122 protein-coding genes and 1 tRNA gene (2 of these 123 running past the window's edge) are annotated in these 115343 nt (G+C 40.1%); 49 read left to right on the top strand and 74 right to left on the bottom strand.

Annotated elements, in window-relative coordinates; genetic code table 11:
* Together CAP51_RS03990 and leuB are read left to right on the top strand one after the other, a co-directional pair.
* On the top strand, nucleotides 1-34 hold the 3' end of the coding sequence (locus CAP51_RS03990) for a hypothetical protein (RefSeq protein ID WP_087619446.1). Its footprint begins 536 nt before the window's first position; the window shows 34 of its 570 coding nt (coding positions 537-570); the start codon falls outside the window, past its left edge; the stop codon is at nucleotides 32-34.
* Between the two features lie 58 nt (nucleotides 35-92).
* Complete coding sequence (gene leuB, locus CAP51_RS03985; protein WP_087619445.1) at nucleotides 93-1172, top strand: 3-isopropylmalate dehydrogenase; 1080 nt, start codon at nucleotides 93-95, stop codon at nucleotides 1170-1172.
* 70 nt (nucleotides 1173-1242) lie between these two features.
* On the opposite strand, the gene CAP51_RS03980 is transcribed toward leuB, so the two are convergent.
* A complete protein-coding gene (locus tag CAP51_RS03980) occupies nucleotides 1243-1650 on the bottom strand; it encodes a hypothetical protein (protein ID WP_140404399.1) in 408 nt (135 codons plus the stop codon).
* A gap of 156 nt (nucleotides 1651-1806) precedes the next feature.
* Nucleotides 1807-2028, bottom strand: coding sequence for a translation initiation factor IF-1 (gene infA / locus CAP51_RS03975; RefSeq protein WP_004692529.1), 222 nt, complete (start codon nucleotides 2026-2028; stop codon nucleotides 1807-1809).
* Between the two features lie 236 nt (nucleotides 2029-2264).
* On the opposite strand from infA, the gene CAP51_RS03970 reads away from it, so the two are divergent.
* On the top strand, nucleotides 2265-3287 hold the full coding sequence (locus CAP51_RS03970) for an AraC family transcriptional regulator (protein WP_087619443.1): 1023 nt from the start codon (nucleotides 2265-2267) through the stop codon (nucleotides 3285-3287).
* A gap of 51 nt (nucleotides 3288-3338) precedes the next feature.
* Here the strand turns inward: CAP51_RS03970 and truA are convergent, their stop codons facing one another.
* The 5 genes from truA to asd form a co-directional block, all read right to left on the bottom strand.
* On the bottom strand, nucleotides 3339-4136 hold the full coding sequence (gene truA, locus CAP51_RS03965) for a tRNA pseudouridine(38-40) synthase TruA (RefSeq protein ID WP_087619442.1): 798 nt from the start codon (nucleotides 4134-4136) through the stop codon (nucleotides 3339-3341).
* 9 nt (nucleotides 4137-4145) lie between these two features.
* Nucleotides 4146-5114: an asparaginase domain-containing protein gene (locus CAP51_RS03960; RefSeq protein WP_087619441.1), complete on the bottom strand. Its 969-nt coding sequence runs from the start codon at nucleotides 5112-5114 to the stop codon at nucleotides 4146-4148.
* A gap of 51 nt (nucleotides 5115-5165) precedes the next feature.
* Complete coding sequence (locus CAP51_RS03955; protein WP_087619440.1) at nucleotides 5166-6365, bottom strand: hypothetical protein; 1200 nt, start codon at nucleotides 6363-6365, stop codon at nucleotides 5166-5168.
* A 2-nt stretch (nucleotides 6366-6367) separates the two neighbouring features.
* Nucleotides 6368-7981, bottom strand: a complete 1614-nt coding sequence (locus tag CAP51_RS03950; protein ID WP_087619439.1) for a type IV pilus assembly protein FimV — start codon at nucleotides 7979-7981, stop codon at nucleotides 6368-6370.
* A gap of 82 nt (nucleotides 7982-8063) precedes the next feature.
* Nucleotides 8064-9182 carry an aspartate-semialdehyde dehydrogenase gene (asd, locus tag CAP51_RS03945; protein ID WP_087619438.1) on the bottom strand — a complete coding sequence of 373 codons (1119 nt, stop codon included), beginning with the start codon at nucleotides 9180-9182 and terminating at the stop codon, nucleotides 8064-8066.
* Nucleotides 9183-9397: 215 nt separating this feature from the next.
* On the opposite strand from asd, the gene CAP51_RS03940 reads away from it, so the two are divergent.
* The 3 genes from CAP51_RS03940 to CAP51_RS03925 all read left to right on the top strand — a co-directional run bounded on the left by CAP51_RS03940 (nucleotide 9398) and on the right by CAP51_RS03925 (nucleotide 13211).
* A complete protein-coding gene (locus CAP51_RS03940) occupies nucleotides 9398-10513 on the top strand; it encodes an endonuclease/exonuclease/phosphatase family protein (protein WP_087619437.1) in 1116 nt (371 codons plus the stop codon).
* A gap of 319 nt (nucleotides 10514-10832) precedes the next feature.
* The gene (locus CAP51_RS03935) at nucleotides 10833-11189 is read left to right on the top strand and encodes a hypothetical protein (RefSeq protein ID WP_087619436.1); all 357 of its coding nucleotides are present in this window, start codon (nucleotides 10833-10835) and stop codon (nucleotides 11187-11189) included.
* An 831-nt stretch (nucleotides 11190-12020) separates the two neighbouring features.
* Entirely contained in the window at nucleotides 12021-13211 is a 1191-nt protein-coding gene (locus CAP51_RS03925; protein WP_425426757.1) for an acetamidase/formamidase family protein, read from the top strand.
* A gap of 173 nt (nucleotides 13212-13384) precedes the next feature.
* Here the strand turns inward: CAP51_RS03925 and CAP51_RS03920 are convergent, their stop codons facing one another.
* From CAP51_RS03920 to CAP51_RS03910, 3 genes are read right to left on the bottom strand one after another with little or no spacing between them, the layout of a single operon-like run.
* Complete coding sequence (locus tag CAP51_RS03920) at nucleotides 13385-14323, bottom strand: LpxL/LpxP family acyltransferase (RefSeq protein ID WP_087619433.1); 939 nt, start codon at nucleotides 14321-14323, stop codon at nucleotides 13385-13387.
* Entirely contained in the window at nucleotides 14320-14997 is a 678-nt protein-coding gene (locus CAP51_RS03915; RefSeq protein WP_087619432.1) for a hypothetical protein, read from the bottom strand. The genes CAP51_RS03920 and CAP51_RS03915 overlap by 4 nt, the downstream gene beginning before the upstream one ends.
* A 2-nt stretch (nucleotides 14998-14999) precedes the next feature.
* Complete coding sequence (locus tag CAP51_RS03910) at nucleotides 15000-16907, bottom strand: ATP-binding cassette domain-containing protein (protein WP_087619431.1); 1908 nt, start codon at nucleotides 16905-16907, stop codon at nucleotides 15000-15002.
* A 45-nt stretch (nucleotides 16908-16952) separates the two neighbouring features.
* On the opposite strand from CAP51_RS03910, the gene CAP51_RS03905 reads away from it, so the two are divergent.
* Nucleotides 16953-17198 carry a SlyX family protein gene (locus CAP51_RS03905; protein WP_087619430.1) on the top strand — a complete coding sequence of 82 codons (246 nt, stop codon included), beginning with the start codon at nucleotides 16953-16955 and terminating at the stop codon, nucleotides 17196-17198.
* Between the two features lie 16 nt (nucleotides 17199-17214).
* On the opposite strand, the gene CAP51_RS03900 is transcribed toward CAP51_RS03905, so the two are convergent.
* A complete protein-coding gene (locus tag CAP51_RS03900; protein ID WP_087619429.1) occupies nucleotides 17215-17961 on the bottom strand; it encodes an SDR family oxidoreductase in 747 nt (248 codons plus the stop codon).
* A gap of 142 nt (nucleotides 17962-18103) precedes the next feature.
* On the opposite strand from CAP51_RS03900, the gene CAP51_RS03895 reads away from it, so the two are divergent.
* The 13 genes from CAP51_RS03895 to der all read left to right on the top strand — a co-directional run bounded on the left by CAP51_RS03895 (nucleotide 18104) and on the right by der (nucleotide 30068).
* A complete protein-coding gene (locus tag CAP51_RS03895) occupies nucleotides 18104-18457 on the top strand; it encodes a winged helix-turn-helix transcriptional regulator (protein WP_087619428.1) in 354 nt (117 codons plus the stop codon).
* Nucleotides 18458-18566: 109 nt separating this feature from the next.
* Nucleotides 18567-19826 carry a glycosyltransferase family 4 protein gene (locus tag CAP51_RS03890; RefSeq protein WP_087619427.1) on the top strand — a complete coding sequence of 420 codons (1260 nt, stop codon included), beginning with the start codon at nucleotides 18567-18569 and terminating at the stop codon, nucleotides 19824-19826.
* Between the two features lie 12 nt (nucleotides 19827-19838).
* Nucleotides 19839-20393, top strand: coding sequence for a phosphatase PAP2 family protein (locus CAP51_RS03885; protein ID WP_087619426.1), 555 nt, complete (start codon nucleotides 19839-19841; stop codon nucleotides 20391-20393).
* A 97-nt stretch (nucleotides 20394-20490) separates the two neighbouring features.
* Nucleotides 20491-20691 carry a Fe-S cluster assembly protein IscX gene (gene iscX, locus CAP51_RS03880; RefSeq protein ID WP_087619425.1) on the top strand — a complete coding sequence of 67 codons (201 nt, stop codon included), beginning with the start codon at nucleotides 20491-20493 and terminating at the stop codon, nucleotides 20689-20691.
* A 132-nt stretch (nucleotides 20692-20823) separates the two neighbouring features.
* Nucleotides 20824-21255 carry a nucleoside-diphosphate kinase gene (gene ndk / locus CAP51_RS03875; protein ID WP_087619424.1) on the top strand — a complete coding sequence of 144 codons (432 nt, stop codon included), beginning with the start codon at nucleotides 20824-20826 and terminating at the stop codon, nucleotides 21253-21255.
* 161 nt (nucleotides 21256-21416) lie between these two features.
* Nucleotides 21417-22631, top strand: coding sequence for a dual-specificity RNA methyltransferase RlmN (gene rlmN, locus CAP51_RS03870; protein WP_245809085.1), 1215 nt, complete (start codon nucleotides 21417-21419; stop codon nucleotides 22629-22631).
* 19 nt (nucleotides 22632-22650) lie between these two features.
* Nucleotides 22651-23460: a type IV pilus biogenesis/stability protein PilW gene (gene pilW, locus CAP51_RS03865; RefSeq protein ID WP_087619878.1), complete on the top strand. Its 810-nt coding sequence runs from the start codon at nucleotides 22651-22653 to the stop codon at nucleotides 23458-23460.
* Complete coding sequence (locus tag CAP51_RS03860; RefSeq protein WP_087619422.1) at nucleotides 23451-24251, top strand: helix-turn-helix domain-containing protein; 801 nt, start codon at nucleotides 23451-23453, stop codon at nucleotides 24249-24251. The genes pilW and CAP51_RS03860 overlap by 10 nt, the downstream gene beginning before the upstream one ends.
* 42 nt (nucleotides 24252-24293) lie before the next feature.
* Nucleotides 24294-25409 (top strand): flavodoxin-dependent (E)-4-hydroxy-3-methylbut-2-enyl-diphosphate synthase, encoded by a 1116-nt coding sequence (ispG, locus tag CAP51_RS03855; protein WP_087619421.1) that lies wholly within the window; start codon nucleotides 24294-24296, stop codon nucleotides 25407-25409.
* A 7-nt stretch (nucleotides 25410-25416) separates the two neighbouring features.
* Nucleotides 25417-26715: a histidine--tRNA ligase gene (hisS, locus tag CAP51_RS03850; RefSeq protein ID WP_087619420.1), complete on the top strand. Its 1299-nt coding sequence runs from the start codon at nucleotides 25417-25419 to the stop codon at nucleotides 26713-26715.
* A 54-nt stretch (nucleotides 26716-26769) separates the two neighbouring features.
* Nucleotides 26770-27489 carry a YfgM family protein gene (locus CAP51_RS03845; RefSeq protein ID WP_087619419.1) on the top strand — a complete coding sequence of 240 codons (720 nt, stop codon included), beginning with the start codon at nucleotides 26770-26772 and terminating at the stop codon, nucleotides 27487-27489.
* 3 nt (nucleotides 27490-27492) lie between these two features.
* Nucleotides 27493-28641: an outer membrane protein assembly factor BamB gene (bamB, locus tag CAP51_RS03840; RefSeq protein ID WP_087619418.1), complete on the top strand. Its 1149-nt coding sequence runs from the start codon at nucleotides 27493-27495 to the stop codon at nucleotides 28639-28641.
* A 17-nt stretch (nucleotides 28642-28658) separates the two neighbouring features.
* Nucleotides 28659-30068 (top strand): ribosome biogenesis GTPase Der, encoded by a 1410-nt coding sequence (gene der, locus CAP51_RS03835; protein ID WP_087619417.1) that lies wholly within the window; start codon nucleotides 28659-28661, stop codon nucleotides 30066-30068.
* Nucleotides 30069-30155: 87 nt separating this feature from the next.
* On the opposite strand, the gene CAP51_RS03830 is transcribed toward der, so the two are convergent.
* Entirely contained in the window at nucleotides 30156-31772 is a 1617-nt protein-coding gene (locus CAP51_RS03830) for a phosphoethanolamine transferase (RefSeq protein WP_087619416.1), read from the bottom strand.
* 377 nt (nucleotides 31773-32149) lie between these two features.
* Between CAP51_RS03830 and CAP51_RS03825 the strand changes: the two genes are divergently transcribed.
* Genes CAP51_RS03825 through CAP51_RS03815 form a run of 3 tightly spaced genes read left to right on the top strand, consistent with a single transcriptional unit; the run spans nucleotide 32150 to nucleotide 33651 of the window.
* On the top strand, nucleotides 32150-32518 hold the full coding sequence (locus CAP51_RS03825) for an ApeI family dehydratase (protein WP_087619415.1): 369 nt from the start codon (nucleotides 32150-32152) through the stop codon (nucleotides 32516-32518).
* A 10-nt stretch (nucleotides 32519-32528) separates the two neighbouring features.
* Nucleotides 32529-32996 carry a hotdog family protein gene (locus CAP51_RS03820; RefSeq protein ID WP_087619414.1) on the top strand — a complete coding sequence of 156 codons (468 nt, stop codon included), beginning with the start codon at nucleotides 32529-32531 and terminating at the stop codon, nucleotides 32994-32996.
* 40 nt (nucleotides 32997-33036) lie between these two features.
* A complete protein-coding gene (locus CAP51_RS03815; protein WP_087619413.1) occupies nucleotides 33037-33651 on the top strand; it encodes a 4'-phosphopantetheinyl transferase family protein in 615 nt (204 codons plus the stop codon).
* Nucleotides 33652-33693: 42 nt separating this feature from the next.
* On the opposite strand, the gene secF is transcribed toward CAP51_RS03815, so the two are convergent.
* The 4 genes from secF to tgt form a co-directional block, all read right to left on the bottom strand.
* Nucleotides 33694-34668 carry a protein translocase subunit SecF gene (gene secF / locus CAP51_RS03810; protein ID WP_087619412.1) on the bottom strand — a complete coding sequence of 325 codons (975 nt, stop codon included), beginning with the start codon at nucleotides 34666-34668 and terminating at the stop codon, nucleotides 33694-33696.
* A 10-nt stretch (nucleotides 34669-34678) separates the two neighbouring features.
* Entirely contained in the window at nucleotides 34679-36586 is a 1908-nt protein-coding gene (secD, locus tag CAP51_RS03805; RefSeq protein WP_087619411.1) for a protein translocase subunit SecD, read from the bottom strand.
* Between the two features lie 49 nt (nucleotides 36587-36635).
* Nucleotides 36636-36962, bottom strand: a complete 327-nt coding sequence (yajC, locus tag CAP51_RS03800) for a preprotein translocase subunit YajC (RefSeq protein ID WP_087619410.1) — start codon at nucleotides 36960-36962, stop codon at nucleotides 36636-36638.
* An 87-nt stretch (nucleotides 36963-37049) separates the two neighbouring features.
* The gene (gene tgt / locus CAP51_RS03795) at nucleotides 37050-38186 is read right to left on the bottom strand and encodes a tRNA guanosine(34) transglycosylase Tgt (protein ID WP_087619409.1); all 1137 of its coding nucleotides are present in this window, start codon (nucleotides 38184-38186) and stop codon (nucleotides 37050-37052) included.
* Between the two features lie 255 nt (nucleotides 38187-38441).
* Between tgt and CAP51_RS03790 the strand changes: the two genes are divergently transcribed.
* Nucleotides 38442-39008, top strand: coding sequence for a L,D-transpeptidase family protein (locus CAP51_RS03790; RefSeq protein WP_087619408.1), 567 nt, complete (start codon nucleotides 38442-38444; stop codon nucleotides 39006-39008).
* Between the two features lie 64 nt (nucleotides 39009-39072).
* On the opposite strand, the gene CAP51_RS03785 is transcribed toward CAP51_RS03790, so the two are convergent.
* From CAP51_RS03785 to queA, 4 genes are all read right to left on the bottom strand, one after another.
* Complete coding sequence (locus tag CAP51_RS03785; RefSeq protein ID WP_087619407.1) at nucleotides 39073-40014, bottom strand: Dyp-type peroxidase; 942 nt, start codon at nucleotides 40012-40014, stop codon at nucleotides 39073-39075.
* Nucleotides 40015-40180: 166 nt separating this feature from the next.
* Nucleotides 40181-40753, bottom strand: a complete 573-nt coding sequence (locus CAP51_RS03780) for a LemA family protein (RefSeq protein ID WP_087619406.1) — start codon at nucleotides 40751-40753, stop codon at nucleotides 40181-40183.
* Between the two features lie 107 nt (nucleotides 40754-40860).
* Nucleotides 40861-41916 (bottom strand): hypothetical protein, encoded by a 1056-nt coding sequence (locus CAP51_RS03775; RefSeq protein ID WP_087619405.1) that lies wholly within the window; start codon nucleotides 41914-41916, stop codon nucleotides 40861-40863.
* A gap of 20 nt (nucleotides 41917-41936) precedes the next feature.
* A complete protein-coding gene (gene queA, locus CAP51_RS03770) occupies nucleotides 41937-42977 on the bottom strand; it encodes a tRNA preQ1(34) S-adenosylmethionine ribosyltransferase-isomerase QueA (RefSeq protein WP_087619404.1) in 1041 nt (346 codons plus the stop codon).
* A 188-nt stretch (nucleotides 42978-43165) separates the two neighbouring features.
* Here queA and CAP51_RS03765 point away from each other — a divergent pair.
* Nucleotides 43166-43252 (top strand) — tRNA-Leu (locus CAP51_RS03765).
* Between the two features lie 169 nt (nucleotides 43253-43421).
* Nucleotides 43422-44531 (top strand): tyrosine-type recombinase/integrase, encoded by a 1110-nt coding sequence (locus CAP51_RS03760; protein ID WP_087619403.1) that lies wholly within the window; start codon nucleotides 43422-43424, stop codon nucleotides 44529-44531.
* Nucleotides 44532-44619: 88 nt separating this feature from the next.
* Here CAP51_RS03760 and CAP51_RS03755 read toward each other — a convergent pair whose 3' ends face one another.
* Both CAP51_RS03755 and CAP51_RS03750 read right to left on the bottom strand, forming a co-directional pair.
* Nucleotides 44620-44826, bottom strand: coding sequence for a hypothetical protein (locus CAP51_RS03755; protein WP_087619402.1), 207 nt, complete (start codon nucleotides 44824-44826; stop codon nucleotides 44620-44622).
* A gap of 2 nt (nucleotides 44827-44828) precedes the next feature.
* On the bottom strand, nucleotides 44829-45662 hold the full coding sequence (locus CAP51_RS03750) for a Rha family transcriptional regulator (protein ID WP_087619401.1): 834 nt from the start codon (nucleotides 45660-45662) through the stop codon (nucleotides 44829-44831).
* A gap of 519 nt (nucleotides 45663-46181) precedes the next feature.
* Here CAP51_RS03750 and CAP51_RS03745 point away from each other — a divergent pair.
* Nucleotides 46182-47108, top strand: a complete 927-nt coding sequence (locus tag CAP51_RS03745) for a hypothetical protein (RefSeq protein WP_087619400.1) — start codon at nucleotides 46182-46184, stop codon at nucleotides 47106-47108.
* A gap of 35 nt (nucleotides 47109-47143) precedes the next feature.
* Here CAP51_RS03745 and CAP51_RS17320 read toward each other — a convergent pair whose 3' ends face one another.
* The 6 genes from CAP51_RS17320 to CAP51_RS17315 form a co-directional block, all read right to left on the bottom strand.
* Nucleotides 47144-47707 carry a hypothetical protein gene (locus CAP51_RS17320; RefSeq protein WP_087619399.1) on the bottom strand — a complete coding sequence of 188 codons (564 nt, stop codon included), beginning with the start codon at nucleotides 47705-47707 and terminating at the stop codon, nucleotides 47144-47146.
* Between the two features lie 12 nt (nucleotides 47708-47719).
* On the bottom strand, nucleotides 47720-47998 hold the full coding sequence (locus tag CAP51_RS03735) for a hypothetical protein (RefSeq protein WP_087619398.1): 279 nt from the start codon (nucleotides 47996-47998) through the stop codon (nucleotides 47720-47722).
* Nucleotides 47999-48005: 7 nt separating this feature from the next.
* Complete coding sequence (locus CAP51_RS03730) at nucleotides 48006-48224, bottom strand: hypothetical protein (RefSeq protein ID WP_087619397.1); 219 nt, start codon at nucleotides 48222-48224, stop codon at nucleotides 48006-48008.
* Between the two features lie 4 nt (nucleotides 48225-48228).
* Nucleotides 48229-48525: a hypothetical protein gene (locus CAP51_RS03725; RefSeq protein WP_087619396.1), complete on the bottom strand. Its 297-nt coding sequence runs from the start codon at nucleotides 48523-48525 to the stop codon at nucleotides 48229-48231.
* A gap of 2 nt (nucleotides 48526-48527) precedes the next feature.
* Nucleotides 48528-51269, bottom strand: a complete 2742-nt coding sequence (locus tag CAP51_RS03720; protein WP_087619395.1) for a toprim domain-containing protein — start codon at nucleotides 51267-51269, stop codon at nucleotides 48528-48530.
* A gap of 70 nt (nucleotides 51270-51339) precedes the next feature.
* Nucleotides 51340-51516 (bottom strand): hypothetical protein, encoded by a 177-nt coding sequence (locus tag CAP51_RS17315; RefSeq protein WP_171294721.1) that lies wholly within the window; start codon nucleotides 51514-51516, stop codon nucleotides 51340-51342.
* 92 nt (nucleotides 51517-51608) lie between these two features.
* Between CAP51_RS17315 and CAP51_RS03715 the strand changes: the two genes are divergently transcribed.
* Nucleotides 51609-51962 carry a helix-turn-helix domain-containing protein gene (locus CAP51_RS03715; RefSeq protein WP_087619394.1) on the top strand — a complete coding sequence of 118 codons (354 nt, stop codon included), beginning with the start codon at nucleotides 51609-51611 and terminating at the stop codon, nucleotides 51960-51962.
* Nucleotides 51963-52353: 391 nt separating this feature from the next.
* Nucleotides 52354-53250, top strand: coding sequence for a hypothetical protein (locus tag CAP51_RS03710; protein ID WP_087619393.1), 897 nt, complete (start codon nucleotides 52354-52356; stop codon nucleotides 53248-53250).
* A 13-nt stretch (nucleotides 53251-53263) separates the two neighbouring features.
* Here CAP51_RS03710 and CAP51_RS03705 read toward each other — a convergent pair whose 3' ends face one another.
* From CAP51_RS03705 to CAP51_RS03690, 4 genes are read right to left on the bottom strand one after another with little or no spacing between them, the layout of a single operon-like run.
* Nucleotides 53264-53467, bottom strand: a complete 204-nt coding sequence (locus CAP51_RS03705) for a hypothetical protein (protein WP_087619392.1) — start codon at nucleotides 53465-53467, stop codon at nucleotides 53264-53266.
* 54 nt (nucleotides 53468-53521) lie between these two features.
* Entirely contained in the window at nucleotides 53522-54403 is an 882-nt protein-coding gene (locus CAP51_RS03700) for a Rha family transcriptional regulator (RefSeq protein ID WP_087619391.1), read from the bottom strand.
* A gap of 9 nt (nucleotides 54404-54412) precedes the next feature.
* Nucleotides 54413-54619 carry a hypothetical protein gene (locus tag CAP51_RS03695; protein ID WP_087619390.1) on the bottom strand — a complete coding sequence of 69 codons (207 nt, stop codon included), beginning with the start codon at nucleotides 54617-54619 and terminating at the stop codon, nucleotides 54413-54415.
* A gap of 2 nt (nucleotides 54620-54621) precedes the next feature.
* Nucleotides 54622-54807, bottom strand: a complete 186-nt coding sequence (locus tag CAP51_RS03690) for a hypothetical protein (RefSeq protein ID WP_087619389.1) — start codon at nucleotides 54805-54807, stop codon at nucleotides 54622-54624.
* Nucleotides 54808-55121: 314 nt separating this feature from the next.
* On the opposite strand from CAP51_RS03690, the gene CAP51_RS03685 reads away from it, so the two are divergent.
* The 4 genes from CAP51_RS03685 to CAP51_RS03670 are packed head-to-tail and all read left to right on the top strand — an operon-like array spanning nucleotide 55122 to nucleotide 57517.
* The gene (locus CAP51_RS03685) at nucleotides 55122-55295 is read left to right on the top strand and encodes a hypothetical protein (protein WP_245809066.1); all 174 of its coding nucleotides are present in this window, start codon (nucleotides 55122-55124) and stop codon (nucleotides 55293-55295) included.
* Nucleotides 55296-55688 carry a hypothetical protein gene (locus CAP51_RS03680; RefSeq protein ID WP_087619387.1) on the top strand — a complete coding sequence of 131 codons (393 nt, stop codon included), beginning with the start codon at nucleotides 55296-55298 and terminating at the stop codon, nucleotides 55686-55688. It abuts the gene before it with no gap.
* A 35-nt stretch (nucleotides 55689-55723) separates the two neighbouring features.
* The gene (locus CAP51_RS03675) at nucleotides 55724-56809 is read left to right on the top strand and encodes a hypothetical protein (protein ID WP_087619386.1); all 1086 of its coding nucleotides are present in this window, start codon (nucleotides 55724-55726) and stop codon (nucleotides 56807-56809) included.
* A 6-nt stretch (nucleotides 56810-56815) separates the two neighbouring features.
* Entirely contained in the window at nucleotides 56816-57517 is a 702-nt protein-coding gene (locus CAP51_RS03670; protein ID WP_087619385.1) for a hypothetical protein, read from the top strand.
* Nucleotides 57518-57528: 11 nt separating this feature from the next.
* Here the strand turns inward: CAP51_RS03670 and CAP51_RS03665 are convergent, their stop codons facing one another.
* The 27 genes from CAP51_RS03665 to CAP51_RS03535 all read right to left on the bottom strand — a co-directional run bounded on the left by CAP51_RS03665 (nucleotide 57529) and on the right by CAP51_RS03535 (nucleotide 77364).
* Nucleotides 57529-57831, bottom strand: coding sequence for a type II toxin-antitoxin system RelE family toxin (locus tag CAP51_RS03665; RefSeq protein ID WP_087619384.1), 303 nt, complete (start codon nucleotides 57829-57831; stop codon nucleotides 57529-57531).
* A complete protein-coding gene (locus CAP51_RS03660; protein WP_070069784.1) occupies nucleotides 57821-58063 on the bottom strand; it encodes a type II toxin-antitoxin system RelB/DinJ family antitoxin in 243 nt (80 codons plus the stop codon). Before CAP51_RS03660 ends, CAP51_RS03665 begins: the two co-directional genes overlap by 11 nt.
* 190 nt (nucleotides 58064-58253) lie before the next feature.
* Nucleotides 58254-58454, bottom strand: coding sequence for a TraR/DksA C4-type zinc finger protein (locus tag CAP51_RS03655; protein WP_087619383.1), 201 nt, complete (start codon nucleotides 58452-58454; stop codon nucleotides 58254-58256).
* Entirely contained in the window at nucleotides 58451-58666 is a 216-nt protein-coding gene (locus CAP51_RS03650; protein WP_087619382.1) for an Ogr/Delta-like zinc finger protein, read from the bottom strand. The genes CAP51_RS03655 and CAP51_RS03650 overlap by 4 nt, the downstream gene beginning before the upstream one ends.
* A gap of 168 nt (nucleotides 58667-58834) precedes the next feature.
* Nucleotides 58835-60364 (bottom strand): contractile injection system protein, VgrG/Pvc8 family, encoded by a 1530-nt coding sequence (locus CAP51_RS03645; protein WP_087619381.1) that lies wholly within the window; start codon nucleotides 60362-60364, stop codon nucleotides 58835-58837.
* Nucleotides 60364-60801 (bottom strand): phage tail protein, encoded by a 438-nt coding sequence (locus CAP51_RS03640; protein ID WP_425426733.1) that lies wholly within the window; start codon nucleotides 60799-60801, stop codon nucleotides 60364-60366. The genes CAP51_RS03645 and CAP51_RS03640 overlap by 1 nt, the downstream gene beginning before the upstream one ends.
* Nucleotides 60802-60813: 12 nt before the next feature.
* Nucleotides 60814-63576, bottom strand: coding sequence for a phage tail tape measure protein (locus tag CAP51_RS03635; RefSeq protein WP_087619379.1), 2763 nt, complete (start codon nucleotides 63574-63576; stop codon nucleotides 60814-60816).
* A 2-nt stretch (nucleotides 63577-63578) separates the two neighbouring features.
* Nucleotides 63579-63698 carry a GpE family phage tail protein gene (locus CAP51_RS03630; protein ID WP_087619378.1) on the bottom strand — a complete coding sequence of 40 codons (120 nt, stop codon included), beginning with the start codon at nucleotides 63696-63698 and terminating at the stop codon, nucleotides 63579-63581.
* A gap of 5 nt (nucleotides 63699-63703) precedes the next feature.
* The gene (locus tag CAP51_RS03625) at nucleotides 63704-64030 is read right to left on the bottom strand and encodes a phage tail assembly protein (protein ID WP_087619377.1); all 327 of its coding nucleotides are present in this window, start codon (nucleotides 64028-64030) and stop codon (nucleotides 63704-63706) included.
* Between the two features lie 68 nt (nucleotides 64031-64098).
* Nucleotides 64099-64611: a phage major tail tube protein gene (locus tag CAP51_RS03620; protein WP_087619376.1), complete on the bottom strand. Its 513-nt coding sequence runs from the start codon at nucleotides 64609-64611 to the stop codon at nucleotides 64099-64101.
* 28 nt (nucleotides 64612-64639) lie between these two features.
* On the bottom strand, nucleotides 64640-65815 hold the full coding sequence (locus tag CAP51_RS03615) for a phage tail sheath protein (protein WP_087619375.1): 1176 nt from the start codon (nucleotides 65813-65815) through the stop codon (nucleotides 64640-64642).
* A 140-nt stretch (nucleotides 65816-65955) separates the two neighbouring features.
* Nucleotides 65956-66453, bottom strand: a complete 498-nt coding sequence (locus CAP51_RS03610) for a hypothetical protein (protein ID WP_087619374.1) — start codon at nucleotides 66451-66453, stop codon at nucleotides 65956-65958.
* Nucleotide 66454: 1 nt separating this feature from the next.
* Nucleotides 66455-68953, bottom strand: a complete 2499-nt coding sequence (locus CAP51_RS17410) for a phage tail protein (RefSeq protein WP_140404398.1) — start codon at nucleotides 68951-68953, stop codon at nucleotides 66455-66457.
* Nucleotides 68954-68957: 4 nt separating this feature from the next.
* Nucleotides 68958-69488, bottom strand: a complete 531-nt coding sequence (locus tag CAP51_RS03600) for a phage tail protein I (protein WP_087619372.1) — start codon at nucleotides 69486-69488, stop codon at nucleotides 68958-68960.
* Nucleotides 69485-70396, bottom strand: coding sequence for a baseplate J/gp47 family protein (locus tag CAP51_RS03595; RefSeq protein ID WP_087619371.1), 912 nt, complete (start codon nucleotides 70394-70396; stop codon nucleotides 69485-69487). Before CAP51_RS03595 ends, CAP51_RS03600 begins: the two co-directional genes overlap by 4 nt.
* A gap of 1 nt (nucleotide 70397) precedes the next feature.
* Nucleotides 70398-70742, bottom strand: coding sequence for a GPW/gp25 family protein (locus CAP51_RS03590; protein ID WP_087619370.1), 345 nt, complete (start codon nucleotides 70740-70742; stop codon nucleotides 70398-70400).
* Nucleotides 70742-71383 (bottom strand): phage baseplate assembly protein V, encoded by a 642-nt coding sequence (locus CAP51_RS03585; RefSeq protein WP_087619369.1) that lies wholly within the window; start codon nucleotides 71381-71383, stop codon nucleotides 70742-70744. The genes CAP51_RS03590 and CAP51_RS03585 overlap by 1 nt, the downstream gene beginning before the upstream one ends.
* 87 nt (nucleotides 71384-71470) lie before the next feature.
* Nucleotides 71471-71920, bottom strand: coding sequence for a phage virion morphogenesis protein (locus tag CAP51_RS03580; RefSeq protein ID WP_087619368.1), 450 nt, complete (start codon nucleotides 71918-71920; stop codon nucleotides 71471-71473).
* Between the two features lie 5 nt (nucleotides 71921-71925).
* On the bottom strand, nucleotides 71926-72447 hold the full coding sequence (locus CAP51_RS03575) for a phage tail protein (protein ID WP_087619367.1): 522 nt from the start codon (nucleotides 72445-72447) through the stop codon (nucleotides 71926-71928).
* The gene (locus tag CAP51_RS03570; protein ID WP_171294719.1) at nucleotides 72444-73277 is read right to left on the bottom strand and encodes an N-acetylmuramidase domain-containing protein; all 834 of its coding nucleotides are present in this window, start codon (nucleotides 73275-73277) and stop codon (nucleotides 72444-72446) included. The genes CAP51_RS03575 and CAP51_RS03570 overlap by 4 nt, the downstream gene beginning before the upstream one ends.
* Nucleotides 73274-73549, bottom strand: a complete 276-nt coding sequence (locus CAP51_RS03565; RefSeq protein WP_087619365.1) for a phage holin family protein — start codon at nucleotides 73547-73549, stop codon at nucleotides 73274-73276. Before CAP51_RS03565 ends, CAP51_RS03570 begins: the two co-directional genes overlap by 4 nt.
* Nucleotides 73546-73905, bottom strand: a complete 360-nt coding sequence (locus CAP51_RS03560) for a putative holin (protein ID WP_087619364.1) — start codon at nucleotides 73903-73905, stop codon at nucleotides 73546-73548. The genes CAP51_RS03565 and CAP51_RS03560 overlap by 4 nt, the downstream gene beginning before the upstream one ends.
* 11 nt (nucleotides 73906-73916) lie before the next feature.
* Nucleotides 73917-74126 carry a tail protein X gene (locus CAP51_RS03555; protein WP_087619363.1) on the bottom strand — a complete coding sequence of 70 codons (210 nt, stop codon included), beginning with the start codon at nucleotides 74124-74126 and terminating at the stop codon, nucleotides 73917-73919.
* Complete coding sequence (locus tag CAP51_RS03550) at nucleotides 74123-74584, bottom strand: head completion/stabilization protein (protein ID WP_087619362.1); 462 nt, start codon at nucleotides 74582-74584, stop codon at nucleotides 74123-74125. The genes CAP51_RS03555 and CAP51_RS03550 overlap by 4 nt, the downstream gene beginning before the upstream one ends.
* A 219-nt stretch (nucleotides 74585-74803) precedes the next feature.
* A complete protein-coding gene (gpM, locus tag CAP51_RS03545; RefSeq protein ID WP_245809065.1) occupies nucleotides 74804-75469 on the bottom strand; it encodes a phage terminase small subunit in 666 nt (221 codons plus the stop codon).
* A gap of 12 nt (nucleotides 75470-75481) precedes the next feature.
* The gene (locus CAP51_RS03540; protein ID WP_087619361.1) at nucleotides 75482-76498 is read right to left on the bottom strand and encodes a phage major capsid protein, P2 family; all 1017 of its coding nucleotides are present in this window, start codon (nucleotides 76496-76498) and stop codon (nucleotides 75482-75484) included.
* 47 nt (nucleotides 76499-76545) lie between these two features.
* Nucleotides 76546-77364 carry a GPO family capsid scaffolding protein gene (locus CAP51_RS03535; RefSeq protein ID WP_087619360.1) on the bottom strand — a complete coding sequence of 273 codons (819 nt, stop codon included), beginning with the start codon at nucleotides 77362-77364 and terminating at the stop codon, nucleotides 76546-76548.
* 155 nt (nucleotides 77365-77519) lie between these two features.
* On the opposite strand from CAP51_RS03535, the gene CAP51_RS03530 reads away from it, so the two are divergent.
* Both CAP51_RS03530 and CAP51_RS03525 read left to right on the top strand, forming a co-directional pair.
* Nucleotides 77520-79307: a terminase large subunit domain-containing protein gene (locus CAP51_RS03530; RefSeq protein WP_087619359.1), complete on the top strand. Its 1788-nt coding sequence runs from the start codon at nucleotides 77520-77522 to the stop codon at nucleotides 79305-79307.
* Nucleotides 79307-80302 carry a phage portal protein gene (locus CAP51_RS03525; protein WP_245809064.1) on the top strand — a complete coding sequence of 332 codons (996 nt, stop codon included), beginning with the start codon at nucleotides 79307-79309 and terminating at the stop codon, nucleotides 80300-80302. The genes CAP51_RS03530 and CAP51_RS03525 overlap by 1 nt, the downstream gene beginning before the upstream one ends.
* A gap of 589 nt (nucleotides 80303-80891) precedes the next feature.
* Here CAP51_RS03525 and CAP51_RS03520 read toward each other — a convergent pair.
* Entirely contained in the window at nucleotides 80892-81971 is a 1080-nt protein-coding gene (locus CAP51_RS03520) for a putative phage abortive infection protein (RefSeq protein ID WP_087619358.1), read from the bottom strand.
* Nucleotides 81972-82288: 317 nt separating this feature from the next.
* Here CAP51_RS03520 and CAP51_RS17145 point away from each other — a divergent pair, with 317 nt between their 5' ends.
* The 3 genes from CAP51_RS17145 to CAP51_RS03505 are packed head-to-tail and all read left to right on the top strand — an operon-like array spanning nucleotide 82289 to nucleotide 83552.
* Nucleotides 82289-82507, top strand: a complete 219-nt coding sequence (locus CAP51_RS17145) for a hypothetical protein (RefSeq protein ID WP_140404397.1) — start codon at nucleotides 82289-82291, stop codon at nucleotides 82505-82507.
* A gap of 3 nt (nucleotides 82508-82510) precedes the next feature.
* Nucleotides 82511-83338: a Rha family transcriptional regulator gene (locus CAP51_RS03510; protein WP_087619356.1), complete on the top strand. Its 828-nt coding sequence runs from the start codon at nucleotides 82511-82513 to the stop codon at nucleotides 83336-83338.
* A complete protein-coding gene (locus CAP51_RS03505) occupies nucleotides 83322-83552 on the top strand; it encodes a hypothetical protein (RefSeq protein WP_245809063.1) in 231 nt (76 codons plus the stop codon). The genes CAP51_RS03510 and CAP51_RS03505 overlap by 17 nt, the downstream gene beginning before the upstream one ends.
* Before the next feature lie 1021 nt (nucleotides 83553-84573).
* Here CAP51_RS03505 and CAP51_RS03500 read toward each other — a convergent pair.
* From CAP51_RS03500 to CAP51_RS03470, 7 genes are all read right to left on the bottom strand, one after another.
* Nucleotides 84574-85698: an ABC transporter ATP-binding protein gene (locus CAP51_RS03500; RefSeq protein WP_087619354.1), complete on the bottom strand. Its 1125-nt coding sequence runs from the start codon at nucleotides 85696-85698 to the stop codon at nucleotides 84574-84576.
* A gap of 21 nt (nucleotides 85699-85719) precedes the next feature.
* Nucleotides 85720-86703 carry a formylglycine-generating enzyme family protein gene (locus tag CAP51_RS03495; protein ID WP_087619353.1) on the bottom strand — a complete coding sequence of 328 codons (984 nt, stop codon included), beginning with the start codon at nucleotides 86701-86703 and terminating at the stop codon, nucleotides 85720-85722.
* A gap of 4 nt (nucleotides 86704-86707) precedes the next feature.
* Entirely contained in the window at nucleotides 86708-87586 is an 879-nt protein-coding gene (locus CAP51_RS03490) for a carbohydrate ABC transporter permease (RefSeq protein WP_087619352.1), read from the bottom strand.
* Nucleotides 87587-87588: 2 nt separating this feature from the next.
* Nucleotides 87589-88533, bottom strand: coding sequence for a carbohydrate ABC transporter permease (locus CAP51_RS03485; RefSeq protein ID WP_087619351.1), 945 nt, complete (start codon nucleotides 88531-88533; stop codon nucleotides 87589-87591).
* On the bottom strand, nucleotides 88533-89792 hold the full coding sequence (locus CAP51_RS03480; protein ID WP_171294718.1) for an ABC transporter substrate-binding protein: 1260 nt from the start codon (nucleotides 89790-89792) through the stop codon (nucleotides 88533-88535). Before CAP51_RS03480 ends, CAP51_RS03485 begins: the two co-directional genes overlap by 1 nt.
* 13 nt (nucleotides 89793-89805) lie before the next feature.
* Nucleotides 89806-91143, bottom strand: coding sequence for a sulfatase family protein (locus tag CAP51_RS03475; RefSeq protein ID WP_087619349.1), 1338 nt, complete (start codon nucleotides 91141-91143; stop codon nucleotides 89806-89808).
* Between the two features lie 67 nt (nucleotides 91144-91210).
* Entirely contained in the window at nucleotides 91211-93712 is a 2502-nt protein-coding gene (locus CAP51_RS03470; RefSeq protein WP_171294717.1) for a TonB-dependent receptor, read from the bottom strand.
* A gap of 425 nt (nucleotides 93713-94137) precedes the next feature.
* Here CAP51_RS03470 and CAP51_RS03465 point away from each other — a divergent pair, with 425 nt between their 5' ends.
* The 5 genes from CAP51_RS03465 (at nucleotide 94138) to CAP51_RS03445 (ending at nucleotide 101872) form a co-directional block, all read left to right on the top strand.
* Nucleotides 94138-95127: a LacI family DNA-binding transcriptional regulator gene (locus CAP51_RS03465; RefSeq protein WP_087619347.1), complete on the top strand. Its 990-nt coding sequence runs from the start codon at nucleotides 94138-94140 to the stop codon at nucleotides 95125-95127.
* 650 nt (nucleotides 95128-95777) lie between these two features.
* Nucleotides 95778-96524, top strand: a complete 747-nt coding sequence (locus CAP51_RS03460; protein ID WP_087619346.1) for a carbonic anhydrase — start codon at nucleotides 95778-95780, stop codon at nucleotides 96522-96524.
* A gap of 290 nt (nucleotides 96525-96814) precedes the next feature.
* Nucleotides 96815-98041, top strand: a complete 1227-nt coding sequence (locus CAP51_RS03455) for a sensor histidine kinase (protein WP_087619345.1) — start codon at nucleotides 96815-96817, stop codon at nucleotides 98039-98041.
* A 90-nt stretch (nucleotides 98042-98131) separates the two neighbouring features.
* Entirely contained in the window at nucleotides 98132-100918 is a 2787-nt protein-coding gene (gene glnE / locus CAP51_RS03450; protein ID WP_087619344.1) for a bifunctional [glutamate--ammonia ligase]-adenylyl-L-tyrosine phosphorylase/[glutamate--ammonia-ligase] adenylyltransferase, read from the top strand.
* A 27-nt stretch (nucleotides 100919-100945) separates the two neighbouring features.
* Nucleotides 100946-101872 (top strand): branched-chain amino acid transaminase, encoded by a 927-nt coding sequence (locus CAP51_RS03445; protein WP_087619343.1) that lies wholly within the window; start codon nucleotides 100946-100948, stop codon nucleotides 101870-101872.
* A 51-nt stretch (nucleotides 101873-101923) separates the two neighbouring features.
* Here CAP51_RS03445 and CAP51_RS03440 read toward each other — a convergent pair whose 3' ends face one another.
* Nucleotides 101924-102946: an NAD-dependent epimerase gene (locus CAP51_RS03440; RefSeq protein ID WP_087619342.1), complete on the bottom strand. Its 1023-nt coding sequence runs from the start codon at nucleotides 102944-102946 to the stop codon at nucleotides 101924-101926.
* On the bottom strand, nucleotides 102943-104112 hold the full coding sequence (locus CAP51_RS03435) for a nucleotide sugar dehydrogenase (protein ID WP_087619341.1): 1170 nt from the start codon (nucleotides 104110-104112) through the stop codon (nucleotides 102943-102945). Before CAP51_RS03435 ends, CAP51_RS03440 begins: the two co-directional genes overlap by 4 nt.
* Before the next feature lie 255 nt (nucleotides 104113-104367).
* Here CAP51_RS03435 and CAP51_RS03430 point away from each other — a divergent pair, with 255 nt between their 5' ends.
* The 5 genes from CAP51_RS03430 to CAP51_RS03410 all read left to right on the top strand — a co-directional run bounded on the left by CAP51_RS03430 (nucleotide 104368) and on the right by CAP51_RS03410 (nucleotide 108943).
* Nucleotides 104368-104988: a 2OG-Fe(II) oxygenase gene (locus CAP51_RS03430; protein ID WP_087619340.1), complete on the top strand. Its 621-nt coding sequence runs from the start codon at nucleotides 104368-104370 to the stop codon at nucleotides 104986-104988.
* Between the two features lie 301 nt (nucleotides 104989-105289).
* Nucleotides 105290-106060, top strand: coding sequence for a glycosyltransferase (locus tag CAP51_RS03425; RefSeq protein ID WP_087619339.1), 771 nt, complete (start codon nucleotides 105290-105292; stop codon nucleotides 106058-106060).
* 150 nt (nucleotides 106061-106210) lie between these two features.
* Nucleotides 106211-107206: a stealth family protein gene (locus CAP51_RS03420; RefSeq protein ID WP_087619338.1), complete on the top strand. Its 996-nt coding sequence runs from the start codon at nucleotides 106211-106213 to the stop codon at nucleotides 107204-107206.
* A gap of 9 nt (nucleotides 107207-107215) precedes the next feature.
* Nucleotides 107216-107974: a glycosyltransferase family 25 protein gene (locus CAP51_RS03415; protein WP_087619337.1), complete on the top strand. Its 759-nt coding sequence runs from the start codon at nucleotides 107216-107218 to the stop codon at nucleotides 107972-107974.
* A gap of 57 nt (nucleotides 107975-108031) precedes the next feature.
* On the top strand, nucleotides 108032-108943 hold the full coding sequence (locus CAP51_RS03410; RefSeq protein WP_087619336.1) for a glycosyltransferase family 32 protein: 912 nt from the start codon (nucleotides 108032-108034) through the stop codon (nucleotides 108941-108943).
* Here the strand turns inward: CAP51_RS03410 and CAP51_RS03405 are convergent.
* The 5 genes from CAP51_RS03405 to dusA form a co-directional block, all read right to left on the bottom strand.
* Nucleotides 108930-109841: a lipopolysaccharide biosynthesis protein gene (locus CAP51_RS03405; RefSeq protein WP_087619335.1), complete on the bottom strand. Its 912-nt coding sequence runs from the start codon at nucleotides 109839-109841 to the stop codon at nucleotides 108930-108932. The genes CAP51_RS03410 and CAP51_RS03405 overlap by 14 nt on opposite strands.
* A 130-nt stretch (nucleotides 109842-109971) precedes the next feature.
* Nucleotides 109972-110877, bottom strand: coding sequence for a glycosyltransferase family protein (locus CAP51_RS03400; RefSeq protein WP_087619334.1), 906 nt, complete (start codon nucleotides 110875-110877; stop codon nucleotides 109972-109974).
* 183 nt (nucleotides 110878-111060) lie between these two features.
* The gene (locus CAP51_RS03395) at nucleotides 111061-112128 is read right to left on the bottom strand and encodes a WaaS/CpsH family glycosyltransferase (RefSeq protein WP_087619333.1); all 1068 of its coding nucleotides are present in this window, start codon (nucleotides 112126-112128) and stop codon (nucleotides 111061-111063) included.
* A gap of 26 nt (nucleotides 112129-112154) precedes the next feature.
* Nucleotides 112155-113036: a lysophospholipid acyltransferase family protein gene (locus CAP51_RS03390; protein ID WP_087619332.1), complete on the bottom strand. Its 882-nt coding sequence runs from the start codon at nucleotides 113034-113036 to the stop codon at nucleotides 112155-112157.
* A gap of 76 nt (nucleotides 113037-113112) precedes the next feature.
* Nucleotides 113113-114138 carry a tRNA dihydrouridine(20/20a) synthase DusA gene (gene dusA / locus CAP51_RS03385; protein WP_087619331.1) on the bottom strand — a complete coding sequence of 342 codons (1026 nt, stop codon included), beginning with the start codon at nucleotides 114136-114138 and terminating at the stop codon, nucleotides 113113-113115.
* Between the two features lie 706 nt (nucleotides 114139-114844).
* On the opposite strand from dusA, the gene CAP51_RS03380 reads away from it, so the two are divergent.
* A protein-coding gene (locus CAP51_RS03380) for a fimbrial protein (protein ID WP_087619330.1) crosses the window boundary here: on the top strand, nucleotides 114845-115343 show its 5' portion. It continues 50 nt past the right edge of the window; only the first 499 of its 549 coding nucleotides appear in the window; the start codon lies at nucleotides 114845-114847; its stop codon lies off the right edge, out of view.

Raw genomic sequence — 115343 nt, 5'->3', positions numbered from 1 at the left:
AGGTTTAGGTGAATTTGTAGAACAACGTATTTAGGGTTGATGGGTCAGCCCTTAAGAACCGTGTGTAAAACACATCACAATTGGACTTTAAAATGACGAAACATATTTTAATTTTAGATGGCGATGGTATTGGTCCCGAAATTGTCGCAGCTGCCGAAAAAGTATTAAGTGCAGTCAATGAAAAATATAATTTAGGTTTGACTTGGGAACATGGATTACTTGGTGGTGCAGCCATTGATGCACATGGCGAGCCTTATCCTGCGGTAACCAGTGCACAGGCGCAAAAAGCCGATGCGATTTTATTGGGGGCCGTTGGTGGTCCAAAATGGGATACCATTGAGCGTTCAATCCGTCCGGAACGTGGTCTATTAAAAATTCGTAGTGAACTTAATTTATTTGCCAATCTCCGTCCTGCGATCTTATATCCACAGCTTGCCGATGCGTCCAGCTTAAAGCCTGAAATTGTGGCAGGTCTGGATATTTTGATTGTTCGTGAATTGACTGGCGGTATTTATTTTGGTCAACCTCGAGGCATTCGTGAACTTGAGAATGGCGAAAAACAAGGCTATAACACCGATGTTTATTCCGAATCTGAAATCAAACGGATTGCCAAAGTTGCGTTTGAATTGGCAGGTTTACGTGGCGGAAAAGTTTGTTCAGTGGATAAAGCCAATGTACTCGAAGTGACCGAACTTTGGAAACAAACCGTAACTGCACTAAAAGACGAACATTATCCAGACATTCAGCTTTCACATATGTATGTGGATAATGCAGCCATGCAACTGGTACGTGCGCCAAAACAATTTGACGTGATTGTGACCGGTAATTTATTCGGTGATATTTTATCTGATGAAGCAGCCATGTTGACTGGCTCAATCGGAATGTTGCCTTCTGCATCGCTGGATGAGAATGGCAAAGGCATGTATGAACCTTGTCATGGTTCGGCGCCTGATATCGCGGGACAAAATGTTGCAAACCCTCTGGCGACCATTTTGTCAGTTGCAATGTTATTGCGTTATACCTTCCGTGAAGAAACTGCGGCCAAAGCCATTGAAGATGCAGTCGGTCAGGTGTTGGATCAGGGCTTACGTACCGCGGATATTGTCTCTGAAGGCACAACTAAGATTGGCACGCAAGAGATGGGTGAAGCCGTGGTTGCTGCTCTGGCTTAATTTATTGATTTAACTTTAAAATAGTTGATAAAACGCAGTCTTTAGGCTGCGTTTTTTGTTTTATGTCAGATTAGCAGGCTTTACCTTTACTTTCCCATTTGGTCGCAATGTTATTTTCCAGATGAAAAATGATATTGCAGGTTACATTCATTTGATATGAATTTGCTAAAGAAGCTGTGTTTGTAGATATTCTACCACCTGAACCCCCTGAATTTCCTGTTTCAACCGGGATTGGTAGGGGAATATTTAATGGGCGGATAATAGTATAGACAATTTGATTTTTATTTTGCAAAGTTGGGGTTGTTGTATCAAAACCAAATGTTTTAAAGTCAGCTTTGGCAAGGATGGTTTCTTTGGGTTGACCAATAAATTGATCTAAGTAGGCAGTAAAGTTCTGATGTTGCAGACTGCTATGCATACATCCCGTGAGAAGAAATATTGTGGTTGTGTAGAAAAATACAAGAATGGTTTTTGTCATTGTTTTGCTCGTTAGTATGCTTTTGTTGATTATAGCGGATAAATAAAGTTGATTATAGCGGATAAATAAAGTTGATAATAGCGGATAAATAAAAAAGCCACATTGTAGAATGTAGCTTTTTAGAATTTGGCTTAAGTTGAATAGAGGTTGATAGAATCAACGCGCACGATACGTGATACGACCTTTGCTTAAGTCATAAGGCGTCATTTCAACTTTAACACTATCTCCTGTAAGGATACGGATATAGTGCTTACGCATTTTGCCAGAGATATGCGCAATAACTTCATGACCATTTTCTAAACGGACACGGAACATGGTATTAGGAAGCGTTTCGGTGACAACGCCTTCGAACTCAATGAGCTCTTCTTTATTGGCCATAGCCTACCTGATTTGTTAAAAATTACAGGCGCAAATTATAGCCAAAAAAATCAAATATCTCAAGTTATATGTTATTTAAAGCGCAACAGATTTTTAAATTGTAAAATTTTTACATAAAGCGCTTAAATTTATCTTGAAAATTGTAGCTTAATACGTTGTCAGTTTGGTCAATAGTGGGTAATCTAATATAGATGAAAGTGGATATATTTCAACATGATTAAGTAAGGAAGAAAATCATGGGGCAGTTAACAGATGCGTCAGTTGTTCTACGTTTGGGTTATCAGGCAATGCGACGGGCAGGACTCCCTACAGAAGAAATTCTAAATAAAGCTGGTGTTGCTTTAGGTCAATTGGGAATAAATGCACGGACACCATTTAGTGCCCAAAGTGCTTTTTGGAATGCGCTGGAAGAAGTCACGCATGATCCCGATATTGGATTGCATTTGGGTGAATATTTGCCATTGTATCGAGGTCAGGTGATTGAACATCTGTTTATCAGCAGTGGAAACTTTGGTGCTGGCCTTAAACGTGCTTTGGCTTATCAACGTCTGATCAGTGATGCATTAAAAGCAGAACTGGTGATTAATGAAGCACATTGTTATCTGACCAATTGTGTTCAACAAACTGCCGATCAAAAAGTAAATCGTCATTTTTCTGAATGTTTTATGTCAGGTGTATTGCGTTTCTTTAAATTTGTTACGGAAGGCCGTTTTCAACCGACATTTATTGATTTCAACTTTAGTGAAGGGGCGAGTGATGAAGAATATTTACGGGTTTATGATTGTCCTGTAAGCCTTGGCCAAAAAGAAACCAGAATTTATTTTGATCACGCTATTCTGGATTATCCACTCTGGCAAGCAGAACCCGAGCTTTTACAGTTACATGAGCAACTTGCCGTCGAAAAATTACAAGAGTTGGCACGCTACGATTTGGTGGGTGAGGTTCGACGTGCAATCGGTGCAACACTGGAAAGTGGTGATACGACACTGGAAACGGTTGCCACACAATTGAATATTACACCACGGCGTCTGCGTACCCAACTGAGTGAAGCCGATACCAGTTTTCAACAGATTCTTTCGGATTATCGCTGTCGTCTGGCAAAAAAATTATTGGCAAATACCAATGAAAGTGTGGAAAGAATTGTGTATCTCACCGGTTTTTCCGAACCAAGTACATTCTATCGTGCATTCAAACGCTGGACCAATGAAACACCTGTTGAATATCGTAAACGTAAACAGGTAGTTTCTTCGTCCAAGTAGTTAGATATTGACTGCATATCTCGCTTTTGCGGTTGCATGCAAAAATGGCTTTTATTCTGGTAGATTCAGCCAAAGTGGGCCAAGAGGTCTTTTAGGTAACTGGAATTGTGGTGGATAATCGGCATGGATAAAATACAAGCCATGAGGTGGGGCGGTAACACCGGCTGCACGTCTGTCTTGTGCTGCAAACATGGTGTCAATATGGTCAATATCATATTGTTCCTGCCCAATTTCCAGTAGGCATCCCATGATATTACGCACCATATGATGCAGAAAACCATCTGCCTGAATATCCAATACCAGAAAAGCACCATGTTGGAATAAACGGCAATGTTTGACATGCCGCACTGGCTGATTGGATTGACAGGCAGCAGCACGGAAGGTTTCAAAATTATGTGTGCCTTCGAATTTTTTGGCTGCTTCAATCATTTTTGCAATATTCAGCGGATAATAGGCATGGGTCACCTGTCCCCATAATAATGCAGGACGATGTGGCGCATGATAGACCACATAGCGATAGCGACGCGCACAGGCTTTAAAACGCGCGTGGAAGTCCATATCCATTGGTTGAATCCACTGAATGGCAATATCTTTTGGCAATTGTGAATTGGCACCCATCAACCAGCCGCGTTCTGGACGAATCGCATGCGTATCGAAATGTGCAACCATATTGGTCGCATGTACACCAGCATCGGTACGACCTGCACCATGAATTGTGATCGGTTCATCTGCAATTTTACTTAGAACCTGTTCAATGGTTTGTTGAATACTGCGTACACCACTTTGCTGTGTTTGCCAGCCTTTAAAACGGGTGCCACAAAACTCAATGCCGATTGCATAACGCTGCATGATGAATCCTTAAATTGACCAGTATTTTTGCCAGTTTTGCTGTTGATGATATTGTAGATAAAGTAACACTGCACGAGCATAGAGATCTGCTTGGCTATGATGCGGATCAAAGACCAGATCGAGATCGGCCAGCCATGAACCAGCAGCATATTGATGGGAAAGTTCACCATATAAAACCTGACTGCTGAGGATGATCCAGCATTGCTTTTGTATCAGCGTATTGAGCAATGTTTTTAATTTTTCTGTATAAGGTAAATTACCACAACCGAATGCCTGCAAAATAAGAATATCGGGTGGATTATGCGTGAATGCCTGAAGGTTCAGCACGATATTGTCTGCACTATCGGGTGATAAGTAATAATTGAGTATGCGAATATTCTTGGCAAGCTCAAGATGGGCAGGTTTTAAATATTGTAATGCTTTCAGGCTATGACTGGCGGAATGTACACTGACTTCTAAACCTGAAAATGCTTTTAATTCCTGTGTATGGATTTTATAGCAGCTATTGGCATGATAAAGCGCATGATGAAAGCCGAGATAAACGCCTGCTTTTAGCGTTGAAATTGAGTTTAATGCAAAATTTAGATTTTCCCATGCATCAGAATTTGGATAGAGATTCTTACCATTTTGTGATAAGAGTGGATGTTGACTGCCAGTAATAATCAGGTGAATGTTATCAGCAAAAATATGATGCAAAAACGCAGCTGCATAATGTAAGGTATCAGTTCCGTGGATCAATACAAAATTTTGATATTGCTTGCTAAGTTTTTGAATAAAAAAACTTAATTCCATCCAGTCACTGGCATTTAATTCACTGCTGTCTTTAATGACTGGTGCCGCAAAAAAATCCAGTTGCTGCGTTCTTGAAGAATATAACTGCTGTAGTTTTTCTAGAAAATCTGGTGCTGGCATGGGAGTTAAAGGTGAGCCCACACAACCGAATGTACCCCCCATATAAACAATGGCGATTTTATTCATAAAAAAATAAGCAGTTTTAGAAACTGCTTATTTTAACAAGATTTGCTTTAATTAGGCGATCTTTTGTAAGAGTTGTTCAATTTTTATATTTTGTTGATCGGAAACATTGGTTTGTTGTTCACCTAGGATGAGTTTTGCAGCTCGGTATTCACCCAAACGAATATATTGCTCTGCCAGATCGATATCCAGATCAACTGGATTAAGATTCGTTAAGACAGGGAATGCCTGAACAATCGGGTCTTCTGGATCGGCATAAACAGTACGACTTGGTTCAGCTTGAAGTGATATCTCGACTTGAGCTGGAGGGACTATAACAGCAGAAGGTTCTTCCAGATGAATTTCTTCAATAGTTTGCGGTTGTGGGACTGTTTCTAGTTTAAATTCAAACTCTGGAAGTGGATTGTGGGCAGGTTGAGCGAGTGGTTGTTCCTCAAGTGTAAATGTCAGTGGGGCTTGATGACTTAACGTATCTTGATTTGCTTCAGACTGGGTGGGTGGTTCGAATTTGAATTCAAGTGCAGGTTCATCTACTTTTTCTGTGCTAATCGTACTATGGAAATCAAGGCTATTGTCTACAGTGGCTGGTACTGTATCATGTGATGTTGGTGTGAACGCAAGGCTATCAAACTCTACAGTATTGTTTTGTTCAATATGCGTGTTTTTCTCAACGGGTTGGGATATGTGCTTGGCATTATCAAGTGATGGCTCTGATGCCTTGGGGATGTTCGGACTTACAAATTCGATGACATCAGGTGAGGCAGAGTTTGGTGTGGATTTGTGTACCAGTAGTTGCTCTTCTTTGAATATTTCATGTTCACTAAAGAGCTGTTGATAGACTTCGTTTAAATTCAGTTTTTGTACAGTATCAAATAATTGTTTGATGGCAAAATCATCATTTTGTAATTGATACAGTTTAAGTAGTTTAAAATACAGCTCTGGTAAATTTGGATCCTGATTTAATGATAGATTGATTAAGCCTTCTGCTTTGGCATATTCCCGATCAGCAATCAGCAAGTCCAGTTTTGCCAATAAATTATCAAGATCTACTTTTGCTTTTGCTGGCGCTTCAGACCGAGTTGATGTGCTAGTCGCTTTGGTTGGCGTTGTATTCTTGCTTGGGGTTTTCGCAACTTTTTTATTGTTACTGGTCGTCGTTTTTTTTGCTGGGGCTTTATCTTGCCCCTGTTTTGAACGAACAACCAGTAATACTGCAATTGCAATAACCAAGATGACAATAATTGTAATAGACATAGCTAGACAAGCTCCTGAAGCAATGTGGTGATTGCAAAGTCCGAATTTAATCCTGCAAAAGCAATAACTGTTCCTGTAATCAGTGCGGGCACGATACTTTGTGATTTTGAGGTGGTGTGCGATGTGGTTTTCGCATCTTTCTGTCCAGCCTCTTTTGATTTTAACTGTTGTTGCAATTCGGCCAATCTGGCATTAAGTAAGGCAATACGACGCTCTTTACTTCTAAGCTGCTGGTCGAGTTGAAGTACATTATTTTGTAATCCAAGTGCAGCTTGCCGTTGTTGTTGAACCTGTACTGTAAGTTCATGGCGTTGTTTGCTTTCAGCACTGTTTTTATCACTGCCTTGTATCGCACCTTTATCATTGGCGACAATACTCATATGTGCATCGGTTTGTTTCTGGGCAATCGGTGGCTGTGATTGATTTTTTGCCAGAGCGGGAACTTGCTCCGTTTTTGTCGGTTGTTTTTTTACCTGTGTTGTGCTGACAGGATAATTACCAGGAAGATTGAGTACCACGCCTTGTTTTAAGCGATTGGCATTGCCATTAATAAATGCATGCTGATTTTGGGCTTGAATTTGTTGCATCACCTGTTGCACGGGAATATTTTGTTGTTGTGCAATATTTATTGCAATACTCCACAAGGATTCATTGGCTTTGACCAAATGACTGGATGTATCACGAGGTTTTGATGTTGTGTTCGTATTTGAAGGTGTCTGATTGTTTTTAATAGAGGTCGAGGTATTTGGCTGTTTTGCTAGCATCGTGTCAGAAGATAATGTAGCTGTGGTTTGAACAGGTTTGTTCGAGTCATTGGTAGCACGACGTGTCACATCAATGCTCAAGTTTGAGGCGTTTGCCTGATCAGTCTGGAGTGACTGTGGTGTTGTCTTCTGGGCTGTCATTGGAGCAGAAGCCGTTTGAGTATCTCCATTGCGTGCCTGTGATGCCACAATATTTTCTTTTCCATTCACAGATACGGATTGTGGCGATGGGGCTGTGACAACTAGTGCCGGAGCAGAACTGCTTTTACTGATGCTATTATTTTTTAATAATGGCGGTGGGGCAGTGCGCTGAACCACCAATGCTTGATCTGTGTTGTTTTGGCTGGAAGGTGTACTTGATATTGTGCCTGCCGTTGGCAAATTTAACGCAATATCATTTTCATTTTGAATAATTTTAGGTTGTAGCGGTTTTGCATTTAAGGTTGCCTGTAGTCGGTCAATGCGACTTGGCAATCTAGCACGGATTTGTTGAAAGCGGGTTTGCCCACCATCGATGATTTTGAGTGCAATATCAATATTATTTTCTTGAATTGGGCGCGAGGAGGTGATGACAATCACACCATCGCCTTGTGAATTCTGACGGATATAAAAATTTAAATGTGAAAATTGATTCTGGTTAATGACTTCAGGACGTCCCATTTCAAAGGGTTGTGCAATCGATACTTTGATGGGTGTATTACTTTCGGCATGGTAAAAAGGGATTTCTGCATAGAGTGGTTCACCTTGTGAGGAATCAATCGTTACAGGCTCAATCACCAGAGCTTGGGCAAAAGATGGGAAGAGTAAATTTACCCCAATGAAAAATACCCCGAATTTAAAATGTAATCCCATAGTACATCCGTTTATAAATTTTATATTGTTGCAATGGATAAGTTATAAGGTTACTCGCCCGAGAGCAAGTAACCTTAAAAAATTATTTTTGTTGGTATTCAATCAGGATACGTAACATACGGCGTAATGGTTCTGCGGCACCCCAGAGCAATTGGTCACCCACGGTAAATGCACCAAGATATTCTTTACCCATATTTAATTTACGTAAACGGCCAACAGGCACAGATAAAGTTCCTGTCACGGCAACTGGTGTTAAGTCAGTCATTGACGCTTCACGTGTATTTGGAATCACTTTGGCCCATGGATTGGACTGTGCGATCATATCCTCAATTTCATCAAGTGGTACATCATGGCGTAGTTTGATGGTCAATGCTTGAGAGTGACAACGCATAGCACCAATACGGACACAATGACCGTCAATTGGTACAATTTGTGAATTACCCAGAATTTTGTTGGTTTCTGCCTGCGCTTTCCACTCTTCTTTGGATTGACCGCTTTCCAGTTGTTTATCGATATAAGGAATTAACGATCCTGCCAGAGGCACACCAAAGTTTGCTTTTGGGAAACCTTCGCCACGTTGTAAGTCTGCAATTTGACGGTCAATGTCCAGAATTGCAGATTTTGGATCATCCAGTAAGGTTTTGCTATTGTTATATAAATAGCCCATACCAGTGATCAATTCACGCATATTTTGTGCGCCTGCACCCGATGCTGCCTGATAGGTCATTGCAGTCATCCATTCCACCAGATTTTGCTGGAATAGTGAACCTAGGCCCATCAACATCAGAGATACGGTACAGTTACCGCCAATAAAGTTTTTAACACCACTACTTAAGCCATCTTTAATGACATGCTGGTTTACAGGATCAAGTACGATAATGGCATCATCTGTCATACGCAGGGTACTTGCTGCGTCAATCCAGTAACCCTTCCAGCCATCGTTGCGCAATTTTGGAAAAATATCAGAAGTATAATCACCACCTTGACAGGTGATAATCACGTCCATATTTTTTAGGCTGTTAATATCTGTAGCATCCATCAAAGCAGGCGCTGTCTTGCCACCGAATGTAGGTGCATCACCACCTGCATTACTGGTTGAAAAATAAAATGGTTCGAAATGTTCGAAATCATTTTCTTCAACCATACGTTGCATCAGGACAGAGCCTACCATCCCACGCCAGCCAACCAGACCTACTTTCATGTCATCTTGCCTCAGGTTATAAAATACTTTAAAAGGGCTTCAAGTGTAGCAAAAGCAACAGCATCTGCACAGCATATACAGAATCAAAACAGCAATATTATTGCGATACACTACTGCTATGTGTTATTCGATGATAAGGGTTATCGCTATTCATAAATGCAGTGAGTAGTCCCTGAATACTTTGATAAAAATAATATATTGCTTCTGGGGGAAGAATGCTAATTTTTGAAATTCTGGCCATATTGTCTATTTGGCTGACATTCTGGTCATTGATTCCACGAGATGAATGGTGGTTTAGAGGAACAGATTTTCCACGCTTACAAATTTTGGCATTGGGCGGCATCGCTTTCATTGGGTTATTGTTTTGGCCCAGTGAATGGAATATATGGCGTTATCTGATTTTAATCTTATTGATGGCGGCCATGGCCTATCAGCTAAAAATGGTCTTGCCTTATACTTTTATCTGGAAAAAACAGGTACAATCGGTCAAAAAGAATGAATTAAATCCAGACCTGCAAATTTCACTTTTGGTATCCAATGTGTTAACGCCCAATCGCCAATATCATTTATTGATTGAGCAAATACAGACATTACAACCGGATCTGGTACTAACATTGGAAACAGATAGGACATGGGAAAAAGCATTGTCTGTATTGGAGCAGGATTATCCTTATCGTGTTCCGGTTCCATTAGATAATTTATATGGTATGCATTTATATAGCCGACTTAAATTAAAACATGTTGAAGTAAAATTTTTACTCAGTGATGAAATTCCTTCTATTCATGCCACGGTGTTTTTACGTTCTGGTCAGCCTGTTGATTTATATTGCCTGCACCCAAAACCACCAAGTCCAACAGAAGCACAGGAATCGACACTTCGGGATGCGGAATTATTGATTGTTGGTGATGCTATTAAAGATATTGACCAAAGCTGTATTGTGATGGGTGATTTAAATGATGTGGCTTGGTCCCGCACAACACGATTGTTTCAGCGCATTAGTGGATTACTTGATCCACGGGTCGGACGAAAATTTATCAACACCTTTCATGCGGATTATCCATTTTTACGCTGGTCATTGGACCATGTATTTCATAGCACGGATTTTGCGTTGGTGACCATGCAACGTTTGCCTCATATGGGATCTGATCATTTTCCTGTGTATACGGTTTTGCAAACGGGACGGAAATTTGAGGCACAGCAACAGGAACTAGAACAGACGGAATCTGATGAACAGGAAGCGCAGGATAAAATTAAACAAGGAATTGAAAAATCTGAGAAAAATATAGAGGATGAAATTATTGTTGGACAAGATCCACTGATAAAGGGCTGATTTTGTACGTTTTGGCTTACAAGAGCTGCTGTAATTTACGACTTCTTTTAGCGCATGATTTTTTCTATTCTATGTTTATCAGCACAGGAGATGAGAAACGGATATTTCTCAACAGGGATCGACAGGAGCTGAATGGAAAATCATCATGGATTTGATGAGGAATGGACACCAGAGAAAACAAAAAACGCCAAGCACAACCGCATATTACCCGAGTTTGAACAGGAAGTTCAACTCGGGTTATGTGTTGATTAAGTTGTTGTATTTAAAAATTGAAGTAGTGTATTATAAAGTAAGCACAGTATAATTTTTAGAGGGAAATATGTCATCAACAGGAGGAACAAAAATATATTGTCCTATATGTAAAAAAATTAAGGTTTGTAAAGCCATACCTGTAACATATATTACCTATGATACAAAAGATTATACTCAGCAAATGCAGATAATAGGTCATCCTGATATACAGTTTTTTCAAAGAGGAAGAATGTGTACTTCTTGTAATCATGAATTTATAACAGCTGAAATAGAGTATGATTTTTTAAATGAATTATGCGAGTTAAGGTCTGCGTTAAGGAAAATAAAAGAAAATGCTAGAGAGTACTCTACTCAAACCGAGGTTGCTCAAAAAACTTTAAAAAATCTCCAAATATCACTAGAAGTCTTAAGTGCTCTAGAGTAAAAAATTAATTAGATTATTTGATGTTGTGAGGGTATTTAAATTTTGGAGGGCATTCAAAAATCTGTGTCAGCCAATTTGCTAGATTTTTGAATGTCCTTTATTTATACAACAAAGTTATGTTTGTCTATATAAATATTCTCTTTTATTAGTTTAATATCGTATCTGACCCTTATCATTAATATAAACTGATCGTGGACATGTAGTATTATTTATGATGAAACTAAATCTAAAGCCAGTTGCTGTTTCATAATAGCAATTTGTTGAACCATGTGTTGGACCTCTTGAGCTACCAATATTCGTTGCTAATGATTCAATACTGTTGTTTTGATAAGTATTTGTATATTTAGGTTGATATGGAGTGTAGGAGGGTGCTTTTCCACTTCTTAGATCAGAAAGTGCCTCGTCTAAATAATCAGCTTGCACATTCTGAATATAAAGGGCTAAAAAAATAAGATATCTAAATTTCATAATATTTTACCTAGTATTTAAAAAATCACCTTTCTTTCATTGATAATCAATATTCTAGCCTAAATAATTTATTAGGTATGCTAAACTTTTTTCATGTAAGTTTAGTAATTTTACTAACATTTGAATTTAAAGTAAGGTTTAGTCTATTCATATGATCTATTACATACATTAATGGAAAAGGGCAAAATATTCAAATTATATCTAAAATGCACACTTGTAGTGCAATTCATCTGATGAGTCTTTAGGAAAATAGAAAATAATCTGGCACGACTATTGCTAAAACATAGTGCTTTGTTTTATTTATTATTTTAAGAGGTTTATATGTTGAAAAAATCTTTATTGGCAATTGCTGTGTGTGGCTCCATGTTCTTTAATATTTCTGCCCATGCTGAAGATTTTAAAGTTTTAAAACAAATTTCTGATAAACCAACCTTATTAAAAAGCGGGGATTACAAAGGCAATTATTATGTACCATCAACACTTTCTACTATTACTTGGGGTTATCTGCCGAATAAACTATCAAAACCAGTTTTAACAGTGCCTTCAGGCAGCACAGTTACCTTTGATACTGTTTCGCATGAAGGCTTATTGGAAGATCAGGGCCGTGATGCAGAAAAATATTTTACTTCCAAAGGCGTGAAACCCGAATATATTTTAGATGAAGCAAAAATAATTACAAAATCAAATATTAAACGTGATTTCTTTAAAGATGGTCCACACGTTGTTACCGGTCCGGTAGCGATTCAAGGTGCAATGCCGGGTGATGTACTTAAGGTAGAAGTGCTCAAGGTCGAACCTCGCGTGCCATATGGTGTGATTTCAAATCGACATGGTAAAGGTGCATTACCAGGGGAATATCCTAAAACACCAGCAAGTGAAAATCCTGATGTCAATCATCCGGAAACTTTTGGTAATGTATCCGTCTTCACGCCGATTGAGAAAAATGACAAGGGCGAATATGAAGGGGTCATTAAAACTGAAAATGGCAAATCGATTCGCTTTTCATTATTTCCATTTATGGGAATTATGGGCGTTGCAGCCAATACTGCCGAACCCATCAACTCCATTCCGCCATCATTTTTCGGGGGGAATATTGATATTAATGAGTTAGGTGCTGGTGCAACGGCTTATTATCCAGTACTGGTACCGGGTGCTTTATTTTATATAGGGGATAGCCATTTTGTGCAGGGTGATGGAGAGGTTGCATTGACTGCATTGGAAGGTTCTGCACGTGCCACTTTAAAAATTACCTTGTTGAAAGCAGGTAAAGATAAAATTCCAGGTAAGGAAATCAAACAGCCTTTAGCTGAAAATGCGGAATTTTGGATTACACCAGGACTAGATCCTGATCTAGATGAGGCGATGAAAAAATCGACCAGAGAGGCAATTGCATTTTTGAAAAATGAATTTGGTATTGATGAAGCACTTGCTTATGCTTATTTAAGTGCAGCGACTGATTTTCAGGTATCTCAAGTGGTTGATCGTACCAAAGGAATTCATGCCATGATTCGCAAAGCAGATTTTAGAGAGTTTGTAGAAGATCAAGAAGACTAATTTATGCTAGGAATAAACCCTCGATATTGAGGGTTTATTTTTTCTTAGACATGAGCAAATAAAATTTGTGGGTATTGAATGTGCTTCATCGTCAGCGACAAAATCTGAGATACAACTTTATAATCCGAAATTTTTGCAATATTTGGTTTGTTCTTTAATGCAGCAATATAATCCTAATAAATCTTCTCATAACCTTTAGGTCGTGTTTTAAAACGACGGTGAAACCACATCCATTGTGTTGGGGCACGAAGCAGTTGTTTTTCTAATAGTTGGTTGACTCGGGTTGCATCAGCCACTTCATCCGCAGTTGGATAATTCTCCAATTCAGGTTCAATGATGATTTGATATTTCGGGTCTTTTTCGCCGATACGATAAAAATGTACCGATAATACTTTGGCCTTACTAACTTTAACCAAACGACGTTGGGCGGTGACTGAGGCGGCAGGTACACCAAAAAATGGTGCCATCACGCCTTGTTTTAAACCAAAGTCCTGATCAGGTGAATACCAGATAATATGCCCTTGTCTCAAACGCTTCACCAGAAAACGCAGATCATCATGGTCAATTTGTTCACCATAGATCGGTTCTCTGGCAGTATAGATTAGCCAGTCAAGTAGGGGATTGTTTTGTGGACGATACACTACATCGGGATTGAAATATAAACTACAGATATAACCACCAGCATCTAGCAAAGTGCTGTGCGAACCCAAAAGAATAATGCCATGTCCATCTTTTTGTGCAGCATGTAATGCGTCAAGTCCTTCAATGGATACACGATTTTTGTACCACGATGGTTGATACCAGGCATTAAGTGTTTCAAATACACCCAGCATCATGTCGATAAAAACCTGATAGGCTTGTTGTTGAACTTGTTCGGGGGACCATTCCGGGAAACAGACTTCCAGATTACGAAGGGTGGTTTCTCGACGTGATTTCAGGGTTTTCCATGCAAGCGCAGCCAGTGTATGAGCAATTTTTCGCTGTACAAACCATGGCAAAATGGTCAGCAACATTAAAAAGGTCAGACCGATCCAGATGCCCCAATATTGTGGCAAAAGGAATGACCATCGAAAATATGGACGTGCAGAGGTGTGTTGTGTGGAGTCACTCATAAACAATACGTTTTTTGCCAGTTACGGCGAGCATTTGCATCATGATTGCTTAAATCAAAGGCAATCGGTAAGTCACTCGTGCTGCCTGTTGCTTTGCTGCTGGTGATCTTGCTGCCAGGAATATAGAGTGATTTTAACAAAATTTGTAGCTGTTGTTGTGTATTTTGCGGATTGCTTTGTTGTAAGGGACTATTTAGGGTGATGACGTAAGCATAATCATAAGCAGTTTGTATGGCGATGTCGATAGGTTGTTGTCCGATTTGCAAGCGTCCTACCACCACTTCATTTTGCGTGGTTTTATAATATTGCGGTGCGCCAAGCAGATTGGCCTTGTATTTTTGTTGATAGAGCGAAAGTAATTGTTCGGCAATATGTTTGAGGCTGCTTTGTGCAGTGAGATTGAATTGGGGATTGTTGCGTAGATTAAAGGTATCAATCCGAACTTGCTGGCTTAACTGATCTCGAATATCCAGACTGGTCCCGATCACATCACAGGATTGCTTTAATTGCAATTTGCCACGTAAGGCGCTATTACCGAGGTCAAAATCAAAAATCTGTGCAGGTGCATGATAGATTTTTTGAGTTTGTAACTGCGGTTGATTGGGATTGGGTGTGGACTGGCATGCAGCCAGCCCTAGCGTACTAATTAAGATTGCCCCATAGACAATTTTCACGATTACTCTCCTTGTTGCTGACTCTCCAATACAGTCCAGCGTTCTAGTTTTTCCAATAACTGTTCTTCTATTTCCGCCAAGCGAGTGGCCGCTTCTGTTGCCTGTTCTGGATCATTAATAAACCATGAACCATCAGCAAGCTTTTCTTCCAATGTTTGCTGTTCGTTTTCTAATGCAGCAATCAGTTCTGGAAGTTGATCTAACTCTCGTTGATCTTTATAACTTAATTTTACTTTTTTAGATAGTTTATTGTTGGCATTTTCTTTGCCAGATTCACTTGTCGTGCTTTTATTGACTTTGCTTGCAGCCTGTTCCAGCATACGCTGACGTTGCTGTAAATAATCTTGATAACCACCAATATATTCCTGAATATGGCCTTTGCCATCAAACACCCAAGTTGATGAAACCACATTGTCCATAAAGGCACGGTCATGGCTGATCAGTAATAATGTGCCTTTATATTCTGCCAGCATTTCTTCCAGCAATTCCAGTGTCACCATATCCAGATCGTTGGTCGGTTCATCCATGACAATCAGGTTGGAGGGTTTAAGTAATAATTTGGCCAACAATACCCGATTACGTTCACCACCGGACAATGCCTTGACTGGTGTGCGGGCGCGTTCCGGCGCAAACAGGAAATCCTGTAAATAGCTATAAATATGACGACGCTGACCGTTTACATCGACAAAATCAGAACCTTCACTGACATTATTGGCAACGGTATTTTCCAGATCCAATTGATTACGCAATTGGTCGAAATAAGCAATTTCCAGTTGTGTCCCGGTTTTGACTGTGCCTTGATGCGGTATTTCACCCAGAATCGCTTTAACCAGTGTAGTTTTACCGACACCGTTATCGCCAACCAGACCAATACGATCACCACGCATGACGATGGCTGAGAAGTCTTTAATCAAGGTTTGCTCATTATAACTGACGCTTAAATGCTCGATATCAAACACCAGTTTGCCGGAACGACTGGCTTCCTGTGCGCCCATATTGACTTTGCCTTGTTGTGAGCGGCGGGCTTTGGACTCTTCACGCAGTGCTTTTAATGCACGTACACGTCCTTCGTTACGGGTGCGACGTGCCTTGATGCCTTGTCGAATCCATGTTTCTTCTTCAGCCAGCTTTTTATCAAACAGAGCATTTTGTTTTTCTTCGGCTTCGAGTTGTTGTGCTTTAAGATCAAGATAACGGGAATAATTACCTTCAAAGCTGCGTAACATACCACGATCCAGTTCGACGATACGTGTTGATAGGCGATCAACAAAAGAACGGTCATGGGAAATAAATAATAGTGTGACATTGTGCTGTTCGAGTAAAAAGTTTTCCAGCCATTCGATGCTCTCTACGTCCAGATGGTTGGTGGGTTCGTCCAGTAACAATACATCAGGCTTGGTCAGCAGGGCACGTGCGAGAAGTACACGACGTTTACGTCCACCGGATAAATCGGCAAGATCGGCATTGGGATCAAGTCCCATTTTTGCCAAAATGGTATTGACCTGATTTTCCAGTGACCAGCCATCAAGTTGATCTAGTTGGTGCTGAAGTTCACCCATGCGATCACATGCATCCAGATCACCCAATACACAGGCATTATTGGCTTCATGATATTGTTTCAATACTTTGGCAGCTTCTCCGGCACCATCGGCGACAATATCGGCGACCAGACCGGAGGACATAGGCACGTCTTGTGCCAGCATGGCAATACGTACACCATTTTGAATGGATACTTCACCGGTGTCGGGTTGTAAACTGCCATCAATGAGTTTCAGTAAAGTGGATTTTCCTTCGCCATTGCGTCCGATTAAACACACACGTTCGCCACGTTCTAAGGTAAAATTTGCTCCATTAAGCAAGGCGGGTCCACCGAATGCCAAGTGAACATCTCGTAAAGTAATGTAAGCCATAATTTTAAACCCAACTTTTAGAACTCGTTTTTCAGGAGCGACAAAATGTCAAAATCGCCATCCCATGATGACCATGCGCCATTGTCCCAACTCATAGAAGATTTGCAAGTAAGAATTGCATTTTTAGATGATTTAGTTGAGCAACTCAACGATCAAGTGGCGCAGCAGAATACCGAAATTGCCGATTTAAACAAGAAAATGCAATTATTGTATCAACGTGTTGAGGCATCCGATCTCTCTGAAGGCATTGCGCCTTTTGATCCATTAAGCAATAAGCCACCGCATTATTGATGGTAAATAGGTTTTTTTAAAGATTTGCCACCCCACCATCCATCAGGATTTCTGTACCGAGCATAAATCTTGATTCGTCAGATGCTAAAAATACTACTGCCTGTGCCAGTTCTTCGGGCTTTGCCAAACGGCCTAGAGGCACCAGATTTTTAATCTCATCAATCATCAGTTGTTTTTGTTCATCTTGTAAACCCAGTTTATCAAAAGCATCGGTATACGTCGGGCCGGGCGATAATAAATTAAAGCGAATGTTTCGTTGCAATAGTTCGCCAGATAATGTTTTCACCAATGAACGCAGGGCTGCTTTACTGGCAGCATAGACACTGCTTTGTGCCAATCCAATATGAATGGAGGTTGAGCCACACAGGATTACTGTGCTGTTCTTGGATAATAGTGGCAGAGCAGACTGAATTAAAAAGAAAGGTGCCTTAACATTGGTATTAAAAACCCGATCAAAAGAAATGCTATCCCATTCTGTTAAAGGTGCATGCGTCACATCGCCTGCATTGAGATAAATCGCATCCAGTGTTGGAGTATGTTGTGTTATGGATTGAACCAATGCGGATTGTGCCTGCCAGTCGCTAGCATCACTGACCAATCCAAGGCTTTGTTTGCCCCAATGCTTTTGTAAATCACGCACTTTTTTTGCATCACGTCCGGTAAAAAAGACAAAAGCCCCTTCGTTTAGACAGGCTTCAACGCTGGCTTTGCCTATACCACTGGTTGCACCCGTGATCAGGATTTTTTTATGACTTAAACGCATGAGATATTCCTTGATGTTTTATCTTTAGCTTATTGTTATTTTAAAAAGTATGAAAAAGATAGTAATATCCAATTGGATACTGAGTGTCTATGTGGTTTGCATTTTGTGTCTTATTGAGCAAAAGAAATGTAGGAAAATGTAAATGAAAAATGTTGCACAGGATCTGAATTGTCCAATAATGAAGTTTGTTGATATTTTATCTGGGAAATGGACCATTCCGATTTTATATCGCCTGATTCAACAACAGGAACCCTTGCGTTTTGGCGAGTTATTGCAGATTCTGCAGCCTATTACACAAAAGGAATTGTCCAAGCATCTTAAACATTTTGTGCTCTTGGGATTGGTAGAACGGCGGCATTATCCCGAAATACCGCCAAGGGTGGAATATCAAATTACGACTTTGGGTTTAACCATGCAGCAACCTTTAAATGCCTTAAGTGATTGGATGCAGCAAAATGCGGATCAGTTGATGGAAAATAAAAAAATACATGTGTAGGGGCAGTTGAGCGTGGGTCATCTTCATGGAACTGTCATCATTTGATCATAAAAAAGTCAAACTTTGTTTTTAAGCTATCGGTATAAGATAAAAATTAGGATAAACCGATATGCCACCTCAAGTCCCGACTTTATTATTGGATCAAACTGCTTCAACAGCGTATTTTGATCGTACAAAAACAATTGATCTGGATAAAAATAAAATAGCACAGCATTGTTTAAATATTGCGATTGTCAGTGAAACATGGCCACCCGAAATTAATGGTGTATCTTTTTCTATGTTGCAACTGGCAAAAGGATTACAAAAGCGTGGACACAAAATTTTATTGATTCGTCCGCAACAAAAAACCAGAAGTCACGACTTTATTCCGGATATGGAATGTCTGGTAAAATCACAATCTATTCCAAAATATCGTCAGTTGCAGTTTGGTTTGCCACAGGTATTTAAGATTGGGCAGGCATTTGATCAATTTAAACCGGATATTGTGCATATCGTCACGGAAGGTCCTTTGGGACTGGCTGCTTTAAATCAGGCGAAATTACGCCAGATTCCGATCTCCAGTGGATTTCATTCGGCATTTCATGATTTTAGTCGTCATTTCGATCTGGCATTTTTGTTGAAACCTTTACAACAATATTTAAGATGGTTTCACAATAATACCGATTTAACCTGTGTCCCTAGTCAGTTTACGCTGGATCAGTTGCAGACATTTGGAGTGAAGTGTGCGATGCGTGTGATTGGCCGCGGTGTCGATGCAAGCCGGTTTAATACACATTACCGTAGCGAGACATTACGCAAGCAATGGCAGGCAGATCAAGAAACTACGGTATTATTGTCTGTAGGACGGGTTTCACCGGAAAAAGAATTGCCTGTAATTTTTTCGGCGTTTCATCAATTAAAAAGAACGCAAAAAAATCGTAAATTTGTATTGGTTGTGGTGGGTGATGGTCCAATCCTTGCAACCTATCAACAAGACTATCCTGATGTGATGTTTATGGGGGCACAAACTGGTGAGGTTTTATCACAATGTTATGCCAGTGCCGATGTTTTTGTTTTCCCAAGTCAGGTAGAAACTTTTGGTAATGTAGTGCTCGAAGCCATGGCAAGTGGCTTACCAGTATTGGCATATAATTATGCTTGTGCTGGTCAGATGTTGGAGCAGGCACAGACTGGTTGGCTGGTACCGCTTGGTGAATGCAATCTCTGGCAGCAAAAGCTGCTACAATTACCAGAATTAAAAACATTAAGGCAAATGGGTGAGCTGGCGGCAATCAAGGCGAAAGATAAAGGTTGGGAGAAACCGGTCGCAGATTTTGAAATGGCATTGTCGCAGTTTGCCAAGAAACCAATGGTTTATGCACGAATGTAGGGGGATACACCCATGAGTAGAATTAAAATAGCACACAAAACCATTCTGGATTGGGATTTACGCAGTTGTGTTTATCTTAATCACTGGTCTGAAAATCCAAACATTGCACTTTTCTTTAGAACAATTAGTCGACTAGGCGATGGCCTGTTTTGGGGCACTATGCTGGGCATCGTTTGGTTTATGCAGGGCATCAGTTATTTTTTTCAGGTGATGTATTTGATTGCAGCAAGTAGTGTCGGTACATTGATTTATAAAGTATTAAAACGTCATACCGTGCGTCCCAGACCTTATCAGGTACATCAGGTGATTATCTTGGGAGAGCGTCCACTGGATCATTTTAGTTTTCCTTCAGGACATACGCTGCATGCTGTCATGATTACGACGATATTAGGTTCGATTATGCCGATCCTCTTGTTGATCATGCTGCCTTTTACTTTACTTATCGCCTTGTCACGTATGATCTTGGGGCTGCATTATCCAACCGATGTGATCGTCGGGGCAACCATCGGCGTGGTTGTGGCATCATTGACGCTTTGGCTGGCACCTGTGTTTAACATCATTCTGTAAAGTGTGAATAGTTGGCCGTTAAAATATAGACTTTAAGATTGTCTCGCTACAATTTTTTGTTAAAGTATCTGCCAATATGAAATTTAGGTGAACCACCATGGCGTTACGCTGGACAGATACAATCGATATTGCAATTGAACTTTATGAAGCTCATCCCGAAGTTGATCCGCAATATATCCGTTTTACCGATTTACACCAGTGGATTTGTGCATTGCCTGATTTTGCAGATGATCCGAATAAATCCAGTGAAGGCATTCTGGAAGCGATCCAGATGGCATGGATTGACGAAGCAAATTAGTTTGTATCACTTATCGTGTAAATTTTGTTGAAAAGACTGAGTTATTGCGAAATCGCTCTATATCTTAAGGGGGATGCTCGTATATAATGCGGAAAATTTTTTTCGGTTAACATTACCATTAGGGAGCCAATCATGGCGATTGAACGTACTTTATCTATTATTAAGCCAGATGCTGTAGGCAAAAACCACATCGGTGACATCATTGCACGTTTTGAAAAAGCTGGTTTAAAACCTGTTGCGATCAAATACAAACATTTGTCAAAAGCAGATGCAGAAGGTTTTTATGCAGAGCATAAAGAACGTGGTTTCTTTAACGATCTGGTTGAATTCATGACTTCTGGTCCTGTTGTGGTTTCTGTACTTGAAGGCGAAAATGCTGTACTTGCACACCGCGACATTCTTGGCGCAACTAACCCGAAAGAAGCTGCACCTGGTACAATCCGTGCAGATTTTGCAGTAAGCATCGATGAAAATGCTGCACATGGTTCAGATTCTGTTGCATCAGCTGAACGTGAAATTGCATACTTCTTCAATGCAGATGAGATCTATCCACGTACACGTTAATTCTTAACAGTACACCAACCAGATAAGTGTTATACTTATCTGGTTTTTTATTGATGCAAATTTCTTTTCACGTACTTTTTATCCAGACGTGACATTTTTACCGAATTTAATTTACGCACCCAAAGCCAAATAGCGAAATAGGTCTGCTCATGAATGCTGTAATGCCACAATCGACATCCGCGCCAGAACAAGGTTCTTCCGCAGCAGTGTTTGCTGTGGAAAAAGTAAACCTGTTAGGCATGACGCGTCCTGAACTGGAACAGTTTTTTGAGCAATTGGGGGAAAAGAAATTCCGTGCTGGTCAGGTCATGAAATGGATTCACCAGTTTGGGGTCACTGACTTTGCCCAAATGACCAATATTTCGGGCAAATTACGGGAAAAACTGGAAAAGGTTGCCGAAATTCGTGCGCCTGAAGTCGTACATCGCAATTATTCCAAAGATGGTACCCGTAAATGGGTATTTCGGGTTGGCGATGGAGCGGGTTCTTTGGTGGAAACCGTATTGATTCCAGCCAATGATAAAACTGGTGCCCGTAAAACATTGTGTATTTCATCTCAGGTTGGTTGTGCGCTGGATTGTTCCTTCTGTTCTACCGGGAAACAGGGTTTTCAACGCGATCTTACACCTGCCGAGATTATCGGTCAGCTTTGGGTCGCCAATCAGTCGTATATGGAAGATGTGCCGGTTGCCGAGCGTAGCCGTACGGTTACCAATGTGGTAATGATGGGTATGGGTGAACCTTTGCTTAATTTCGAGCCCGTGGTCGCTTCTATGGCATTGATGCTGGATGATTTTGCTTATGGCATGTCAAAACGTCGTGTGACTTTATCAACTTCCGGCGTTGTACCGATGATTGATAAACTGGCAGAAACCATTGATGTCGCTCTGGCAATTTCCTTACACGCACCAAATAATGAGCTGCGTGATGAACTGGTGCCGATTAATAAGAAATATCCACTGGAACAATTGATTCCAGCGGCACAGCGGTATCTTGCCAAAGATGGCAATGAAAGTAGCCGCAAACATATCACCATTGAATATGTCATGCTCGATGGTGTGAATGATAAAGCAGAGCATGCGCAGCAATTATTAAAACTGCTTAAAGATTTGCCAAGCAAAATTAATCTAATTCCTTTTAATCCTTTTCCTCATGCACCTTATGGACGATCCAGCCGAAATCGGATCATGGCATTTCAAAAAACTTTGTCAGATGCCGGATTTGTGTGTACGATTCGACAAACGCGTGGTGATGATATTGATGCAGCATGTGGTCAATTGGTTGGACAGGTTGCAGACCGTACTCGCCGTGCAGAGCGTTGGCAGAAAAAAGTTGCAAGCCAGCAGGGTGAGATTTTAAGAACGCAAGGTGATTAATTAAAAGGTTATGGGTGGGATGAAAGTAGCTCGGTTTGGTCAGATCATAATACTGGCGTGTACAATGTGGGCCGTGACAGGCTGTCAGACCACCACGTCCAATTCGACACTTGGTGATAAAAATCCTGCCAGAGCTGTTCAGTTGCGTACGCAACTGGCTGCCGAATATATCCGTACGGGTGATTTAGACAAAGCTAAAAATGAGCTTGATCAGGCTTTGAAGATTAACCCACGTTCGATTGAGGCAAATTTGATGATGGGGGTGCTGTTGCAGCAAGAGGGCAGCCCGACCAACATGAAAAAAGCAGAAGAATACTTTAGACGTGCAATTTCGATTGACGCAAAATATCCTCAGGCTCGTAACAATTATGGTACATATTTATTCCAGCAGGGCCGTTACAAAGAGGCAATAGAACAATTTAAAATTGCAGGGACGACACTGGGTTATGAACAGCGTTTTTCTGCACTGGAAAATTTGGGACGTACCTATTTAAAGCTGGATGATAATGCCAGCGCCGAGCAGGCATTTACACAAGCATTACAAGCCAATCGTGATGCTGTTATCTCCCGTCTGGAGTTGGCAGAATTGCTTTATTATCAGCAACGCTTTACATTGGCGGGGCAAATGTATGAAGATTATGTCCGCTATACTGGACAGACCAATCAAGGTGCGCGTGCGTTATGGATTGGTTTACGCTTGGCACGTGCACGAAATGATGAGATGGGAATGAAGGTACTGGTGAACCAATTACGGGCCCAATTTCCGGATAGTCCCGAATATAAACGATATTTACAGCTACAAAATAGTTCTGAGGCGGTATGGAAATAAACTCAAATACTCCTAAATCTACGACTTCTACATCTTCTGGATTAGGAAATTCTCAACGTCCTGGCGAGTATTTGCGTCAAATTCGTTTGTCTCAGAAAAAAGAGCTGTCCGAGGTTGCACAGGAATTAAAGATTCCCGAGAAACAACTGGCCGCTTTGGAAAAAGATGATTATAAGGCTTTGCCCGAAGCACCTTTTATTAAAGGCTATTATCGAGCCTATGCCAAATTTTTGAATACTGATGCGACTGTATTAATTCAACGATTTGATGAAATTTATAGTAATGATACTGGTTTGCCTCCAAATCATGCCTTAAAGGATTCTCCAATCAAGATTATGGGACGCTTGTCCAGTAGTGGGCGACGTGGCATTAATAAATGGGTTAAACGTCTGTTTGTTCTCATTGTGTTATTGGTACTGCTTTGGGCAATTTGGGCTGGTTTGAGTAACTGGAACAGTAAAAAATCCGTGACAGAAGTTGATTCTGTCGGGAGCAATAATCGTGTTGTAGAAGTGTTGCCGATGAGCAGTGGTGCTGCAACGCATGCTGGTAGTGAAGATCAACTGGTACTGGAGTTTAGTCAGCCGACATCGGTTATGATTACTGATGTGACGGGTAAAACTCTGGCACAGGGTCGTCAGGCAACGACTTTAAATTTAAACGGGCAGGCACCATTTAGTATTCGCTTAGATGATGCAAGTGCAGTCAAACTGAAACTCAATAATGAGACGATTGGCTTATCTAGCTATACAAAATCTAATGGTTCTGCCGATTTTAGATTGTCTCCTTAGGTTTTGTTTTATTCATTTGGCGTCTTGTACAGGTAAAACATCATGATGCACAATCCAATTCAACGTCGTCCGACACGCAAGATTCGTGTCGGTTCGGTCTATGTGGGCGGCGATGCACCGATCAGTGTGCAAACCATGACCAATACCGAAACTTGCGATGTTGATGCTACGGTGGCACAAATTCAGCGCTGTGCGAATGCAGGTGCCGATATCGTGCGCGTATCCGTTCCGTCCATGCAAGCTGCAGAAGCATTTGGCGAAATACGCAAACAGGTGCAAGTGCCGCTGGTGGCAGATATTCATTTCGATTATAAAATTGCGCTGGCTGTGGCAGACCGTGGTGCCGACTGTTTACGCATCAATCCGGGCAATATTGGTTCGGAAGACAAGATTCGTGAAGTTGTCGCGGCTGCACGTCATCACGATATTTCCATGCGTATCGGGGTCAATGCTGGTTCATTGGAAAAAGATTTACAGAAAAAATATGGCGAGCCGACAGGTGAGGCATTGCTTGAATCAGCCATGCGTCATATTGATATTTTAGACCGTCTGAATTTTCATGAATTTAAAATCAGTGTCAAAGCTTCAAATGTTTTTTTGACTTTGGATGCGTATCGTTTATTATCCAAACAAATTGATAATCCTTTACATCTGGGTGTAACCGAAGCTGGGATCTATCGAACTGGTACGGTCAAGTCAGCCATTGCATTAGGTGGTTTGTTGCTCGAAGGCATTGGCGATACCATGCGAATTTCATTGGCAGCAGAACCTGAAGATGAAGTTAAGATCGGTTTTGATATTTTAAAATCGCTGGGTTTACGTTCCAATGGCATTAACTTTATTGCATGTCCAAGCTGTTCACGACAAGAATTTAACGTGATTAAAGCCATGCAAATGCTTGAAGAGCGTTTGGAAGATATTCGTACACCGATGGATGTCTCGGTGATTGGCTGTAAGGTCAATGGTCCTGGCGAAGCGAAAGAAGCAGATATTGGGGTGGTTGGGGCAAGTCCTCGGTCATTGGTGTATCGCAATGGTGAAAAAAGCCATTTAATTGATACAGATAAGTTGGTTGATGAAGTCGAAACAATGGTTCGTCAACGTGTTAAAGAGCTTGAAGAAGCTAAATCAAAAGAGATTATTCGTACAAGTTCCTGAGTAGGTCATGAGTTCAATTACAGCAATTAAAGGTTTTAACGATATTCTTCCTGCCCAAACACCTGCATGGCGTCGTTTGGAGCAGCATCTTGCGTCTTTAATGGATGCCTATGGTTATCAACAGATTCGTTTACCGATTGTTGAACAAACCAGTCTATTTAAACGCTCGATTGGTGATGCGACCGATATTGTTGAAAAAGAAATGTACACCTTTCTGGACAAGGGTAATCCGCCAGAATCATTAACTTTACGTCCGGAAGGAACAGCAGGCTGTGTACGTGCCATGCTGGAACATAACCTTTTACGTGGTGCAACACCTCGGGTCTGGTATGTCGGACCGATGTTTCGTTATGAAAAACCGCAAAAGGGACGTTATCGTCAGTTTCATCAGTTTGGTGTGGAAACTTTTGGTGTGGCAACACCGGATATGGATGCCGAAGTGATTTTGATGACTGCCCGTTTATGGCAGCGTATGGGTGTGGCAGATAAGGTTCAGCTTGAGCTTAATACACTGGGTGAAATCGATGAGCGTGCCCAATATCGTGCTGCATTGGTTGAGTTTTTAAACCAGCATAAAGATGCGCTGGATGAAGATTCGCAACGTCGTTTAAGCACCAATCCGCTGCGTATTCTGGATTCAAAAATCGAAAGTACACAAAAAATTCTAGAGCAAGCACCCAAGTTACATGATTTCCTGCAACAGGATAGTCTGGATCATTTTCAGCAGTTACAACAGTATTTAACTGATGCTGGCATTCAATTTGTCATTAATCAGAAACTTGTGCGCGGTCTGGATTATTATAATAAAACAGTATTTGAATGGACCACCACACATTTGGGTTCACAAGGCACAGTGTGTGCTGGTGGACGTTATGATGGTCTGGTCGGACAGCTAAAAGGTAAAGTGGATCAATCGGTGCCTGCGGTTGGTTTTGCCATGGGAATGGAACGTTTGTTATTGTTATTGGAACAGCAACTGACAGAAACCATTACCGATTGTGAAGTGTTTTTACTGGCCGAACCTGCATATCAAGGTAAAGCACTGGTGTTGGCAGAACAATTGCGTAATCAGTTTGAACAGGCTGCATTAAGCATTCGTTTAAAAACCGGATCGCAGGGCAGCATGAAAAGCCAGATGAAAAAAGCGGATCAATCTGGTGCGACGCTTGCGGTGATTTTAGGTGAGCGTGAATGGGAAAATCAGCAAGTACTGGTGAAACATCTGGCCAATGCTGAACAACAGCATGTTGATATTGATCAATTGGTGGCTTATTTACAGCAGGTACTCTGCACTCAAAAGCAGTAAACTGTAAATTGTTAACGCAGATTCATAGAATTAAATTTGGAAAAGGAAGTATACATGACCGCAATGACAGACGATGAACAAAAGGAAAAGTTAAGTTCCTTTGTTAAACGCTATGGTTCGCCTATTGTGACAGGTGTACTTCTTGCACTTTGTGTGTTTTTCGGCTGGCAATGGTGGGAAAAGAAACAAACTGTAAGCTCAAGCAATCTGACTGTTCAATATCAAAATGTACTGAACCAATCGCAACTTGCTGCTGTTGATGATGCCAGTTATCAAAAGCTGACGGCGGATGCGAATAAAATTGTGCAGGAAAGTCCAAACAGTGCACAAGCGGTTCAGACCCAATTGTTACTGGCAAAACTTGCATTTGATAAAAAAGATTATGCGACAGCCAACAAAATTTTAACTCAGGCAGAAACCAGTAAAGTTAAAGATAAAGGCTTAAAATCCATTGTTAAACTCCATCTGGCCTATACGCAAGTTGCTCAGGAGCAATTGGATGCAGCATTAAAGACACTTGATGGCATTAATAATGAAGCATTTATTCCGTCGGTTGCCGAAGCAAAAGGCGATATTTATGTCGCGAAAAATGATCCTGAGGCTGCAAAAAAAGCCTATCAACAAGCGTGGGATGTTTTGGTTGAACGTGAACAACCTCGTGAATTATTACAAATTAAATTGGCAAACTTGGGTGTTTTAGTAGAAGATCCTAAAATTGAAAGTCCAGTTTTAACCCCTAGTCAAGCATCTGCGAACATTCCGAGCGAGTCATAACCGATGAAAAATATCGTTAAAATTCCTTTTGCATTTACCCTCTTATCGATTGCTTTACTCGGTTGTTCGAGCAAAAGTGGCATTAAAGTTGAAGAGCCAAAACCGAATCCGTTACCAAAGATTCAAGTCACACAACAGTTAAAACCAGTTTTTCAGACTAGTGTTTCATCCAGTCCAAAGCATGATCCTTTACGTTATCAGCTAGACCGTTTTGATGGTGTGTATTACAGTGTCGATCCGGATGGTAAGGTGGCGGCTACCAATGGCAAAAACAAACTCTGGGAAGTTCGTCCAAGTAAGGCTTTAACTGCGGGTGTATCTGTCGGACAGGGTGTTGCGATTGTTGGCAATCGTCAGGGGCAGATTTTTGCACTGGATGCCAAAACAGGCCAGACCTTGTGGCAACAACAACTTACCGGATCTATCTTAAGCCCAGCTTTGATTTTCCAGAATCGTGTGGTCAGTATCAGCAATGATGGCACAGTATTTGCCAATGATGTGCGTAGTGGTCAACTGATCTGGACCTTTGATTTACCGGATACTTCTTTACGCGTACGTGGTTATGCAGCTCCAACAGTGATTGATGATCGTACTATTGCTGTAGCATCTGCAAATGGCTATGTTTATGCGCTGGATGTGATTACTGGTGTGCCGAACTGGCAGCGTCGGGTTGCAGTGAATGATGGCCGTGGTGACATTCAGCGTTTAATTGATATTGATGGTCAGCCTGTGGTGATCGGTGATAAGATGGTCACGGTCAGTTTTCAGGGTCAGGTCACTGTTGTAGATTTAACTTCTCAGCAAGTGTTGTGGTCTGAAAAAGCCAGCAGTTTGAATAGTCCAGCAGTGGATAATCAAGCGGTTTATGTGGCCAATACTGATGGCAGTTTGGTTGCTTATGATTTATATAATGGCAACAAACTTTGGGAAACCGATGAGCTTGCACATCGTGGTCTGAGTAATCCTGTTGTTTTGGGTAATATTCTGGTGGTAGGTGATTATGAAGGGGTTTTACATCTGATTGATCCAGCTACAGGAAAAATTAATGGCCGTGAAAAAACTTCTGGTGATGTGCGTACTTTACGTGTAGAAGATAATTTACTTTATGTTGCGACAACTAAAGGCAACTTTAGTGTTTGGCAAACTCCCTGATTTTTAAAGACAGTTTTATGAAACCAGTTATTGCGTTAATCGGGCGTCCAAACGTCGGAAAATCTACACTTTTTAATCAAATCACAAAAAGTCGTGATGCACTTGTTGCCGACTTTGCCGGTCTCACTCGGGATCGTAAATATGGTGATGCGACTTACCAGAATAAATCCTTTATCGTGGTCGATACCGGTGGGATTGGTGAAAGTGAGCAAGGTATTGATTCTTATATGGCAGAGCAATCCAAAACTGCCATTCATGAAGCCGATATCATTATCTTTGTGGTTGATGCCCGTGCTGGCTTGCTGGCCTCAGATGAGCAAATTGCCCGTGAGTTACGTACTTTAGGCAAGAAAGTATTTCTGGTCGCCAATAAAGTTGATGGCACGCATGCAGAAGCTGCTGTGACAGAGTTTTTTAAACTGGGCTTTGGTGAGCCGATGCATGTGGCTGCCAGCCATGGTCGTGGTGTAGCACAAATGCTGGAAGATGTTCTGGCAGATGTACCCGAAGATGAAAATCCGGAAGAGCACGATAAAAACACTGGTTTACGCCTTGCCATGATTGGTCGCCCCAATGTTGGTAAATCAACACTGGTCAATCGTTTACTGGGTGAAGATCGTGTTGTGGTCTTTGATATGCCAGGAACGACGCGTGATTCGGTGTATATCCCGTTTGAACGTAATGGTCGTCAATATACTTTGATTGATACCGCTGGGGTTCGACGTAAAGGCAAAGTCGATGAAACGGTTGAGAAATTCTCTATCGTTAAAACCTTGCAAGCCATTAAAGATGCCAATGTGATTGTGGTGGTCATTGATGCGCGTGAAGGGATTGTTGAGCAGGATTTGCATCTGATTGGATATGCGCTGGAAGCTGGTCGTGCATTGGTGATTGCCATCAACAAATGGGATGGCATGAGCGATTATGATCGCAGTCAGGTCAAAATGGAGATCGAACGACGTTTTGACTTTATTCCATGGGCAAAAATTCATCTGATTTCGGCATTGCATGGTACGGGTGTCGGTGATTTATATCCATCGATTCATCGTGCATATGAGTCTGCCAATTTAAAAGTAACGCCGGCTAAATTAACTCAAATCCTGAATGATGCCACAGAACAGCATCAACCACCGCAGATTCAGGGGCGTCGTATTAAAATGCGTTATGCACATATGGGCGGACAGAATCCACCAACAATTGTGATTCATGGTAATAAAGTGGATAAAACGCCAGCGGATTATCGTCGTTATCTGGAAAATGTATTCCGTAAGGTTTACAAACTGGAAGGCACGCCAGTTCGAATTGATTTTAAAACCTCTGAAAATCCATTTGAAGGTAGAAAATCGCAAGTTGATGAGCGTACTGCTGCACGTCGTCGTCGTTATGTGCAGAAGTTTAAAAAAGCAGAGAAGAAGTTTAGACGCTAATATCATCGCTTCATCTTAAGATTAAAAACAGCATCTATGTGATCGACATAGATGCTGTTTTTTTATGGGTTTTATTCTGTGAGGGAACTAGGATGTTTTCTTTTGCCAATAAGGCCAGGCCGCATTTGGTTTAAATTGATAATCCGAATTTAGCCAGAAAAGTTGAGGAAGATCATTTTTATCCCGAATCCCCATCAAGTGCATAAGGTTGGTGTCCAGTTCGGCAGTATCAATGATGTCCTTATTGTTAATTCCGTGAAGTTTCATTTGATCATGCCATACAATTACCGGGACCTGATAGCCTGCAATCGTATTTGGGCTGTGTCCTGCATAATCCAGTTCATGTCCGACTTCATTACCATGATCCGATAGAAACATAAAGGAACGCTGTCCTAGTGTGGTATTTTGTTGTAGAGGATCAAATAGCTGGGCAATGAGCCAGTCCTGATAAAGAATGGCATTGTCATATTTATTACGTTTAGATTGTACCCATAGTCCGATGTGATTAGCTTGCAAAAGATTTTCTGTTTCGTCATTACTATCGTTATTAAAATGATCGAATTTAATTGGATAACGCGCTGCATAATTGGGATGCGCACCAATCAAATGCAGGATAATCAGCTTCTTCGGGTACGGATCTGCTAGGGCATCGAAATATGCGGGGAGTAATTGTTCATCTAGTGCCTGACTACTACGCCCGGAACGTTTATTGTTATAAAAACTTACTGTTGCATCGGAACCAAACAACGAGGAAATATAGCTGTCATCTTGATTACTCAGCCAATAGACTTTAAAACCGGCAGCTTCAGCATAGCTAATTAAACTTTCTGTTGGTTCATCATTGGGTAAGATCGCAGAACTATTGGTTAGGTTGACCCTAAGTGAATTAATGGTCGAAGGGTAAGGTGAGTAAGCCTGACAAAATATATAAAGCTGATCAAGGCGCTTTTTGAGCTCAGGTGTTGTTTCACGATCATAGCCACATACGCCCAAATTCAGACTGGTGATACTTTCCGATAATACCAACACATGCGTTTGTTGTTGCTGAAAACTTTTCTGGTAAACAAGATTGTTTTGGGCGTATTGTGCCCATTGCTGTTGTAAATTCTTATGCTTTAAAATTCCATCCTGAAATTCTTGTATTTCTGCATAGTAGTTTTGCCAGTATAGTACTGGAAATAATGCACGTGCAGGGCGCATGGCATAACTGGCGATCATGATGATACTGCAAAAAATAATCACATAACGACTAAACCTTTGCTGCAATAAAGTATTTAATTGTTCTGCCTTGAAATATTTAAACAAGTATGAAAAGTAAACCAGTGACATCACTGACAATAGCGACAGTAGTATCATGAGGTTGTGATGAAGCGTCTGTAAAAACTCAAGAGTTTCGTGTCGACTCGTATTGGCGATGGCTTGCATAATAAAATAGGCATTGGTATCACTATCAAACAGGAACCAGCTTGTTGCACGTAATACACTATCAAGCCAGAAAATCAGCCACCAAATAACGGTCAGGATATAAAGTAATTTGCTTTGCCGTTTGACTGCGTAATAAAAAATGGCGCAGCCGAGCAAGGATAAACAACCTAAACGGATACCATCAGCAGCATTTCCGGCAAATGCCAACAATCCGCCCGTGAATAATGCAGGGAAAAGCAAGATAACAAGATAAATAAAAGGATAAAAAGATTTAAGCATTGCGCCATACAGCAAAAAATATGCGCAATTTATAACACATTTCTGCACTGCTTTATTTCAATAAATATAGGTGATGAGTAAAGAATCTATCTAAATAAGAAATAAAGACACAAAGTGTACATTGGTAATTTCGTGATGTTTATATTGACCAAGTTTGGCGCTGATTGTTTTTAAGTTTATAACATACTTATATTAAAGAATGTTACATCTCTAGGCTTGCATATGATGTTTTAAGACAATAATGAAATATTCAGACTGTGAAGATTCGCCATTGTTGTGAACCTAAAGAGTGACTATGCTTATAAGTGTACAAATATTCACTTATGAATACGGATTCACTCAATCCGTATCTAGATATTGCATATAGGATTGCGACTATGGGGCAGTTTATTCCAATGGCACAATGTGTTGCACAGGAAGCAGATAAACTACAATTTAAAGCAAAAGTTAATAAGGAATTATTGGCCTTCGAAGGGCATTTCCCAGAATTTGCAGTATTCCCCGGTGTGGCGCAAATTGCCATGGTTCAGCAAATCATTTCGCAATATTTTGCCAGTCTGGGTGTGATTCAGCGGATAGAACAGTTACGCTTTCAGAACTTTATCCTGCCAGATCAAGAGATTTTTATTGTGCTTGAACAAACTGAACAATCCATGAATTTTAAGCTGACCAATGCAGCACAGGATGTTGTTGCCAGTGGTCGTTTATTTTTTAAAGATGAACAGCCAAAAGATCAACAGTCATAAGGAATATCTCATGCAACTTTCCGATCTCCCACGTCATGCTGACTATTATATTCCACATCGGGCACCCATGTTGTTACTCGATGAACTGGTAGAAGTCAAAGACAATGGCTGTATTGCTAAAGTCACCATTCGTCCAGATATGCCATTTATCGAGGCGCAGGGTTTACCAAGTTGGGTGGCGATAGAAATTATGGCACAAACCATTGCCATGTTTGGTGGTGTACAGGAGCGATTGAAAGGTAATAAGCCAAAACTTGGATTTTTACTGGGTTCAAAACGCTTCGAGATGGCACAGGATTATTTTGCAGTAGGTGAAGAACTGCTGATCGAAATCTCTTTACAATTTTTAAATCGTCATCAAATTGGTATTTTTGATTGCCATATTCAAACGGAAACTGGTCGTACAGTTGCAACTATATTGGTGTCCCAGCCAGATAATGTTGAGAGTGTTTTAGCGGTAGTATCTCAGGCGTCATAAACGGGTATAATTGTCATGGCATTGGAAGAGCGTATTATGCATGACGATTTTTTTAGATTATCAACGCCTTAAAAATATACTGCCTGTTTTGGCAGTGTATGATGATGCAATTCGTTTATTACCTGCCGCGCGAGAAGAATTAAGACAGCGTAGAAATAGGTTACTTTCGGCACGGTATCTAGGTTTTATCGGTGGAAAGAATGCCTATGGTAAACCCGTGAGTTTGATGCCTGCCAAGCTGTATTTTAATCATTCCCATAGTCAAAAATATTATGCTTTGGCTTATAGTGAAGATGTGCAGGATCTCGGCATTGATATTGAGGACTTTTCCCGTCATGTACGCATGCATGCTCTAGCGCAACATGCTTTTCATCCCGATGAGTTTATAAGCTGGCAAGCAACCGGTTTTGATCGTGCATTCTGGTTTAAAATCTGGACGATCAAGGAAGCGGTTTTAAAAGCTCATGGTTTGGGCATTCGGTTAAGTTTAAAAGAGTTAAATAGCCGAGCACATCCAAGCTGGGATTTCGGTATGGTAGATCATTCTGAATTAGGTCAGTTTACCTATCAATGTTTGCAATTACCGGATTCGATGTTGACTGTGGCATATCGACAAAAAGATTTATTATTACAATCGCTGATTTTTTCTGGCTAAAAAAATAGCGTCCGAAGACGCTATTCTGTAGATCGATTCACCTTAAGGGATATGTACTTCTTCTTCATCAAATTCCGGTTTAACCTGAACGATAAAGTCCTGACGGTTCAGGCCTCGCCATAGGGCATAGGTGGTACCAATATAAATTGATGAATACGTACCCACAAAGACCCCAATAAACATGGCAATCGAGAACCAGTGTAAACCATCACCACCCAATACCATCATAGCAACCACAACCAGTAACAGGGTCATGGATGTATGAATGGTACGACGTAATGTTTCGGTCAGGGAAATATCTACCACCTCACGTGGTGTCGCGCCACGGATTTTACGGAAGTTTTCACGGATACGGTCTGAGACAACGATATTATCATTCAGCGAGAAACCAATAATCGCCAGCAATGCTGCCAATACGGTTAGGTCAAAAGGCCATTGGAAAAAGGCAAAGAAACCCAGTGTGACGATGATATCGTGGAACAGTGAAAGTACTGCGCCAACTGCCAATTTAAACTCGAAGCGAATGGTCACATAGATCAGCATTAACAATAATGCCAAAGCCACTGCGCCGGCAGAACGCAGGTAAAGTTCATTACCCACTTGCGAGCCAACAGAATCGACCTTACTTACGGTCAGTTCGTTATTGGGCATGGTGGCCGCTTGCTGTATATGTGCCTTTAGATTATCGACCGATTCTTCCAGTGCAGGCATACGGATCAGCAAGTCACGCTCACTTCCCAGATTCTGTACCACAGGATCGGTGAATCCTGCTTGAACTAGTGCTTTACTGACATCGGACTGTTTGACGGGCTGCGAATAATTTAACTCGGCTGATACACCACCAGTAAAATCAAGACCCAGATTTAACCCTTTGGTGACCAGAAAGAAAATACTGGCCAAGGTTAGGATAATGGAGAAGATTGCTGCCGGTTTGGCAATCTTCATAAAGTCAATGATTTTCTCATCATCCGGACGACCATACTGCTTGTCTTTGGGTTGAGTCATTTCAGTGCTCATGATGCTCTCCTTAAATGCTCAACTTTTGCAAGTTGCGACGTTTGCCATAGATCAATTGTACGATCGCACGAGTCACGGTGATTGCAGTAAACATTGAGCAAACGATACCGATCATTAATGTCACAGCAAAGCCTTTAATCGGGCCTGTACCAATGGCAAACAGGATCAATGCAACGATAAACGTGGTCAGGTTCGAGTCGAAAATGGTGTTATAGGCACGATCATAACCTGCCACAATCGCCTGTTTGGGGGAGGCACCCCAGCGTATTTCTTCCCGTATTCGTTCACAGATCAGTACGTTGGCATCAACCGCCATACCGATGGTAATCACGATCCCGGCAATCCCTGGCAAGGTCAATGCTGCGCCCATTAAGGACATGATAGCGAGAATCATGGCAAGGTTAAAGACCAGCGCAAAGTTGGCAATTAAACCGAATAAACGGAAGAACACCACCATCCAGATCGCCACCAGTAGGAAACCAATCTGGGTCGATAAAATACCTTTGTCGATATTTTCTTGTCCCAGACTTGGCCCAACTACACGTTCCTCAACGAAATACATCGGAGCGGCCAGTGCACCGGCACGTAGCATCAAGGCAAGTTCAGAAGCTTCCTGTGGTGAATCCAGACCAGTGATACGGAATTGGGAACCCAATACCGCCTGAATGGTGGCTGCATTGATAATCACAGATTCGGTATATGGTGTACGGACTTCGGTTTGTGTTCCGGTTGCTGGGTCATTGACATAGCTGATCCGTTGTTTATTTTCAATAAACAATACAGCCATACGTTTGCCGACCGCATTACGTGTCGCATCCGCCATCAGTTTACCGCCGGCAGCATCCAGTGTGATATTGACTTCTGCACCACCAGAATCCTGACTAAAGCCAGAACGGGCATTTTGCACACGTTCGCCGGTTAAAATACGCTGACGTTGCAGCAGTAATTTTTTCCCGCTATTGATTTCCTGATAGTCAAAAAGCTCTGTACCGGCAGGAATAGGCTGGCCATTGTATTGATAGGTATATGGATTAACCACCTGATCATTCTGGTCGGAAACCAGACGGAATTCAAGGTTAGCCGTACGTCCAAGTACACGTTTGGCTTCGGCAGTATCCTGTACACCTGGTAAGTCCACGACAATACGATTGCTACCCTGACGTTGTACCAATGCTTCGGCAACACCGAGTTCGTTGATACGGTTACGTAGCGTAGTCAGGTTTTGATCGACTGCATAGGATTCGATTTCCTGACGTTTGGCATCGCTATAGGATAGTCTAAGCATACTGCCATCATCGCTAGCAAGCGCTTGCTGGGTCCATTCATTGCCATTGCGACGTAGAAAATCCATCGCAGCTGTACGATCATTATTATTGGCAAAACGGACAGTAATGGTATTTGCAGTCAAGCTTAGCTGATTAAAGGGAATTTTATTTTCACGGAACTGGCGGCGAATATCGGCAGCAGATGTTTCCATACGCTGGCTAATCGCTTTGTCCATATCCACTTCAAGCAGAAAGTGTACACCACCGCGCAAGTCCAGACCCAGTTTCATGGGTTTGGCACCAAGTTTTTGTAGCCATTCTGGTGTGGTTGGCGCAAGGTTAAGTGCCACCACATAATTGTCACCGAGATTATGGCGCAATACATCCTGAGCTTTTAACTGGGTTTCAGCTTTATTATCGGCAATACGCAATAATGCGGCATTGTTGGTAAAGCTGTTGTTGTGGGTTGCAATATTGGCTTGCTGTAAAGCTTGTTCTGCTTTTTGTACAATTGAGTCATCAATCAGCGTACCGGCTTTTGCACCGGAGATCTGCACAGCGTGCTCATCCGGGTAAAGGCTGGGTAACGCATAGATCGTACTTAGCACTAATACAAAAATGATCAGCACATATTTCCATGCAGGGTAACGCATTCTATATTCTTCTTAAAATGAAAAGCCGTGCTTGCGCACGGACTTGATATTAAAGATTATTAAGTGTGCCTTCAGGTAATACAGAGATTACCGATGCACGCTGAATTTTGACTTCGTTGCCACGGCTAAGTTCAACCACTGCATAGTCACCATCAATTTTGATAATACGACCCATCAAACCGCCTGCAAAAACCACTTCACTGCCTTCAGATAGACTTTCAACCAAAGCACGGTGTTCTTTGACACGTTTGGATTGTGGACGAATCAACAGGAAATAGAAAATCGCAATCATCACCACAATCATGATGAGTGACATATATGGGCTCTGACCTTGAGCACCTTGAGCAGCATAAGCTGTAGAAATAAATAAACTCATGTATCTTTCCTAATCACGTAAAACAATTAAAACTTACAATTTAAATTTATAAAAACGCTGCACAGCAATTTACCTTGTATTGTGCAACTACGCAAATGATTCAGTGTCACAAACAGGAACTTCCAGCCCACGGCGCTGATAAAAGTCCTGTACAAATTGTTCAAAGGTTCCGGCATCCAGCGCATCACGGATCGCTTGCATCAGCCGTTGATAATAACGTAGATTATGAATGGTTCCGAGCATGGCGCCGAGCATTTCCCCACATTTTTCCAGGTGGAATAAATAGGCACGAGTAAAGTTCTTGCACGTATAGCAATCACAATGTGGATCAAGCGGCTGTTGATCATGACGATACTGACTGTTACGGATGCGTACTACGCCATCTGTAACAAAATAATGTGCATTACGTGCGTTTCGGGTTGGCATCACGCAGTCGAACATATCTACACCACGACGTACCGCTTCAACGATATCTTCTGGTTTGCCGACGCCCATCAGGTAGCGTGGTTTGTCTGCTGGCATTTTATTGGGCAAATAATCCAGTACTTTGATCATTTCCTCTTTTGGTTCACCAACGGATAATCCGCCAATGGCATAACCATCAAAACCGATTTCAAGTAAACCGTTTAAGGATTCATCACGTAAATCTTCATACATACCGCCCTGAATAATGCCGAATAGCGCATTGGGATTACCATTTTCGGTATGTGCGACTTTACAGCGTTTGGCCCAGCGCAAAGACAACTGTAATGATTTTTGTGCCTGTTCATGTGTAGCAGGATAAGGCGTACATTCATCAAAAATCATCACGATATCGGAATTCAATACGCGCTGGATTTCCATGGATACTTCTGGTGATAGAAAGACTTTTGCCCCATCAATTGGGGAACGGAAAGTAACACCTTCTTCTTTAATCTGGCGCATTTCACCGAGACTAAACACCTGAAAACCACCGGAATCGGTTAGAATGGGTTTGTCCCATTTGACGAATTGATGTAAGCCACCATGTTCTTTAATCACGTCCAGACCGGGACGCAAATAAAGATGAAAGGTGTTACCCAAAATAATGTGAGCGCCAATTTCCTCGATATCCCGAGGTAACATCCCTTTTACTGTGCCATAAGTACCGACAGGCATAAAAGCAGGCGTTTCTACCTGACCATGATTTAACGTCAAACGACCGCGACGGGCACGTCCCGACTGGTTTAATTTCTCAAATTTCATACATACCTTGAATGGGCGAAAAAACAGTTCGCTGGTTGGCGCATATTGTCTTAGATTTTAGCCAGAAGTGCCAGTTTTAATGCAGTTTCCATACAAAAAAATGTATTGGGATATGTTAATTTAATCAATAGAATGCCTAAGTTGGAATGTAATACCATGCAATATAACAACAGGATAGAATGTGCAAAAGATGGCTTAAAGATGGACCAATTTAAAAATCGGATAATGCTGCTGCCAGCAGCGGAAAAGAGATAGATGAAAAAACTTATTATTTTATTGGTTCTATTGATTGTTGCAGTGTTACTTGTGCTGCGATTCAATCAATTTATGCCGAGTCCGACAACCGAGAAAACAGCAATACAACCCGTAGATTGGCAACATGTTGTGGTTGATAAGGTTGAAGTCTATAAATCCAGACGGGAACTTAAGCTATTACAGCAAGGGCAAGTGATAAAAACCTATAAAATGCGTTTGGGCTTTGAACCAGTTGGTCATAAAACTACAGAAGGAGATGGTAAAACACCTGAAGGCCTCTATCGACTAGATTGGCGTAATCCTAATAGCCAATTTTATAAATCCCTGCATATTTCTTATCCCAATGCACAGGACCAAGCGCAGGCTAAGGCTCGAGGTGTGAGTGCAGGCGGTGATGTTATGATTCATGGATCGATGAAAGCTTTGGGCGGCGCAAAAGGTCAGCCACTTTACCATTACTTGCCAGCCAAAGACTGGACATGGGGCTGTATTGCGGTGTCCAATGAAGATATGGATGAATTGTGGAATCAAATTAAAAATAACACACCCATAGAAATTTTTCCTTAAGCTATGGGTGTTTTAGACCATGAATATATAAAAGAAGTTTGAATCATCCGCTACAGGTTATATGTTAATCATCACCTAGATCATCAAGAAAATCATAAGTTGGGACAAAGAATAAACAGCCCGAAATTGGTGTACTGAAATCCAGTAAGCGATCGGTAAAGCCTTCTTCGTTGCCACTAAACATGTTTTTTAGCATGGTATGTGTGACACTAAAACTTTTGGCATAGCCAATAAAGTAAGTGCCATATTCATTGCTTGAGGGCTTGGCAAAGGCCACATTGGCACGCAGGATTTTGAGTTCGTTGCCATCGGCATCATGGGCTTTACTGACATTATTATGGGCAGTTTTTGGTTTTTCTTCATCACTCAGTTCAATATCATCAAACTTGCGACGACCAATCACCTTTTCCTGTTCTTCGGTAGAAAGGGCGCGCCATTTTTCCATATCGTGTAAATATTTCTGGGTAAAGGCATAACTTCCATGCTTAAACTCAGGATCTTCATCACCGACCAAGGCATAATCGGCGGCAATTTCACTTTCTGGGTTTTCTGTCCCATCCACAAAACCAATAATGGCACGACCATCCAAATATCTAAAACCATGCGTTTCATCTACTGCGCTTGTTGCATCATGCAATTGCTGATGAATGATTGAGGCTAGCTCAAAACAAATGTCCTGGCTATCGGCACGTACATGGAAAAATAAATCGCCCGCAGTGGAGACCGCCACATATTTTTTGCCACGAATTTCTTGAAATGTTGCCAGTTCTTTCGGTTTCGGCTGATTGGGGAACAGGCGATCCCATGCATCTGAACCAAAACCCATCACTGCATTAAAATGACTTTGTGGAAAACGCTTGCTTAAACTCCGCACGATGGCAGTAAATCCGGCTGCAAAGTCAATCACGCTATCAAGCGCATCCTGATTTTGATTAATGGTCAAAATCATAAAAAGTGCATTTTCACCTGGAGGATTTGTAACTGGCTGGATTCTTTCACTTGGCATAGTTTATCTCTCTAAGTTCTTAAATTGTGGTCGCTTAGGCTGTTCAGCATATTCTACAATGATCATATTAATCAATAAAACCAGATATTGCGCTGACAATTTTAAAATCTGGTGATGGTGTCTTCATTTTATCTCAAGACTGACAATCAATTTTTAAATCCTTATTTTAACCATGAAAGTTGGGCTTATAGTCAAAACCGTTATTCATTACGCGATCCTGAAAAGGTTTTAATGCTTTACGGTTTAAAGTCAGACTATTGACTACATTGTTTGGGAAAATCTGGATACTGTTATTAAAGTGCTCAACATTACGATTAAAAATACTGATGGCAGCCCCAACATTTTCATTTTGTTCGGTAATTTCATGCATTAGTTTTTGATAAATTTCGTTGGCTTTTAGTTCTGGATAGGCTTCGACCTGTACATGAATGCCATTAAGTAACTGTGAGGTTTGCTGTTCAATTTGTTCTAGTTGGCGTACATCCTGTTTATCGCTGTTTAAATTCAGGATGTTTTGTCTTAAGGCGCTAATTTGTGTCATGGTGGTTTGTTCAAACTCGCCATAACGATCAATCAGCGGTTGGAGATCATCGAGTATTTTGACTTTTTGACGTTCGAAACTGGCTACATCTGCCCAGGCACGTTTGGTTGCATTTTCATTTTTGACAATATTATTGCGAATCATGATAAAGATCACCACAATGAATATGATGATGATCAAGAAAATTAACGTCCCCATAAATACTCCCCAATTTGTTCAAATTTGAACTTTAATGAATTTAAAGAAACAACAATTCGGTATTCCCGTTATTATCGAGTGTTTCCTTTGGTGTCAACAAAGCTTAGTTAATGTAGCAAATTCTCATCTCTAAAACTACGAATGATTGCGGTTAAACTATGCTGCATTTGTTCATAATGAGGGGCTTGTAATGTTCTTAAATAGCCGCGTAATTGGGATACATCGGTAATATTTTTTGCAGGTTTTTTACATTCAAAAATATTTTGTCGGCTGAGATAACAAAAGGCTTGCATTTGCTCATGAAAGACCAGTCTGCCTTTCATATGCTGTAAATGATTGGCGAGGGTCAAAGTTCGTAGTGGACTTAAATTTTTTGCCAGTTCAAATTCCTGTTGCCCATACAGGTAAAATCTTTGATTAAACTGAATGTCACTACTGGTCCAGCGTACCGGATAACGCTCATAATTGACATTTTCACTACTAATGACCAGTGCCAATGCTGGCATATCAAATACACATGCGCCCCAGCGTGGCGTTTCGATTCTTTTACGAATTTCCTCACCTTTTTGATTGCGAATAACAATCTCGGATACCGCAATATAATGTAACAGTAGAACAGGGTAGTTATGTCCATCGATATGCCAGTGTGTTGCGGCATATTGTGCAATTTCATTGCCAGCGTTGCCTTCATTTAGACAAGGGAACCCTTGAGTGACCTTTGCCAGCATATAGGTCTGGTTCATTGCAATGTTTTGATCAATTGTAGGGAATTCTGAAAACTTAATATCATACTGGGACTGAAAAACGCTGTCTTGAAGTAGATTGATCATATCCTCGACTTCACTTTGTTTATCAATTGACAATAGAGCATAAGCGGCGAGGAAAATTCCCACAATCCAGCACAATAGTAATGGAAGACCAGTTTGGTAGAGATACAGTGTTGAACCAACCAGCAGTAATATACTGATACCTAATAATAAATAGCTAAAAGTATTGTTGTAACGTAGAGAAATTGATAAGCGCCAAGGATGCAGAGCATCCAGTACCTCCTGTTTGGAGGGATTTGACAGGGCAATATTGCGTAAGCGATGAATATTATTCCAGACTTTTTTATTCATACGCTGGTGAAAGTGCCAGCGTTCCTGCAAATGTTCTAATGGCATAATTGCTCTTCATTGTATATTTATGCGTGTTGTAGGCGATCTATCAGCATTGCATCACCATAACTAAAGAAGCGATATCGCTGTGCTACAGCATGCTGATAGGCGTTCAGGATATTGTCACGATTTGATAAGGCAGATACAAGCATTAACAGCGTTGATTCGGGTAAATGAAAATTGGTAATCAAACGGTCCACCACTTTAAAATCATATCCGGGATAAATAAAAATCTGAGTATCACCAGACCATGCAGCGAGTTTCCCACCATGTGCCTGTGCTGCACTTTCAAGCGCACGTGTCGCTGTAGTCCCAACGGCAATCACTTTATTACCACGAGATTTGGCTGCCAAAATCGCATCGACTGTACTTGCGGGGACTTCGCACCATTCCGAATGCATCACATGATTTTCAATATTATCCACCCGAACAGGTAAAAATGTACCTGCTCCGACATGTAAAGTCACAAAATGTTCTTGAATCCCTTTGTCTTGTAATTGTTTTAATAATTTCTGGTCAAAATGCAAACTGGCAGTAGGCGCGGCCACACTGGCCAGTTTATTGGGATCATGAAAAACAGTCTGGTAACGCTCGGTATCAATTGCTTCTGCTTCACGATTAAAATAAGGCGGAATTGGCAATTGTCCATATTGTTCCAACACTTCAAGCACAGGTTGAGAAAACTCAACGATAAATAAATTTTCATGCCGACCCTGCACCTTGGCTGGGATAAGGTCTGGCCCGATAAAAATTTCCACACCTGCTTTTGGTGCATTGCTGGCTTTGATATGACAGTAGGCTGTGTTGGGCGAGGTTAAACGCTCAACCAAAACCTCAATGGCCCCGCCAGATGCGCGCTTACCTTTTAAACGGGCCTTCATTACTTTGGTATCATTGAGAATCAGGACATCACCTGTATCGAGTAAATCCAGTAGATCAGTAAAATGCTGATCATGAAATTGTCCCTGAGCATCCAGATGCAACAAACGGGAAGCACTGCGTTCTGCTAAAGGATAATGTGCGATGAGTTCTTCGGGTAAATGATAACTAAAGTCGGAAAGTTGCATGTGCGGTTAATATGGATAAAAAGACAGGACGTATTATAGCGATTTTCTGCCATCATCGGGTAAAGTCGTGCAAATGATCGGCGATAAGCCAATGATTTCGTGTAAGTGTTGTAAAAATAAACAAGAGAGCTACCAAGATATTGACAACCTCAAAGAACGGCGTATTATGTGCAGCACATTCCTACCTTCCCGAGGTGGTGAAATTGGTAGACGCGGTGGACTCAAAATCCACTGTCAGAGATGACGTGTCGGTTCGAGTCCGACCCTCGGGACCACTAGGAATAAACAGTTTATTACGCAAAACCCCGAAGCCTTGATATATAAAGGCTTCGGGGTTTTGTCGTTTTAGGGGTTTCGGTTTTTTTCGGGTATTTTTAGGTATATTTCGGTATGTATCTCCGCTCGATTTCCGCTTGATTCCGCCAGTGATTTAATGGATGTTTTATGAGCCAATCTGTTTATCAACGTAAGAATGGAAAATGGAATGCTGATGTTGCTATAGATGGCGAACGTCGGACAAAAAGTTTTGATCGAAAAAAAGATGCTCAAGAGTGGGCAGTGCTTTCCGAGAGAGATCTTATTTTAAATAAACGTACTCGTGACGCATTGGATAAACGGAATATTGTTTTGACTGTGGCCGAGGCTTTACGACGTTATGCAAGTGAAGTATCGGAATTTAAGAAAACTGGTAAAAAAGAGAAGCAACGGATCCGTTATTTTATTGATACTTTACCAAATACGGATTTTCCACTGGTAAAGTATCGTGCTGAATATCTGGTACAGTATCAAGATATGGTAATGAAGCGGTCGATCAATCCTTTATCTGCATCGACTGTATTGCGTGATTATTCGACGCTGTCTGCATTTTTTAACTGGTGCCGCAGGGATAAGGGCTGGATTGATTTTAATCCTGTAGAAAGCGTTAGAAAGCCAAAGAAACCGGCACATCGTGTCCGTCGTGTTGAGCTGGATGAAGTGGACAAGATCCTGACAGCTTTAAATTATGTTCCTGGTACTGTGCCTACTACGAAGATGCAGCAAGTGGGCTTGATTTGGCTCATTGCGATGGCCACGGGTATGCGGTCGGGGGAAATTGTCGGTCGGAAGATTGAGGATATTTTACTGGATCGGGATTGTGTGATTCTTCCGGATACGAAAAATGGTACCAGTCGAGTTGTACCGCTTGATGACTATGCAAAGGATCTGTGGATCTTGGCTCTGCGGATCCGCAGAACGAACAATTCAAGCAAAGTTTTTTCTGTTTCTGACGGCAGCCGTGATACGTTGTTTAGAAAAGCCCGGACTGTGGCCAAGCTTGATGATGCAGATCTAACATTCCACGATAGTAGGCATGAGGCGGCAAGTGTGATGGCCAAGCGGATTAAAAATGCTTTAACTTTATGCAAAATCTTCGGTTGGAAGGATCCTAAATTTGCTCTGGTCTATTATAATCCGACAAATGATGAGATCGTGGACGAGCTTAATCAAAGTAGATTTAATCCTTTGTATCGGAAAAAGGTCATAAAGGTAACGGATTATCAAAGGCTGTCGTAATTGATTGTTTTTATAGTGTGATTTTGGATTGTTGGAAAGGTAACTTTCGGGTGTAAAAGCGGTAACGGGTGTTACCGCTTGGTGTGATTTAAAGAGGTGTCATTTCGTCCTGTACCTGTTTTAGACGGAATTGGGCTTTGTCCAGTACGGTGATGAGGTCGCCTTTGGATAGGTGGGCGACATGATCACTGGTGCCGTCCATACCCATAACTGCGATCATGTTGAGGGTGGCTCTTACTTCGTCTATGAGGTCGGCATGGGCTTGGGTGATGCCGAATTCGATTTGTTTTGTCATTGTTATTCTCCCCGATGCTCAATCATATTTTTTGGGGTGCTAAATACCCAGCATTTGCAGGTTTTTCCTGTTAAACGACTACTGACTGCCTGATTGCTTTGCATAAATACAGGGTGTGGTTGATGGCTGTTGAGTAGGGCAGTGGTGAGTTGTGGGCGTGGTGGTAAGCCTTCTATGATTTGGTAGAGGTTGACTAGGCTTAGGGCAATGCTGTGTGGTTTTCTGCTGTGGTTGAGTTTGTCCAGACCGTAGTTGTGGATTGCACTCCAGAAGCTATCGAGTGTTTGCTGGTGGATAAGATTGTTTTGATCCAGTGTGAGGCATTGCAGGGGCAAGGTTTCCCGATGGATTTTGTTGCGTGTGTACCAGATGACTTCGACATCTTGGATGATGCCTTGCTCATCGTGGTTGAATTGGGTGATGGTGAATAGTGGGCTGCCTGAATTAAGCTGTACTTTTGCGCCGATGTGCAGTTGATTTGGGTTGTGTTGAAGGTTGTATAGGGTGGCTGCCATTTGATTAAAGGCGTTGATGTAGTCTGTTTTGAACTGTAGGGCCTGTTTTCCTGTAAAGCCCATGACTAAAAGTGTAAATCCATCTTTGGTCAGGTTATATGCAGGTGCTTGTTGTGTTCCACCCTTACCATTTTCATATTCAGCGATTACCTCCTCAAAATTGAGGAGGTAAAAATCGGAATCACATTCTGATTTTAAGTTTTCAATAGCACGTATTACATTGTCATGTCGTTTTGCAAAAATTTTGGCGACTTTTAGGCTGTTAGTTTTGATTTGCTGGTTTTGGATAAAGACGGCATCGTTGAGGTCAAGTGTGTTCATACGCTTGCCCCTTTGATTGTTGTGATGATTCTTTGGATGAAAGTTGGTTTTTGGGCAAAGTTTGGGGATTGAATACGTTGATAACAGATTCTATCGAAATGACTTTGAGTTAGGCGGATTTGTGCCTGTGTTGATTTATTCATTATGGCTTTCCTTTTGAAAGGTTTTTATAGCCACCAAATCTGCGAAAACTTGGTGGCAGACCGAATGAGGTTCGCAGTACCGTCAAAAGGAACGGCAGGCTTTCGCCTCCCCATCCGATCTACCATAACGAAAGGTGTACGGATTCTTCAGATAAAAAAATACCGCTTGAGCAGCGGATTCTATCTGCCTTTTGATTGCGAGCTGCGAAACTCGACCACTCATGTGGAGTGGTAAAATTATCGTAGTAGACCTTGAAGTTTTTGTCAACGCCCTTAAATAAGTTAGGTTGTTATTTTTCTAACAATGTTGAAGCTATAACTAAAGATTAGATCGGTAACGGCGTTAATTTAAACTTGAGTAAGTGAGTATTTGAATATGCAACAAAATGAAATTGATGAGTCCTTAAAGTTAATTACTGCATCTGATGCAAAAGTTAATTTAGAAACACTGATCCCCTATATTAAATCTAAAGTTGAAGATTATTTAGCTGCACATGCTGCGTCAGAATCAACTTTGGTATTGTCTGATCTGTTGACTAAAGAAGATTATGATCAGAATTGGGTAATTGCTCAGTGTCATAGTATTTTAAGTTATATTGATTTGTTTTATGCCGACCATTTTCTGAATGTTGTTAAAGAACGTGATCTTGCTGAGGTGACAAAAGAATTTATTTTTACGTTTAAAGCGTTTAATGGAGACCTTAAACGGCTAAATTTGAATGTTATATATGATGCACGCACAGACGAAATGTTAGGCGAGATATTTGATAGTAACTATGTTAGTGCTCAAAATGCTTTCGTAACAGCAAAAATGCAGGCTTTATACGCGGGATGTCCTTCTGCAGGTACAGCTGAGTATCTGGCAAAATTGGTTCCATTTATGATTCGACAAGCTCTAGAGCTTAAAATTAAGTCTGAAATGCTTGGAATTGCATATGCTGTAACCAAAAACACAGATAATAGCTTTAAATCTAAACAAATTATGATTAGTGAATGTATTGACTTTTTGGGAGATCAAGGAGCTACATTTTTTAATTTACCTGTTGAAATCAAGGTAGAGGACTTAAAAATAATTAACAAATGGTCGAATAATTTTATTCATACGGGCTTACATGAGTATTCATGGTTAGTTAAAACAGCTATTGATGTAATTGAGCCTTTATTTTCAATTAAAGAAAATGGTGAGATTAGTACTGATGGCTTCAAGTTTAGGTCTGAGCAATTTAATTTCGATAGTTTACATAGTGCGTTGCAAAGTAAGTTTGGTCAAAATGTGCATTTTGCGATATATCAGTCAGAATAATGGATAGTTTAGAAAGGGGCAAAAGCCCCTTTTCTTTATTTAAATAGATCACCTTGTTCACCATCGGGTTGATAGCCAAGCTCTGCCAGTTTGCTTTGTAGCATCTTGCTAAAGACCTGCTTTTCCTGTCCGATTGCCATTTGGCGCATTTTCATGATCTGCATGAGTTCGTTATGGGTGGATTTGCCTTTTATAGCGATGCCGTCAGTTTCGTAGTCATGTAGGACTTTTGCCCATTCGATTTGTAGCTGTAGTAGCTGCTCGGCTGCGGTGACATTTCCCATTGCTTTCATGATTTTGGTATTAATACGAGCAAGATAAAAATATGCACGGTCAAATTGAATATGAATAACATCATCTGGGGTGGTAGGGCTACCACCTTGAGCAGCAATAACAGGGCTTTTGAACTGTTTTATTGCATATAAAAGTATATTTTCCTCATCTAAAAGGCTCCTTTTTGCTGTTCGCCAATCTACACCAGCGAGGTCAGTTAGGTATTTTGCAGGTACATAGTTGATATTGTTCCATGTAATAATTGGAAGTGTACAACCATGAAAGTAGATGATGTCTGTGATTTTTGCGGTAGTTTGAGTGGTCATGTTGGTTGTTCCTTAATATGAAATAGTCTGTTTATCAAATGCCATAGCGTATTTGGTCACATCACTGGCTTTCCAGCGTGGGACATAGGTATCTTTGGTGGGTAGCATTCGTGCCGGTGGGAACTGCTTGTGGTTCATGATGTGTTTTTTGGTGTAGTCAAGGCTGTAACCAAAATAGGCAGCGATGTCATGTTCGTCCCAGAGTTGTTGATCCAGAGGTATGGTTGGACGATGGGCGATTCTATCGACCATTTTGTTAATGATCTTTTCAAGTTGGGATAGGTCTGCCATATTTTTTTTAACCTCTCGACAATACGCTGGCCAGTGCAAGTGAAATGACAGTAGCCAAGGTGGTTATGCTGAGAGATGCAATCAGTGCATGTAGGAAATTACGGCTTATCCAGAAACAGACCAATAGCATCACAAATGCCATACCAAGTACGGTAAGCATGATTTTTAGTGCAAATGGGTCATATAGCGTTGGTATGAGTACGATAAGTGCATTAAGATATGACATGGCTTTAGTCCTCTAAGGCTAGACTTTCAGGGTCGATAAATGGCAACTCATTCGGATTGAAAAGATTGGCGTCTGGAGATCCGTTTGAGTTGTCGATTTCTTTTTTGATTCGATTAGCTAGATCTTGAATGACCGCTAATGTTTGTCGTGTTGCGCCGTATAAATACGGATAGTTTTTTGCATTTGTCTTTACTTCATCTTCAGCAACAATATTTTCGAGTATTGCGACTGTTTCATTGATACGAATAATTAAGTTATCAAGCGCATAGGCTTTAAACTGTAGATCCTCATTTTGCTTCATGGTTATTTCCCCTTGGCTTGAAGTAGGTTCGGATTGGTAAATATCCAGCATTTAACGGTACGGCGACGGTCGGACACTTCATTGTCTGCATCGACGTTTTTACTGGCATCCGCTGGATAGCGGTTTGAGCTGACAGCTCGGTTGGTTTCGATAAATTTGTACTTCTGTGATGTCTTGAGTAGATCTTTGATCAAAGTGATGTCCGGCAGCTTCTGATAGTGCTGTGCCGCAACTTTGTAGATTTCGTTGAGATTGATTGCGACGGTCTGGGCATCGTGATCATGATGGTTGAGGCTGAATTGAGCCGATCGACCAGATTGCAGATATTCAAAGGCTTCCCAAAATTGCTCGACTTCTTTGCAATCACCATTCAGCTGATCAACCCGGGCTTGTGCCATTTCCATGAGCATGTCCTGGGCTTTGGCCACTTCCTCATAATCTAGTACACCATCAAGTACATGCTCGGCCAATGCTTCAACCAGTGCTGCAACTTGTGCATGGCATAAAGCGATCCGGGTATGGGTAATGCCGGCACTGTGGTATTGGTCCTCAATGCTTTTTAAACGATCTTGGTAGGTTTGCAGGATTTCGTTTTCTTTACGCAGGCAATGGGTCATGTAGGTGCATGTATCTTCAAGATCCATGCGGTCAAGCGTATCGACAATACGTTTGGTTTCGAGTGACTGGCCTTTCCTGTCAAAAAACAGGTGCAATGTACGGGTCAAAATCGCTTCTGATGCAGCAATGGACGTATTTTGGCTGATCATGATTGCGCCACGGAAGGGTGGCTCATACGTTTCATTCCCTGCATTTTTGATACCTTTTGAACGAATTGCACGACCGTTAAATGCATCCTTCAATTCGTCCCAGCTAAATTTGGCTTGTTTGACGCTATTGCCCTGTTGATCGTTACGGTCGCCCTCAATCAGGACGACGGGTAGGTTGGAGATCTGGGCAAAGTTACGATAGACGGCAACGCTGGTGGCTTTGTTTGCATCGAAGCCTTCGTAATTTTCACGGCCGGATAATTTCCAAAGGAATTCGATTAAACGGGATTTACCTGCACCAGCTTCACCGACGATTTCGATAAATGGATATGAGCTATGAATGCTGCGGATCTGCTCGGCAAAGTAAGATCCTGTCCACCACGCAAGAGTGATTAAACCTTTGCAACCACGAACACGGTAAAAGTCTTTCCACCAGGTCGGTTTAAATTCTTTTTTCGGATTGATGGTGATGACTGGGGATTTGGCCAGCGACTTGAGTTCAAGCCGTTTAATCTTGAAGTAGTCGTGTTCGTTAATGCCGATGATCTGGCCATCGTGGACAGCATGCTGTGGAAAAATATAGGTTCGGTATTCGCTGGAATAGCCGATAAAGTCTGTGGTTTTTACTTCTTTAAGTCGCTCCGTTTTGCGTTTGATAAAAAATTCAAGTTGTTGATCTGTGCCTGTCCACATTGCACCAGCCATGATTTGCATGGTTGCATCTTTGAATTTGCTACGGCTGCCGATTTCACTGGCTGTAAACTGGGTCTTTTTTTCGGCCCATTGGCTTTGCATGTTGAAGTAATACCAGGACTCGCCTGTGACTTCGTTACGTTCAAAATAAAGCGGTTCGATCTGGGCATTACAGATCTCGGTGACGGCTGCACTATCACGCAATGCCTGTTCCCGTTTTTTCTCGTCAAGCATTTCTAAAAAACTAGGTTCTTTTTCAATTTGCTCTAATCGCTTTGAGTATTTGTCGTAATCTAGATTGAACCAGTACAGGCGTAAGTTGTGATTAAAGAAAAAGGTTTTGGTACGACCTTCTTTAAAGTTATAAATAAGCAACCCGGCTTGCTCGGCGGTTTCTGCAATGAGTAATTCACCGTAATGACGGTATTTAACCCGTTCTTCACTGTGTAATAGATCGTGTAAAAACAGGTCGTTCCAGTCGAAATTACGACCTTTAACTTGGTACGGTGGCAGGGCAGCGGAAGATGACCATTTTTGTTGTAATGCTCGGATATGAAATTTTTTGATGGCATCTTTGCCGGCTTTGTCGTTGTCGAATGCCCAGATTAACCGTGGCTTGTCGATTTTTAACTCGTGGCAGCGGTCTTCGATCTGTTTGAGTAATTTGGAAGGGTAGTTGCTGGTGGACATGCTGGCAATTGCAGCTTGGCCGGAATGTACCAGGGCGATTGAATTAAATATGCCTTCGCTAATCCAGATGCTTTGCGCTTTACACAGGTTGTCGAGATCAAGTAATGACCAAGCCAGACCTTCATATTTGCCGATAAAATTGGCTTTCTGACGGCCAAATCGTTCTGGGCGGTCGATAAAGCGTTCCCAATAAACCCCTTCAGCTATTTTAAAACGGACAGTACCGGTATAAAGCCCTGGATATTTTTTCTCGTTGCTGAAGGTTTCCTGGGTGTATAAACCTTTAAGCTGTGTTAGATCAAAACCCCGGCCATGTTTGAGGTAGGCATCGGCTGCGGCATGTGGATTTATGTCGGTTTTTGGAAATTCTTTTGACCAGTCTTTGAATAAATCTTCACAGATGTCTTTGACGTGTTCTTCGTAGCCGCATTTATTTAAGCGACCGCATTTGACGATGCGTGGTTTTATTGCATGGGTGTAGCATTCTTTTTTGCTGCACTGCGGGCAAATACCTTCCCTGTACCATTCGCCTTGCCGCTTAAACTTGAAGATCTGGTTTAGACGGTCGTCGATGCGTCTTGATATATCTGACATAAATACACTCTATTGCAATGAAACGTATATGTTTTTTTGTAATTTGTAGCACATGCTACAAGAGTCTTATCTATGTCGTACAATCCGCTTCCTGCTGCTGTTGTATGAATGCATCCAGTAAAACCCTAGTGGGTTTTCTCCGGGTTTCATAGGCAACTTTTTCAATGATGGCTCTTTCGGCTTCGGTGACACGTACAGCAATCACGTGAGTTCGGTTTTGTTTTGATTGATTGTTGCATTTAGACATGGTTAAATCCCTATAAATCGTGATTTAGTTACTTAGTAAAACTAATTTATCACGATAAAAGATGATTTAAAAGTACTTATTTGGAAAAAAGTATGAAAAATGATGATTTATTTAATCGTGGTGAAAGATTACGTGAAGAACGAAAACGCCTAGATATAAAAACACAGGAAGATTTAGCCGAAATCCTAGGGGTAAAAAAGAATTCTATAGTTAGATATGAAAAACATAATGATGCATTAACTACAGACCAATTGGATAAGCTGGAAGATTACGGTTTTGATATTGGTTATATTCTCTGGGGGAAGCGTAAGGAAGAGTTTGTGGTAGATGTTCAGTTAAGTGAGGATGAGCGGCGTATCATCACTGCATATCGGAATACCAAAGATGATATGAAAGCTGGTCTGGTGGCGGTGGTGGAATGTTTTGCTGGGCAGTTTAGTGGTTGAATTAGTTTAGCCCTATATAGAAGCTAGCTAGTTTAATTAAAAACCGTATGAGCATAATAAAACTAGCCATTAAGGCAATGTGCCATAGGATTTTGATAAAGCTATTTGGGTTGTAGTTCATAGATTCCATCATTAAGCCTAGAAATTTAAATCGAAATTGCTTATTATTGCTCACAAGTGTTTAATCCTTCTGCCTTTAAGGGTTGAACCAGAAAAGCCGAGAACCGCAAATTCTTGGCTTTTTGCTTTTATGGGCTAAACATAGGATGAGTAGGGGCGATTGTCTTGGGGTATTTGTTGTCTATTGTGAATAGACAACACGATGTTATATTGAGAAAACTTGATTTTAATAATTTTTAGATAGTGTATTGTTTGCTCTGGGGAGAGTGATGTGAGTGATTCTACTGAAAAAAGTATTAAGAAAGATTTTAAAATCTCTGACTACATTGGATGGATATTGTTAGGTATAACACTTTGGTTTTTGTTCCCTTGGATATTCTCAATTTTTTTTAATTGGATTTTGAAAGATCCAGTTTACTATGGCGAGAATTTTGGTGCAGTAGGGGATATTTATGGCAGTTTAAACACTTTAATTTCTTCAATTGCTCTTTGTGCTATTGCTTATTCTACTTGGTTACAAGTGACTTCACTGAAGGAAACTCGAGAGACTAATCAGCAGCAGCTCAGAGAATCCCAAAATGCGATTTTTATTAATGAGTTTTACAATTTATTGAATTACAATAGAAATATTTTTAATTCTCTTGTCATTACTAATAGTAAAGAGTCATTGAAAGCGATAGATATCTTTAGTAAATTAAGTGATGAATTTACAAGGCTACTTAATGAAGAATGGAAAGACAGAATCGATACGTTGACTCCAAGTGAAGTAAGGTTAGCTTTAAGGACATTTATTCGTAAAATTAGTGACGAAACAAAGTCTACAGGTTTTTATTCTGCTTTTAATTTTTATCCGACCATTATAAATTATGTAAAAGTTGAACAGAGCGGCGATGAAAAGAAAAAATTACTTTATATGAATATCATAGGTAATTCTATGTATTACGGAGAGAAAAAAGCACTATTATGGTTGGCAGTTAATAGTCAGTCTTATCGAGACGCTTTAATGGATAGTAATCTTTTAGATTTGAAAATTGTTGATAGAGAGGACGATGACCAGTCTGAATTAGAAAGGAAAGCTAGATTCCGTAAATTCATTAAACATTTTGGATTGGATAAATCCAGCTTCAGAAATTCTGATGTTTTCAATGATGATAAAAACCCGACCTAAGTCGGGTTTTTTATCACTTCAATACTTGATCTATCTCACAGATTTGATGGTGAAGCAGATTAAACAGTGCAGTATGTTCATTCGGTGTTAGCCCTTCGCTGATTTTGGTGAATGCGGATAATGCATATTTAAGGGTTTCAACTGGATATTGGATCTGTTCCAGTTTTTGTTCTGCTGTCATATTGGGGCGCAGTTGAATTTGTATTGTTGAACTCATCTTTAATTTTCCTAACTCGTTGTATGAGTGGGGATTTGATTTAAAAACGTGTATTTATCCAAGAGGATATTCCGTATGTTCTAGCGTATGCTGTTGCCGTGCATCAAATATCCAGCATTTGACGGTTTTTCCTGTAATGATACTACTGACGGCATGGTTGTGCTGCATGTAGATCGGGTAGGGGGTTCGGCTCTGCATGAGGTTGGCCAATAGCTGGGTTTTGGGTGGTAAACCTTCGATACTCTGGTAAAGCTGGGTGATGTTGAGTGCCAGAATACGATTGTCCCGACTGTGATTGAGCTTGTCTATGCCGTAGTGGTTGATGCTTTGCCAGAAGTCGCCCAGGGTTTTATTCTGGATGAGGTTTTTTTGTTCCAGCGATAGGCAGGCAACAGGGATGGTTTCACGACATAGTTTGGCTTTGTCGTGCCACATGACGTCGGCATCTTGCATATAACCGTTTTGGTCGTAGTGGATACGACTAACGGTATAGAGTGGCCCACCGGATTTAAGTTGTACGGCTGCACCGACATGGATGTGTTGCAGATTGCCCTGTACGTTGTAGAGCATGGCGGCCATTTGGTTAAAGGTGTTGATGTAGGCAATTTTGGTCAGGGCTGCTTCTTCACCGGTAAAGCCCATGACCAAGAAAATAAATCCATCTTTGGTCATTTCGTAATATTTGGATTCTCGGGTCGCACCATTACCAATTTCAACGGTTTGAACATGAGCGCAAAATTGCGCTAATGCAAAACTTTTAATATTATTTTGCATGCCCTCAAAATTGAGGGCATGTTCATCTTCAAAAAAGCTTTCAATTTTTCGTACAACATTGTCATGACGTTTCTTGAAAATTTCGGCAACTTTTAGGCTGCTGGTTTTGACCTGTTGGTCGTGGATAAATACGGCATCGTCGAGTTGTGTGAGTACTGTCATGGTTGTCCTCTAGCCAAGATATTTTAGTTTTTCAGAAAATTCCATTATTTCTAGATCAGATTTACTGCTAGAGATCATTCCAAAATTTTGCATCGCGAAGAGGTAACCATAGAACATGGCCACTTTTTCTGATTTTGATAGGCGTGCTTCGTTGAGGATAATTTTGATCGTTCTTTGCTTTAGATGCTCTAAGTCTGTAGAGGTTAGATTTTTCATGTTCACACTCCCCAGAAAAACATGGAAAATGCAAAGCCAAAGATACAGAGATATGAGGCAGTATTGATCAGGGTATGTTTACGTTGGCGATGACGCTGTTTTTGCTGGTATGCGTCTAAGTCGTAGATCGGGGTATGTTCAATGACAGAATTTTGAGTGTGCGAATGCGTAGAAGCGAAATGTTTCATTTGCTATTCCTGTGATCAAGTTAAGTTTTAACCTGACACCATTACTTCTCACGGTAATGGTGACAGACTGAACAGGGGTGAGAATACCGCGATCACAGGGAGCGGCCAGCCCGAAGGCTGCCCTGTCCAGCCTGCCATAGAACAGCAAAGCTGGATTTTACGCAAAAAAATAGCCCGCGACGGACTTTTTGCGTCTGTGATCATAAATATTTCAGGTTCTCACGCCTGTACAAGGATTTTGCCTTGCCTTTAAATCGTAACTAAGTTACTATTTTTTGGCAAGTGGTTTTTAACCAAAATTTGGAGGTTTGTCCATGATGCATTTTGTTATTAACGATACTCAAAAGAAAACAACTGAATCTGCGCCAGTAAAAATTAGTATCTCTCGTATGCAAAAAGCTTTGGCGGCAGAGCGGTTTCGTATGCCTGAAGGTTTGAGTCGTGAGGAAAAACGTCAGCATATCTTGAATGCGGCTAAGGGTAAGTAATTGGTTTATACGTTTGAATATGGCAAACAGTTTGCGAATGAGTTTGCTAGATATCCGGAAGATCAACAAGATGCAATTATTGATTTTACAGATATATATGAACTATATGGGTTAAGTGATTTTTCTAAATATAAGGGTAAGATAACACCTTCATGGAAAGGTGTTGATTTTGATTCATTTAATTATCAATACGCTTATGAGCATAAACTTTGGCATTATCATATTGGAATTCCTGAATATGTGAAGAGTTTATATCGAGATTATTATACTTCAGATTGGGTATTGCATTTTATTAAAGTGTCAGATCAGCATATTGTAATTGTTGATGTACTTTTCCATTATAAAGCGGATGGGCATTTTCATTTGCCAAAAGAAAAGTATTTAGAGTATTAATTTTTATAAGTGATTGGTTTGGTGGGGAATTTGGTGTGGCGGAAAGTCCAGCAGAAAATAATAGATTAAGACAGCTAGAAGAGCGGAAAGCATTTGAAGAGCTTAGGGATAAGGTCATTCAGGAATTAAAGGTGCTAATTGAGCATCCAGTTTTTCATGATATTAAAGAAATGCACCTATTAGGTGAATCAACATTCACTGATATTAATAATATTAGTGTAATTTTTAAAAATATTTTAGTTCGTATTGAAAAAGAATATGATTTTATTGCAAGTGAGTGGATATTAAAAATACTTAAAAGCGAATTCTATAATATAAGAGTTATGCTGGATCTGTTATTAAGTGGAATTAAAAATTTTAGGGTATACCCAAAAAATAATTTTATAGGATATGGCGACGAGAAGAGAAGTTTTGCTGAGTTCTCAGAATTTATTTTGGCAAGAGTTAAGTATCTGGAACATCTAAATTATTATTTATCAGCCTTATATGACGGTTTAAAAAGGGAAGCTCAACAAGTCACCTTAATGGCTAATAATGACTTTGTTCGTAAAATAGAAAGTACAAGAAATGATTTAGTAAAAGAGGTTGAAGATTTTAGAAGACTGCGGAATAATGCAGATAATGCTAAAACAGAAAATATTTATAATAATGCAGTTGTAAAATATAGAAAATATGAGTGGGGTTATCGGATAGCATTTTTTTTAACTCTCGCCCTAGTTTTTGGAGTTTCTTTGTGGTTTTGGAATAGCGACTATCTTAATAACATTATTAATCAGCCATCATATGCAAGTTCAGCTATTTTTTGGTCTGTGAAAATCACCTCATTAATAGCCTGTATAACCCTACTCACCTATTTTTTAAAACAATCATCGCATCATCAAAAGCTTGCAGACCAAAACTATCAAACACAATTAGAGCTACAAGCTTATCCAAGTTTTATGGAAAGTATCCCAACTGAGGAAGCGGCTAGTGTACGTAAAGAATTGGCACTTAAGTATTTTGGTCGTGAAGTCGATGGTGCAGCGCATAAGGACATGAGTAATTTGATATCTGACCAGATGAAAAGTACAACTGATATGGTGAAAGCTACAACGGAAGCGATTAAGAATTTGAAAGGTTAACTGGTAATGTCAATTAATGCGGAATTAGATTTAAATGCTATTATTGAGAAACTATTAAATGATACGTATGGTTTAATTTTTTTATGTATCATAATTTTTTTAGTTATTTTAACAGTTTTTGTTTATTTTATTGCAAAATCAGGATTAATTTCTGAAATTAAAAATTATCTGGAATATCGAAATAAAAGTGAACAAGATAGATTGAAAAATCAAAATGATTTATTAGCTATGGCTTCATTTAAGCCTATTGAGAATGAACTTAAGTATCATTTTGATATTGAGAGAATACAGAAGTATTTGAAATTTAAGCATTCTGATATGGATTTAATTTTTTATATTATTTCTTGTCGTAATAAAAAAGCTGCTATTAAGTATTATGAATCTTCATCATCTTGTCTAGAAAAAGATCTAATTACTAAACGCTATATATTAAAGAAAATATATAAAAACTGGGTTGTAAGTACGTTGTATTGGCTTGGAACAATACTATATTTTGGTCTTGTATTTGCTTCTTTATTCCCGACTATTTGGGTTTTTCAGATCGCTTGGACTACAGGTGAAAATCTTAATGATTTGCCAAATGTATTTTTTGCATTTCAATTTTTATTATCTATTATCGCAATAGTTGTTGGTTTATTTATTTTAAGTCCTCTATTAAAACCGTGGAAAGCAAAACAATTTTTAGAGTTGGAAAAGGTGAAAGATTAAGTTAAAGGTATTTATTCATCTACTCGATTATGTGCCAGCTCATATGCCTCACTACGTTCACGCTTGCCCACAGCTAATACAAAGACCAAAACCACATCATCTTGTACTTGGTAAACCAAACGATGGCCTGACGCTTTAAGTTTGATTTTATAACAGTCTGAAAATCCACTTAAACGATTGGCTTCGATATGTGGATTTTCCAAAATTTTGGCAAGTTTCTTTTTAAATTGTGTTTGAATGGTGCCGCCTAGCTTTTTCCATTCCTTTAATGCTCGTGGATCAAATTCGAGATTGTATTTAGGATTAGAGGTCATCTAGGCTTACCTTAATGCCTTTTTGTGGGGTGGCTAATCGTTGCTTAACAATTTCCAAAAGCTCTGCGTCTTCGTCTGAAACGACTAGCGTTTTAAAGGGTAGCTTCTCTTGATCTGCGACATATTGTAAAGTTTGACGCAATAAATCGGATGGCGTAATCCCTAGCTTATCTAAAGCGGCATAAGCTCGTTCTTTTAGCTCGTCTTCTATTCGAATATTAATGGTTGCCATTGTAATGCACCTTGTAAATACATTTGTATGTACAAATTATAAGGTATAAATTTAACTTTTACAAAAATAGATTGTTAATTTATTTAGAACCGATGAATCAGGAATAATGGAATTTCTAAATACCAGCACACGGCGATAAGTGCCATCAAAGCACCGATCAAAAAGCCAAAATAAAATGCTGGCCAGTGCATTAACGAAATGTCCTGGCTTTGGCTTCTTTTGCCGATGCACATTCAATACATAAAGTAATACCGCAATAAGCTTGTCGCTGGGGTGGAATGTCGTTGCCGCATTGCTCACATTCAGCAAGTGATAGAGCGGTGTAATCTCTGGGCTGGATCTTTACTTGCTCCAGTTGGCGTTGTTGTGCGATGTCAATGATGTCTGTCATGCTGGTTGCTTCAATTGTTTGAGTATTTCTGGGTTCGGGGTGGCGGAAGGGGAGAGCTGTTGTAGCCATTCTGTGCGGCCTTTAAATGTGGCTCCGCAAAATGGATTGGTACACTGGGCGTAAACGGTTTTTAATAATGCGTGTTCCTGTCTGCTGGAACGCAGGATCATTGCCGATTTACAGTGAGGGCAAGCATGTTTGGGTATTCTCATGATTTCTGCTCTGTAAACATATGTAAATAATAGCTTAAAATCACGATAAATAGTGATTTTAACTTGAAAATATCATTAAATATGATATTTTATGTCTGTCAGCACTGCTGATAATTGCAATGAAAAACCCTTTTTTCTACCCACCTCCCCAAGTGGGTATTTTTTTGCCTATTTTTTGGCATTCTGTATTTTTTGATATTCCCGTTTTGCCCAGGCATCGGCAGATTTTTTGGTGACATAAAGATGTTCTTTGATGAGTGGTTTGCTTTGTCCACCAAGTGTCACGACTTGATCCTTGCCATTGCTGCCTTTGTACCAGGTTTTTACACCGCTGTAAGAGGCATATTTATTTTTAAGTCTGGCGGCTTTTTCTGCTCTGGTGAGTGTGGCTTTTTTCTCTTTTTTGGGTTTCTCGACTAAAGGTTGGTTGTTGGCTTCCCGGATGCGGTTGTATTCCCGATAGGCTGCATTCTGGGCTGTTGTTTCTGTGCCATAGACATGTTTTAAGGTTAATGGCTTGCTTTGGTCGCCAAGGTTAAAGTTTTGTTGCTTGCCATTTTTGTCTTTATAAATGGCGATAACACCGGTGTATTGGCTATAGTCGATGTCTTCTTTTTCGATGCTGCCATCAAATAATTCGCTAATATCATCGGCATTGGGTAGCTGGATCTCGCATTCAATATCCGTGGTATAGCCATCGTTGGCATCCAAGTTGTGGCTGATGGTGGTACCGAGCCAGACAATTTCGTTGATACTGGGTTTAAAGCCTTCAACGATGATTTGTTGTTCCGGAATGATGTTGGGATTGCCTCTGGCCAACGTCATGCTGAAGGATTTTGCTGCCCGTTTACTGCGATTGAATTCTGCATTGGCGGCTAGTTCTGCGGATTGTTTGTCCCGGCAGGTGTAGCGTAGCTCTTTGCAGTTACCGCCTTCGTCAATGCCCACGATGACGTGTTTTTTTAGCCCCTTGTCGGTATCGTAATAAAAGGCTTTTACGCCATCTATGCGGTCTGTACCGTCACCGGAACGATAACTGTGACTATCGCCATTTCTGCGGTGTAGGTAGATCACCGGTAGATCCAATCCGGATGCGGATTGTGCTGCACCACGGGGCATAAACAGTAAGTAGCCATTTTTTACAGTGGCAATAGCATCATGTTCGTCGGCCAGACGGGTGATGAGATTGGCATCGGATTCGTTTTGGTCGATATGGGCAATTTCCTGATCGTATAGACTGTCGTGGATTTGCGGTGTTAGGCTGTATTCAATGGCAATATTGGTGATGATGTCGCCCAGGGCAATCATATGCCAGGTTCTTTCTCTTTTCTGGCGTAATCCTTCAGATAGATCTGCTGCTTCGGCTGCAATGGATATTTTGTCCGGTGGACCGCTGTGGCTGGTGCCGGTGACTTGATAAGAGCCTTTAAACACCAGACCGGTACTTTCCCAGCCGATCCATGCCCGGATCTCTGCCTGTTCCGGTGGAATGTCGAGTTGTCCATCGGTGTCGGATAGTTCGATGTCGAGGCTGTCTGCGACCAGCCCACGGTGATCGTTAATGCGTAGGGAAATCAAGCGATTTTGCAAGTATTGTGAAATATCGATCCCGTTGACTTCGATACGATAGATGGCTTTTTCGTATGCAGCTGCTTGTTGATATTGCTGTTTGATGGTATCTAAAAAATCGCTGACCATTAGAATATTTTCCTTAATAAGGACACGCCATACGTGAGTAGGTCACCAATCTGACCAAATTTATGATCCCGGACTTTGGTCAAGGACAGGGTAAATTCGGTTTTCCGTGGTGCGCCATCGGGGAAAAAATCGGTCTGGGTGATGTTCATTTCATCAATCACCACAAAGCCATAAATGCGTCCGGTGCCTTCCATGAGTAAGTAGGGCTTGCCGGTATTGGCCATGGCTCGTAGTCCATCAAGACCAATCCGTGAAAGCATTTGGATCTCGTGGGAAATACTGCAATTAAGGGTGAATTTATCCTCGCCTTTGCCGGCATATTGATAGTCCGGTGCATCATCAAAACGGTTGTGTGCCACATGCCGCCACGAGGTTTGTCGCTGGAGCTGCTGGTATGAAATCGTTGGCAGTGAAAAGATAAATAGCCCAAGTGCCATTTGCATGCTGTATTACTCCTGATCCCGATAGGATTTAAATGCCCGTTTCATGGCTTCGTTTTTGGCTCGGTCCCTTTCATCCATTGTTGCAATGATTTGTTTGACAGGTGTTTTGTCGGAAACCTGAAAATGGTAATGATTGGTGTCATGGCTAATCACGGTGACGGATCGACCTTGCTGGATAGGGCGTACCGGTTGGACTTTGGCCGTGTGTTGTGGCAAAGCTTGTGCAACATTGGCGGTGGCGGCTAAAGGCTGGTTTGCGGTGTTGTTGATGCCGTTGGCCAAGCCCTGCATGGTAAAGTTACCGATCTGCTCAAAGACCCGACTAGGGCTGTGAATATCGAGTATTTTTTTGGCCCAGTCCGGCAAGTTGGACATGATTTTGCTAAAGGTGGCTTTGAGTGAGTCGATTTTGCTGACGATGCCTTTTTTTAGGCCATCGATGATCATGGCACCAAAGCCGGTAAACTTGGCCGGAAGGTCTATGCCAAAATAGGACATGACTTTGGCAAACACCTGGTAAAACAAGCCAAGGGGTGACCAGTTGAGGATGGTTGCGCTAATATTGGCAATGCCACTATTGAAAAAGCCTTTAATACTGTTCCATGTATTTTGAAAAAATGTCGGAATTTTACCGAAGGTGACCACGATCCAACCGGCTGTTTCACCAATTGCAGTACCAAAAGCAATAAATGCAGCAACACCGCCTTGGATTAAAATAGCGATTAGATCTGTGATGAAACCAATAATTGTGCCCAGCCAAAAACCAAAGGTTTGACCTGACTGGCTAACTGCATCAATTTCCGCTTTGGTTGCGTCCAGTGGCTGAAATAAAGAAACCAAAAGATATTTAAGAAAACCTAGTACATGCACAATGCCATCCCATAGCGGCATAAGTGGCGCAAGGACTGGTTGTAATTTTTGCCAGATTTGTTTAAAGCGATCCAGTGCCGGTGCCATGCCTTGCATTAATCCTGTGGCAAAGCCGGAAAAGAAAGCGGTAATGGGTTGCCAATACTTAATAATCAAACGGGCTACAAGAGCAATGGCGGTTCCAATCCAAACGAGAGGATTGGCCAGCATTGATGTGGCCAGCATTCTTAAACCAGTTAAAACTAAAGGCAGGGCATTACGGGCCAGAAATAATGCGCCTCTAGCCAGCCAAGAAAAACCTTTGGCCAATAACCCCATACGTCCCCAAAATCCAATACCGAATTTGGCTAAAATGGCACTGGTAATAAAGGCAATAATCCCTAGCTTGGTGATACCGGCAAAGATACTGACTAAACTACCCAGGAATAGATTAAAGCTGTATTTGATACTTAACATTGCGAGTTTAAACATTAAAAGCTTTAACAGTAGATCTGCAATTCGTTTGACCAGTTCCGGATTTGCATCGATCCATTGTTTGATTTTTTCGATAAACTGGGTAAATCCTTGCACTGCATTACGCAAATTACCACCAAGGGCATTTAGTAATGAAACAGATAAATCCTCTACACCGCCTTTAAGCTGTTCTAAATCACCAGCGAGATTATCTTTAATAATAGCTGCGGCCTTTGCAGCTGCACCTTGTGAGCGTTCCAGTTGTTTTGTTAGTTCTTTAAGTTTGTTGACGGTCTGGCCAGTGTTTTCATCAATTACTGCCGACTGGTCCACCAATGTTGCAAATGCTGAAATTGCTTCCTGTCCACCTAATTTTTTATAGATTTCTAGGCGTTCTGCTTCTCCTAGATTCTTGGTTTTGCGGTTAATTTCTTCAAAAATATCTGACATATCCAGCAAATTTCCTTTGCTGTCTGTCAATGTGAGATTGAATTTATCAATAACTTTTTGAGCTTCTTTCGGCGGCGCAGCAAAACGTGTCATCATCGCTCTTAATGATGTACCGGCTTGAGTGTCCAGAATATTGTTATTGCCGAGTAAACCAATCATGGCCGATGTTTCTTCTAATGTTGCACCATACGCCTTTGCAATCGGGGCAACGTATTTCATGGTTTCACCAAAACCATCAACACTTGTGGCCGTTAGATCTGTGGCCCGTAGCATCACATCATTTACCCTGGTGATTTCTTTGGCCTGTAAACCAAAGCCATTTAATGTCCCGGCTGCAATCTGTGCTGCTCTGGCTAATTCCACCTGTCCAGCTTCTGCAAGCTGTAATGTCCCACCCAATGCATCTAAAACCTGATCGCTGGTAAACCCTGCTGATGCCAATGCATGTTGTGCCTGGGCTGCTTCTGTTGGACTAAATGATGATGCTGCACCCCATTCCCGTGCCGATTTTGTCAATTTATCCATATCGGCAGATGTTTTTTCGAGATCCAGAATTGCCTGAACCCGACTCATCTGCTGTTCAAATGCGATAGCTGGTTTAAGTAGTTGATATAATCCAGTTCCCACTACGCCAGTACCAATCGCAATACCTTTAAATTCCTGTCGCATTTCTGCTCTGGAGTCTGCCAGTGATTGTTGAAATTTTTCTACTTTTGATTGTGCGTAATCGATGCCATCCCAAGCTTTTTTAAATCCTGTGCCTAAAGTAGAAAAAGTTCTTTGAGTGAGGTTGGCTTCGTTACGAACATTTTGTAATTGTTTGCTGTAATTATTTAACCCTCGGTTGTTATTGAGGGTTTTATCAAGTTGGTCAATAGATGCGATGAGCCGATCTAAAGCACTGTCTGTTTGCTCGGTATTTTTCATAAAGCTTTGCAATGGCTTTGATGCTTTATCGACCAGCTTTAACAGAATGTTTAGATCAAGATTGCTCATGTTTATTTGTCGCTTTGAGTTCGTTCAAATGCGAGTTGCTGCCAATACATCAACTCTTCTATATCAAAATCGGCACAATCTGCCGGGGTCCAGTGAAAGACGACGGCCAGATTGGCAATCACCGGCTCTATTCTGTTGGGGTAGCTTGTGCTGCTGGAGCTAAAAAACTTAAGGCATCACCTGTAAGTGTGGTGAAGTCCAAAATTTCCATATTATCGATTGCAGCTTCCGGAATTGCAGGGCTGGTGATACGTGGTAATAACTTCTTCAGCTCATCAACATTGAGATCCAGCAATTGACGTAAATTAATGCCCTTAAGATGACTGACATTTGGCTTGCGGACTGTGATTTCAAAAATCGTGTTATCGCCCAACTTGATGCCATGGCTAAGTTTTACTAATTTTGATACTGGTGTGATTGCTGCTAAATTTTCGGTTTGTGCTTGAGTCGTCATGGTTAAACTTCCTAAAAGTAATTAAAAAAACCTTGTGCACGACTGGCATACACAAGGGAGGAGAACTGTTACATGCCCAGAGCTTTGCGCTGTTCTGCAAGAATATCGACACCGTTGACGATATATTTCATATTGAGTACATCGATCTCGACCTCGACACGGCCATTAACTGTGAGCTTGTAATAGGTGCAATGGGTTACCATTTTTTGCTCGGTATCATCACCGGCTTTTTGCTCGCCCATATCGATTTCTTCATGGCGGCCACGCATGACTACCTCAACGGCATCGACAGTGCCTGTATCGTCACGTTGATATGCGCCGGCAAAACGTAGTTGCACCGATGAAATAGAGCCACCGAATTGACGAATGGAGGTAAGATCCAGACCGCCTATGGTCCATTCAAGTTGTAATCCGTCATCACCTGCGCCCAGGTCAATTTTGACGTTACCGTCCATACCGCCACCACGCCAGTCTTCCAGCTTGCGCTGGAGCTTTGGCAGGGTCACTGTGGCGACCTGTCCGAGTAGGCTTTCTGCATCATTGAAAAGGTTTAGGTTTTTAAGTTTGCTGGGTAATGCCATGTTATTTTTCCTTCAGGGAAATCACGGGTTATGCCGTGATTTGTGATGCAAAGTCTGCAAGATATGAATCGGTGATTTTCTGGATAAAGCCGAGATCCTCAAGTGGTGGGACAGGCGTATAGTCGTATGAGATACGCAACTTGCCGGCTTTGAGTGTTTCTGTGCTGTTTTGTTCCGGATCGTAGTAGGCTTCGGCATCAATGATGTAGCCACCGGATTTTAGTTTACGGAATTTTGCATTGACCCCTTCGATGATGTCGTTGACCAGTGATGCATGCATCGGTTTATCAACTGCCCACATGTGCGCTTCTGCGATGGTGTCTGCCAGGACTTGTGCTGTCCGGGTATAGTTTTCAAAGGCAAAAAGTGAATCGTCAGAACAGGTGCGGTTACCCCAAAAACGGAAGCCATCGGATTGAATGATTGCGGTGATTTCGTTGCTATTTAGATAGCCGACATCGGTATCCGGATCCTGTAAATCCCAAAATAGATCGTATTTCAGACCTAAAATATTGTTGATGGCGACGTTGGATAGGGTTTTGTGCCAACCGATGCTATTGTCGATATAAGCCCGAAGTCCCAAGGCAAAGCCAACAGGGGAGCGATCCTGATTGGCCGCTGTGGTGGTATCAAACACCAGTGGTCGTTGATGAATGACCATGATTTCACGTGCTGCAAAGGTTTCACGGTAGGCTGCGGCTTGTTCTTTGGTTGTACAGTCATGGGCTTCGACATATGCAAATGCCCGTAATTTTTTCGCCAACGTGACCAAAGCTACGGCGACGGCCGGGGTATCAAGTCCTGGTGCACCTAAAATTCGTGGTTTAACTTTAAGCGAGTTTTGCGCTGTTAAGAGTGCCTGTAAACCTGTGTATTTGCCATCTTCATTGACTGTGCCGATGGCTGCTGCGGATTGTTCTGCTGCATCTGCTTTTTGTTCTACACGCACAACAACGACCATTGGGTTTGCTTGTGCTGTGATGTCTTCCAGTGCTGATTTTAATGTTCCGGTTGCACCGGCTTTGCCGATATAGCTTTGCGGATTTGTGAGAAGTACTGGTGTATTCAGTGGAAATACGGTTGCATCGGCCAGTGGGGCAGTGGCCACCAGCCCGATAATGCTAGTGGCAATGGTGCGGATCGGTCTTGTACCTTCGTTGACTTCGACGACCCGAACACCGTGATGGAATTGATCTAATGACATAATAAAACAAGCCTGTTTCAGAATTTAAATTTCTAAAACAGGCTTGCATATTCAAGACATTTTTTAAATTTTGGCGTGTTGTGTATTGAGAATAGACAACACGATAAATCATAGGTTTACAAATAATGCGATCAATTGCATTAAGTAGGAATCTGCATCGCATGTTTCCACATTTCATCAACTTGTGATTCTGTCAATTCAAGCATCTGACACATGTATAGTACGCTATCACTTGTTCGATTAAATTCTAAAGCTTCTGTATATTCGATCTGAATACGTTGCCGAGTTGCTTTATCTTCAATTGCTGCTATTTTACCCTCTATCGTGTCGAGCAGATCGAAATCTAGCAAAGTTAATTTGAACTGACGACGAGTGAGATTTTTAAGTGATGCTAAATAAGCAGATCGTTTATCTTCTTCAGATCGTTTATCTTCCCATTCAACACCATTCCATATATGATTCTGGCTTGGTTTCCGATCAGTGTAAGAAAGATCTTCAAAAATAATACAACCATTATTTATTTTTTCTAAAAGATACAGATGTTGTTCATTCGAAACCAAAATTAAATCTTCCGGCAATTCTGGATAATCTAAAGCTGAATCATAAAATGCTTGTTTTATTACACTAAATTTAATCATCTCAATATCCTACTGCGAACCAAGTAAATCCACGAACTAAGTTATTACTCGTATTAAATGTTTGTAATGAGGCAGTAAAATTTGCTGCTGTTGTATCTACTATTAAAACTCCACCATCACCATTTTGCGAATTACCTGAAGCCTTTTTCCTTGTACATGTCATATTCAAACACGCATTTGGAAAAGTTAAATTAAAATTAAAGCTGATGTCGTCTTCACCCGGAACATATGCGACATCAAATGTACCCCATTGCAAAATAAGACCATTGCCTAAATATGTATAACCATTAGAATTTTTATTGTTTGAGAAATTATTTAAAGCTGTATTAATCTGAATATTTCCAGTGCCATCAAAGCTTGCAGAACCTGTCACTGCACCAGTTATTGCAATGTTGCGAGCAGTTTGCAGCTTGGTGGCTGATGCAGCATTACCGCTAATATTTCCAGCTTGTAATCTGCCTGATTCTGTACCGTCAGAATTTCTCAGAACAATACCTGGAGGTGTAACTGAACTAGATCGAATGACAAGGCAGCCTGATACGTTGCCATCACCCATAAAAATATCATCGCCGATCGGTAATAAGTGCCCATTGGGAAAAATATTAATATCTGAAGTGCCGTCAAATGAAAAACCGCATATAGTTCGGGCAGTTTTCAGCTTGGTGGCTGATGCAGCATTGCCTGAAAATGTGCCATCAGCGTAAATAGATGCGATTACGTTATAGTTATCTGTTGCGCCACTCCAAAAATCAAATCCACCTGGCCCCAATCCACGATGATTAATGAAATCTGTTCGACCTTGACCTGATTGTTTATTCCAACTTGCATATGAACCTTGTGTCGTTGGATTAGCTGAAAGCGGCAATTTCGTAGTATCGTAGACTGTAATATCCGCAGTACCATCAAATGCTACATTGTTAATTTTGCGAGATGTGGCCAGCTTAGTTGCGCTTGCTACATTACTATCAGTAAATGCTATAAACTTCCATTCTGACCATTGTTTTGCAACATCTCTTGCGCTTCTGTATGCAATATTATTCTCGCCCCAGCCTAAAGCAATTTGGGACCATCCACTCCCGCCTATATTCAAAACATTTCCATACGAAAATGGATACCCATTAAGATAAATCTCTCCAAGACTTAATCCTGATTGATGAAGTAGAGAACCATTTTCTGGTGCAGTATATCTACCAACATTCGGAATCATATAAATTGTTATATCTTTTGAACCATCAAAACCTACACCATTAATATTTTTTATATTCTGGAGTTTTGTGGCAGATTCAGCATTGCCACTAGTATTCTGATTACCTGCTGAATTCACTCCCGGTAAGTTGATATTTGCTGTACCATCAAACGATACACCACCAATTGTTCTAGCAGTTTGCAGCTTGGTGGCTGATGCAGCATTGCCTGAAAATGTGCCATCATGATAAATAGATGCGATTACGTTATAGTTGTCTGGTGTGCCATTCCAAAAATCAAATCCACCTGCTCCGCCGCCACGATGATTAATGAAATCTGTTCGGCCTTGACCTGATTGTTTATTCCAACTTGCGTATGCACCTTGTTTCGCTGGATTGGCTGAAAGTTCTAATTTAGTATTATCGTAAACTGTAATATCCGCAGTACCATCAAATGCTACATTGTTAATTTTGCGAGATGTGGCCAGCTTAGTTGCTGATGCAGCATTTCCGGAAAACCCACCCAAAGTCCACAAGCTTCCAGATCCATCCAACGACAAAATTTTTGTAAACACATCACTATACGAGATTTTTGTTTTGTCACTTTTTACAATTTCAAATTTTGTTGCTGAACCTACAGCGATTTTTGCTTTATCATTATATTTTTTAACAAAACCTAAATCACCATCATTTCCGAATGTGAAATGTGAATTATCAGAAATCTGACTAACACTTCCTGAAATTTCGCCACCTACTTTATTGAATTTTAGATCGTTGAGAAGCTTTCCCTGCTTTGCTGAAATTGGTTTTGTTGAATCTTCGGTTGTTAAATTGTCGATAATTTCATTTCGACGGATGTAATTATTGTTTACCCAATCACGTGTTGCATAGATCAAAGAATCATTAAGATAAAGCGCAATAACATCTGCATTTTGAATATTGATGATCAGTTTGATATCAATTTCTCGTGCACCGCCTTCGTCTTCAAGTGGCTTATATGTTGGTGGATAACTGGCATTGACTACCATGGTAGAACCAGCATATAAACCCAGCTCACGAATGAAAAAACCGCCAACGGTTGACGGAATAATCGCTTCGCAAACAATTTGATTTGTATTGTTTGGGTTGATTTCGACAACATTTAATGCAATACGTGCTTTTTCATTGACTAAATTTGGACGGGTCTCTGACGGTGCAGGAACGGACCCATTGCCATCGCCAATAGCAATATGTGGATAGTTAATTTTATTATTGACCGTGGCATTTGCAATCAGTGCTTTGCCGTTGTTAGTCAAAATACCTTTGTATGTCGCCATGATTTTACTCTACAAATATAGTAACTGTTTCTGCGCTGTGACAACCAGTCCCAACGCGAGGTATGCAAATTGGTTGTACGTTGATAATGAGATTGGTGAGATGGCGTGATGCAGGTTTTGCATCTTTTACAAGTCTATTGACTTCAGCATAGGTCCCATCGGTTAGCTCAAGGCCGTTTAGATCGAGCGTGAGCGTAAATGTTCCTGGTGTACCAATTGGATTGGTTTCAAACCATTCTTGAAATACGCATGTGTACCCAAATTGGGCGAGGACTTCTCGAACTGCGGTGCGTGTACCCTTGATCTGATGCTGCCGAAATGACTTTTTGATCAGTTGACGCTGTAAGGAGGGTTGCCAGTCTGTGTCCCATGAATCGACTGAATATTGCCAGGCAAGAAATGGTAAGAATTGATCAGGGGCTTGATCAATAGATGAAAGTGTCTTGATCTCTACTGTTAATGCAGTGTTTTTCTCTGCTATTGTTGTGACATTGCGCTCAAATTGAGTGCTGTTCGGCGGAAGTAGCTTGCTCATTCAACACCGCCGATGATGATTGAAATATCTGTGCAATATGATGCTTGTTCAGAAGTTAGAACTACATCTTCCGTTGGGCTTATCAGTTCTAATCGACTCACACCTTCGATGTGAAGTGCAGCATAAATTGCGGATAATCGAATTGATCTACCGATTCTTTTTTGTTTTGTCGCATAATCAGTCACATTTTTAATCGCTTGCTGAAGTAAATTTGCTGCTTCAGGATCTTTACCGATAAATAATTTTGCGCTGATAGAGTAATTGATAATTTGTGCTGATTGCACTGTAACACGATCACCAATAGGGCGTTTATCTTCAGCAGTTACTGCTTTTTCGACAATTTCAACTAATTCTGGTGATGCTGATCCATTTTGTGAATCCGCTTGTAAAATAGTTAAAGTAATATATGCCGGTTGTGGTGAAACGACACTGACATCACCAACTCGACCATCCGCATCTCTAGCAAATTTTTTGTAAGCCGCTTCTGGACCGGCTACTGACAATGTATCGAATGAAAGTTGAATGCGCTCCCTGAATGCTTCGTCTGATTCGTAGATTGCAGACTTTGGAGGGTTTTTAGTTGAATCGGCTGGGGTGATTATCAAACGCAGTACATTAAAATTTGCTGCAAGTTGATCAAGATCATTTCCTGTGGCGTATGCAAGTAGTAAAGCTCTTGCAGCTATATTAATACGCTGTCGGAGAATAATTTCACGATACGCATTTTCTTGTAAAAATTTACATAAAGGTTCGCTTTCACGACTTAATAAATCTGTGATATCTGCCTTTTCTTCGCTCTCTGTATATAATGCTATCAATGCATTTTTTCTATCGTTATAGATTTGTTCAAAATCTATTGTTTCAATGATGTTTGGCGGGTCGAGTTGATTGAAATCTACAATAGACATTTTATACAGCTGCTCCAAAGTTTACAGGCACTTGTAAATCCTGTGTCGATGTATCATCTGCAAGTTGGATCTGCATATCGAACACCAGTTTCCCTTTAGATAATTGATTGATCGTTAAGCTGCTGATAGAAATTCGGTTTTCCCATTGCAAAATGGCGGTTGCAGCTGCTGCCTGACATTGCAAAATTGTGGTGTTATTTAAAGGTGCATCAATTAACTTGGGTAAAAGTGACCCGTATGTTCTACGCATGATCCGGCTACCGATAGGCGTGGTTAAAATATCCTGGATACTTTGTTTGATATGTTCGATTGTGCTTAGGCTACGGCCAGTTAAACGGGACATCATTATTTTGGTCCTCCAGTATCTGAAGAACCGCCTTGAACCCCGCCATGTGTATGATTTTTTAGGCTAATGCCCGAAGCGGTGACATCGCCATTGCAGGTTAAGGAACCCTTGGCCAGACTTGTTCCATCTACGGATTGACTACCACCAACGGTATTATCTCCGGTCATTGCGGTATTACCATTGGTCTGTACGTTACCATTAGTCGTGACATTACCGTTAATTGTGGTGTCGCCATTGATGGTAATGCCACCAGTTGCCGTTAATGTTGCGGTACCGCCGGCAACTAAAATTGCAGTCAGTGCATGATTTTCTGTGTCATAACAAATCACGGTACCATCTTCAAACAAGCGTAATTTTAAAGCCGGGTTCGATTCCGGACTGGGGTTATTTTCGTTATAAAATCCAAAAATGGCAAAGCCCAGGGCAAGTTCACCGCAGGGAGAAATCACTGCACATTCTTCGCCGAAGCTGGGTGCATCCCATGTTTTATCTGTACCGGAACGTAATACTGCCCAGCGAATATTTGTGGTGGTAATATCACCTAAATTCACTGTAATGGTTTTATTTTCATGGTCGATTGTTTCGACGGTGCCGTATCGGCAGATATTTTCGATACGACGGGCAAGTTCGGCATAGTTCATGCTGTCACTTTGCCGAGTGATTTTTGAATTGTCTTGTCTGTGCTGTTGTCTATTCCCAATACACAACAGAGGTGAGGTGAAATGTTATTATTTTTGCAAAAATTCTTTGGTGAGGCGTTCGATTAAACGAATATCTTCTTGACTAAAACCGAGTAATTCACGTTTTGGATAGCGAATAAAATTCTGACCTTTGCCGGGTCGATCATTCAGTCCGAACTGATGGACTCTGGCAATACGGGCAATACGGCCGACAAAGCCAATGGCAACATAATCTGCGGTATGTTGTTCTTTTAAGAAGCGATAAGTCCGGACTTTATTGAACATACGTAAACGTATATCGCCATTGCTATCACGAATATTTTTGCGTCGCTGGAATGTCGTACCATCCGGATTACGCTGCATGGTGATTCGACGTGATTGGCTGCGGCGTAATTCTAAAGCCAGTTTTGCCATAAGTACTGCACGGCCAGCCGGATGCATTTGTAAAATAAGTGGGGCAATGGTTTCAATCAGTTCATCAAAATCATGGTCAGACATATGATTTACCGTTTTGTTGGAAAGGGCATTTCAAGGGCTGCACCTTTTTGATCTGCGGTCTGGAAACTTACAAGAGTTGAACCTTCCTGATCCTGTAATTCCAGTGTTTGTGCTGGCCAAAATGGTTGATATTGTGGTTCTGCCGGCACATTAATATTTAACTGGCCATCATTATTATTGATAATATGGCGTTCAGTCAGTGGAAAGGTGACACGAATATCGACTTTACTGTTGTCGATGACATCCATTTCAAAATTGATGGTAGTTTTGGCTTTATCAGGATTAACCAATAAATCGCTTTGATGTTCCGAGATCCAGACCAGCAATGGAATCATTAATAAATCAAGATCATTGGCAAAATCGACAAGAATTAATTCAACATTGTAGCGATACTCAATGTTGAGATTATTTCCCATGGAGCAAACAGGGTTTCCCGACATTGCTTTAATCTGCATGGTGTCGGGATTGGTTTTAAGTCCGGCAATACTATTGATGAGATATTCACGCAATTGCTGGATTTTTTTCATGCGGCTTTATTCCCGTAAATCGGTGTTAATCGATTCATGATGCGAGTAAATTTACTGTCATAACCCAGTTTTTTATAATTTGGACCATTATATAAACTGAAAACTGCATGCCAATTTTGTGCTTTAAGTGCATCAAGTAATGAGATTTGTTTTTTATCTACAGTACCTTTTTTCCATTCAATATAACGAAGGAATGCTTCAAGCTGTTGGCTTTCTGAAATATACATCTGGGCAACGAAATCATTAACAGACTCATAACCCAATGATTTCCAATGCCATCCCATAATTTGGAATTGTCCCCAAGAACAAGATTGCAATGCTGCTTGCTCGTTGAACTGCTTTGCTAAAGCAAGTCTTGTATATTCAGCGGAACCACCACGATATCCACCAGTTGCAGTATTTACAACATTTGGATATTGAACTCGCTTTTTATCTGCATTGGCTTTGCTGGTCAATTCACTTAAGTATTGATACATATGATGTCGTTCAAACAAAATAATCGGCCGACCATCTGTTAAAAAGCCACCCGTGCTGCTTTCTGTTTCTGCGAATGCCCGAATGACTAATTCTGGTACATCAAGTCGTTTTGCAGCTGCGATGTAGTCTGCATCGGTCAAAAACTTGGAAGTGTCGGATCCGGTTAATGCAGCATTGGTTTTATCACCGACAATACCATCTGCAACCAAGCCTTTTGATTTTTGAAATGCAATGACCGCATTTTCGGTAAGTTGCCCAAAGTCACCATCGACAAAAAGTTTATGACCATGAGTATTTAGACGTTTTTGCAATATTGCAACGGCATCGCCTTTGCTGCCAAATTTTAAAATCATGATGTTGTACTCCAGATGAGTTTTGCCACATTACCTTTGGATCGCCAAATAAGGACGGCTAGTAGTACTGCAAAAATTGCATCCCAAAGGGTGACCGGATCCTTAAAAAATAGGATATGGACACTTTGCCCGATAAAGGCAGCAATCAGAATCGTTGCCAGAACTGAATATCCCTGGCGTTGACGTAAACCGGATGTGTCGAAACAAATAATCCGGATGCCGCAGAACAGATATGCAATGAGTGCAATCAGTTGAAAAATGACTTCGATCATGATGTACCTCCACCACGAAAAATTTTATTGATAATGTCTGACAGGTTAGATTGATCCACCCAGACCATGACTTTTAAGATGATTGGTAACGAAAAAATGGCAGCGATCATGCCTGCTGTTGCATCATTATTGACGAATGAACGTGCTGTAATCTCGGGTGTAAGTAAATAACCAATGCCAGTTGCAATGACCATGGTCATTAAGCGTTGTAATGGTTTTAAGTCTTTTTTGGTGGTTGCAAATAATGCAGCACCAAAGACCGCCCCCAGCAAAGCATTTCCATTGACAAAGGGGAGAAATGATGCGGCACTGATGGTAATTGCTGTTGCTGCCGCAGTTGTTGTTGGTTCTGCCATTATTGAGATCCTTAATCCCAAAGCTGAATCGTGGCTTTGGAATCTTGTTGATTGTTGGATATTTCGGGTAAATCAATCTCTGTACCGATGGGTAAAATTGGATCTAAGCCGGCTAAATGTGGATTGGCATTTAAAACCTGTTCGACCATGCCTGAACTCTGGCCATAATGTTTCCAGCAAATCAGATCTACTGTGTCGCCTTGAATGGTTGAGATTTTCATAGCAATACCACCGTTAATCGGGTTTCACCGAGCAAATCACGAATGGCAAAGCGTTGATTACGTCGATGTTCTGCTGCGGAAATTCCAACATCATCGGCACGATTTTGGCCATCACCGGATGAGTCGAAACTGCGGTATTTTTCAAGTAATAGGGCAGCACAACAGGCTGCAATTGCACGAAAATACAGAATGTCTTTATCGCCTTCACCGCCGATAAAATCTGTATTTAATTCTGCAAGTGAAGCTGCTTTTACTCGCAGCGGAAGCAACAAACGGTTGCATTCAAGAATAGCGTTCTGGATTTCATGAATTAAACGATCATTGGTGACGCTGCCATCCAGCCGACTGACCTGACGGACTTTTTCGGTACTGACATCGGGAAAAAATCCATTATTCAAGACGATGACATCTGGATTTTTATCTTGTGCACCATTTGCGACGAGGCTGGTAAAGCTCATGATCTAATCTCAAAATAGGGTGGGCGGTGGAGAGTTCAATAGCATCAAGTATTTTGGAAATATTAAGCTTTGAACTCTGCCGCCCAGGTGGTGCGGGTGCACTCGTTAAGATGCTTCAACCTGATTGCCATGATCATCGACAACGGGAGTACCGTTGGGATTGAGCAATAGTGTTGAATCGTGTTGTTCGGATTGTTCAGCTGCTGGTTGTTGGGTCTGTTACGTTTGTTCTGCTGCCAGTTTTTCCGCAGATTTAAGTTCCTGTTTGGCAGCGATCTTTGGATTTTTGGCCAAAGCCATTTTTAAAAATTCGACGGCGTATTGACCTTTCTCCATTTTTAGATACAGCTTGCCGATCGCATGGTATAACTTGGCTCGGATTTGATCGTGCATATCCAATGCATCTGTCATGTCATACACGCTGTTTAAAATACCAACGTCAAAATCACCATCATTTTTAAGTGTTTCTAATGCGGCATTGGCAAGTTCTTCAACCAAAATTGATGCTGTAGAACGGGAAAAATTGTCGGACATTTTTAAATTATGTTTTAGGACAAAGTTGCCAATCATCAACGCCAGATGATAAAAACCGGTGTCGATACACCAGACCATCATTGTCGTGACAATGAGGTCATCAACTGGTTTGTCAGCCTTGATTACACCCTTGACGTATGGCATGTATTTCGGAACAAGTTTGCGCTTTTCTTCAATTTTGGTTTGAATTGATTCAATGCCCTTGAGCCGAATTTTGTCGTTGGTCAGTTCTTTAAGCTGCAACTGATATGCGCTGGCATCTTTGTTGTAACCGCCAAAGTCATCGGTCATGGCGGTCGCTTGTTGCTCCGCCAGAACCTTTAAACGATGGCGTTTTGCTGGTGACATCATCGTTAAATTACCTTAGTCAATAAATTCGATATTTTCTGCAAATGCAACTTTTTCGTATTCTTCTACGACATAGTCTTCATTCACCGATTCATAGTTTGCGATCTGGTCTTTTTTCGGTTCATCAATGATGTGACGACGACGAGTACCTTTTTGCCAATAAATCGACAAGTTATCCAGGCTGGTGATAAGAATTGCATTTTCCGGGAAGTACGGCACTCGGACAGCTTTTAATCCACCGATCTGAATCTGTGATACCAAAACTTGGCCTGCCAAAACATTTTCGTTGTCATCTGCATTGTTGGTAATGCGGAAATTCTTTTCATTGAGCAAGTTACGACCGACAATGACGACTAAATCGGTACCATCTCGAAAAATCGGATGGATATATTCATCGGCAATATTTTGTACCAATGCATCCAGATTTTTATAGTCACCTGTTGCACCAACGGTAATTTTCCCGGAATCTTCCACGCCTTCAGTCATGTGTTGCGTCGGTGCATCTGTACGGATTTTTTGCAGCCAGCCGATATTGACGTCTTGTAATAGTGGATTGGTTGCTCGGTTGGTTGTTTCAGCGGCAGACGTACCATTCCAGCCGATCATGATACGATCCAGACCTTGCTGGGTTTGAATCTGATCTTTAAACAATGGGTAGAAATTAGGTTTATGTGCCCACATGTCAAGTCGGTTGTAGCGGATTGCTGTATCGAAATTGGTTTGACGGCAGAAATAGACACGTTTACGGCTGATGTTGGATGGATCAATTGCAGTACGTTCACCGGTACCACTGGTATCTGTACGTCCTGCAACGGTTGAACCCATGCCTAAGCCAAGCACTTCCGCTGTTTGATCTATCACTTCTTCAACATTGATCATGCCGAGAAATTGGACTTTTTCCTGAATCTGTCCTTCAATTTTCTGTGCAATTGTCGGGCTGACAGTAAATTTTTCGGTAACACTGGAAACTCCGTTGAGCGTGGCCAGTTGTGTCATTGCTGCATTAAATCTTAATCGGGTGTCATTACGCATTTTTTTATCTCAAAATCTGGTTAATCGTAAAAATTTAAAGGACCGGTTTAGCAGTCCACGACATCGGTTGAATTGCCACGGCTAAATTGCTGCTGTTGTCCCGGTTGCTCGGTCGATTCCAGTTTCTGTTTTACCGTTTCGTAATCTGTTTTCAGTGATTTAAAGTTTTCGACTAAATCGTTATGTGCTGTTTGCAATGATGCAAATTGTTTTTCGACATCAACCTGACGTTCGCCAACCATTTGAACGGCTTGCTGCACGTTTGAGAAATTGGCATCGGTTTGTTCTGCATTGCTGGAGAACATGGCTTTGAATTTATTGAACCAACCTGTATTGGCTTGGGTTTCTTCAAATTCGATGCTGGCTTCAATCGGTGTCGAGAACAGATTGTCGGGGCCGTCACCAAACTTGATCCCAGCAAATGTGCTAGAGAATTTTAGTTTTTCGGTGCCAATGGATGCAGGTGAATCGGTAATGCCCAGTCCACCTAAATAGGTTTTACCTGTGCCGGCGAAATTCGGTTTGACTTCAATGGATGTATAAATTTTTTGCCCTTTTTTATTGACTTCAAGCAATTGTGGAAGGGCTTCGATCTGGGCAAATAACGCAAGTTTTTTCTCACCGGCGATTTCAACTTCTTCAGTTTTAAGTGCAAGTACATCACCGTATGCACCAAAAGTTGAATCGGGTGATGCACTGCGTAAATGTTCAAGCCAAATTCGGGCACCATAGGTATTTTGGCTATATGTATCAGCCATATCTGTGAGCCATTGCGGTTCGATGGTGCGGCCATCAATTGATGCACCGGCGACGGCTACACGAAACCATTTTGATTTTTTAGCCGTTGGTTGATTTTCTGCTGACATGTCGGGTCCTGCGTTAAAATTGAAAATAACAATCTATAAATATAATTGGCAGAATCGACACAAATGGATAAATACGCAATAAGCCCTTGTTGTGTATAGCGAATAGACAACACCACCAACATGCTTAATTTTGTAGTAATTGGCTTAATGGCTACATGAATGAAATCGCCGAAAAATCCCCAATACTGACCTTTGATAACCGACTGTATGCCAAGTTTTTATATTGGATGGGTTGGCGGATCAGTTCGATTGCAGAATTCTTGAAAGAGAATGATAAAACTGTCCACGCATGGAAAACCCGTGATGAATGGGACAAAGACGCACCTGCATGTCGTATTGCCGAAGCACTTGAAGCCAGAATGGTGATGCTGATTTTGAAGGATCAAAAGTCGGCACATGATTTTAAAGAAATTGATTGTTTAATGCGGCAGGTCGAACGTCTGGCTAGGGTCGATAAATATTTAAATGGTGGCAATGAAGCGGATCTGAATCCGAATATTAAAAATAGAAATGCTAAACCCAAAAAAGCAAATTTACCCAATGCATTGACAGAAGAACAAATCGAACAACTGATTGAAAAATTTGATGAGGGATTATTCGATTATCAAAAAGTCTGGTACCGCAATGTAGATCAACGTAACCGAATATTGCTTAAATCCCGTCAAATTGGTGCAACTTTCTACTTTGCCCGAGAGGCTTTGATTAAAGCAATCACCACCGGACGAAATCAAATCTTTATCTCTGCATCAAAAGCCCAGGCACACGCCTTCAAGGGATATATCAAAGATTTTGTCATGCAGGCAATCGAAGTTGATCTTACTGGCGATCCGATCGTGATTACTTTGCCAAGCAATGAAACAGTACGTTTATTCTTTTTAGGTACAAATTTCAGGACAGCGCAAAGTTACTCCGGCGATTTATATTTTGATGAGTTCTTTTGGGTTTATGGTTTTGCCCAATTGAAAAAAGTTGCCTCCGGTATGGCAACTCAAAAAATCTATAAAAAAACATATTTTTCCACCCCTTCCACCAAAACCCATGAGGGTTATAAGTTCTGGAATGGTGAAGCCTATAACAAAGGGCGAACCAAGGATAAAAAGGTTGAAATTGATGTATCACATGGTGCATTGGTAAACGGTGCATTATGTGGGGATCGTACTTGGCGACATATTGTTAATATTTACGATGCCGAACGTCAGGGCTGTGACTTATTTGATATTGAAGAATTGATCGATGAAAACAGTACAGATGAATTTTCTAATCTGTATATGTGTGAATTTGTCGATGATGGTCACTCAATGTTCCCATTGGCAAGCTTACAACCATTGATGGTTGATAGCATGGAACTCTGGTACAAGGACTTTAAACCAGCATTCAATCGACCTTTCGGCAACAAAGAGGTGTGGCTTGGCTATGATCCAGCGGAAACAGGCGACAGTGCCGGATTGATTGTTCTGGCACCGCCTGATTATGAATATTCAAAATTCCGTGTACTGGAAAAGTATCAATTCAAAGGCATGGATTTCAAATCGCAAGCCGATGTGATTGAAAAAATATGTAAAAAATATCGGGTGACTTATATCGGACTGGATACGACAGGTATGGGTACAGGTGTAGCCCAACTGGTCAAAGTCTTTTTCCCAGCATTAACCACATACAGTTATTCACCAGAAGTTAAAACATTATTGGTGATGAAAGGACTTGAAGTGGTTCAGGATAAAAGACTTGAATTTGATGCCGGTGATATTGATATTGCCATGAGTTTAATGTCGATCAAAAAAACCATGACCGGATCCGGTCGTCAATTCACATTTGAAGCAAGCCGATCTGAAGAAACCGGACATGCAGATTTAGCCTGGGCATTATTGCATGCCCTACAAAATGAACCGCTTGGCCAACGCCAGGGCGCAAAAACAGGTAGAACAAAAGTTGAGATTGGATAATGAGTGATGAACACGTAAAGCTAAGTGATGGTATGGTCTTTACCTTTGGCGATCCGGAACCGGTCTTAAATGGCTATCAAATACAGGATATGATGGAATGCTGGTGGAATGGTCAATATTATGAAACGCCATTTAATATGTATGGGTTGGCAAAATCGATTGGATCTAATCCCTATTTACCCAGTGCTTTGCAGTTCAAGAAAAACCAACTGTTAAAATATTTTGTGCCACACCCAAAATTAAACCTGAAACAATTTGATCGCCTGTGTCTTGAGTTTGTGACGTTTGCCAATGCTTATCTGGAGCGTGTAGATAATTGGTTGGGTGAACCGCTGTACTATCGTGCTTCGATTGCAAAATATACCCGGCGAATGAGTAAAGACAATGAATTCTTATTGATTAAAGATGATTATTCATTGCAGCCATATCGTAAAAATTATATCTGCCATATTGCTGAAAATGATATTAATCAAGAAGTGTACGGTGTGCCGGAATGGATGGCAGTATTGCAAAGTGCATTGCTGAATGAGTCGGCTACACTATTTCGTCGCAAGTACTACAACAATGGATCGCATACAGGTTATATCTTGTATATGAATGATCCAAATATTACCGAAGATGATGCCGATGCGATTCAAACTGCGGTAAAAAATTCAAAAGGTCCTGGTAACTTTAAGAACCTTTTTATCCACGCACCAAACGGCAAAGATAAGGGCGTACAGATTATCCCTGTTAATGAAGTGGCGACAAAGGATGATTTCTTTAATATCAAGTCAACTACACGAGAAGATATCCTAGCAGGGATGCGAATTCCACCTGTGTTGATGGGGATCATTCCGAGTAATACTGCTGGCTTTGGATCTCCAACGGAAGCATCACAAATTTATTTTGAAAATGAGATTATCCCATTGCAAGTACGGTTATCGTCGATTGTGAATGAATGGGCAGGGGAACAGTTGATTCGTTTTGATAATCCGATGCCACTGAAGGATTGACGTGTTGTGTATTGACAATAGACAACACGACCTGCAAGACACACCCTAAACATCATATTAATTTTAGTCCAAAAGCAAAAAGCCAAGAACTCGTAATTCTCGGCTTTTCTGTTTCCCACAAATTCACAGACAATAAGTGAGAACCTAGATGGATTATATCAAAGATATTGTATTACTGGTGCAAATTATGGACGCAATTTCAGTGCTCAAAATTCTTTTCATCGTCTTTTGTATTATGCTGTGTATTCTTACTTGGCATGCTCCAAAGCTATTAAGACTATATATAGAATATAAAGACCGAAATAATTAAAGGTAGATGGTAAAATGACAGCGAAAGATTCAGGCATTGTTGGCAAAATGAATGCATATGGCGATCTATTTTTAAAAAATAGGAATCGTAATTTCTATGTTTTTGATCGCATTCACATATTTTTATATAAATGTTTTGAAATAAAGATACAGGTATAGATAGAAAATTATGGAAACAATCGCTAAGTATAAATTTTTACGCATCATGTCCTATGCCATCATTTTTGTCGCCTTTATTTATGCTATGGCTCGTTTGATTGAGGTTGTGCGGTGGTGGTGATTAACTATCATTTTCTTTATAGGCTGCTATCCAGTCAGGATTATTTCCGAAAGCTTGAATTTTATAGGTTGATTTTGCTAAGATTTCACACCCTTTTGTATATGGTAATTTGTCAAGTAGCTTGTATTTATGTACATACTTATCATATTTATCAAATATTAAAGCTACCCAGAAAAATACAATAATTTCATGTATAGTAAATAAGGATTTTATTATATTTATGTGACTTTCATATGATCTATCTAATATATCTTTATACTCTTCTATTGAATCTAGTAAATTAATAAATGTATTAAAATAATTACCAATTACATAGTTTCTTGTCTCATAATGTTCAAACTTTATCCAATGCTGATATAGCTGCTCTCGACGATTATTAAAATTATTTTTTACATCGAATTTTTCCAAAATAGATTCAAGAGTTATATTTTTTCCATCTATTCTTGATAGAAAATTATTAGCATATGATACAAAAACCTGATCTTTGGTAATAGATTCACCCCCAGGGCTTTGTGGGAGTATAATCATATTATTAATACGAAAACGTCTTTCTTCTAATAAGGCATTAAATAGATTATTAAAATTTTGTTTTTTAGATTCAATTAATTGATTATTCACAATATCCAATTGAGTTTTTGCATTTTTTTCTTGCTCTTGCAAAATTTGAGTTTGATTTTCAAATTCTGTTTTTTGATCTTTAAGTGCTTGACTTTGACTAGCAAGTTCCTTACGTGTTTCTCTCAATTCCAACATTTGTAAAAACAGTGAAATGATTAAGGTAGCAAAAGCTAGCCCACTAAATAAAGTATTCAGTGATCCATACATATCACCATAAGTACCATACTTTTCACCTAAAGCACCATAATATGATCGACCTGCCATTTCTTCTTCAGTTGGTATTTGATAGGGCACACCTTTCCATGTATTTTCAGGTAAATTTTTTGAATTATATTTATCATCATTCATAATACGATCAGGGTAAGTAACCCAAACGCCATAAATAATAATCCAAGATGCAGCGATTGCGATAAGCCCTAAAAATGTAAAACTTTTATAAAATGGTTTTTCTTGTTCAGACATAGTTAACTTAAAAAATAAAAAATCATCCCCACTTGACCCGTAAATAGTAACTAAGTTACTATCCTAAGTACAGAGCAAAATCTCTGTACAGGCGTGGAAACCTGTTTATTTATTCAAGAGAGCAGAAAATATCCGCTCATAAGCGGCTTTTTTTGTCAAAAAAGTCTGATCGACTATACTCGCTATGGTAGATCGGACAGGGCAGCCTTGTGCTGGCCGTGTACTCTTGAGCGGTATTTCCACCCCTGTTCGGTCTGCCACCATTCCGTGGAAAGAATGGCGGTAGGTTTGTAAAAACTTATTCAAGAGTAAAGAACATGAAAAAATCAAATCATGAGCGAGGATTAGCAAAGCATTGCTTTGCCCGAGCGCAAGATGAGAGCTATGCTCGAATTCGAGAACACACACCAATCTACGATGTAGATGCCCATCTACGCCAACAACGAAAAAATAAACGTCGCAAAGCCCTGTTAGATTCAACAGCCTTATTTTGCTCAGTCCTATTTGCATTCTCTTTTTTCTTTATGGGGGAATAATCAATGAACACATCATTATTTGACCTAGACAACGCCGTCTTTATCCAAAACCAACAAGTAAAAACCGATAGCCTGAAAGTCGCAGAGATTTTTGGGAAACAACATAAAGATGTTATTCGAAAAATTGAAAACCTAGATTGTTCACCCGAATTTACGTCAGCGCAATTTTGCGCCCACGTACAAACTATTCAGGCTGGTGCAGTTAAAAGAGAGTCCAAATACTACGAAATGACCAAAGATGGTTTTATCTTCTTGGTCATGGGCTTTACTGGAGAGAAGGCAGCACAGATCAAAGAAGCTTATATCAAAGCCTTTAATACGATGGCAGTGCTATTGCACAACCAACAGTATGTATCGCAAGGTCTGCAATACGGTGCAAAAGTCCAGTTAATTTCAGGCAGCCCAGAGTTTACCGTCAATCAAATGATCTACGATGAAGAGGGCTATCTACATAGCGTAGAGATTGTATGTTGGAATAAAAATCGCCTGCATAAAGAAATACTTAACGTCAGTAGTGTTATTCCAGTCAAAGGATTTCAGAGTGATGTATTAGATACTTTCTGGAAGGCTGTCTTTGCCTATGGGCTGGACAAATTCAATCATAGCAAGAACCCCAATCTGATAGCACTTAACCTAAAACAAGTGTCCCAATCTATTCAAGGCATACCACCTCGTATCGAACTGGCAGGATTGCTTATGCATAGCCGTGATCCTTATCCAAAGTACATGCAGCATAACTATGCAGTACATAGTGCTGTCACGGATAAGACGGTCAAGTGTTGGGTATTCGATACCACAAAACCACAACAAGCCATTGAATTTAACGCATAAGGGGCATGCCATGATTCCATTATTAAAAGCAGGCAATTCACTACGTACAGCCGAAGATAAACTGGAGAGTGTACAAGACCAACTCAACCGTCTGGAGCAATACATCTCAGCACTTAGTCGAATGTATTACGACGATGGACTACCCAGCGAGGAGTTCAATGCCATTATCAATGGGTTACATCTGCAAGTGTATGAGATCTGCAATCAAATATAAAAAGCCGACCGAACTTGCCTGCCCGATGGCGGCGGGCAATTCACCCCACCTCACCTGCCCGGTCTAAATGTGTCGATTCTTCTACAAAAAATAGCCTTAAAAAATATTGCTGTTCTACGCTATATATAACAGGGTCTAGTGTTATCGATTTGTAATGTGATTCTGCATATTTCTACAAGCATTCTGCGAACTTCTGCAACATAAAAATAGGACTATAAAAAATATGATAGATCGGGATTTATAAAAAGGTAGGGCAAAAGGTAATTCGTTAAAAATATGCCAAAAATATTAATATAAGCTATTGAATAATATGTATTAATTCTTGTTACCTTATAAGGGTAATTTGTGGTAACAAGAATCGTGATTTTTTAAATAAACATATATAAATCATGTATATAAAAGGTAACATCTGATTACCTTTTTAAATGGTAATTTGTTACCTCCAAGTTACCATGAAATTACCTTTTATAATTTAGTTAATTAATTATATAAAACATGTATTTAACTATACTTTATTGAATGCTGTTACCTTTGTTACCCTTTTCCGAGACCACCCCTAGTTTTTTAAAACCCTCAATTTTGCCATTTTGATTGTATCAGAATATCCGGGATTTATTTGTCACTATATTTCGGGATTTTTCTTTTTCTTGTTCATTGTATATCGTGCTATCTCCGCCAATTCTCCGCCCAAAGATAGTGAACTTGTTGTTATTTAACGCTAATGTGGTTCCGACCCTCGGAACCACTAAGAATAAACAGTTTATTACGCAAAACTCAGAAGCCTTGATATATAAAGGCTTGGGGCTTTGTCGTTGTAGGATTTTCGATTTTTTTTCGAGTTTATACTTCCTTATTTATACTGCTTAATTTGAATCAAACTATCTGATATTTTTAAGGAACTTTAATTATTCATAGATTACTAGGGCATGGAAATTTTAAAAGACCATAGAAGATTTTTTGCTGATCTTAATGATTAGGTCAATAGAATTAAGTGCTTTCTATTTTACGGTTGAGCAGTCTATCACTGCTGCGTATTAATCCGTTGTTCTGTCAAGGCATCAAAAAAATGCAATTTTTCCGCATTGATGCTTAGATGGAGCTGTTCTCCTGTCTGTCCGATGTCGCGATTTTTACTGATAATAAATAATTCTTCGACATTGTGCTTGGTTTGCGATTGGTGAGGTAATGGTAAAAATGTTAGAACATGAGTTTCTGCGCCCATTTGTTCTGTGACTTGAATGGTTACTGTGATGCCATGCTGTTGTGGGAGAGTAACCAGTGCAATATCTTCTGGGCGAATACCCAGAATTAGGTCGCGATCCAGTAATATTTTAATATTTTTATTAAAATTACCAAGTGAAATTTGGCTACCTTGTATGGTGATAAAATCATGAGGATGCTGTGATGAAATTTTACCTTTTAGAAAATTCATACTAGGTGAGCCGATAAATCCAGCGACAAAGACATTTGCTGGCGTATCGTATATATGCAGAGGCGTACCGATTTGCTCAACTTTTCCATCTCTTAATACCACGACTTTATCTGCTAGTGTCATGGCTTCAATTTGATCATGTGTGACATATAGCGTGGTGGTTTTGAGCGTTTGATGTAATTGTTTGAGTTCCAGTCGCATGCGCCCTCGTAGTTTGGCATCCAGATTGGACAAGGGTTCATCAAATAGAAATACCTGTGGATCACGTACAATAGCCCGGCCCATGGCAACCCGTTGTCGCTGTCCACCTGAAAGCTGGCGAGGATAACGCGCAAGAATTGCACTTAAGTCCAGCATTTGTGCGACCTGTTCGACTTTGCTTTGAATGATCCGTTTATCCACTTTTTTAAGCTTTAATGCAAAACCCATATTTTCTGCGACGGTCATTTGTGGATAGAGGGCATAGCTTTGAAATACCATGGCAATGTCACGATGTTTGGGTTCAATATTATTGACGATCTGTTCACCAATCTTAACATCGCCAGATTGTATGCTTTCCAGTCCTGCAATAGTGCGCAGAAGCGTCGATTTGCCACAGCCTGATGGCCCAACCAAAGCAACAAATTCACCATCAGCGATCTCTATGCAAATATCTTTTAAAATCTCAAGTTGACCATATCGTTTTACAATGTTTTTGAGGGTTACTTTTGCCATGAGGGATTTCTCGATTTATTTTTATTTAGGGATGGAGGCGCAACGAAAACCAATGTTTGATGCACTACTGTTCGGCGTATTTGCTGTTCGTGCAGCAACACGATAACGATTGCAATAGCTGTCATGACATAAGAAAGAGCCACCTTTCAAGACATGTTGTTTGCCAGTCTCGGGGCCTTTGGGATCACGTAAATGGGGTTGTAGATGGCGTGTACTAAAATAATCGGTACACCACTCCCATACATTGCCAGCAACATCATACAAACCATAGTTATTGGCAGGGAATGCACCAATAGGAGAGGTGCCTAAATATCCGGTATCAGGTGTATTTTGTCCGTTGTGTTGATCAGGGAACTTGCCTTGCCATGTATTACACATTAATTGTCCATTAGGTTGGAATGTATCGCCCCAAGCATATTTTTGCTGAATTAAGCCGCCTCGTGCTGCAAATTCCCATTGTGCTTCTGTTGGTAATTGCAATTTTGCCCACTGACAAAATGCTTGGGCATCATGCCATGAGATGTGGACTACAGGGTGATCCAGTCGATGTTGAATGGTTGAACCTTTTCCTTCAGGGCAATGCCATGCTGCTTGTTCTACATAGACCCACCATGGTGTTTCAGCGACATGTTGTGCCTGATAATGTCGCAATTGCTGTGTTTGTAAATGTTTGAAAAACACATACGATCCACCGAACTGTTCTGCTTGCGTCACATATGCAGTAGCATCAATGAACTGTTGAAATTCTGCATTACTGACTGGTTTGCTTGCAATGGCAAAGGGCGATAAGGTCACTTCTCGAACAGGACCCTCGCCATCCAAAATATTAATGTCAGTATCTTCACTGCCCATCAAAAACTGTTGTTGATTTTCAAATTTAACTAGATCAAGCTGAAACACCTCATGAGCTCGTACTTGTATCTCCATTGAAGATGGACAATGCTGTTGTTGATTTTGTGGGCAGCAGCAGGGCGATTGGGTTTGTGGTGTGATAGGTTTATGCATAGATTTATCCTTTAACAGCCCCTGCGGTAAGACCAGAGATGAGACGACGTTGAAAGATTAATACCAGCAGAATGATGGGAATGGTGATAATGACCGAGGCTGCCATAATCATGCCCCAGGGCACCTGATAGTCGGCAATTCCGGAAATCATAGAAATGGCCACCGTTGCGGTCCGTTCGGATTCTTGACTGGTAAAGGTTAAAGCAAATAAAAACTCATTCCATGCTGTAACAAAAGCCATTAGCCCTGTCGTAATGAGTGCAGGCCAGAGGGTTGGTAGAAAGATTCTAAGGATAATCGTGGGATAACTGGCGCCATCGACCAGTGCTGCATCTTCGAGTTCTTGTGGAATGGCACGCATATAGGCTGTAATGGTCCAGATGGTAAATGGCAAGGTAAAAATTAAATAAGAAAAACTAAGCCAGCTTAATGACAAGGCATGTGACCATTGCACGCCCAATTCAACTTGTAAAAAACTGCGCCAAGCCACATACATCTGGTACATGCCTGACAACACTGCAATTTGCGGAAACATGGAAACTGCAAGGATTGTCAGTAATAAGGTTTTTCGGCCAATAAAGTCAACTCGTGCCAGTGCATAGGCAGCCAAAACGCCAAAAAATAAGGATAAGCCGACCACAGTGCTGGCAATGATGACCGAGTTTAAAATATTGACGCTAAAATATTCTCTAAGAAAAATTTGACGATAATTCTCTAAACTGGCATCAACCGGAATTAAACTGGGCTGAAAGATTGCTGTTCCGGATTGTAACGAGGTGATAATGGCATAATAAAAGGGAAATACCAGCCAGACTATTACCACCAATAACCAGAAAAAAAATAACCCACTTTTGCCTATATGCTTTGCAATGTTTTTTGTCATGGTTAATGCTCCTGCCGCTCAATGACACCTGAAACTTTAATCCAGATAATCGCCAAGCCACATACGACCAGAAATAATAGGACCGAAGCGGCTGAACCTTCACCGAATTTGCCATATTCAAATAATAAACGACGGGCATAGACCGACATAGAAATTACATTTTCATCAGAGGGATTGGCAATATAAATGAGATCAAATACCCGTAAGGCATCCAGCATACGAAATACCACTGCCACAGCGACTGCAGGAAAAATAATTGGTAAAACAATGTACCTAAACGTTTGCCATGATGTTGCACCATCTATTCTGGCCGCTTCCTTTAACTCATTCGGTACAGTTTGTAGTGCTGCCAATAGCATTAAAGCCATAAAGGGGGTAGATTTCCAGACATCAATCACAATAATGGTGGCAAGTGCAGTGGACGGTTGCGATAACCATGCCACACCAGTATCAATCAAGCCAAGCTGTGTGAGTATCCAGTTGATAATGCCGTATTGATCGTGCAGCATCCAGACCCACATTTGTGCCGAAACAATGGTTGGAATCGCCCAAGGAATTAATACCAAGGCACGTACAATGCCTCGATAGGGAAATTCTCGGTTGAGGCTCAGCGCAATCGCCATGCCAAAAAACAATTCAAGCGATACGGAAAAGAAGGCAAAAATAATGGTATTTTTAACCGATAACCACCAGCGTGTATCGGTTAAAATCCCTAAAAATTCACCCTGAAAAACACTAAAATAATTATCAAAAGCAACCCATTGAGCCGCTTGTGGATCATCAGCAGTGGCATTGCTAAAGCTAAATAAAATGGTCTGTCCCAATGGTAGTGCCGCCACCAAAAGCAGTAATAATAAAGCTGGTAGCAATAAATATAGGGCTGTGCGTAATCGTCTTGCTGCCAATGTCTTGGCAAAAAATGTCTGACTTAAATGATTGATATTCATCACCACCCTCGACCTTTAACCCGTTTCAGGCGTTGTTCCAATTGCTCGACTGCTTCAGGTGCAGCTTGTCGTTTTTGTAAAACACGTTGTACCGCTGTCCAGAATTCATTACTGACTTCAGGATAATGTTGTCCAGTCTGTGCTGAAGATCGTGCGATCAAATCCCGTGCAGCAAGTTTAAGTTGGGGCAATAATGGGAATTGCCGAATAAGGGCTGGATCATCATACAGTGTCGGATAAGTAGGTGGTAAGCTATAAGCCGTTGAAATGCGCTGTGCCTCCTGACTACCGAGATAAATCACCAGTTGTTTTGCCAGTTGGCTTTGCTTTGAGTATTTAGAGGCAACAAAACCCCAACCACCCATAGTTGCCGCAGATTGGCCTTGACCTTCATATGGTAGACGCGTGACAGCAACCTTGCCAGAAACTGCACTACCTGATTCTTTTTGTAGTAAATTCCACACTGCTGGCCAGTGTCGCATAAATACCGCGTTACCGGTCTGAAACACGCCACGTACATCATCTTCCTTATAATTGACTACACCAATGGGGGAGATACTTCCAACCCATGAACTAGCCAGTGTCAGTGCAGCGATGCTGGCAGGATTGTTGATGCTAATTGAACCATCCACCTCAACAATTTTTCCACCACCATGGGACGCTACCCATTCCAAAGCATTGGCAGTCAAACCTTCATAGGCAGCGCCCTGAAAGACATAGCCCCATAGGTTTTTTTGCCCTTTTGCCCGTTCCTGTTGCTGAATATAGCTGGCAATTCGGGTCATTTCTGTCCATGTTTTGGGTACTGGCTGCTGATATTGATCTAGTAAATCCTTACGATAATAGAGTAGCGGAATACCTACGGTATAAGGTAGCCCATATAATTTTCCACTTTGATCAGAATATGCGGAAATGACAGTGGGGAACATCTGTTGCTGTTGAGTGGTATCTTGCGACAAATCTAGTAAGTGTCGGCGCAATTGCCCGACCCACTGACTATCAAATTTATAGACATCCACACTGTTATTGCGTGAAGCCAGCCAGGTGCGATATTGCACAAATACATCATTACTGGCATTACTCAGCTTGATGATTTTAACTTGATGCCCGGTTTTTTTCTGCCATGCTGCCAATTGTTTTTCCAGTGCAGGAAGCTGTGCATCAGAGGGTGCAGCAAGGGTTAAAGTTGCTGCATATGCTGATGAAAATAGTGTCGTGACAGACAGGCTACATAAACAGAAAAAAACACTTCTTTTCATAGGATTGGCGACCTTATAATACAGTAGATGAGGTTGGGTCATCATTCTGTTGTGAGTTGACCTTGGCATCACCATCCGGTGAAATAGAATCACGAGGTACAACATAGATGTTTGGATCAGGCGTCCAGTCCGCTTGTAATAGAGGATCATGGGTCTCCTGCATCCAGGTCAATAACTGTTGCCGAAGCTGTTGGGCAATTTCGCCATAGTCTATTCGATCAATTAGGTTGACTTTTTCCTGTGGATCCAGAATCACATCAAATAAACTTTCTCCCTCGGGCAACCAGTTGCGCCAGCCATGTTCAATAAATTGCTGTTTACTTGGGCTGGCATCGACATTCGCCAGAATACGCAAATCTGCTGCATCAAAACGCTTGGTAAAGCGCCATTTCGCTGTGCGAATACTACGTACAGGTTCCAATGCAGCATGATAGGTAATTTCTGAAAAGAGTTGTTGATGAAGTTGTTCAGTTTCACCTGTGACCAGTGGTAATAAACTTTCTCCTCTTAGCCAGTCAGGTTCCGGAATATTGGCAAGTTGGCAAAATGTCGGGAAAATATCCAGTTGTGAAACAATAGCATCAATGACCTTGCCACCGGAAAAATGTCCATTATCCCGAATAATCAGCATGACGCCTGTACCTGCATCCCCCGCAGTACATTTCATATTGGGCCAAGGTAGCCCATGGTCGGTTGTGAGTACCACCAGTGTATCGTCTGCATCGCCTGTTTGTTCTAATGCTGCCAGAATTTGTCCAAAGGCTTCATCTGCTATTTTGATCGATTGATGATAACCCGCCATATCCAGACGATTGGCGGCATTATCAGGAATTCCGGGTGGAGTGGAGAGATAACGTGCTTGTGTTTCATCAGCAACATAGGGATAGGGGCGGTGGGTTTCATGAAAACCCACAGATAAGAAAAATGGTTTGCAGCGATCGCGTTGTTTGAGCCAGTTGATGGCAACAGGTGCGACTTTCTGTGCAGCAGTATTGTCAATTTGCAAAATTTCGCTATAGCCCAATGCCATGAGTTCATCAGGTGGAGCCACATGCTGTTCGCCAATTAACACCGATTGCCAACCTGCTTGTGCCAGTACATAAGCCAGATGTTGATGTGGTGAGGTGAGCCGACTACCACGGTGTGCTAAGCCCATCATGCCATTTTCATGTGGCCAGTTACCATGTAACAAAGCGGCCCGACTTGGGCTACACACTGGCGCTGCTGAAAATGCCTGCCGAAAAAGTACCCCTTGCTGGGCAAGTTTGGCAATATTTGGCGTAGGTATAGCAAACCCATAAGGTGACACATAACGACCACTATCATGGGTATGTAAATAAAGCAAATTCATGGCAATAACAACTTCATACTAGAGAAATTAAATCGGGCAGCTGTCCGTAAACTGCTGCCAAAACAGTTTAGAAACGATAACGTAAGGCCAACTGGTATTCACGTCCAAATAGTGAGCGTCCCATCACCACATTATTTACATTGGCTGAGCCTGCAACACGCGGATTCCCTTCAGTTAATCCTAGTTCATTGGTGATATTACTGCCGGTAAAACGTAAATCCCATTGGCCGAAGTCCAGTTTTGCCCCTAAATCTACAGTCTGGTAAGACGGCAAAGATTGCAAATTATTGATATCCGAATAACGGCTACCCAGATAGCTATAGGTGCCATATAGCGATAAATCGGCAAAATTCAGCGGAATATAATAACTTGGTGTGAAACGAACCTGTACAGAGGGTTGACGTTGCACTTCATTGCCATTTTTAAAGGCAGGATTGCTACTGTCGACGACATCTTTAAATTCACCATTTAACCATGTGGTATTCAGACGTAATTCCAGACGATCAGTTGGGCGCAGGGCTGCTTCTAGTTCTAGGCCATAAGTCCGGGAACCAGCAATTGAATTAATGGTAGTTTGCTGGTTGGTATTGGGATCTACAATTTGCTGAGTGTAAGTCTGTCCATCAAATTCATTTAAAAATGCAGTGAGCGCCAGATCATACAATGAGTTAATGGTTTTTAAACCCAGCTCATACTGATCAATACTTTGTACTACACTTGCTTCACCTAAGTTGCGAACATCATCAAGTGAGGGAAAACGATAGCCAGAGTTTAGACGCGCAAAAACACTGAGATCAGGTTGTAGAAAATAATTAGCCCCTACGGTCCAAGAGGTTTTGGTATCAGAGAATTTTGAGTATAGCTTGTCCCCATTTAAAATAACGCTACTGTTGTTATAAAACGTCAGCGGATTACCATCCAGATCGACACCGGCTGTAGTGAGGTTTCGATTGCCATCCGCTTTATAGTGTTCCAGACGAATGCCGGCATCCAGTCTTAAATCGGGTGTGATTTGCCATTCGTCTGCCAGAAATGCAGCATAATTACTGCCGCTATAAGACGCTTTAACTTGATTGGTCGTGGCACTGACAAAACCATCCCGACTGATTTGTACCCCATTATCTAGCGTGACATTAATACGACGGGCATTCGGTTCCATTGACAATAAAACATTATTGCCCTGATACCATAAGTCATCGACACTATAATGTGCAAAGTAACCACCTAACGTAACAGTATGATCAGCAAAGCTACGACTTAAGCGAAAGTCATTACTAAAAGATTCGATGTCCTTGTCGATTGAATTAAGTGCAGCAACAATAACTGGTCGGGATAAATCTGTAATGGCACTACCGGTTGAAGCAAAAGAAGCACTCCCTGAGGTTGCTGATCCACCTGCACTATTCACTACATTGGCAGAACCATTGACTGCAGTAATACGACCATTGATATAGTCATTTAAACTTAAAGGCGTTGCGCTGGTAAATAAGGCACGCACATCGGCTGTACCTTTAAGAAAACTGGCACGATTACTCAAGGTCCATTCATCGAAATTTAAGTCGAGATTGGCACCAAATAAATTCAAATCAATGGTACGGCCATCTGAATAATCTCTTGAGATGGTTTGATTAGGTGCAATTTCCAGATTAAGTTGCCGAAGATCGTTGCCCTGTAAGGTATCTTTGCGTTGATCAAATCCTGGATAAGTTGACAGTTTACCATTGTTGGACAGTAACGGAGCTGGTGTGAAAAAGGCATTGCTGTCATGGGTTTTTCGCACATAGAAGGTTAAATCATTGCCATCACCCCAGCGTTTACTTAAAGTGGCACTGAGTTGTCCACCTTCATCAGCAGGATATTGGGTATCACGAATCCCATCACTTTGACGATAAAAACCGCCGACAGTTGCGTACCAGCCTTCAGCAATTTTACCGCCATAGTAGCCGTCAAAACGATATAATCCTTCAGAGCCTAAAGTAATGCCAGCTGTTCCTTCTGGGGTATCCTTACCTTTCTTTTGAATGAAGTTAACAGTAAGACCTGGATTACCATTGGAAAAAATCGGGCTCGGACCACCGCGTAGGACTTCTACACGCTCAACCGTATCATCAATACGAAATAGACTAAAACCTTCAAGGAAATCCAGTGTGGCAGGCACAAAGATTGGTGAGCCATCCAGCTGTACAGTGGCAAAACCGCCACCACCATTTTGTGGGAACCCCCGTACACCGACATGTAAACCGGCCACACCACCTGAGGTTTCGGCAAATACACCTGGTACGATTTTCATTAAATCGGCAGTGCTTTGAGGTGCCACTTCTTGAATCTGCTCCTGGTTTACAGTGGAAATAGAAAATCCGGCATCCAGTTTGCTGATGCCGCTGCTTCTTGCTGTACCTGTCACGACAATTGTTTCCAACTGTTTGACCTGTTCCGTAGATTGCGTTTCTACAGCAGGAGACGTAGTCGTTGAAGCAGTGTCCGGTTGTGTGTCTGCATGGCTATTTTGAACTGCAAAACTTAATAGCATACTCACAGCAACAGATAATTTGGTCTTGGATAAAATCATGATACAAACCCCCAAATGGTCATAGCAAAAGTCATGGCAAAAAATTAAGTTATCTGTTGAGCGAGTATTCATTTTAGATATACATAATTCATAGATAACTTGTTGTTATAGGAAAGATATTTTGAATCATGGGAATATCTTAATGATTTTTTGTATCAATCCAAAGCGCTTTGGATTTTGTGACTTTTAGGCTTTAAATTGAAATAAGAAAAATAGGGATCAACATCTAAAAAATAGATAAACAAATGGTGCTGGTTGAAAAGTTAACGGTTTTATTCGTGTAATAGATTGATTATTTTTGATAAAAACTGATTTTTTAACGGAAGGTGGTTATGCTGAGTTTAGACGAAAATAATTGGATTCTATAAAAGGATATTCGATAAAATGCTATACAACAAAGATTGATTATTCAGGTTATCTATTTAATGTCACTCAAAGCCATCGCAGAAGAACTTGGTTTATCTCTTACCACAGTGAGTAGAGCATTAAATGATTATCCCGAAGTGTCCTCTAAAACAAAAATTAAAGTCAAACAGGTTGCAGATCGTCTTGGTTATGTGCCGAATTCAATTGCAAGAGGACTTGCATTGGGACGCGCCAATGCGGTGGGTATCGTATTTCCCGCCACCGTGAATGATCTGGGCGATGTTAATTATTTGCATGTGCTTTCGTCCATGAGCGAATGTTTTGCCAAAGAGGGTATCGATTTACTGATTATTTCTGCGCCACCAGAACATGAGCTGGCAACCTATGAACGGATTATTAAGGGGGGGCGTGTCGATGCCTTTATTGTTCCCCGCACAAAGGTTAATGATGAGCGACTGGCTTATCTGTATCAACGAAAAATTCCTTTTGTCGCACATGGCAGAAGTGACGAATTTATTTATCCTTATGCTTGGTTTGATATGGACAATGCATATGGTGCAGCACTGGCTGCAAAACAGTTGATTAATGCAGGGTATCAGTCTATCGCTTATTTGGCCGCAGATTTATCTTATAATTTTATCCAGCAAAGGTATCAAGCTTTTAAAAATGAAGTCAGCCAATATCCAGACATTCACTTACAAGAGTACCGCATTGGTCTTGAGCAAAATTCTGGTTTTTTAGTCACCCAACATCTTTTGGAACAAGCGGTATTACCAGAAGCGATTTTTGTGGATAATCATATGGCAGCTATCGGGGTATTACTTGCTATTTCCAAAGCGGGTTTAATACTGGGTAAAGATATAAACATTATCGTCTATGGTATGTTATCGGAACAGATGATATTACCAGCCCCTAATATTCAAACCATAGAGATTCCTAAAGAAATAGATGTGGGATATGAACTGACAAAATTAATGCTGAATCTCTTAAAGAAAGATGGAATCTCCAGTGTTCTATACCAACCAGTACTTAGATCTATTGCGTATTAATCGCAATTTAAAATGAAGTTCCAAAAAGAGATATTCATATTATTTTTACAAAATGATGAAAAAGGAAGGATAAATATGTCAAATATATAAATGAGGATTTAAATGGTTATTAAGAATATTCTCAATTTGTATTATTTGTGAATATGTCTCATTTACATTTTTGGATACTGTTTAAATTTAATCCATACAAAATATAATCAATTTTAAACCCTATTATTAAGATGGGTTATATTTTAGTCTAAATTACCGATCTGAAGACTGTATAATCTAATTTTTTATTGAAAATATAGGATGAAGCATAATTTTTTTGATGAATTTTTAATAGCTTTAATGAGATTGATGGATGCTAAGAAAAAATAGTCATTAAATTGTCACAATTTTTACTAAATAAAAGCGTATAATTTAAAAAATTTTAATAAAAATAAGTTGTGTTCTAATTTTTTGATTTAATTGATTTTTTAATTCTTACTCAAACTAGTTTCTTTTTTCTGATACGGTTCTTGCTTAATTTCAGTGAAAACTTTTTATAAGAAATACTAATAGTAGTTTAACTTTTATATAAATAATCCATAAGTCAAAATCTCATTATAGGCGTATGATTCGTTTCGTTCTCGTAACATCTCTCATATGTTTTCACAATAGGTTTTCCCATGAAAAAAATTCTTTTAAGTAGCTTCATCTGCTGCTTAAGCTCGATGACTTTTGCCGCAGAAACAATCCATTGGGGATATGACAAAGACATCTCTCCAGAACATTGGGGCGAACTCAGTGAAAATTATAAAACATGTAGTGCGGGTAAAAATCAAACCCCAATTAACATTAATAGTACTTATGCCAGTACTGTGAAACATAAAGTTGACATTGAATATAAAGTTTCGCCAAAAGACATTGTATTCAATGGTCATACTGTTCAGGTGAATACCAAAGATGATAGTGATTATCTGGTATTGGATAATCAGAAATTTTTCCTGAAACAATTCCATTTCCACACCCCAAGTGAAAACCAGATCAAGGGTAAAAGCTATCCGCTGGAATTGCATTTTGTTAATGCCAATGCAGAAGGTCAGCTCACAGTGCTTGCAGTAATGTTTGAACTGGGTCAGCCAAATTCTGAATGGAATAAACTCTGGTCTGATCTTTCCAATAAGGAAAATGATGCCAAAGATTTAACACACACTGTGGATCTTGAAAAACTGTTACCTAAGAAACGTGAATATTATCGTTTCTCTGGTTCATTAACTACACCGCCTTGTTCTGAAGGCGTTAACTGGATCGTATTAAAACAACCTTTAACAATTTCTGCCGAACAATTAAAACAATTCAAGGCAGTATTGAAAGATGAAGCAAATAATCGCCCATTACAACCCGTCAATGGCCGTATTGTGATTGAAGATTAAAAGATTATTTTGATCCATAGGCAATAAAGTTCAATTGAGCTTTATTGCCTTTTTTATTTTTATGCACAGAAAAATATAAGTATAAAAAATATCGTCAATTATAAATGTGAAGTAACGGATTATACTAATGCTAGAGTTTAACTAAATAGGGTTGCCCAATTTTGTCACTTTTTGGCATAAATAGCTTGTAAGTTTTTATAGGTATGTTAGATTTAATCAATAACAACGATTTTTGAACAATCAAACACATCTTAATGTTTTTTATACACTAGGATTGATGGGGGCGAAAAATGCAAGTTGCAGTTCAAGTGCCAGATCAAACCACTCAAATTGACTTTTCTTCAACTTGGTTTGCAGAAGCGCATACTTTTGCCAATTTTATTGACGAGACTGTAGATTTATTAAAAGAATTGAGTCAATACGATTTTGCGCTTTATAGTTTTTATGATAACGGTCAGCAATATGTAAAAATATTTCTTGGACAGGAGTCGTTTATTAGTAAGGTGAGTTTGGATGAAATTACCTTATTAGGCCAGCATATTAAGTTGAATGTATTCTCGCCTTCATTTTTAACTTTAAAACAAAAACTCGAAAAATTATTTAATCATAAGCTGGAATCCGCAAGTTCCCTCAAATTATCTTTTGATGCAGTTGAATATGATTTTACTGTGATTCTGTTTTCTGATCAGCAGCATCAACTTTCTCATACGACTTGGCAGTGTATTGAACGCTATATACAGCAACGTCAAAAGAGTGGTTGTCAACTTTTACAGCATGATCACCTACAACAGCGCATGGCTGAGTTAGAGAGTATGAATCTTGGGCGCGCCAAATATTTTTCAGTCATTGCACATGATTTACGTGCGCCTTTTCATGGTATTTTGGGCTGTGCTGATATTTTGGCACATGAGAAAGAAACACTGGATGAAGCTGCTGCACAACGTCTGGCAGATTATATTCATGATACGACGCAATCGACCTATGGCTTACTAGAAAACTTACTGAATTGGGCCATGGCCGAAAATGGACGTTTTCATCAAACACCTTCACATTTTAGAGTGGTTGATACCTTACAGTTTGTGTTTGATCTTTTGAATGCTTTTGCTTTTAAAAAACAGATTCACTTGGATTATGACGTTGCTGATGATCTTTATGCCTTTGCTGATGTTAATATGGTCACATCAGTGATTCAAAATTTAACCTCTAATGCATTAAAATTTACCCCGATCAATCGTAATAAAACCGTTAAGATTAAAGCGATCAAAAATGAGCAATGGGTAGAAATTTCCATTCAGGATCAGGGGATTGGTATGACGCCGGAGCAGATTGCCAAGTTATTTAGAGAGCATACTGTGCCAAGTACGCAAGGGACAGCTGGGGAGAAAGGAACTGGTTTGGGGCTGGTGCTGTGTAAACGTTTTCTAGATTTAAACCACGGTTCAATTCATGTGGAGTCGACACCGGGGCAGGGGACAAAATTTATTGTGCGTTTGCCAATAGGTGAAAGTATATCTTGAACCTGAATGTTTAATACCTCCGATATGTTCTTGCAAGGCGATCTAAATTCGGGAATGATTAGCATATAAGGTTATCAGGTTTTCATACTAATGAATCAACAATATGAGGAAAGTTCTTTCGCAAGACGCGTGCAATTTTGTAGTCTATACGCTTGTCAGGTGATGCAAACATTAGACGGTATCTGGCAGCAGGATTATGCCAAAGATCAATTTCTTCTTCCTTTAAATACTAGTCAAATTTTCCAGTGGGTCGAAAATACATTACAAAATATCAGTGACGAAACCAGTTGGATGCGTAGTATTCGACAATTACGAGCTCGATTTATGCTGCGCTGGATTTGGCAGGATTGTAATCAGCTCACTGATGTCGTGACCTTAACTCGGGAATTATCCGATTTTGCCGATGCTTGTGTGATTTCCGCGAAAAATTTTGCCCGTCCGGCTTTGGTTGCAAAATATGGTGAACCGATTGGGGAAGATGGACAGGTACAGGATTTAATCGTGATTGCCATGGGCAAGCATGGTGCACAAGAACTGAATTTATCCAGTGACATTGACCTGATTTTTGCCTTTGGTGAAAATGGTGAAACCAATGGTCGTAAGTGTATCGATGTTCAACAATTCTGTATTTTGTGGGGGCAAAAAATCATTAATCTGCTGGATCAGGTGACCGCAGATGGTTTTGTGTTTCGGATAGATATGCGCTTACGACCCTGGGGGGATGGTAGTGCGCTGGCGCTGAGTTATGCAGCGTTGGAGAAATATCTGATTCAACACGGACGCGAATGGGAACGCTATGCCTGGATTAAGGCTAGAGTGATAACCGGCGGAAAGGCCGGTGATGAATTGATGGAAATGGCACGACCATTTGTGTTTCGTCGTTATGTCGATTACACCGCATTTTCAGCCATGCGTGAAATGAAATCGATGATCGAGAAAGAGGTCGCTCGTCGCAATATCTCGGATGATGTCAAGCTGGGTGCTGGTGGTATTCGTGAAATTGAATTTATTGTACAGGTTTTTCAGCTGATTTACGGTGGTTCGCGTCTGGAGTTGCAGGATCGGCAATGTCTGGTCGCCATGCAGCATTTAAAAGATGATCATTTACTCAGTGAAACAGCTTATCATGAATTAAAAGATGCCTATCTATTCTTGCGACGGGTTGAACATGCGATTCAGGCTTTGCAGGATCAACAAACCCAGAGTTTGCCACAGGATGAAAATTTAAGAGAACGGCTGATTTTTGCATTGAATTATGATTCATGGCAAGACTTTATGCAGGTCTTAAATCAAAAGCGTGAACGGGTTGGTTTTTATTTTAGTACATTAATTCAGGAGCGGATTAATGATGCTGATGTCAATATTACCGAATCAGAGCATATCGATTTACAACCTTATCTGGATGATGAGGCTTATCAACGTATAGAAGAGTTTTGGCACAGTAATGCTGTGCAGCGTTTGCCTAGTACAGCATTGAAACGGTTGCAACAATTTTGGCCTCATCTGGTACAGGCAGTCATCGCCTCCGAACATCCTCAAATTGCATTAATGCGCTTATTACCGCTAATTGAATCGATTTTACGGCGTAGTGTGTACATCGTCATGTTGATGGAAAATCGTGGTGCATTACAGCGGTTGGTTAAAATGGCCAGTGTTAGTCCATGGATTTGTGAAGAATTGGCACATTATCCTGTATTGCTGGATGAATTTTTATCGATGGATTTTGAATTGCCTCGTCGACAGGACTTGGAACAGGCCTTACGGCAACAATTGTTGCGTATCGAGTTGGATCAAGTCGAAGATATTATGCGAGTGCTACGCCTGTTTAAAAAGTCCAATGTCTTGGCTGTCGCAGCCAGTGATGTTCTGGCCGAAAGCCCATTGATGCGAATCTCGGATGTACTGACGGATATTGCCGAAATCACTGTAAAAACAGCACTACATCTATCCTACCAAATGGTGGTGAAACGCCATGGTTATCCTCTGGATAGCACGGGTGAACGTTGTAGTCTAGATCGTCTGGGATTTGCCATCATTGGTTATGGCAAAGTGGGCGGCATTGAATTGGGATATGGCTCGGATCTTGATCTGGTTTTTATTCATCAATATGAGGAACAAGCGGAAACCGATGGTAAAAAGGCCGTGACCGGACTTGAATTTGCCATGCGGGTCGCACAAAAGTTCTTATCCCTGATGACCACACAAACGCTCGATGGCCGTGTGTATGAGATTGACACCCGCTTGAGACCTAATGGCGAAGCCGGATTACTGGTGTGTAGCTTAAAAGCATTCGAGCATTATCAACTGGCCAGCGCATGGTTATGGGAACATCAGGCGTTGGTTCGAGCGCGCTCGATTGCGGGTAATGTGGAATTATGCGAGGCTTTTGAGACACTTCGTCGAACAATTTTAACCCAGAAACGTGATGAAAATGAAGTACGTGTAGAAGTGCTGAAGATGCGGCAAAAAATGAAAGATCACCTTGGTTCTTCAAATGAACAAAAAAAACATGGAATTTTTCACTTAAAACAAGATGCAGGTGGTATCGTTGACATCGAATTTATGGCACAGTATGCAGTACTGGCATGGAGTGGGTCGAATCCTGATCTCGCCCATTACTCAGATAATGTGCGAATCCTTGAAGATGCTGCCAAAGCAGGCTGCTTACCAAGCATTGACGCCACAGCATTAACGCAAGCTTATCTACGTGAACGCGCTGAAAGCCACCGTTTGGCACTTGCAAATCAATCTTTGCAAGTTAAAGCCGCGGATTGGCATGATACCCGAGAAGTCGTTTGCAAGTTATGGCAAAGATTAATTGATCCTAGTGCCACTGTAGAGCTTTTTGATAAGCCCTCAGCACTGGACAGTGAGTAATTGTGTAAAAAATTTGGAGTATGTGCCATGAATTTGGCTGATCGTGATGGTTTTATTTGGCAAGACGGAAAATTAGTTGATTGGCGTGATGCAAAAGTTCACGTTTTAACCCATACCTTACATTACAGTATGGGGGTATTTGAAGGTGTGCGTGCTTATGAAACACCTAAAGGTACCGCAATTTTTCGTTTGCAGGACCACACCAAACGTTTATTAAATTCTGCCAAAATCTATCAAATGAAAGTGCCATTTGACCAGGCAACTTTAGAACAGGCACAAATTGATGTGGTACGTGAAAACAAGTTAAGTTCTTGCTATTTACGTCCAATCATCTGGATTGGTTCGGAAAAACTGGGTATTGCCGCAACAGATAATACCATTCATGCTGCGGTTGCTGCATGGTCTTGGGGTGCTTATCTGGGTGATGAAGCAATGGCATTGGGTATCCGTGTCAAAACATCTTCCTTTACCCACCATCATCCAAACGTGACCATGTGTAAAGCAAAAGCCTGTGGTAACTATACAGTGTCGATTCTTGCGCATCAGGAAGTGGCACAATCAGGTTATGACGAAGCGATGCTGATGGATCCTCAAGGTTTTGTTTGTCAGGGTTCCGGTGAAAACGTATTCCTGGTCAAAGATGGCAAGTTACATACGCCGGATCTGGCTGGTGGCGCATTAGACGGGATTACTCGTCAAACTGTCATTACCATTGCACAGGATCTGGGCATCGAAGTGATTGAACGTCGTATTACCCGTGATGAGTTCTATATTGCAGATGAAGCGTTCTTTACTGGTACCGCCGCAGAAGTGACTCCAATCCGTGAATATGATGATCGTCAAATTGGTGAAGGTCGCCGTGGTCCAATTACCACACAGATTCAAAAAACCTTTTTTGATGCCGTTCAAGGTCGAAATGATAAATATGCACATTGGTTGACTTATGTAAAATAAGCAGTCTTGTGATAAAAAAATCAGGCATTTGCCTGATTTTTTTATGCTTTATTAAACCTGATAATACTGCCGATACCACTCTACAAAGTTTCTGACTCCATCTTCAACTGAAGTTGATGGTTTATAATTGACATATTGTTCAAGGGCATGACTGTCTGCAAAAGTATCAGGAACATCACCAGGTTGTAGCGGTAGTAAATTCAATTGTGCTTTCTGATTTAATGCTTTTTCAATGGCATGAATATATTCAATTAATTGCACGGGATTATTGTTGCCAATATTAAAAATTCTAAAGGGGGCATTGCTGCTGGCAGGATCAGGATGATAACTATCCCAGTCTGGATTTGGGGCAGCAATTTTGTCACTGCTGCGGATTACGCCTTCAACAATATCATCAATGTAGGTAAAGTCCCGCGTATGATGACCATGATTAAAGACCGGAATAGACTGCTGCTCAATAATATTCTTGGTAAATTTGAACAGTGCCATATCTGGACGGCCCCATGGGCCATAGACAGTAAAGAAGCGCAATCCTGTGGTTGGCAGTTTGAATAAATGACTATAACTGTGTGCCATTAATTCATTGGCTCGTTTTGTGGCTGCATAAAACTGAATGGGGTGATCAACACCATGTTGTTCACTAAAGGGCATGGTAGTATTGGCGCCATAGACACTACTGGTGCTGGCATAGGTTAGATGCGGTGTTTTGGCATAACGGCAGGCTTCAAGAATATTGGTAAATGCGATGATATTACTTTCTACATAGCTATGCGGGTTTTCAAGTGAGTAACGTACACCTGCTTGTGCTGCCAGATGAATTACACGATCAAACTTATGCTGCTCGAAACATTGATCTACCGCAGCTTTATTGGTCAAATTCTCTTGAATAAAAACAAACGTACCTTGCGCGGACTGTGCAATATGACGTAACTGCTCAATTCGTGCCTGCTTTAATGCAGGGTCATAATAGTCATTGAGATTATCAAAACCGACCACATCATCGCCACGTTCAAGTAGTTTTTTTGCGACAGCAAAGCCGATGAATCCCGCAGCACCTGTGACTAAAACCTTCATTCATCGCCTCCAAAAATATCTCGTGTATAGACCTTGTATTCAACATCCAGTAAATCTTTGGATAAACGATTGGCAATAATCACATCACACGATGCTTTAAAGGTATTCAGATCATTAACAATTCTGGATTTAAAAAACTCATCTTCCGTGAAGGTTGGTTCGTAAATAATGACTTCTATGCCTTTGGCCTTAATTCGTTTCATTACCCCTTGAATAGCAGAGGCACGATAGTTGTCTGAACCGCTTTTCATGACTAAACGATAAACCCCAACCACATTCGGATTTTTGGCGATAATAGAGTCTGCAATAAAGTCTTTACGGGTACGGTTCGAATCGACAATGGCCTGAATTAGATTACTGGGTACATTGTGATAGTTGGCAAGCAACTGTTTGGTATCTTTGGGCAGACAATAACCGCCATAGCCAAACGATGGATTATTATAATGATTGCCAATGCGGGGATCTAGACAAACGCCATCAATAACCTGTTTGGTTTCCAGCCCAAAGGTTTGGGCATAGGTATCGAGTTCATTAAAAAATGATACCCGCATGGCCAGATAAGTATTGGCGAAAAGTTTGATGGCTTCTGCTTCACTGGCATCGGTCAATAACACAGGAATATCTTTTTTGATCGCACCTTCAATCAAAAGATTAGCAAATTGTTGCGCCCGTTCCGATTGTTCCCCAATGATTATTCTTGATGGGTATAAGTTGTCATGCAGCGCCTTGCCTTCCCGTAGAAACTCAGGCGAAAAAATAATATTGTCACACGCAAACTGCTGTCTTAATTTTTCGGTAAAACCGACAGGAATGGTGGATTTGATGACCATTGTTGCATTCGGGTTAATGGCCAGCACATCTTTCACTACAGACTCGACACTTTGGGTGTTAAAGTAATTGCTTTGCGGATCATAATCTGTAGGTGTGGCAATAATAACAAATGTAACATCCTGATAGGCGTGTTGCTTATCTGTAGTTGCACGAAAATTTATCGGTTTTTCTTGTAAAAAATAACTGATATCGGCATCCTGAATAGGAGATATTTTATTGTTGAGTAAATCAACTTTGCTTTGCAAAATATCTAATGCGACGACTTCGTGGTGCTGTGCGAACAGCATTGCATTTGATAGCCCGACATAGCCTGTTCCCGCAACTGCAATTTTCATAATGACCTGACACTATTATTCAATTTGAATGAAAAGGATTGGATAGATGGTATTTATTATAACGGCTGGTTGAGGTGAAAGGCGGATTATTTTGCAATGAACCTGCTCAACTGATTGGTCCGAAATAAGGATAATATCATATTGCAGATATTTGGATTTTTGTAATTGGCACACCAAGTTGAGTTGTCACATGTCATGCCAATGAATTTTTTGCTATAATTATTGCCAGTTTTATTATCTAATCGAATTATTTCTATGGCACATATTTTAAAATTAGACGCTTTAAAAGAAGCGAAGGTTTCTACTTCGCCATATCCCTATTTCGTGGTAGAAAACTCATTAGAAGACAGTGAGGTTCAGGCTGTTATTCGGGATTTTCCCAAGATTGAACAGGGTGGAAGCTATAATCTTGATGATGTTGAACTGAAACCGAATTTCGATCGTTTTTTAAAGTCATTGGACTGCAAGGAATTTCGCCAGATACTGACAGAAAAATTTGATGTGGATGTGATGGAGCATCCCATGATGATTACTTTGCGTGGTTATTCCCGTCAAAAAGATGGTCGTATTCATTCTGATTCCAAAACCAAGTTACTCACCATTCTTATTTATCTGAACGAGTCTTGGGAAGCGCCTACCGGACGTTTACGTATTCTGAATGATGAAAAAGACATGGATAACTATGCCGCAGAAATTAATGCAGGTCCAGGGACATTGGTTGCATTTAAAGTCACCGATAATGGCTGGCATGGTTATGTACCTTATGAAGGCCAACGTCAGTCTATTCAAATTAATTTTTTAACCAGCGACAAAGCCAATGCCAAGCATCGTTTCATTCATGGTTTAAGTGCAAAAATGAAAAAATTATTTGGATAATTTTCTTTTCTTACAAAGGAGAACATGGTTTCTCCTTTGTATAGAAGGTTTTAGTATGTGATAAAAAATAAACAAGAAAATAATAGATTGGTTTTGTCCTTTGCATATTTTTAAAAAATTCAATCTAAACTCAAAATTATTGATCATTTTAGTCGTATTGTTTTTGATTTAGTTTATTGATATTTTTTAAATTTAATCATAAAAATAAAGTCTGTTGGGAACATGCTAAATCATGTGGATTGCGCAAATATAATGACAATAATGTTATGATATAAACAGTCGAATAGCAGGATGATTGATGATGCCGGTCAATAACATTGAACAAGATTCACAGCTTGGCCAAACACAAGAGGATAATATTATCCTGTGTATGAAGTGGGGTACAAAATATGGTGCGGAATACGTCAATCGCCTGTACAACATGGTCAGTCGTCATTTGACTTTGCCATTTAAAATGGTGTGTCTAACCGATCGTACAGAGGGCATAAATCCTGAAGTACAATGTTTTCCAATACCACCATTAGATTTACCCGCAGGTAGTCCGGAGCGAGGCTGGAATAAACTATCCACCTTTGAACCTGATTTATATGGACTACGAGGTAATCTATTGTTTCTGGATTTGGATGTGGTGATTATTGATAATATCGACTGCTTTTTCCAACAGGAAGGAGATTTTCTGATTATCCATGATTGGAAGCGTCCATGGCGTATTACCGGAAATAGTTCGGTCTATCGTTTTAAACTGGGGGCTTTTCCGGAAATTTTACCTTATTTCCGTGAACATTTTGACGAAATCAGTAATCGATTCCGTAACGAACAGGAATATTTAACTTGGTTTGTAAAACAAACAGGTAAGTTGAGTTATTGGCCGGAAAGCTGGTGTAAAAGCTATAAATATCATTGTTTACGCAAACTCCCTTTAGCTTATGTCTTGCCGCCTAAAAAGCCTAAAGATGCTAAAATTATTATTTTTCATGGTGAAGTAAATCCACCTGATGCGATTAATGGCGGTGGTGGAAAATGGTATCGCCATATTTTGCCGTCAGACTGGATTAAACAGGCATGGCAGTAACAGGGTTTTAACTTTTGCCTGCTTTATAATCAATTTTGGCAAAATAAAGACTTCAGAACATCATCATAAATATATTGATGCTCGCTCATTCATCCAATGAAAGCGTCTGATTTATGATGATTTAATAAAGCGTTTTAAGAGTTGACGTAAATGAATAATACAGCACAATATATAGATGTGGTGATTGCCTGGGTAGATGGAAATGATCCAAAACTTAAGCAGAAACGTCAACAGTATTTAAATCCTGAACAAGCATCTGATGCCGTCAGTGATACTCGCTTCGCCAGTAATAATGAAATTTATTATAATGTTGCGTCTATTTTAAAATATGTCCCATTTTGCCGTCATATTTATATCGTTACAGATCAGCAACAACCAGAATGGATTGATGAATTTGCTAAGCAAAATATTTGCACCGTTGAAAAGATAAAGATTGTTGATCACCGCGATATTTTTGCAGGTTATGCGCAATATTTGCCCACATTTAATACACGTTCTATTGAGAGCATGCTGTGGAATATTCCTGGATTATCGGATGATTTCATTTATTTAAATGATGATTTCTTTTTTAATCAGCCAGCAGATATTACAGATTTTATTCAGCAGGATAAAATGGTTATTTATGGTCACTGGACCAATAGCAGTATTTTAAAGGTCAAATTAAAATATCGTCAATTTTTAAACAAACAATTTGGCAAGCCGATTCAGCCTGGACATATTATTGCTCAAATGCTTGGTGCAGATATTCTTGGATTTAAAAAATTCTTTGAAATTCATCATTATCCGCATATTGTGGATCGAAAAATTCTAGCGGATTATCTGCTAAAATCACCAGAATTGCTGGATCGACAAATTCGCTATAAGTTTAGAAGTGTAGAACAACTCAACCCAATTTCTTTAATGAATCATTTAAAAATTCAAAAAGGTGAAGCCATTTTGAAACCGGATATTGAGATTGCTTATCTAAAAAATCAGCAAGGATTGACCAAATTTATACAGGATTTGCAGTCGAATACGATTAAATATGGTTGTATACAGAGTCTTGACCAACTTGATCAAGATGCAGCTCGGCAAATATCTACCGCTTTAAATGCTAAGTTTGCAGGATTTTTACCCGAATCCTTACTTCAATACACACCTGTTTAAGAGCATAGAATGAAAGTCATTACTTATTTAATTAATCTTGATGGCAGCAATCAGCGTCTGGAAAATGCCAGTCAACAGTTGCAGTTGGCACAGGTCGAGTTTAGCCGTTTTCCCGCTTATGATGGCCGGGGTAAAAATTTATCTGAATTCAAGGATTATGATGATATAGAGGCCAGAGCAATTTTAGGCCGTAGTTTATTGAATTCCGAAATAGGTTGTTATTTAAGTCATTATGGTTGTGTTGAACAGTTTTTAAAAACTGATGCTGACTATCTAATTGTTTTAGAAGATGATATGAAGATTGTCACGGATTTTAAAACAGCTATTGATGGCATACTTGATTATTTACAGCAACATCAAGATTTGAACTGGTATTTGATTAATATTGCAGCAAAAAAGAAAAAACTGGCAAAAGATATTACACTTATTGGTGAATATTCACTTTGGCACGCCTATTATTTTCCTATTCGTGGCTTGGGTTTAATTTGGTCTAGAGCAGGGGCAGAAGAATTTCTAAAAGTAGGTAAGAACATCAATGTGCCTGTAGATATTTTCTTCCAACGCTGGCTAAGTAAAAATGGTCTAGGTTTAGGTGTTTGGCCTCCATTGGTTCGTCCACGTGGTGTCGATAGTGATATTTTAGGTACAGTTGCTGAACAGGGGATTAGTCGTAAAGACAAAGAAAATCGTAGTCTTTCCCATGGTTTGAAAAAGCAAAAACGGATGTGGCTGGATCGTTACCATGCCTTAAAGCATTTGATTTCTTGATCGCGTCAAATTATATAAATTTTGATGTTCATCAACTGACTATAGTGTGAAATTAATATGAAAATTTTTAAAAAAATATTTTACCTGCTTAAGTTTCATTTTATGTATCATTATAAAATTAGACAGGTGAATAAAAATATTGATAATTATGCAGGTATGTTGACTTTTAATCCGGTCAATAAAAGCATCATTTTACCTAAAAAAATATGGATATATTGGGAAGGTGATTTTCCGGAATTTGTTGAGAAATGTATTGTTAATATTCGTGAAAAAAATTCGGATTATGAGGTTTTTGTGCTTAATCCTGAAAATGTACACCAATATACCAATCTTGATTTTTCTCAATTAAAAGAAGCAACACCACAACAAAAAGCAGATTTATTAAGATTTGATCTTATTTACCGTCATGGTGGTATTTGGTTGGATGCCAGTATTATTGTCTATGATAGTTTGGATTGGATTCAAAATATCATGCAGAAGAACCGGACGGAAAGTTTTGCCTATTATAGAAGAAAAAATACTACCAATCTAAACTATCCTGTAATAGAAAACTGGTTATTGGCAAGTGTTCCGAATAATATATTCTTTAAACAGTGGTATGATGAGCTATATATTGCCATTCAACAAACACCCAAAAAATATATACAACAGATTAAACAAACAGAATCAAATACTCAAGATATTTTTCAACGGATCAGTAATTTAGAATATCTGGTTGCCTATGTAGCTTGTCAAAAAGTATTAAGACAATCTTTTCCAAGTATTACATTGATTGACTGTGATCAAAATGCTTTTTTCTATCAAGTTAAAAATCGATGGGTGAAAGAAAAAATATTAATTGATATGGCAATTAACTATCCTGCTACAGAGTATCCAAAATTAATTAAATTAGCTGGAAAAGAACGGAATTATTTATGTCAATATTATGATAGGAATTTATATTTTAAAGGATCACTTATAGATTTTTAAAAATATAAGATTTTAGATCAGTTTTTTTGAAAACTTTTATCGCACTATTAGGTGATAGATTGTAAACCTCAATATTATGATCCTTAAAGAAGTCAGCGGCGACATTAAATGCCTGTGAAATTGCTTCAAAATCTTGTTTTAATCTAGTTGGCTGTTTATTGTCATTAGATTCATAAAATCGAGGAGAGTCAAAATTATTCATGTCTAAACCGGCAATAAGAATTTTTTTGTAATTTAAAGCATAAGCGATTTGTAATGCAACATATGCTACAGTATAGTAATCATAGACTGCATGAAAGAGCTCTGTTGAAAATCCTATATTGTTTTTCATGTAAGTATGAGGTTCAGTGTTATCTATCATTATTTTAGAACCCATAAATCTTTCTAGCTTATTTTCAGTGATAGTTTCTATAACTTTAAGATGAGCTTTAATATTCTTAATATCATATTTACGTAGAATAATTTCTAGGCAACGAGGTGTGGTAAAGAATATACATTCAGTATTTTCTAAAATTTTTAAAATAAGATTGAATTTATTTATCACAAAATCATGATCAATCACGATATAGTATTTAAATTGAGTATGACTGAGGCTTATTGCACCATTAAGTCCAAGATAGTCAATCCTATCGTTCTGAAAAGATGTGGATTCTATTGTTTTAATAGAAGGGCCAGTGGCAATAATCATGCAGGTGTTATTTTGATGTTCTGCTATGACAGTATTGTCAGCAATAAGGATATTTTTATAAAAAACTTTTTTTAATAAGCCATGTTTATCTCGTTCAACTCTAAAATAAGGCCAATAGCGACGGTTGTGATTGAATTTTTTAGTATGAGAAATTTTATACAAATATTTAAAAATATTTCTGAAAAGAGTGTTTGTAAAAAAATTATTCATAGCATAAAACTCTTTAATATAAAGCTATTTTACTTCTATGAATGAGTTTACTTAATTTTAGATAAAATAATCCAGAAAACTCAGGCATAGTTTTAAAGTCAATCAATAAGTTGAAATAATTAAATAAAAATTAATCATCTAAGGTAAATTTATCGCCTTTAAATTTTGATTTGATTTTACGCATTGTGTGAATGAACCAATTATTTTCATCCTCTGGACGAGTCACTTTATTGCCATGATAATGAACTTGTGTAGCCTTGGAAAAAGTGCCATAAGGTTCAACTTTATAGTTTTCAAGTTGATAACCTGCTGTGAGAGCTTCCTCATAATATTGATCGAATAATTCGGCTAAGTCTTGACGAGGATGGGTAAAAATTTCTCCATCAAACCAGTGTTTTTGTCCTTCTAATGCTAAACGAGGGATAGAATATTTATGTGTGAACTGTGTACCCATGTCAGAATAATGAAGAATTTTAATTTGTTCGATATCCAAGCCTTCGCCATCAATACAGTTATAAGAATCGAGGTAAGGCTGTACAAGATAAGGTTTATTTTTGAGTAATTGCATCATGTTTTTATGTGAGTTTGGATCTGATTGTAGTTTTTTCAACGGATATAAATATTTTTGTGCTTTTTCACAATCCCATACACAAGTACAAAGACGCGCTGAGCTTTTATTTCCTTTGGCAATGACAATAGCCTCCTCTGCTAACGGATGGTTCCAAAGCTCTACAATATCACAGCGTACCAATACATCAGCATCCATGTAAATTGCACGTCCTTTAAAGTCACATAATTCCGGAATAGCCCAGCGAAAACCCGAAAAAGGAGTTGCCCATTTTTCGGTATGCCAGCCTTGTTGCTGTTCCTGATTAGTGTACCAAGGGCTTTGTGGATCGTGGCTCAACTGCATCCATATAATTTCGACAGGTTGGGAGGTATGCTTATGGATACTATAGTCCAATACCATCATTTGCTCTAAATCACAATTATTTGGATCACAGCCAACGAAAATTTTAATGGTACCATTTGTCATATATAGAGCCACCGCTAAGGATACTTAGTTTAATATTTTAACAAACTCTTGGAGTGAAAAGAATTCATTTCCCAACCGTTTTTGTACTGCAATTTTATCTGTCTATATATTTGAGAGTTTCTAAACTTCTATTGCTAAGTATAGAGCTACTCGAGTGACGAAGAAAATTTAATTTTCAATTTCTCAATCAAAACTGTCCGGTAGTCTGATGAGTTGATAGGGAGGGAGGTCTAATATGTTTTTGATCCAATTTTTAAAGCCATATTTTTCAACAATTTTTTTATCAATTGGAGTAAATGGCTTTGCTAAAAAAGCTGTCAGTCCAGTAAGGTCCTGTCCATCCCATATGAGGATATTATTAGGATGATAAAAATCATAATTCTGTACCATTTTATTATTGGTGATTAATTTTTTCTCATAATATAATGCTTCAAATGTCCGAAATGATAAGCCATTGTGTATGGGATTTACCACATCAACCAATATATCTGATTGATTAATACGCTTTATATTTTCATCAAAGTCGATATTTTTTTTGATAAATTTAATTTCTTTGCTTGGATACTGAAGATGAGCATTTTGCTCGCCGTGACGAAACTTAATATTAAAATCTAATATTATCCCGTGCTTAACTAATTCTTGTGCACAAAAATTAATAGACATAGAACGTTCATCAAAATGTAGACCAACAAAGTAGGCAATAATTCCATGATGTGCAATTGGCTGTGGTTGGTACATATCAAAATAAAAATTTGTGCAACCTAGTAAAGGGTAACTTGCATAATCAGGATTTGATAAATCTGTATGATCAAAAATAAAAAAACGATCAAATAATTTAATAGAGAATAACGTATCAGGAAAACGGCCTAAGCCGTTCCATTGATAACCAATAAATTTCTGATAAGTATATGTTTTAATTAGTTCTAACTGTGTTAAGGAAAATAAATCTGGTCGTATGACTAACGCATAATCAAAATTTTGATTAGAAAGTTTGTCGTTGATTTCTTTAACGATAATTTGATTTTTAAGAAATTGTTTGGCTTCGGTTTTATAAGTGGAAGCATTGACATGGAAAATTTTACGGAAAAAATGACAAATAGAAATTGTAAAAGGAAGTTTTAAGCGCTTTAAATGTTCAGGAGAGCTATTAATAAATTCAATATCAAAATTATGATATTTGAGATTATCTTGAATAGGTGTAGCAAAATTACTATGGCTTGGCATCGCCAGAATCATTTTAATTTTTTTCAAAAATGTTTTCCCTATTTAAAATAGCATTAATTTGCTGACTTTTCAGCGTAAATTCCCTTCAGTTCCGGATTGCCCCGAAACCGCTTATATCCCCACATATATTCGGCTGGAAAACGATTAATCATCTTTTCTATCGCTCGATTTAATGCGGTGGTGGCAATCTCAATATCTGTATCATAGAGTTTCGGATCATTAAGATCATCACAGTAGACTTCAAAACCTTCGCCATTTTCAAGTCGAAAACAGCTTAAACCAACTAAGCGACAATGGGTTTTTTGCGCCATTTTACTGGCCAATGTACTGGTTAAGCAGGGAACGTTAAAAAAAGGGACAACTATGCCACCTGAAGGTTGTGGTACATGATCAGGCAAAATTACACTAAACCCCCCTTGTTTTAATGTTTTAAATAAAGCTTTTACCCCTGTACCATCAGTTGGAACCAAGACAGCATTTAGACTTTGTCGTGATTGTAATACAAACGCATTAATTTCAGGATTTCTCATGGGTTTATACATAATGGTCGGTGTGCCATATTGATGTACCCATGCATTCATGATTTCCCAAGTCCCTAAATGTGGGGTAATAATTAACGCACCTTTTTCATCGGCTAAAGCCTGTGTTAATACATCAAGATGATGCACAGTCTGAATTTGTTTGACACTCCATTCGGGTGACATCGCCCAGCATTTCAGTGATTCGGCATAAGATAAACATTGTTTGGTTACACTTTCTTTTGCCAACTGCTCACGCTGTTGATCTGTCAAATCTGGATAGGCAAGTTTAAGATTTATTTTCGTTTTCCAAAGCATTCCAGTATTAGGTTTTTGATTGATAAACCATGCAGCCATACGTGCGCTTGCTTGAATTACAGTAAGCGGAAGATAACGAAAGAGTTTAAGAATCTGCATGAAAATTTAACAAACCAAATTTATTTAAGACGAAATCATAGCGTTAGCGGCGTGATGATGCAATTCGCAATATAGATCAGGATAAGGATTGTATATATTCAAGGCGATCATATTCTGAGCGGGCAAGTGTTTCTTGCATATTTAACATTGCATTTTTGATATCGTTTAAGTCTTTTGCATTGCCACCACTTAGCGCTTGTCGCCATTTACGAGCACCAGGGAGGTTTTGAAATAAACCAAGAATATGCCGTGAGAGAATCGACATCGGTGCACCCTCATTCAGTCGCTGTTCGATATAGGGTAGCATTTGCTGCATAATTTCAAAACGATCCGGCGACTTTAGATTCCAGAGTTTGCCTAAATCTGCCAATAGATAGGGATTATGATAGGCTTCACGTCCAATCATAACGCCATCAACATGCTGTAAATGCCCCTGTGTTTCTGCAACAGTTTTAATCCCACCATTAATTTCAATGGTGAGATGTGGACGATCTTGTTTTAGACGATAGACATCTTCATAGCGTAAAGGTGGAACTTCACGATTTTCTTTAGGTGATAAACCTTGCAAAATCGCAATGCGGGCATGTACCACAAAATGCCTACAGCCAGTGGCAGCAACAGTATCGACAAAACTCAGCATTTCTTCATAGGATTGCATGTCATCGATGCCGATACGGTGTTTAATCGTGACCGGAATATTAACAGCATTTTGCATGGCAGCAATACATTCTGCTACAAGATCGGCTTCTGCCATTAGACATGCACCGATTTTATTATTTTGCACACGATCACTAGGGCAGCCAACATTAAGATTGACTTCATCATAACCCCAGTCCTCTGCTATTTTTGTGCATTGCGCTAGTTCTTGTGGATTGGAACCGCCAAGCTGTAAAACAATGGGATGTTCTTGCACATTAAAATCTAGATGGCGTTTTGCATCACCATAAAGAATTGCACCTGTAGTGACCATTTCGGTATATAGAACAATATGTGGATTGAATAAACGAGCAAAAAAACGATAGTCGCGCGTAGTCCAATCCATCATCGGTGCAACACTGATACGAGGTTCTTTAGCGATTTCAATGGGTTTATCAATATTCATATTAAAAAACATACCTTTACAGTGTTGCTGATTTTAACTTATTTCGATTTTTTACGCCGTATTTTATATCCTATTTTTTGTAATTTACGTTCTAATAAAATGACTATGGCGTAAATTATAGCAATCATGCTATAGCCTAAACTCACAGAGGAAGTCGAGGAAAATCCAGATATTTTATTAGTCAGATAATGATAATTAATATCCTAATAAAGGTATTGCTTCTCTAATTAAGTGAGTAATTATAGTAACATAGCGTATTATCAAAAAATAAAATCGGCTGATATATTGAAGCATCATGTGATTTTATAGAAAAAGTGATTATTAAAATGTATGTCGAATTTTATCACTTCTGATTTATTATATATTTAAAAAACAATGATTTATGTTATTTCTTTATTAAAAATAGTATTTCCATATTTCACCATTAAACAGCTTACTAATGATCTTAGTTCTGAGGATCAGGATTAATTAAAGTTTATTTAAGCAAAAGCATTACTCAAAGTTAGAGTAATAGGGGGTGTATAAAATGACAAAAAATAAGCGTGTTATACCAAGTTTTTTTTATCTGACAAAATAAAATAATTGTATCTGTTGGATTTGTTATTTATCAGTTGAATTTATATTTATTTCTCTATGTATATAAATTTATTAGCAAATTTACAGGTGCCGCATCCAAAATTAAGAAATACTTTGAAGGAAGTACATTATGTTTTATAAGAACTGTTCTATCGCAGTCATCTCATCGCTGTTATTTATTGGGATGGCACATGCTAATACGGGTACCATCACATTTAATGGAGCTTTAACATCAGCAACTTGTGATGTCGACATTGCTGGTGCAGCCTCACCTACTGTGACTTTACCTACCTTGAGTATCAATCAATTAACTGCTGCCGCGGCTACTGCTGGTACAACTGGTTTTACCATGAGCCTTTCTGGTTGTACAGGGGTTGATGGTAAAAGTGTTGCTGCATTTTTTGAATTAGGCGCCACAGTTGATGCCAGTACTGGTCGTTTGATAAATACTGCATCGACAGATGCGGCAACAAATGTTCAACTTCAAATTCTGGATACAGATCGTACTACACCAGTTGCGGTAGGAAATACAACTCAGCTTTCAAATAATAAATTTACTAATTTTGCAAATGGTGCATCTTCTTTAGAGCTTCCTTATGCAGTTCGTTACTATGCAACAGGGGCAACTA

This window comes from Acinetobacter populi, assembly GCF_002174125.1.
In the GTDB taxonomy this organism is placed as follows: Bacteria; Pseudomonadota; Gammaproteobacteria; order Pseudomonadales; family Moraxellaceae; genus Acinetobacter; species Acinetobacter populi.
The sequence above is the reverse complement of the archived record's forward strand: the minus strand, read 5'-3'. Positions and strand labels throughout refer to the sequence as shown.

Bases quoted from the DNA above. Each gene is read 5' to 3' on its own strand.
- leuB (WP_087619445.1), top strand. From the start codon at position 93: ATGACGAAACATATTTTAATTTTAGATGGCGATGGTATTGGTCCCGAA.
- CAP51_RS03980 (WP_140404399.1), bottom strand. From the start codon at position 1,650: ATGACAAAAACCATTCTTGTATTTTTCTACACAACCACAATATTTCTT.
- infA (WP_004692529.1), bottom strand. From the start codon at position 2,028: ATGGCCAATAAAGAAGAGCTCATTGAGTTCGAAGGCGTTGTCACCGAA.
- CAP51_RS03970 (WP_087619443.1), top strand. From the start codon at position 2,265: ATGGGGCAGTTAACAGATGCGTCAGTTGTTCTACGTTTGGGTTATCAG.
- truA (WP_087619442.1), bottom strand. From the start codon at position 4,136: ATGCAGCGTTATGCAATCGGCATTGAGTTTTGTGGCACCCGTTTTAAA.
- CAP51_RS03960 (WP_087619441.1), bottom strand. From the start codon at position 5,114: ATGAATAAAATCGCCATTGTTTATATGGGGGGTACATTCGGTTGTGTG.
- CAP51_RS03955 (WP_087619440.1), bottom strand. From the start codon at position 6,365: ATGTCTATTACAATTATTGTCATCTTGGTTATTGCAATTGCAGTATTA.
- CAP51_RS03950 (WP_087619439.1), bottom strand. From the start codon at position 7,981: ATGGGATTACATTTTAAATTCGGGGTATTTTTCATTGGGGTAAATTTA.
- asd (WP_087619438.1), bottom strand. From the start codon at position 9,182: ATGAAAGTAGGTCTGGTTGGCTGGCGTGGGATGGTAGGCTCTGTCCTG.
- CAP51_RS03940 (WP_087619437.1), top strand. From the start codon at position 9,398: ATGCTAATTTTTGAAATTCTGGCCATATTGTCTATTTGGCTGACATTC.
- CAP51_RS03935 (WP_087619436.1), top strand. From the start codon at position 10,833: ATGTCATCAACAGGAGGAACAAAAATATATTGTCCTATATGTAAAAAA.
- CAP51_RS03925 (WP_425426757.1), top strand. From the start codon at position 12,021: ATGTTCTTTAATATTTCTGCCCATGCTGAAGATTTTAAAGTTTTAAAA.
- CAP51_RS03920 (WP_087619433.1), bottom strand. From the start codon at position 14,323: ATGAGTGACTCCACACAACACACCTCTGCACGTCCATATTTTCGATGG.
- CAP51_RS03910 (WP_087619431.1), bottom strand. From the start codon at position 16,907: ATGGCTTACATTACTTTACGAGATGTTCACTTGGCATTCGGTGGACCC.
- CAP51_RS03905 (WP_087619430.1), top strand. From the start codon at position 16,953: ATGTCAAAATCGCCATCCCATGATGACCATGCGCCATTGTCCCAACTC.
- CAP51_RS03900 (WP_087619429.1), bottom strand. From the start codon at position 17,961: ATGCGTTTAAGTCATAAAAAAATCCTGATCACGGGTGCAACCAGTGGT.
- CAP51_RS03895 (WP_087619428.1), top strand. From the start codon at position 18,104: ATGAAAAATGTTGCACAGGATCTGAATTGTCCAATAATGAAGTTTGTT.
- CAP51_RS03890 (WP_087619427.1), top strand. From the start codon at position 18,567: ATGCCACCTCAAGTCCCGACTTTATTATTGGATCAAACTGCTTCAACA.
- CAP51_RS03885 (WP_087619426.1), top strand. From the start codon at position 19,839: ATGAGTAGAATTAAAATAGCACACAAAACCATTCTGGATTGGGATTTA.
- iscX (WP_087619425.1), top strand. From the start codon at position 20,491: ATGGCGTTACGCTGGACAGATACAATCGATATTGCAATTGAACTTTAT.
- ndk (WP_087619424.1), top strand. From the start codon at position 20,824: ATGGCGATTGAACGTACTTTATCTATTATTAAGCCAGATGCTGTAGGC.
- rlmN (WP_245809085.1), top strand. From the start codon at position 21,417: ATGCCACAATCGACATCCGCGCCAGAACAAGGTTCTTCCGCAGCAGTG.
- pilW (WP_087619878.1), top strand. From the start codon at position 22,651: ATGAAAGTAGCTCGGTTTGGTCAGATCATAATACTGGCGTGTACAATG.
- CAP51_RS03860 (WP_087619422.1), top strand. From the start codon at position 23,451: ATGGAAATAAACTCAAATACTCCTAAATCTACGACTTCTACATCTTCT.
- ispG (WP_087619421.1), top strand. From the start codon at position 24,294: ATGATGCACAATCCAATTCAACGTCGTCCGACACGCAAGATTCGTGTC.
- hisS (WP_087619420.1), top strand. From the start codon at position 25,417: ATGAGTTCAATTACAGCAATTAAAGGTTTTAACGATATTCTTCCTGCC.
- CAP51_RS03845 (WP_087619419.1), top strand. From the start codon at position 26,770: ATGACCGCAATGACAGACGATGAACAAAAGGAAAAGTTAAGTTCCTTT.
- bamB (WP_087619418.1), top strand. From the start codon at position 27,493: ATGAAAAATATCGTTAAAATTCCTTTTGCATTTACCCTCTTATCGATT.
- der (WP_087619417.1), top strand. From the start codon at position 28,659: ATGAAACCAGTTATTGCGTTAATCGGGCGTCCAAACGTCGGAAAATCT.
- CAP51_RS03830 (WP_087619416.1), bottom strand. From the start codon at position 31,772: ATGCTTAAATCTTTTTATCCTTTTATTTATCTTGTTATCTTGCTTTTC.
- CAP51_RS03825 (WP_087619415.1), top strand. From the start codon at position 32,150: ATGGGGCAGTTTATTCCAATGGCACAATGTGTTGCACAGGAAGCAGAT.
- CAP51_RS03820 (WP_087619414.1), top strand. From the start codon at position 32,529: ATGCAACTTTCCGATCTCCCACGTCATGCTGACTATTATATTCCACAT.
- CAP51_RS03815 (WP_087619413.1), top strand. From the start codon at position 33,037: ATGACGATTTTTTTAGATTATCAACGCCTTAAAAATATACTGCCTGTT.
- secF (WP_087619412.1), bottom strand. From the start codon at position 34,668: ATGAGCACTGAAATGACTCAACCCAAAGACAAGCAGTATGGTCGTCCG.
- secD (WP_087619411.1), bottom strand. From the start codon at position 36,586: ATGCGTTACCCTGCATGGAAATATGTGCTGATCATTTTTGTATTAGTG.
- yajC (WP_087619410.1), bottom strand. From the start codon at position 36,962: ATGAGTTTATTTATTTCTACAGCTTATGCTGCTCAAGGTGCTCAAGGT.
- tgt (WP_087619409.1), bottom strand. From the start codon at position 38,186: ATGAAATTTGAGAAATTAAACCAGTCGGGACGTGCCCGTCGCGGTCGT.
- CAP51_RS03790 (WP_087619408.1), top strand. From the start codon at position 38,442: ATGAAAAAACTTATTATTTTATTGGTTCTATTGATTGTTGCAGTGTTA.
- CAP51_RS03785 (WP_087619407.1), bottom strand. From the start codon at position 40,014: ATGCCAAGTGAAAGAATCCAGCCAGTTACAAATCCTCCAGGTGAAAAT.
- CAP51_RS03780 (WP_087619406.1), bottom strand. From the start codon at position 40,753: ATGGGGACGTTAATTTTCTTGATCATCATCATATTCATTGTGGTGATC.
- CAP51_RS03775 (WP_087619405.1), bottom strand. From the start codon at position 41,916: ATGCCATTAGAACATTTGCAGGAACGCTGGCACTTTCACCAGCGTATG.
- queA (WP_087619404.1), bottom strand. From the start codon at position 42,977: ATGCAACTTTCCGACTTTAGTTATCATTTACCCGAAGAACTCATCGCA.
- CAP51_RS03760 (WP_087619403.1), top strand. From the start codon at position 43,422: ATGAGCCAATCTGTTTATCAACGTAAGAATGGAAAATGGAATGCTGAT.
- CAP51_RS03755 (WP_087619402.1), bottom strand. From the start codon at position 44,826: ATGACAAAACAAATCGAATTCGGCATCACCCAAGCCCATGCCGACCTC.
- CAP51_RS03750 (WP_087619401.1), bottom strand. From the start codon at position 45,662: ATGAACACACTTGACCTCAACGATGCCGTCTTTATCCAAAACCAGCAA.
- CAP51_RS03745 (WP_087619400.1), top strand. From the start codon at position 46,182: ATGCAACAAAATGAAATTGATGAGTCCTTAAAGTTAATTACTGCATCT.
- CAP51_RS17320 (WP_087619399.1), bottom strand. From the start codon at position 47,707: ATGACCACTCAAACTACCGCAAAAATCACAGACATCATCTACTTTCAT.
- CAP51_RS03735 (WP_087619398.1), bottom strand. From the start codon at position 47,998: ATGGCAGACCTATCCCAACTTGAAAAGATCATTAACAAAATGGTCGAT.
- CAP51_RS03730 (WP_087619397.1), bottom strand. From the start codon at position 48,224: ATGTCATATCTTAATGCACTTATCGTACTCATACCAACGCTATATGAC.
- CAP51_RS03725 (WP_087619396.1), bottom strand. From the start codon at position 48,525: ATGAAGCAAAATGAGGATCTACAGTTTAAAGCCTATGCGCTTGATAAC.
- CAP51_RS03720 (WP_087619395.1), bottom strand. From the start codon at position 51,269: ATGTCAGATATATCAAGACGCATCGACGACCGTCTAAACCAGATCTTC.
- CAP51_RS17315 (WP_171294721.1), bottom strand. From the start codon at position 51,516: ATGTCTAAATGCAACAATCAATCAAAACAAAACCGAACTCACGTGATT.
- CAP51_RS03715 (WP_087619394.1), top strand. From the start codon at position 51,609: ATGAAAAATGATGATTTATTTAATCGTGGTGAAAGATTACGTGAAGAA.
- CAP51_RS03705 (WP_087619392.1), bottom strand. From the start codon at position 53,467: ATGAGTTCAACAATACAAATTCAACTGCGCCCCAATATGACAGCAGAA.
- CAP51_RS03700 (WP_087619391.1), bottom strand. From the start codon at position 54,403: ATGACAGTACTCACACAACTCGACGATGCCGTATTTATCCACGACCAA.
- CAP51_RS03695 (WP_087619390.1), bottom strand. From the start codon at position 54,619: ATGAAAAATCTAACCTCTACAGACTTAGAGCATCTAAAGCAAAGAACG.
- CAP51_RS03690 (WP_087619389.1), bottom strand. From the start codon at position 54,807: ATGAAACATTTCGCTTCTACGCATTCGCACACTCAAAATTCTGTCATT.
- CAP51_RS03685 (WP_245809066.1), top strand. From the start codon at position 55,122: ATGATGCATTTTGTTATTAACGATACTCAAAAGAAAACAACTGAATCT.
- CAP51_RS03670 (WP_087619385.1), top strand. From the start codon at position 56,816: ATGTCAATTAATGCGGAATTAGATTTAAATGCTATTATTGAGAAACTA.
- CAP51_RS03665 (WP_087619384.1), bottom strand. From the start codon at position 57,831: ATGACCTCTAATCCTAAATACAATCTCGAATTTGATCCACGAGCATTA.
- CAP51_RS03660 (WP_070069784.1), bottom strand. From the start codon at position 58,063: ATGGCAACCATTAATATTCGAATAGAAGACGAGCTAAAAGAACGAGCT.
- CAP51_RS03655 (WP_087619383.1), bottom strand. From the start codon at position 58,454: ATGACAGACATCATTGACATCGCACAACAACGCCAACTGGAGCAAGTA.
- CAP51_RS03650 (WP_087619382.1), bottom strand. From the start codon at position 58,666: ATGAGAATACCCAAACATGCTTGCCCTCACTGTAAATCGGCAATGATC.
- CAP51_RS03645 (WP_087619381.1), bottom strand. From the start codon at position 60,364: ATGGTCAGCGATTTTTTAGATACCATCAAACAGCAATATCAACAAGCA.
- CAP51_RS03640 (WP_425426733.1), bottom strand. From the start codon at position 60,801: ATGGCACTTGGGCTATTTATCTTTTCACTGCCAACGATTTCATACCAG.
- CAP51_RS03635 (WP_087619379.1), bottom strand. From the start codon at position 63,576: ATGAGCAATCTTGATCTAAACATTCTGTTAAAGCTGGTCGATAAAGCA.
- CAP51_RS03625 (WP_087619377.1), bottom strand. From the start codon at position 64,030: ATGACGACTCAAGCACAAACCGAAAATTTAGCAGCAATCACACCAGTA.
- CAP51_RS03620 (WP_087619376.1), bottom strand. From the start codon at position 64,611: ATGGCATTACCCAGCAAACTTAAAAACCTAAACCTTTTCAATGATGCA.
- CAP51_RS03615 (WP_087619375.1), bottom strand. From the start codon at position 65,815: ATGTCATTAGATCAATTCCATCACGGTGTTCGGGTCGTCGAAGTCAAC.
- CAP51_RS03610 (WP_087619374.1), bottom strand. From the start codon at position 66,453: ATGATTAAATTTAGTGTAATAAAACAAGCATTTTATGATTCAGCTTTA.
- CAP51_RS17410 (WP_140404398.1), bottom strand. From the start codon at position 68,953: ATGGCGACATACAAAGGTATTTTGACTAACAACGGCAAAGCACTGATT.
- CAP51_RS03600 (WP_087619372.1), bottom strand. From the start codon at position 69,488: ATGAGCAAGCTACTTCCGCCGAACAGCACTCAATTTGAGCGCAATGTC.
- CAP51_RS03595 (WP_087619371.1), bottom strand. From the start codon at position 70,396: ATGTCTATTGTAGATTTCAATCAACTCGACCCGCCAAACATCATTGAA.
- CAP51_RS03590 (WP_087619370.1), bottom strand. From the start codon at position 70,742: ATGATGTCCCGTTTAACTGGCCGTAGCCTAAGCACAATCGAACATATC.
- CAP51_RS03585 (WP_087619369.1), bottom strand. From the start codon at position 71,383: ATGAACTATGCCGAACTTGCCCGTCGTATCGAAAATATCTGCCGATAC.
- CAP51_RS03580 (WP_087619368.1), bottom strand. From the start codon at position 71,920: ATGTCTGACCATGATTTTGATGAACTGATTGAAACCATTGCCCCACTT.
- CAP51_RS03575 (WP_087619367.1), bottom strand. From the start codon at position 72,447: ATGAAAAAAATCCAGCAATTGCGTGAATATCTCATCAATAGTATTGCC.
- CAP51_RS03570 (WP_171294719.1), bottom strand. From the start codon at position 73,277: ATGATTTTAAAATTTGGCAGCAAAGGCGATGCCGTTGCAATATTGCAA.
- CAP51_RS03565 (WP_087619365.1), bottom strand. From the start codon at position 73,549: ATGATCGAAGTCATTTTTCAACTGATTGCACTCATTGCATATCTGTTC.
- CAP51_RS03560 (WP_087619364.1), bottom strand. From the start codon at position 73,905: ATGGCAGAACCAACAACAACTGCGGCAGCAACAGCAATTACCATCAGT.
- CAP51_RS03555 (WP_087619363.1), bottom strand. From the start codon at position 74,126: ATGAAAATCTCAACCATTCAAGGCGACACAGTAGATCTGATTTGCTGG.
- CAP51_RS03550 (WP_087619362.1), bottom strand. From the start codon at position 74,584: ATGAGCTTTACCAGCCTCGTCGCAAATGGTGCACAAGATAAAAATCCA.
- gpM (WP_245809065.1), bottom strand. From the start codon at position 75,469: ATGATGTCACCAGCAAAACGCCATCGTTTAAAGGTTCTGGCGGAGCAA.
- CAP51_RS03540 (WP_087619361.1), bottom strand. From the start codon at position 76,498: ATGCGTAATGACACCCGATTAAGATTTAATGCAGCAATGACACAACTG.
- CAP51_RS03535 (WP_087619360.1), bottom strand. From the start codon at position 77,364: ATGTCAGCAGAAAATCAACCAACGGCTAAAAAATCAAAATGGTTTCGT.
- CAP51_RS03530 (WP_087619359.1), top strand. From the start codon at position 77,520: ATGAATGAAATCGCCGAAAAATCCCCAATACTGACCTTTGATAACCGA.
- CAP51_RS03525 (WP_245809064.1), top strand. From the start codon at position 79,307: ATGAGTGATGAACACGTAAAGCTAAGTGATGGTATGGTCTTTACCTTT.
- CAP51_RS03520 (WP_087619358.1), bottom strand. From the start codon at position 81,971: ATGTCTGAACAAGAAAAACCATTTTATAAAAGTTTTACATTTTTAGGG.
- CAP51_RS17145 (WP_140404397.1), top strand. From the start codon at position 82,289: ATGAAAAAATCAAATCATGAGCGAGGATTAGCAAAGCATTGCTTTGCC.
- CAP51_RS03510 (WP_087619356.1), top strand. From the start codon at position 82,511: ATGAACACATCATTATTTGACCTAGACAACGCCGTCTTTATCCAAAAC.
- CAP51_RS03500 (WP_087619354.1), bottom strand. From the start codon at position 85,698: ATGGCAAAAGTAACCCTCAAAAACATTGTAAAACGATATGGTCAACTT.
- CAP51_RS03495 (WP_087619353.1), bottom strand. From the start codon at position 86,703: ATGCATAAACCTATCACACCACAAACCCAATCGCCCTGCTGCTGCCCA.
- CAP51_RS03490 (WP_087619352.1), bottom strand. From the start codon at position 87,586: ATGACAAAAAACATTGCAAAGCATATAGGCAAAAGTGGGTTATTTTTT.
- CAP51_RS03485 (WP_087619351.1), bottom strand. From the start codon at position 88,533: ATGAATATCAATCATTTAAGTCAGACATTTTTTGCCAAGACATTGGCA.
- CAP51_RS03480 (WP_171294718.1), bottom strand. From the start codon at position 89,792: ATGAAAAGAAGTGTTTTTTTCTGTTTATGTAGCCTGTCTGTCACGACA.
- CAP51_RS03475 (WP_087619349.1), bottom strand. From the start codon at position 91,143: ATGAATTTGCTTTATTTACATACCCATGATAGTGGTCGTTATGTGTCA.
- CAP51_RS03470 (WP_171294717.1), bottom strand. From the start codon at position 93,712: ATGATTTTATCCAAGACCAAATTATCTGTTGCTGTGAGTATGCTATTA.
- CAP51_RS03465 (WP_087619347.1), top strand. From the start codon at position 94,138: ATGTCACTCAAAGCCATCGCAGAAGAACTTGGTTTATCTCTTACCACA.
- CAP51_RS03460 (WP_087619346.1), top strand. From the start codon at position 95,778: ATGAAAAAAATTCTTTTAAGTAGCTTCATCTGCTGCTTAAGCTCGATG.
- CAP51_RS03455 (WP_087619345.1), top strand. From the start codon at position 96,815: ATGCAAGTTGCAGTTCAAGTGCCAGATCAAACCACTCAAATTGACTTT.
- glnE (WP_087619344.1), top strand. From the start codon at position 98,132: ATGAATCAACAATATGAGGAAAGTTCTTTCGCAAGACGCGTGCAATTT.
- CAP51_RS03445 (WP_087619343.1), top strand. From the start codon at position 100,946: ATGAATTTGGCTGATCGTGATGGTTTTATTTGGCAAGACGGAAAATTA.
- CAP51_RS03440 (WP_087619342.1), bottom strand. From the start codon at position 102,946: ATGAAGGTTTTAGTCACAGGTGCTGCGGGATTCATCGGCTTTGCTGTC.
- CAP51_RS03435 (WP_087619341.1), bottom strand. From the start codon at position 104,112: ATGAAAATTGCAGTTGCGGGAACAGGCTATGTCGGGCTATCAAATGCA.
- CAP51_RS03430 (WP_087619340.1), top strand. From the start codon at position 104,368: ATGGCACATATTTTAAAATTAGACGCTTTAAAAGAAGCGAAGGTTTCT.
- CAP51_RS03425 (WP_087619339.1), top strand. From the start codon at position 105,290: ATGCCGGTCAATAACATTGAACAAGATTCACAGCTTGGCCAAACACAA.
- CAP51_RS03420 (WP_087619338.1), top strand. From the start codon at position 106,211: ATGAATAATACAGCACAATATATAGATGTGGTGATTGCCTGGGTAGAT.
- CAP51_RS03415 (WP_087619337.1), top strand. From the start codon at position 107,216: ATGAAAGTCATTACTTATTTAATTAATCTTGATGGCAGCAATCAGCGT.
- CAP51_RS03410 (WP_087619336.1), top strand. From the start codon at position 108,032: ATGAAAATTTTTAAAAAAATATTTTACCTGCTTAAGTTTCATTTTATG.
- CAP51_RS03405 (WP_087619335.1), bottom strand. From the start codon at position 109,841: ATGAATAATTTTTTTACAAACACTCTTTTCAGAAATATTTTTAAATAT.
- CAP51_RS03400 (WP_087619334.1), bottom strand. From the start codon at position 110,877: ATGACAAATGGTACCATTAAAATTTTCGTTGGCTGTGATCCAAATAAT.
- CAP51_RS03390 (WP_087619332.1), bottom strand. From the start codon at position 113,036: ATGCAGATTCTTAAACTCTTTCGTTATCTTCCGCTTACTGTAATTCAA.
- dusA (WP_087619331.1), bottom strand. From the start codon at position 114,138: ATGAATATTGATAAACCCATTGAAATCGCTAAAGAACCTCGTATCAGT.